Raw genomic sequence first — 115,343 nt, 5'->3', positions numbered from 1 at the left:
TCATGCCGCCGCGCGGGCCGCGCAGGGTTTTGTGGGTCGTGGTGGTGGCCACATCTGCATATGGGAACGGGGAGGGGTGCTCGCCCGCCGCAACCAGACCGGCGAAGTGCGCCATGTCGACCATCAGCAATGCGCCAACTTCATCAGCGATTTCGCGGAATTTGGCGAAATCGATCTGACGTGGGATGGCGGAGCCGCCAGCGATGATCAGCTTGGGCTTATGTTCCTGCGCCAGTTCGCGGACCTGCTCATAATCCAGTAGGCTGTCTTGCTTGCGCACACCGTACTGGATGGCGTTGAACCATTTGCCGGATTGGTTGGGTTTCGCGCCGTGTGTCAGGTGACCGCCAGCGTCCAGAGACATGCCCAAAATGGTGTCGCCGGGCTGCAGCAGTGCGGTGAATACACCTTGGTTGGCTTGTGAGCCTGAGTTTGGTTGTACGTTTGCAAAGTCACAGCCAAACAGTTCTTTGGCGCGGTCGATGGCGAGGTTTTCTGCCACATCTACATACTGGCACCCGCCATAGTAGCGACGACCCGGATAGCCTTCGGCATATTTGTTGGTCATCACGGAGCCTTGTGCTTCCATCACCGCGGCAGACACGATGTTCTCGGACGCAATCAGCTCAATTTCGTCGCGCTGGCGGCCCAGCTCATCGGTGATCGAGCCAAACAGCTCTGGGTCGCGGGTGGCGAGGGTTTCGGTGAAAAAGCCAGCATCACGGGTCGTGGTCATGGATAATTGCTCCGGATCAGGGGTTCGCGTTGGTTGAGGGCTACCTAAAGGAAAGGTAAAGGTGATGAAAGGTCTCAAAGCGACGCAAAACCTTGCCTGAACGCCGCAGATGGTGCAGGGGATAAACATATGACGCCATAGGAAACCTTTGGCAGGGTGCGGAAACCTTTGCCCGAAAGATGGAGCCAGGACCGGGATGTCCAAAAGAATCGCATTTATGGCCAGTGCCGCCCCTGTCGCACAGACGGCTCGCGCTGCGTTGATTGGGCGGTATGGAGATGTAGATCCGGCCCTTGCGGATGTGATTGTGGCCTTGGGAGGAGATGGGTTCATGTTGCAGACGCTGCATGCGACCCAAGAGTTGGATGCGCCGGTGTATGGCATGAATCGCGGCACAGTTGGCTTTCTGATGAACACCTACTCGGAAAGCGATTTCCTGGAACGGCTGGAGGAAGCTGAGGAGGAGGAGCTGAACCCTCTTGCGATGCGCGCCACCTGTGTGAACAATTCGATACATGAGGCATTGGCGATCAACGAAGTTTCGCTGCTTCGGGCGGGCCCGCAGGCGGCCAAGCTTCGGATCAAAATTGACGGTAGGTTGCGTATGGAGGAGCTTGTCTGTGATGGGGCACTGATCAGCACACCTGCCGGGTCAACCGCGTATAACTATTCCGCGCATGGTCCAATTCTACCAATTGGCTCTGATGTGCTGGCATTGACGGCAATTGCACCGTTCCGCCCAAGACGTTGGCGAGGCGCATTGTTGCCCAAGCAAGCAACGGTCACTTTTGATGTGCTGGAGGCGCAGAAACGGCCGGTGATGGCCCATGCCGATAGCCTATCGATAGAGGATGTGGCTTCGGTCGAAATTCGCTCTGATGAAACGGTTGTTCACCGTATTCTGTTTGATCCCGGTCATGGCCTAGAAGAGCGGCTCATTCGCGAACAGTTTGTGTGACCGCCACTTCGCCTGAAGCGAAGTGGCGTGATTCCAATCGGATCTCACGGGGCGGGTGCGCCCTAAAGCAGGCGCAGCCCGCAGTTAGTTCAAGTATTTTGCAAGTATTGCGTCGTAGGTGCCATCCGCGCGCATGTCGTCCAGAGCTTTGGCGAGAGATGCAGCAATTGCAGGATCGAACTCAAGATTGGACGCAAGCCAGTTGCTAAGTGTGCGCTGCGGGGCCCCAAAGACGAGATCAGCTGGGTCTAAGTCTTCGGTTTTGTAAACCCAAGCTGCGCGTTGATTGAGGGTGTACCAAGCGTTCACACGCCCCGCGTTCAGCATTTTTGCGGCATTGCTGGTGTTCTGTACTGGATAGAGATTGGTAAGGCCTTGGTCGTTCAGTTGGCGCTCGCGTGGTGTCCCATCCAAGATGGCTACGGACGACAGGCCGGCGCCGCTTTCAAAGGAGTCCACAGACTGATCTGTTGTGACAAATACTTCTTGTGGTGCGGCCATTTCAACAATCCAGCCATATAGCGCTTCGCGTTTGGCTGTACGTGTGGCGGTGAACAGCATCGCGTTGGGGGTTTCTTGAACGGTCTTTTGGGCCCGTTTCCAAGGCAAATATTCAATCTTGATGTCGACACCTGCGCGTGCGCCCATCTCAAGAAGAAGTTCGTGGGAGATGCCAGGCAATTCCGCTGTCCCGTCGATCGTATATGGGGGCAACGCGCCGGTGTAGGCCGTGATTGTGGCGGCCTGCGAAATCGTTGTGTTCAGTCCCAATGCCAGTGCGAGACCGGCAAGAAAGTTCCAGGGTTTCATATCGAGTATCCTGTTCAAAAAAGAGATTGGTCAGTTATGCAAACGCACTGCGGGCACAGCAGTAATCTTGGTGGATTTATAAATGTCTAATCTGAGGTGTCTGTTGTTTGATTTTTTGCACAAGCCAAACCCTGAGATTGGCCAATTTGCGTCCTTTTGCGCCTGATGGCACTTGAGGCAGGGTGATTGCGTTCGAAATCAGGGGCCCGTTCTGACGTCTCCAGATCAAGAGCAGCCAACTGGCATTCAGGATGTTGCGACGTACGCGTGTCTCAACTCAGAGTGATCACTGCATGCGTGCACGGACTTGTGTGGGCCTCAGTCAGCCGAGGCGCGGGGGCCTATCAATCTCAGTGAGGGTTTCAGGTTTTTGGAAGATCGAAGCTCCAAAAAAAGGGTGGGCTTTGGCTCCCAACGCGTATGCATCATTACACCTGCTTGGTCTGAGGGCGAATGTCACGAAACGCACAGGAGGCGCGCTTCGGTGAGGTTGAGGAATGCAGCTGGCAAAGCCTTTTGCAGCGTCCGTCTGATCTGTCGAAGGTGTTTGGCCCGGAGGGCTGAGGCGCAAATTGTTTGCGCCTCAGGTAAAATCATCAGATGCGCGCGTTAGGATTTGGCGTTTGCAAAACCCAAAGCTTTGAGCGCCACTGTGATCTCGTCCAGAATAACCGGATCATCAATGGTTGCTGGCATTTTCCAGTCCGTGCCGTCGGCAATATTGACCATTGTGCCGCGTAGGATTTTGCCTGATCGGGTTTTGGGCAGGCGCTCGACCACACAGGCCAGCTTGAATGCGGCAACGGGGCCAATTTTTTCGCGCACAAGCTTCACAACCTCTTTGACAACGTCGTCATTGTCACGCCCCGCACCCACATTGAGGCAGAGGAAGCCAACTGGCGCCTGACCTTTGAGTTTATCCGCCACGCCAATGACCGCGCATTCGGCAACGTCGGGGTGCTCTGCCAGCACTTCTTCCATCGCCCCAGTCGACAGACGGTGGCCCGCGACATTGATCACGTCGTCAGTGCGGGCCATGATCGACACATAACCGTCTGCATCCATCACACCGGCATCGCCGGTTTCGTAGTAGCCCGGGAAGGTGGTGAGGTAGGACTTTTTGAATCGCTCCTCGGCATTCCATAGATTTGGGAGGGTGCCCGGTGGCAGCGGCAATTTGATCGCAATGGCGCCAAGTTCCCCCGGGGCCACGGGGTGACCACCTTCGTCGAGGATCTCGATCTCATAGCCGGGCATGGGCACGGTCGGAGAGCCGAGTTTGATAGGCAGCTCTTCGATGCCTAGCGGATTGGCGGCGATGGCCCAACCGGTCTCGGTTTGCCACCAATGGTCAATCACCGGGACCTTTAGTTGATCCTGCGCCCAGACAATCGTATCTGGGTCAGCACGTTCGCCCGCAAGGTAGACCTGATTTAGGCAGGATAAGTCATATTTTTTGACAAATTCACCGGTTGGATCTTCGCGTTTGACGGCGCGAAAGGCCGTCGGCGCAGTGAAGAAACTCTTGACGTTGTGCTCTGAAATTACCCGCCAGAAGGTGCCCGCATCCGGGGTGCCAATAGGTTTGCCTTCAAACACGACGGTGGTGTTTCCGTGGATCAGGGGGCCGTAGCAAATGTAACTGTGCCCAACAACCCAACCCACGTCGGACGCGGCCCAGAACACATCGCCAGGGTCAACATTGTAGATGTTTTTCATGCTCCAATTCAGCGCCACCAGCTGTCCTGCGGTGTGACGGATCACACCCTTGGGCTGGCCGGTGGTGCCAGAGGTATAGAGAATATAGGCGGGATGATTGCCCTCAACGGGCACACATTCGGCGGGCTCAACCCCATATTGGAACCCATGCCAGTTGTAGTCACGCCCCTCAATCAGCTGAGCAACTTCTTGTTCTCGCTGAAGGATGACACAGAAATCAGGTTTATGTGTGGAGAGATCAATGGCGCCGTCAAGTAGGGGCTTATAGTGCACCACGCGGCCCGGCTCCAAGCCACAAGATGCGGCGATGATCGCTTTGGGTTTGGCATCATCAATGCGCACGGCCAACTCATTGGCAGCAAAGCCACCAAACACCACAGAATGCACCGCGCCCAAGCGAGCGCAGGCCAGCATCGCCTCCAGTGCCTCTGGGATCATGGGCATATAGAGGATGACGCGGTCGCCCTTTTGAACACCTTTTGCACGCAGCGCGCCGGCAAGTGTCGCAACGCGGTTGCGCAGCTCTACATAGGAAATTTCGCGTTTGGTGTGCGTGATTGGGCTGTCATAGATGATCGCGGTTTGTTCACCTCGCCCAGCTTCAACATGTCGATCCACGGCATTCCAGCATGTGTTCACCTTGGCATCGGCAAACCACTCATAGAGATGCTCACCCTTGTCAAACAGAGCTTTGGATGGGGGTGTGTCCCAATCAATCGCCTGTGCAGCTTCCATCCAGAAAGCTTCAGGATCACGTTTCCAGCTCTGGTAGACGTCTTGATACGACATGGGTCTTCTCCTCGTTCCATATGAAATGGATACGGGAGCAGCTGCTGCTGCGGCAAGTCTTGCCGCGGCAGCCGTGGCAGATTATCGCAGAATATTTGCATTCAGCGCCCCTCAAAGTTTGCAAATTTTTGCAAAGGCTTTGTTTTGTGCGGGGCGATTGTTAAAGAATGTGACTTTTGCAAATCTGCAAATTTATGGTGTGCAAACTGTGTGCCTGCATCTGAGAGCTTACAGGGCGTAGCGCTTTGCGGCGGACCGATCACTTAAGGCACGGAATCCTCGTTCACAAACCGGTAGGACAAGCGTGGCGCATGTTTGTGGTTTGTCTAACTGAGCCGCACCCGTCACATTCTGATGTTGTCGAAGAGATCAGAGCCCCAAGAAAACTGTGTCGCCTTCCATTTTCACAGAAAAGGTCTGTGTGGCTCCACTGTCAGCCCCTTGTGCCTCTCCGGTTTCAAGTGAGATGATCCAGTTTGTTAAAGGGCAGGACACGGTAACGCCGTGCACAATACCTTCGCTGAGCGGCCCATCTTTGAACGGGCATCGGTCTTCCAAAGCAAACACCCTATCTTGAGATGTGCGAAACACAGCGATGGTTGTGTCGCCATATAGAACGCGGCGGGCGCCTTGGCGGGGGATGTCATCCAGAGTGCCAACGGCCACCCAATGTGCGGATTGAACATTCATTCTGCGGCCTCCAGTTTGATGTCTGCCATTGGTGCAAATTCATGTGCTTCCGCCCCGGCAACACGCTCGGCCCATGGGTCAACCTGTGAGAACTTTTGGGAGTACAAGAAGCGTTCATAGTAGCCTTGGCGCGCCTCTGCGTCGTCATAGATAACCGATTTGATGTGATCGTAGCCAAGCCGATCTGCCCACTTGTAGATACGCTCCAGATAGTGTCCGGTCTCACGGTAGTATTGCGTCAAGGCTGCGCAGTACTCCAAGACCTCTTGCTCTGTGGTGACATTGCCAAGCTTGGTTGTGCCTTGGATATGCAGCCCTGCGGCACCACCATAGTGAATCTCATACCCGCTTTCGACGCACACAATGCCAATGTCCTTACAGGTGGATTCGGCGCAGTTGCGTGGACAGCCGCTGACGGCAAGTTTGAGCTTTGCCGGGGACCAAGAACCCCAGAGAAGCTTTTCGAGTTTGATGCCGAGCCCAGTAGAATCCTGGGTTCCGAAGCGGCACCAGTCGGCTCCGACGCAGGTCTTCACCGTCCGCAGGCCTTTGGCATAGGCCGCGCCCGAGACCATGCCCGCGTCGTTGAGGTCTTTCCAGACCGGGATCAGATCGTCTTTCTTGACGCCCAGAAGGTCAATACGTTGTCCGCCGGTGACCTTAACGGCGGGGATGTCAAATTTATCGGCAACATCTGCAATGGCGCGCAGCTCGTCCGGGGTGGTCATGCCGCCAAACATGCGCGGGACCACCGAATAAGTGCCGTCTTTTTGAATGTTGGCATGCACCCGTTCATTGATGAAGCGCGATTGTTGATCGTCCTCATATTCGCCGGGCCATGCCGCGACCAAATAATAGTTCAGCGCAGGGCGGCATTTCGCGCAGCCCTCAGCGGTGGACCATTCCAGTTCTTGCATCACGGCGGGGATTGACTTGAGGCCCTTGGCCTCGATCAGACGACGCACGGTTGCGTGATCGTGGGTGGTGCAGCCGCAAACGGTCTCGACCTCTGGCATTTGGAACGCGTCGCCCAGAGTCAGCGCCATAACGTTTTCGACCAGACCAGTACAGGAACCGCAAGACGCAGACGCCTTGGTATGGGCGCGCACATCCGCAAGCGTTGTGAGCCCGAGGTCGTTCATCTTGGACACGATTGTGCCTTTGGTGATGCCATTGCAGCCACAGATTTCTGCGTCATCTGCCATATTGGCGACGGCTGCGAGAGGGTCAGCGCCGCCGCCACCTTGATACGCTTGTCCAAAGATAAGCGTGTCGCGCATCTCCGATATGTCTTCTGCCGATTTCAGCAACTCGTTGTACCATGGCCCATCGTCAACCGCACCGTACATCACGGCACCAATCACGGCATTGTCTTGAACAATTACCCGTTTGTACGTGCCGCCTTTGGCGTCGCGCAGAACAATGTCTTCGCGGTCTTCACCTTCGCTAAAGTCGCCCACCGAATACAGATCACATCCGGTGACTTTCAGCTTTGTTGGTGTCTCCGAATGTTTGAACAGTGCGTCAGACGGGCCGCTTAGATGTGCGGCGGCGACTTTTGCCATTTGGTACAGGGGCGCCACAAGCCCATAAACCATGCCGCCAACCTCGACGCATTCGCCAACCGAAAAGATATCCGGATCAGATGTCTGCATACCGTTGGTGGTAACGATCCCGCGATTGACCTCCAGACCTATGTCTTGGGCCAGTTGCACATTTGGACGGATGCCAACAGCCATGACCACGATGTCACATTTGATCACCGTGCCATCATCAAGTTCGACGGCCTTAACCTGTCCATCTTCCCCAAGGATTTGTTTGGTGTTCGCCTTGCAGCGGATGTCAATGCCGCGACTCTCAAGCTCTTTTTCAAGCAGATAACCGGCGGCGGTGTCCAACTGACGTTCCATCAATGTGGGCATCAAGTGCAACACAGTGACATCCATCCCAATTTGGTTGAGACCCGCGGCCGCTTCCAATCCCAGCAATCCGCCACCGATCACCACAGCCGAGCCTCCTTTGGCTGCGGCGGCGCGCATGTTGTTTGTGTCGTCAAGATCGCGATACGCCAGCACGCCGCTTAGATCATGTCCGGGGCAGGGGATGATAAAGGGGTTGGAGCCTGTTGCCATGACCAGTTTGTCATAGCTTTCCACGATGCCGTTCTCGGAGGTCACAGTTTTGGCGATACGGTCAATTTTGGTGACCTTTGCGCCCATATGCAGGGTGATGTTGTTGTCTTTGTACCAAGCTTCGTCGTGAATGATGATGTCGTCAAAAGACTTATCGCCGGACAAAACTGGCGACAGCATGATGCGGTCATAGTTGACGCGGGGTTCCGCGTTGAAAATCGTAACGGCGTACGCATCAGGCGATGCATCAAGCAAGTGCTCAAGCATCCGGCCTGGGGCCATTCCGTTTCCAACGATAACAAGACGTTTTTGGGTCATAGCGAGCGACACCTCTGCCTACCCCATGTGGGGCGTGGATTTCAGGGAATGCAGCGCCGTTGCTACGGGTCATTGAGAGGACTACACCGTTGTAGGTTTCTCAACGAGATTTGGCCCACTCTTAAGTTGTCGGGTGGGAAGAGGCAAACCTTGGCCCCTCAGTCTCCATGATATCCCCATCATTTCCACAGGGTGATTAAAAAATGGTCGAATTGAGGTGAGTGTGATCTTAATTTTGGCAGCCTGTTGTGCGCTCGTTGCCGAATCTTTCCTTCGATTCAGGCGGCACAATCAGCGGGATTTTGTGCGCTATTGCTGCCGATCTTAAACCGGAAGCGCAGTCCAGAAACTGTCGTTTTAGGACATTTCTGGAGCTGCGCTTTACGTGTTTTGCTGGGGTTAAGTTAGCCGTAGTGAGTCACGGGCGTTCCAGCGATGGCTGCCATGTTCAAGAGACCACGTGGGGTGATCGAGGGGCTCACGATATGGGCGCGGTTGCCCATCCCCATAAGGATTGGTCCAACTTCTAAGCCGCCCGCGCGCATTTTCAGAATGTTGCGCACGCCAGACGCCGCATCCGCATGTGCAAAGACCAAAACATTGGCCTCCCCTTCAAGCCGAGTGCGGGGGAAGATGCGCGCACGCAGCTCTGGATCCAGCGCCGTGTCGACGTTCATCTCACCCTCATAGGCAAAATCGCGAGGCTTGCTGTCCAGTATGGCAAGGGCTTCGCGCAGCCGTTTTCCAGAGCCCTGCCGATGGTTGCCAAACTGGCTTTGTGAACACAGCGCAATTTTTGGCTCCAGTCCAAAACGGCGCACGTGGCGCGCCGCGCCCTCGGCGATGCGCGCAATGTCCTCAGGGGTAGGCAGCTCATGCACCTGCGTGTCCGCGATGAACAGGGGCCCGTCTTCCAAGATCATCAATGACAAAGCGCCGTGGGGTGACACGGTTTGGTGCCCCAACACTTGTTCCAGATAGTTCAGATGCCAGCGGTACTCTCCAAACGTGCCGCAAATGAGGCTGTCGGCCTCTTCGCGATGAACCATAATCGCGCCAATGGCGGTGGTGTTGGTGCGCATGATTGCTTTGGCCAGATCAGGCGTGACACCTTCGCGCTCCATGAGTTCGTGATAGCTGTTCCAATAGTCAAAATACCGCGGGTCATTTTCTGGGTTCACGATCTGAAAATCTTGACCTGGGCGTATGGCAAGCCCCGCGCGCTCGCATCGGGCATCGATCACGTCAGGGCGGCCAATGAGGATTGGCGTCTCGGTGGTCTCTTCCAAAATTGCTTGTGCCGCGCGCAACACCCGTTCGTCTTCGCCCTCAGCGAACACAATACGGCGTGAGGCCTTTTGGGCGGTTTCAAACACGGGACGCATCAAAAGCGCGGATTTGAACACCGATTGGTTGAGTTTGTGAATGTAGGCATCGATGTTGTCGATCGGCCGCGTCGCCACACCGCTCTCCATTGCGGCTTGGGCCACTGCTGCGGACACGACGCCCACGAGGCGCGGATCAAACGGTTTGGGGATGAGGTATTCTGCGCCAAACGTGAGTTGTTCACCTTTGTAGGCGGCGGCGGCTTCGGCAGATGTGGTGGCGCGCGCGAGTTCGGCAATACCGTTCACGCAGGCCACGCACATGTCATCGTTGATTTCTGTTGCGCCCACATCCAATGCACCGCGGAAGATGAACGGGAAACAGAGGACGTTGTTGACCTGATTGGGAAAATCGGAGCGTCCGGTTGCGATGATGGCATCGGGAGCCACTTTGCGGGCGTCTTCAGGCATGATTTCTGGCGTTGGATTGGCCAATGCAAAAATGATGGGTTGCGCGGTCATTTTGGCGACCAGCTCAGGTTTCAACACACCGGGGCCTGAGAGGCCGAGGAACATGTCGGCGTCATCCATCACGTCTTTGAGTTCGCGCAGGTCAGATTTCTGCGCAAATTCAGCCTTTTGGGGGTTCATGTCCTCTTCGCGGCCCTCGTAAACCAGCCCGTGGATATCGCAGAGCCAGACGTTTTCACGCTTTACGCCAAGTTTTAGCAGCATGTTGAGGCAGGCAATGCCAGCCGCGCCGCCACCTGTGGACACGATTTTGATGTCTTCGAATTTCTTACCTGCCACCTGTAGGGCATTGGTGGCCGCGGCGCCGACAACAATGGCTGTGCCGTGCTGGTCGTCATGAAATACCGGGATATTCATGCGCTCGCGGCAGATTTTTTCAACAATAAAGCAATCGGGCGCTTTGATGTCTTCGAGATTGATTGCACCAAAGGTGGGGCCCATGGCGCACACGATATCGGCAAGCTTTTCGGGGTCGGATTGGTCAAGCTCAATGTCGAAGCAGTCGATATTGGCGAACTTTTTGAACAAGACCGCCTTGCCCTCCATCACTGGTTTGGAGGCCAATGCGCCAATATTGCCAAGGCCAAGTACGGCGGTGCCGTTGGTCACAACAGCAACAAGGTTTTGCCGAGAGGTGTAAAGAGCGGCATTTGCAGCGTCTTCTTTGATCTCAAGACAGGCTTCGGCCACACCGGGCGAATAGGCGCGCGATAAGTCGCGGCCGTTGGCCAAAGGTTTGGTGGCACGAATTTCCAGCTTACCCGGTTTGGGATTCGCATGGTAAAACAGAGCCGCGTCCCGTAGCGATTGATTGCGATTGTCTGACATAAAAGACCTCTGTTTGATATGCGCCGGGGTGTTCCGAAGAATTAGTTCAGCCTTAAACCAGTTTTGTGGCGGTGAAAATGCACAAATCTGACGTGGCGGCAGGTGCTTGTATTTTTGACCATTTGGTTACAATCTTCTGTGATCCGTCAAACAAGGAGGCATCGTGTGGAAGTCAGAGCCGAAATTCTTTTGCCAACGCAAGAGTTGCGTGATGATATCCCCTTTTACACCAAAACACTAAAGATGCGCATGGATATGATCTATCCGGCGGATGACCCAACTGTGGCTGTGTTTTCCGGGCATGGCATTCGGTTGCGGATTGAAAAAGACGCCTCTGGCGATGCAGGAACCGTTCGGATTTTGACTGATGATCCCGACGGTTTTGCCGAAGGTGCTCGGCGCTTGGTCGCCCCCAATGGCACAACAATTGAGATTGCAGAATTGAACCCGCCGTTGGTTTTGCCGCAGGTGCAACACTCCTTTGTGGTGCGGCGACTGGCAGATCAGGCGCCTTGGGTGATTGGTAGAGCGGGAATGCACTACCGCGATCTGGTGCCAGATCGCTTAGGTGGCGCGATGATCGCGAGTCACATTCGCATTCCTGATGGTGGGCCCGTACCCGACATGGTGCATTACCATAAGGTTGGGTTTCAGCTGATCTTCTGTGTGAACGGCTGGGTTGATGTTTTGTATGAAGATCAGGGCGGTATGCGCCGGCTTAATGCGGGGGACTGTTTCATACAGCCGCCTGAGATACGTCACCGGGTCTGCGAGGCCAGCGATGATTTACAAGTCATCGAAATTGGCGTGCCAGCAGATCACGTGACTGAGATAGATCACGATATGTCATTGCCCACGCCACACGCGCGTCCTGAGCGCGAATGGGATGGGCAGCGGTTTGTGCATAATTTGGCCGAAGACGCTGCGTGGAAGCCGTTCCGTTTGCCTGGCTTTACGTGTCGCGACACAACCATTGCCCTCAACACCAAAGATGTGGCGGGCGTGCAGGTGGTTCGACGCGGCAGCGGCATGCCAAAGTGGAGCGCGCACGACGCGGACATACACTTTACCTTTGTGATGCGGGGCACGATGCTTTTGGAGGGAGAGGGCCGCGCGCCGTTCTCTCTTGAAGCCGGAGATGCCTTTGTTATCCCCCCGGAAATGAAAACCCGCTACGCCAATCCCAGCGACGACATTGAGCTTTTGGAAGTGACTTTGTCGGGTGCCTTTGAGACGAAAGTGATCGACAAATGAGTCAGGAAAAGAACCTTGAAACGCTCGCCTTTGAGGTGCGAGAGAACGCCTATGCGCCTTATTCCAACTTCAAAGTTGGCGCGGCAGTTATGTCGGAAAGCGGTGTAAAATACGCGGGCTGCAACGTGGAGAACATTGCCTACCCTGAGGGCACATGTGCCGAAGCGGGGGCTATTGCAGCCATGGTGGCAGCGGGGGATACCCGGCTGACCGAAGTGTTTGTGGTGGCGGACAGCAAAGAGCCAGTCAGCCCATGCGGCGGGTGCCGACAAAAGATCGCCGAATTTGGCGCAAAAGACACCAAAGTGACGTTGGCGAATCTTGATGGTGTGCGGGTGAGCATGACAATGGCAGAGCTTTTGCCGGGTGCGTTTAGCACGGATCATATGGACACAGATCACAAGGATCGCGACTAAATGGATGCCCGCGCGATTATCGCAGAGCTGCGCAAAGGAAAGACGCCAAGCCGCGATGCATTGGCGTGGTTTGCCAGGGGTTTGGCGGATGGTGTGGTGTCGGATGCACAGGCCGGTGCCTTTGCGATGGGCGTGTGTTTGCGAGGATTGTCGGAAGAAGGGCGTGTCGCGCTGACGCTGGCGATGCGCGACAGCGGGGACAAGATGTCTTGGGGGCTGCCCGCACCTGTCTTAGACAAGCATTCAACAGGCGGCGTTGGCGATTGCGTGTCTTTGGTGCTGGCCCCGGCACTTGTGGCGTGTGGGGCCTACGTGCCGATGATTTCAGGCCGTGGTCTTGGGCACACAGGCGGGACGCTGGACAAGCTGGAGGCGATTCCGGGGCTTTCGACCAGCCTGACGGAAGCGCGTTTCAGGCAGGTGGTGGCGGATGTAGGTTGTGCGATTGTCAGCGCAACAGCGGAAATTGCACCAGCCGACAAGCGGCTCTATGCCATCCGAGATGTGACGGCGACGGTGGAGAGCCTCGATTTGATCACCGCGTCGATCCTATCCAAAAAGCTGGCGGCAGGACTGGAAGGTCTGGTGCTTGACGTCAAAGTTGGCTCTGGCGCGTTTATGAAATCGGTCACTGAGGCGCAGGCATTGGCGGGATCGTTGGTGAGCACAGCGAATTTAGCAGGATGCCCCACCAGCGCGGTGATTTCAGATATGAATCAACCGCTTGCGCCAGCTTTGGGCAATGCGTTGGAAGTGTCTGAATGCATGGACGTTCTTTGCAACGCCAAAAGTGGACCTTTGGCGGAGTTGTCAGTTGCCTTGGGCGCCGGGTTGCTCGCAAGTGCAGGCCTCGCCACAGATTTAGACGACGGCGCAAGGCGTATGTCTGAGGTGCTGACCAATGGCAAAGCGGCTGAGGTCTTTGGCCGGATGGTGGCCGCGATGGGAGGGCCGATCCGATTTGCCGAAGAATGGCAGCGGTTTCTGCCAGAAGCACCGATCATCCGCGAAGTCGCTGCTCCCACGTCAGGATACGTGCAAATGATGGATGGCGAAGCCTTAGGGCTGGCGGTGGTGGGACTTGGTGGCGGACGTCAGGTTGAAAGTGACGTGATCAACCCAGCAGTTGGCTTTTCCGAAGTTGTGCGGCTTGGGGATCGTGTGGAGGCGGGGCAGCCGCTGATGCGTTTGCATGCTGCGCGGGAAGACGCAGCGTTACTGGCAGAAGCGGCGGTGCAAAAGGCCATTGTGATTGGTGACGCGATGCCTGATAAGCCGCCGCTCATTCACGAGAGGAGCCGGTAGATGGCACGGGTGTTTTTGGTTGTGATGGATTCCGTTGGCTGCGGAGGTGCAGTTGATGCGAATGTGTTTTTCAATGAAGATCTGCCGGATACTGGATCAAATACGCTTGCGCATATTGCGCAGGCTTGTGCTGAAGGTCGTGCACAGGATGGGCGTTCGGGGCCTTTGAAGGTGCCCAATCTTGACGCGCTGGGCCTTGGCGCCGCGACGCGCATGGCATCTGGTGACGAAACACCTGGACTTGATGCAACGCCGGTTGGATTTTGGGGCGCCGCAAATGAGCAGAGCCCCGGCAAAGACACACCCTCTGGTCATTGGGAGCTCGCTGGTTTGCCCGTGCCGTGGGATTGGGGGTATTTCCCCAAGACAACGCCGTGTTTTCCAGAGGACTTGGTTGCGAAAGCGAGCGCGCTTGCTGGGACACAGGGTATCTTGGGCAATTGTCACGCCTCCGGCACTGTGATCATCAATGACCTGGGCGCGGAGCACGTGAAGACCGGTATGCCGATTTGCTACACCTCGGCGGACAGCGTGTTTCAGATTGCTGCACACGAAGAGTATTTTGGTCTTGAGCGGCTGATCGACCTCTGTCGCGACCTTGCGCCGACGTTGCACGCCATGAAGATTGGTCGGGTGATTGCGAGGCCCTTTGTCGGCGACGCTGAGAATGGTTTTGAACGCACCACCAACCGGCGTGATTTTGCGATTGCGCCTCCCGCCCCTTTGTTGACCAATTGGGTGCAAGACGCAGGAGGGGCGGTGTTAGGTGTCGGCAAAATTGGCGACATTCTCACGATGGCGGGCATCGACAGCTGTACCAAAGGCAGCGACGCCAAACTGATGGTGGATTTAAACGGGCTTGTAGAGACAGCGCCAGGCGGCAGTCTGACGTTTGCAAACTTCGTTGAGTTTGACAGCTTGTACGGTCACCGTCGGGACATTTCTGGCTATGCCCGCGCATTGGAATGGTTTGATCGGGAGATTGGAGCGTTTATGGGCAAATTGCGGGAGGATGACCTCTTGATCCTAACAGCAGATCACGGCAATGACCCAAGCTGGCCCGGCACGGATCACACCCGCGAGCGCGTGCCCGTTCTCTGCGCGGGTGTTGGCGCTGGTGAAGCTGGATTGATTGACTTTATAGATGTGGCGGCGACGGCGGCGACCCATCTCGGACTAACGCCCCCACGCGGAAGGAATTTTCTATGACTGTTGCTGACCTGCCAAAAGTAGAGCTTCACATCCACCATGAAGGCGCGGCGCCACCCGCTTTCATCAAGCAATTGGCGCATGAGAAAAAGCAGGACTTGAGCAAGGTCTTCACTGCCGATGGCGGTTACGCGTTCGAAAACTTTGTGCACTTTTTGAGTGTTTACGAAGCCGCGAGCAGCGTGTTGACCGGTCCGGAGGAGTTTTCGAGACTGACTGCTGCATGGCTTGAGGAAAGTGCCGCCAATGGTGTGGTGTACACCGAGAGCTTCATAAGTCCCGATTTTTGCGGTGGCGGCGATGTGGGGGCGTGGCGTGAATATCTTCAGGCCATCGAGGAAGCCGCTGCAGCAGCAGAAGCCAAGCACGGAATCACATTGCGGGGTGTTGTGACCGCTGTGCGCCACTTTGGGCCCGAAAAATCCCGCGCCTCCGCTTTATGTGCTGCAGAGACCGCCGGCAAATTTGTCGTGGGGTTTGGTATGGGCGGTGACGAAGGCCAATTTACACAGGGCGATTTTGCTTACGCCTATGATCAAGCGCGTGAAGCTGGATTGAAATTGACCACTCATGCGGGTGAATTTGGTGGACCCGAAAGTGTGTGGGACGCCTTGAACGATTTGAAGGTAGAGCGGATTGGCCATGGTGTGCGCGCCATGGAAGATCCTGCTTTGATCAAAGAATTGGTGGCACGACAGATCACATTGGAAGTCTGTCCCGGCTCTAACGTTGTGTTGGGGTTGTTCCCAGATTTTGCGTCCCATCCCATTCAGAAATTACGAGATGCGGGCGTCAAAGTGACGGTCAGCACCGATGATCCGCCATTTTTTCACACCACTATGCGACGTGAATATGAGATGCTGGCGCAGGCCTTTGATTGGGGTGAGGCGGATTTTGCTGAGATCAACCAGACCGCGCTTGACGCGGCGTTCTGTGATGCAGATACCAAAGCAATTGTAGCCAAACGTCTGGAGAAAGCTTGATGGATCATTTGACTGTAGTGGATCACCCACTGGTACAACATAAATTGACAATCATGCGCGATGTGGCGACCTCGACGGGCGAATTTCGTCGGTTGCTGCGCGAGATCAGCCAACTTCTGGCTTATGAGGTGACGCGTGAGTTGCCGATGACCACTAAGAAGGTCCAGACCCCGATGGTGGAGATGGATGCGCCAACTTTGGCAGGGCGCAAATTGGCGCTGGTCTCGATTTTGCGGGCTGGCAACGGATTGCTGGATGGCATGCTGGAATTGGTGCCGTCTGCACGTGTGGGTTTTGTGGGCTTGTATCGCGACGAGGAAACACTTGAGCCTGTGCAATATTATTTTAAGGCTCCCAGTGAGCTGGAAGAGCGCTTGGTGATTGCAGTGGACCCAATGCTGGCGACGGGCAACAGCTCCGCGGCTGCGATTGACCTGCTTAAGGAAAAGGGTGCCAAGAACATCCGCTTCTTGTGCCTGTTGGCAGCACCTGAGGGTGTGGCGCGCATGAAGGAGGCGCACCCCGACGTGCCTATCGTGACTGCGGCGCTAGACGAGTGTCTCAATGAAAAGGGATATATCTTGCCTGGTCTTGGCGATGCCGGAGACCGAATGTTCGGCACACAATAGGTCGAATTTCACGTTTTCAACGGTTTACTCGTTGGAAACAATCCGGCTAAGGTACCCCTACATCTTGTGGGGGCAAAATGAAACTGAGCAGATTTCTTGCGGTTGGCGTGATCGCAGCGTCTTTCGGACTCGGTGCGGCGCACGCGCAGTCTATTGGTGGTAAACAAACGCCGGCGGAGTTCCCGCCGGCATCTTTCAACGGCAAGCAATTCGTTGACAGCCGTGGATGTGTATACATTCGCGCAGGTGTAGATGGAGCGACCACATGGGTCCCGCGAGTCACGCGAGATCGAAAGGTGATTTGCGGTTTTAAACCGACGTTTGATGCGTCCACTAAGACCACCGCTGCCGCGCCAAAACTGGACAAAAATGTGGTGCAGATTCAGCCTGCCGCGCCAGAAACCAATTCTGTCAGTGGCGCTGCCGCTGCGACCGTCGCTCCTGCGGCGAAAACAACGGCAACTGCTCCTAAGACAACCACGGCCAAGAAAGTCGTGAAACAACCCAAAGGTGCGCCGCTCTACACCACGCCAACAGCTGCACGCCCATCAACAACGGCCAAGACCACAGCGGCCCCCAAAGTCATTGCGCCAGCGGCCGCGCCGGTTGCCACGCCAAAGACAAAAGCTGTCGCGCCTGCTGTGACAACGACAACAGCGCCTGCTGTGCGTCGCACAACGACACAAACGCCTCGGAATTCTGGTATTGTGTCTCCCTGCCGACAGGGCATAACCACTTACAAAGGTTCTAAGGTGCGCTGTGGCCCTCAAGCGCAGTCGCCGGTTACGCCGGGCACAGGGCGACCCACTGCACAGCCACCGCAAATGCGGTTTGATCGCAACAGTTCATTGCGTCGCCCTCCCGTCGGGACAGTTGTTCGTGTCGGAGAGGTTGCCCCCGATGTGCGTGTTGTACCGCGCCACGTATATGAGGCCAATTTGGCCAGCCAAGGGACGTTTCAGGTTCCCGAAGGCTATCGCCGCGCCTTTGATGACGGCAGGCTGGATGAAAATCGAGCTGTGATGACGTTGGCTGGTGAGGCGCAGACGCGTCTGATCTGGACGGATACAGTCCCGAGGCGCCTGATTGAGAGAACTGTGGAAACAGCAGATGTTGTGGCGCGTAACACCACGGCTACGTCAGTGGCGGAATCTGCGCCGAAGACCAATGTGTCGACCAAATCGGAGCCTGTGGTAAAGTCTTTGCGCTTGGCAGGCACCCCATATGTTCAAGTTGGCACTTACACCGACGCAGCAAAGGCGCAAGCTGTAGCTAGAGACATTCGCCGGCTCGGTTTGCCCGTACGGATCGGTAAGTTTTCTCGGGATGGTCAGACACAACGACTTGTTTTGGCAGGGCCTTTCTCTGAAGAGGACGTTGCGAAGGTCGCTTTGAGTAAGGCGCAAGGCGCTGGGTTTAGCGGTGCCTTCCTCCGCAAGTAAAGACGAGTGTTCACGTCCAGATCAGCTGCCGCAAATTCCTTGTAATGCGACCCAATAGCGATCGTTTAACACAGGCTCCGGCAGCTGGCCGGTAAAGGGCGCGGCTTCAATCAGCGCCAGAGTGCTTTCTCCCGAAGGATCTTTCGCCAAAGCATAGGGTTTCAACCTGACGCGTTTGCTCTCAAACGCAGTGATCAAGGTTTCATCCGCTGCGGCTGTCGGTGGCGCGCTGATCAGTTCTTCGACACGTCGCATTAAGACGCGCTCCGGCAACATCCCTGTGGTCAGAAGGCGCAGACTGGCTGTGATACCTCCGCTTTCCAATACGCCACGCAAAGGATCGGGGGAGGCCGCTTGCGCGGCGACTGCGAACCCTGCCGCAACATCGGGTTCTTCAAAATCCTCCACTGCGTCACGCCCCAGAAGCACGACATTCCCCGGCAAAGCGATGGCCTCACGCAGCGCGCTTGGCACGACGGTTATGGCGCGAATTTTCAGACGTTTTTGCAAAGCATCCACGGCTGGTAGCCCGTCGGAGCTTCTGCACGGTTGGCCAGTAAGGCGTGTCGCCAAATGCTGCATGTCCTGCCCAATGGTTTGACGCGCCACATTTGGCACCACGCGCAGCGCGTGATTTGCCAGAGCCGCAGGCAGCCAAAATACCCCCAGTCCCGCTATCGTAAGTGCGGTTGCCGCTAAAACAAATTTGCGCAAACGTCCGCTTTGCTTGTGCGGGCGTGCCACAGCTTTGCGCAGCTTTTCGATCGCCTCAACGGCCTCGACGTAGTCATCTCCGATTTCGAGCGTTTCCCCATCATCCCCATCCGGGAAAAAGATCGCGGGCATCTGATCTGGGTTAAGACGGCGCACCGCTGGCAGAGACCAATGTGCCAAGGCACGATCGTTGCTGTCTTTGATGACCAGCGTGGCATCACCAAGCGACACTATGACATCGCGACGTTGCGCGTCGGGTGTTTGGCGCCAAAGGGCGGTGGCTTCTAATCGTTGGAACTTTTCAAGTGCGGTGCTCATGGAGGGTCTGCTCAGCCTCTTCTTAAGCGCACCCTAGCACGCCCAATCCCAAATGGGCAATCGCGCGCCGACAGCGTGAGGTGCAACAAAAAAGGCCCGGTGTGGTCCGGGCCTTTTTACGATCGAAAGTGCGATTGAATTACAGGATTTTGATGCCTGCGGATTTGATATCCGCGAGGAAGGCATCGAGGCCTTTGTCGGTCAGTGGGTGGTTGATCATGGCTTTGATCACACCTGGAGGTGCGGTCATCACATCTGCACCTACCAATGCACATTGGGTGGCGTGGTTTGCCGTGCGGATGGAGGCGGCGAGGATTTCCGTTTGGAAATCGTAGTTGTCATATATCTGACGGATGTCAGCAATCAGATCCATACCGTCCAGATTGATGTCGTCCAGACGCCCAATGAACGGCGAGATAAAGGTTGCGCCTGCTTTGGCGGCGAGCAGCGCTTGATTGGCTGAGAAGCACAGGGTCACATTCACCTTGTGGCCGTCATCCGTCAGGGTTTTACAGGCTTTTAGACCGTCCCACGTCAGAGGCACTTTGACTGCGATGTTTTCCGCGATTTCAACAAGCTTGCGGCCTTCTGCGATCATCTCATCGGCGTCAGTTGCGGTGACTTCGGCGGACACCGGACCGTCCACAAGGTCACAAATTTCTTTGGTGACTTCCAGAATGTCACGACCGGACTTTTTGATCAGCGATGGGTTGGTGGTCACACCGTCCACCATGCCAGTGGCGTTCAATTCGGCAATGGCGTCGATTTCGGCGGTGTCTACGAAGAATTTCATGTCAGCTCCTCTACTGCGATTTGCAGCCAAACAGGCGGTGGGCACAACTGCGGGATTGCGCTGCGGCTGCGTTGGCTTTACCCGATAGAGAGCTTTGCTGAAAGCATGAATGCGCAGTTTTGGCAAAAAAACGTTAGCGATAACGGAAATTGGTGACGAAACCCGGTGTGAGGACCCTTGAGCGAGCCAGAGTTCTATCCAGAAGGACAGTTGATCGCGGTGCTGACAACGCAACCGCTCGATCGGATGTTGGACTACAAGGCGCCAGAGGGTGGCGTGTTTCTGGGGGCCTTTGTTGAAGTGCCTTTGGGGCCGCGGAAGGTTGTGGGTGTGGTTTGGGGGCCAGGAAAAGGCGACTACGACATCTCCAAAACGCGGGCCGCCAATCGTGCGTTAGATGTTGCCCCGATGGGCGCGGATATGCGGGTGTTTTTGCAACGCGCCGCTGATTACACGCTGACGCCACTACATGCGATGTTGCGTTTGGCCACACGGGCGCCGGGGCTGTCCGATCCTCCTTCGATGCGCAAAATCTATCGACTTGGCGAGGGCCAGCCAGACCGAAAAACCGATGCGCGCCAACGGGTACTTGAAGCTTTGCAAGACTATGGTGGGCTGGCTTTTACGATGGGCGAGCTGGCGGAAATGGCGGGTGTCACCAATTCGGTGATCAAAGGATTGGTGAAGCAAGGGGTGGTCCGCGAAGAGGCTGCGCCACGTGACACAGCTTTCGCGCGCTTGGACCCAGAATATGGTGGCAAAACGCTGACAGCAGATCAAGAGGCGGGTGCGGCTGTGTTGCGTGCCGGTGTGCAATCTGGTCGCTACGGCACCACTCTGCTGCGGGGCGTCACGGGGTCGGGCAAGACCGAAGTCTATTTGGAAGCCGTTGCAGAGTGTCTGCGCAAAGGCCGGCAGGCGTTGGTGCTATTGCCCGAAATTGCGCTGACAGCGGAATTTCTCACCCGCGTCGAAGCGCGTTTTGGTGCAAAGCCAGCTGAGTGGCACTCAGGCGTCACCATGACCGAGCGGCGCCGGACTTGGAAAATGGTCGGGCAGGGAGGGGCGCAATTGGTGGTTGGCGCGCGGTCAGCCCTGTTTCTGCCGTATCAAGATTTGGGTCTGGTCATTGTTGATGAGGAGCATGACACTTCCTACAAGCAAGAGGACGGCGTGTTATACAATGCGCGCGACATGGCGGTTCTTCGCGCAGCCTTATGTGAGGCGCAGGTGGTTTTGGCCTCAGCCACACCCAGCTTAGAAAGCTGGACCAATGCAGAGCAGGGCAAGTACCAAAAGCTTGAACTCACCAGCCGATTTGGTGCGGCTGTGTTGCCGGAAATGCGCGCGATTGATATGCGCGTTGAGGATTTGCCCGGCAGCCATTGGATATCTCCAACACTTAAGCGCGCGGTGGATGCGCGCATTGCCAAAGGCGAGCAGGCGCTGTTGTTCATAAATCGGCGCGGCTATGCGCCTGTCACGATTTGCCGTGCCTGTGGTCATCAGGTTGGCTGTGATCACTGCGATGCGCGAATGGTAGAGCACCGCTTCCTCAAACGTCTTGTGTGTCATCAGTGTGGTGAAACCAAACCTATGCCGGAGGAATGCCCCTCATGCGGCGTTGAAGGCAAACTTGCGCCTGTTGGACCAGGTGTCGAGCGCTTGGCAGAAGAGGCGCAAACCCTTTGGCCAGATGCGCGCCAAGCAGTGCTTAGTTCAGATCTCTTTGGCTCAGCCCGTGCGTTGAAGGAAACCATCGAAGCCATCGCCAATGGCGGCGCAGACATCATTATCGGTACGCAATTGGTGGCCAAGGGTCACAACTTCCCGCTGCTCACTTTGGTGGGGGTGATCGACGCAGATCTGGGTCTGCAGGGCTCTGATCTGCGCGCCGCAGAACGCACGTTCCAGTTGATGCGGCAGGTGGCTGGCAGAGCGGGCCGTTCTGAACGCGCCGGATTGGCACTGCTGCAAACGTTCCAGCCTGAACACCCGGTAATTCGCTCCATTCTGGCAGGGGACGAAACCGGGTTTTGGCGCGCTCAAGCAGATGAACGCCGCCAAGCGATGGTGCCGCCGTTTGGGCGTATGGCAGGTATCATCTTGTCAGGTGGCGATGTCAGTCAGGTATTTGATCTGGGCAATGCGCTCGCGCGGAATACTCAGCCCTTGCTTGCGATTGGCGCTGAGGTTTACGGACCTGCTCCTGCCCCAATCGCGCGTGTGCGTGGCCGACACCGTGTGCGACTCTTGGTGAAGGCTGACAAATCCGCCCCTTTGCAGGCGGCGCTGGCGCAATGGGTGGGGCAATTCCGCCTCAAAGGCGATCTGCGTCTTGCTGTCGATATTGATCCTCAGAGTTTCTACTAACCCCCACCTCTTTGTGGTCGGTCAAAATACTACGAAGACCGCAGCAGACCCTTGCTTCGATATGGCCCGTGCGCTGGCGCAGAGTTGGCTGTGCATGATTTCGGCCTCGCCTTTCGGGCCAATTCTCCTTATGCGAAGGCTATGTTCAAGAAACTCCCCATTGATGACGCTGCTCACCTTCCGGTCTGGCGTCGCCCCATCGCCCTGCTGGTTCTCATGGCCATTGCTATGCCGATTGCCTTCAACACCTGGAGCGCATTGCTCAACAATTTTGTGATTGAGGTGGCCGGATTTGATGGTGCAGACATTGGGCTGCTACACACCGTGCGTGAAATTCCGGGGTTTTTGGCGATTGGGGTGATTTTTCTGCTGCTGTTCATCCGAGAACAGGTGTTGGGGATGATCTCCCTGTTGTTGCTCGGCGTGGCCACGGCGCTCACGGCCTATTTCCCCTCGATGGGCGGAATTTTGATGATCACCTTGCTCAGTTCCATCGGATTCCACTACTACGAAACCGTCAATCAATCTCTGCAGTTACAGTGGCTTGACAAAAAACGTGCCCCCAAAGTGCTGGGTTGGTTGGTCGCGGTGGGCTCTGGTGCGACCTTGGTGGCCTATGGGCTGATCGTACTCAGCTGGAAGCGCTTCGATTTGAGTTATGAGGTTGTCTACCTTGTGGGGGGAGGCATCACCGCCGTGATTGCGCTCTACTGTTTGCTGGCATTCCCGCAGTTTGAAGGCCGCACGCCGCAGGCGCGAAAAATGGTGCTGAAAAAGCGGTACTGGCTGTACTATGCGATGCAGTTCATGGCGGGGGCACGGCGGCAGATCTTTGTGGTGTTCGCTGGATTTATGATGGTCGAGCGCTTTGGTTTTGACGTCCATGAAATCACCGCGCTCTATCTGATCAATCTTGTGGCCAACATGATCTTTGCACCAATGGTTGGCGCCGCGGTGTCTCGGTTCGGCGAGCGTCGCACACTGATTTTCGAATACGCGGGTCTGGTCATTGTCTTCTTGGCCTATGGTGGCATCTATTTCTTTGGCTGGGGGCTTATGCTGGCGGCGACACTCTATGTCATCGATCACATGCTTTTCTCGCTTGCTTTGGCTCTCAAAACGTATTTTCAGAAAATTGCAGATCCAGAAGATATGGCACCCACAGCCGCTGTCGCGTTCACCATCAATCATATCGCCGCAGTCTTCTTACCTGTGCTGCTGGGTCTGTTGTGGCTGGCCTCACCTGGTGCGGTTTTCGTATTGGCCGCCGCGATGGCGGGGATTTCTTTGGCATTGGCATTGTTGATCCCTCGCCATCCAGAGAAGGGCAACGAGACCCGTTTGACCCGGTCGATCACAGTCGCTGCAGAGTAGTTTCGACTGACGCGGACTTGACGGGGGCGTAGGGAGACCATACGCCCCGTTTAAAGCTTCAGGAGACAGCTCATGCCGACATTTACCGCACTGACCACGCTGACCGGAAGGAGCCAAGGTGAGGCTCTCGGAAACGCGATGGAACGCCTTGTGCCAGAACCGACGGGTGTTGGGGTCTTTGAAATCGAAGACGGCTCAGGGCTTTGGGAAGTGGGCGGCTATTTCACGGAGGCTCCTGATGAGGCTGGTTTGGCTGTGCTGGCGGCGGCATTTGGCGCCAAGCCTTTTGTGGTGTCGGAATTGCCCGAAACTGATTGGGTGGCCAAAGTGAAACGCGAATTGGCCCCGGTAGAGGCCGGGCGTTTCTTTGTGTATGGCAGCCACGACGCAGACAAAGTGCCGGACGGGGCAGAGCCCTTGTTGATTGAGGCGGCAATGGCATTTGGTACAGGCCATCATGGAACCACATTGGGCTGTTTGAAAGCGCTGGATCGTTTGGCCAATGAAGGGTTTGTTGGTCAAAACGTGGCAGATATCGGTTGTGGCACAGCCGTTCTGGGCATGGGTGCGGCGCGGATTTGGCCCAATCCGGTGCTGGCCAGCGACATCGATGAGGTTGCGGTGGAGGTTGCCAAAGCCAATGTCACCGCGAACGGGCTGCAAGGCCAGGTGATCTGCTTGGAGGCTGCGGGCTTTGGTCATCCTGATCTGGCGGCCAAAGCGCCGTACGATCTTGTGTTTGCCAATATCTTGAAGGCTCCGTTGGTGCATTTGGCGCCTGAGATGGGCGCAAACATCGCAACGTCTGGGCATGCGATCCTGTCAGGCATTTTGAACGAGCAGGCTGATGATGTTGTTGCCGCTTATGGCGCGGCAGGTTTTGATGTCCACACCCGTGAAGAAATCGGTGAGTGGACCACACTGACCCTGACTCGGCAGGCCTAAGCTACAGCGCAGTGGCTCACACCGCGATCTGAAACGAACAAGAATCGGTTTGAGGGCGGCTTAGAATTGGCCGCCCTTTTTGTTGACCCCTGTTTCAGATTGGTGAACAATGAAGTTGCTTGTGTTTGTTTGTTTCCAAAGGTTTAGAACTCCGGCAAAATTCGGAATAGATTTGTCTCGAATTTGCCCTATTTCCGGCTTTGCGCCTTACTTTTGCCACAATTCGCGACCAGTTTTAGCCATGTTTGGTGGGGGCCAAACCTGAGTAGATGCCATGAGTGAATCTCAAGCAGAATTCCATGACCGCCTCGCGCAAATCTATCGCAAACAAGCGAAGACAGGCCGTATCGCGCGAAAATCTGTTTCGATTGATCGCAACGGCTATGTGATTGTGCGTGGCGCAGGCCGACGTCGGAGTATTCCTTGGACCGGCCTGTTGATGGTTGTGACGACGTTCTTCCTGATCAAAGGCGCTATGATGGCTCAATGGGGCCCAGACTTTTCCTCTGTACGTGTTGCGCGGTTGAGCAGTGGCACTCCCATAGAGCAAGTTGCGGCGTGGACCATGCGGCCTGACCCTGTGTCCCAATGGGTTGCGACACAAGTAAAGACCTACTTCTGAGTTTACGAATTTCGCGGATCCCTCCAAGATCCCAAACGGCCCCGGGTCTCTCTCCCCGGGGCCGTTTTGATTCCGTGACTGCAATGACAAAAAACCGCAGCTCCGAAAGAAAGCTGCGGTTCTTGGCGCAAAGGCCCGAAAACGATGTGAGCGGTGGGCTGTGCCGGTTCAGCGAATGCTGTGGACGTCGCCTCGGGAGAGGCCAATGTCTTCGAGTTCACGTGCGCTGAGTTGTTCCAGGGCTTTGCGTGTCAGGCGCTTGTCATTCCAATCCACTACAAATGCGGTGAATGCGGCGAAGGTCTGGCCAATACGGCCAGCAAAACCGGAAGTCGGTGTCGTTTCAAATGCGGCCATATCAGTGTTCCTTCTTTTTGAGAGCTATGGTCTGTGTTTTCGATGGACGGCACATATGGATGTCGCGCCCCTCCAACAAGACGATTTTTGGCATAGGAGACATGCAAGAATTGCATGGGTGTTAAGTGTTGATTGACCCTTAAAAATATGGACCAAAAGCGACTTGAGTTATGTCGTTTCTGAACGCTGATGGGGATGTCACGACCGGCCACCAAAAATTGAAAATTTGCCAGCCACAGTTATGAGGCTTGGCGTTTGTTCTTGTTTCGTGCTACTTCAGGGAAAACAACAAGATCAATAATGGGGCAGCGCATGCGTGTATTGGGGATTGATCCGGGACTGAGGAACATGGGGTGGGGTGTGATTGACGCCGATGGCAGTCGATTGAGCCATGTTGGCAATGGCATTTGTCACTCGGTTGGCGATGATTTGGCCGCGCGCCTTTTGTCACTACATGAGCAGCTCACAGATGTTGTTGGGCGTTTTCTTCCAGACCACGCCGCTATCGAACAAACGTTTGTCAACAAAGATGGAGCGGGGACGCTAAAGCTTGGTCAGGCGCGTGGCATTGCGCTTTTGGTGCCGGCTCAAGCGGGGTTGAGCATTGGGGAATATGCGCCCAACAAGGTGAAGAAGACCATTGTGGGGGTCGGCCATGCAGAGAAACATCAGGTTGAACATATGGTGAAACTGCAATTGCCCGGTGTGCAAATTGCCGGGCCAGATGCTGCGGACGCTTTGGCCATAGCAATGTGTCATGCACATTATGCACGTGCTGGTGCCAGCTACTCTCAAGCTTTGAAAAGGGCGCGCGCATGATTGGGAAAATCTCTGGCACGCTAGAGTATAAGGGCGCTGACCACGCGCTTATTGATGTGCGTGGCATCGGCTATCTGGTCTATTGTTCTGATCGAACCCTGGCGGGTTTGCCTGGGGCTGGAGACGCGGTGGCGCTGTACACGGATCTGTTGGTGCGGGAGGATCTTTTACAGTTGTTTGGGTTTTCCAGCCTGTTTGAAAAGGAATGGCATCGCCTTTTGATGAGCGTGCAAGGAATTGGTGCAAAGGCAAGTTTGGCTATTTTGAGCACTTTGGGCGCAGAAGGGGTCGGGCGCGCAATTGCACTTGGCGATGTGACAGCGATCAAAGCGGCCAAAGGGATCGGGCCCAAGACCGCGCAGCGGGTGGTGATCGAGTTGAAAGACAAAGCACCCGAAGTGATGGCATTGGGGGGCAGCTTGAAGGACGCCATGGCCGGAGTCAAAGAGGTGGATGGCGCGGCGGCACCGGTGTCTGACGATGTGATTGAGGACACGGTGCGCACCCCGGTGAACCCGGGCGGCGCGGCGGCTGCGAGCGGCGCTGCTGCGGCGGCATCGATGAGTTCGCAAGCCGATGCGCTCTCGGCGCTGGGGAATTTGGGCTATGGTCCTGCCGATGCAGCGACAGCGGTCGCGCAGGCCTCAAGTGACGATCCGTCAGCTGACACTGCTGCTTTGATCCGGTCAGCTCTTAAGCTGTTGGCGCCGAAAGGGTAGATGATGGACCAGCCGGACCCCACACTGCGCCCCGAACCGAGGCCAGAGGATGCCGATCGCGCGCTGCGCCCGCAAGAGCTTGATGCCTTCATTGGCCAGGCGGAAGCGCGGGCGAACCTGCGGATATTTATCGAGAGTGCCCGGCGACGTGGTGAGGCGATGGATCATACGCTGTTCCATGGCCCGCCTGGTTTGGGAAAGACCACATTGGCGCAAATTATGGCGCGCGAGTTGGGTGTCAACTTTCGCATGACCTCTGGACCGGTGTTGGCGAAGGCTGGCGATCTTGCGGCGATCTTGACCAATCTTGAAGCCAGAGATGTTCTTTTTATTGATGAAATTCATAGGCTTAATCCGGTGGTGGAGGAGATTCTATATCCGGCGATGGAAGACTTTGAGCTTGACCTCGTGATTGGGGAGGGGCCTGCTGCGCGGACAGTGCGGATTGAATTGCAACCTTTCACATTGGTTGGCGCGACAACCCGGTTGGGATTGCTAACCACGCCATTGCGTGACCGATTTGGCATTCCCACGCGCTTGCAGTTTTATACCGAAGATGAGTTGAATGAGATTGTTACGCGTAATGCCAATAAGCTGGGCGTGCCTACTCAAGATGGGGGTGCCCGAGAGATCGCGCGGCGGTCCCGTGGGACACCGCGGATTGCAGGACGTCTGCTGCGTCGTGTCGTTGATTTTGCGCTCGTCGAGGGAGACGGGGTTATCACCAAAACACTTGCAGATGGGGCGCTTACGCGACTTGGCGTGGACAATATTGGACTTGATGGTGCAGACCGTCGCTATCTGTTGTTCATTGCAGAAAACTACGCGGGTGGTCCAGTTGGCATCGACACGATCAGCGCGGCATTAAGTGAAAGTCGTGACGCAATCGAAGAGGTGATCGAACCCTTCCTGCTGCAACAAGGCTTGATCCAACGCACGCCACGTGGACGGATGTTGGCACAAAAGTCGTGGCAACATCTGGGGTTGGCGCCGCCAAAACGGCCGGATCAAACAGATCTGTTTGCCAACAAAAAGTAGGCATTTTCGACGTCGGTATTGCGTCTGTATCGCGACTGTATTGCGGAGGTGGGGATTGTCAGTGTTTTGAGGATCAAAGTTATGCCTTTGAAACGGGCAAGCCGCACCCCATCGGTATCGGTGATGGTCTGACCCAAAGGGCAGACGAGATGTAAGACCGTTGTCCGGATCGCTGTTCTCTCGAGCGGTGGGAGACAGCATGGATTTTCGCCAAGCGCATGCGAGCGCGTGGAGATTTGCAGGCGGCCTTTCATGTCACGAGAGGGACGCCGTGACACGCGCGCTTTTTGCTCCCCAAGGCTCATCAAGACCTCACTGACGAAGCGACCATTGTGGCTACGGTGGGGGTGGTATTTGTCCGACTCAGCTAAAACCCTAGCAGGGTGATCAACGCACCACGCGAGATTCAATCCAAATTTTGGTTTCTCGAGGTCCATTTTCTGCGAGTTTTTGTGGCGGCGTTAACCTTCGTTTAGTGGGGGCAATCTTCGATGTGTTTTCTTAAAAAATGACGGAAATACAACTTTGTTAAATCGAGATGAATTTTCCCGTTTTGGGGGGAGAAACGTGCAGTTTTAGTCGATTTTGTGACTGTTCAAAAAGGTGAGCAACCGAAAGAGCTTAGTTCCTGCTGAAAAGTGTTTGTTTGGAAAAAGACTGCTATTTTCGACAGGTATACCCGTGCAGACTTTAGGCGAATTCCTCTTGAGTTGTAGAGGAATCTCAAAATCAGAGACGGCGTTAAGTTGTTGTAAGTACCGGTGAAACGACCCGTTAAGGAAAAGCGGCTTTTTGTAGTGGCATGAGTACAGCGGGTGGGAACCAGACTTAATACGTCGCTTGTCTCTGACCTTTGAAACGCAAATCAATCGGGTACAGAAAAATGTTGAAATTCACTCTGAAAACGATGATGGCCATGAGTGCTGTCGCTGCGGTGTCGGCCTGCGGTGGCGCCATTGAAGACCTTATCGAAGACGAAATCGGAGACCGTGTAAATGACGCCGCGGGGCCGCGTTTGTTCTTGCTGCACGGGAACACAACCCTAAACGGTGAAGTGCGCACCGCGTCAGTGTCCACAGATGGCAGTGGCAACGTAACACGCGGGGCATTGGGCGCTGCGGAAGATGGCAGCGTCACCACGCGTGTATCCTTCGGCAGCAATGAGTCCGTGGAATACACAAACGGTGATGGCACTTTCGTGTTCAGTGAGGATGATGGTGCGGATACCGAATACGACCGAGCCCGCGGCCTGACGATTGTTTCTACCTCCGCGAGTGGTCGCGATCGAGGTTTCTTGGGTAATGAACACATTCTGGACTTTGATCACCAGACATACGGAATGTGGGTGACAGGGATCGGCACAACAAACGGGAGCGTTTCCGTGGGTAGCTTTGGTCATGCCACGGCGGCGAGCGATGTTCCGACCAGTGGCAGCGCGACTTATAGCGGCAATTCGATTGGATATGTCGTTGGCGCTGATCAACGGGCCTATATGACAGAGTCCGAAATCGCCATCAGCACCAGCGATTTTAGCAACGTCACAATGAGTAGCACAAACACCACGGTGCGCGCGCTGTCAGGTGGCGCACTGAGTGTTGCGAGCCAACTGAATTTCGCAGGGACCGGCACCATCAGCGGGACTGGGTTTAACGCGAACATAGCCGGGACTGCGGCAATCAGCTCTACCACCACCGGTACTGCTGAGGGGACTTTCTATGGCGATGGCGCAGATGAAGTGGGCGGTACGTTCTCGATGAGCGGGCCAATCGGATCCTACATCGGTGCGTTTGGTGCTGAGCAGTAAGGCTTAAGACACACACCGAAGTGTTGTGTCGCCCCAAGGCACCAGTGGGACAGGGGCGACATCCAACCTTACTTTGATCGGGACCGCCAGAATGAATACCGCTTTGTTTTCAAACCTGCGTAGGCACTGTGCGTCTTTTGCATTTGCAGTTCTAACAGGTTCCGGTGTTGCTATCGCAACCACACCCATGGTGTCAGCCACACCGGCGCCAACAGCTGCGGTGCAAATCGAAGTGGCGTTTGACTATGCGATGGCCGCTTTGCAAGCCGGGCAGCCGCGGGTGGCCATACCGGTGTTGCAGTCAATTCTTGCAGAAGATCCGAAACTGACACGTGTGCGCCTCGAATTGGCACGCGCCTACTTTTTGGCCGAGCAATGGGCGCGGTCACGCGAGGAGTTTTTCCGCGTGCTGTCTGGCGACTTGCCTGAGCCGGTGCGAAAGACCGTGTTGGCGTTCATTCGGCAAATTGACGCGCGGCGCGGATTCGATTGGGATTTGTCCATTGGGCTGACCAGCGCGGGGAACAAACGTCGGTACAACACCGAGCGCTTGAAAACGAACCCGCTCTACTATGGTGGATTGCCGTATGTGGATTACAATCGGCCAGTCGAAAATGTACCGGCGCTCACGTTGAGCGGGCGGATGAGCCTGCGCAGGCAGTTGGATGGGCTGAGTTCTGAAAATACCAGTGTTGTCGGCTTTATGAGTTTGGGCTTGAACGCGGTTGAAGCACAGCGCCGCTCATATGATACGCAACAAGTCATCTCTCAGCTGGGCTTGCGATTGCTGTCGCGCAAGACGACGATTTCGGTCGGGCCTATCGCCAAGGCGCAATGGGAGGCCGGTCGGCATGTCGAAGATAGATTTGGTCTTCAAGTCGGGTTTGAGCGCCGCAGTCTCGCAGGTGGATCAGCCTATGGCGAGCTTAATTATTTGATTGTGGATAACACAATTGGAGTGCGGCCAAATGATCCAACCGATTATGACGCGCGCGATGGGGAGTCCCTTACAGGTACTGTTGGATACCGTCGGTCCGTTGGAGGGCGCGCGTTGATTGGATCGGATTTCACATATGAGCGCCGCGATTTTGACCGCTCAGTTGTTGGGATCGAGGGATTTCACGCCTATAAGCTGCGGGTCTATGCCTCAATTGATGTGAGCGATGGTTGGACACTGAGCCCGAGCTTACATGTGCGGCACAAGGATGCCTGGGGCGTCACGCCTGTGTTTGTAAACAATCCGGACGAGACCGCGTTCGGTGGAAGCCTGCGTGTGGAGCGGTCCGATATCTTCCTTCCCGGTGGCTATACGCCTTATGCACAGCTGGACTTTGAGCGAAACCGGTCAGGCATCGAGGCCTTTAGTTATGAGACTTTGGGCTTTCAGATTGGCGTGGAGCGTCGGTTTTAATCCGGGCCATCAGCGCGGAGGTGACACCTGCGCCAAGGATCAGGCAGAGGCCAAGCCATGTGAGTGCGTCTGGCAGTTGGGCAAAGACAACCCAACCAAGCGCCACGGCGCTGAGCAGTTGAAGGTAGACCAGCGGCGCCAAAGTGGCAGCTTCGTTGCGGGCATAAGCAAAGAGCAGCAGGAAATTACCTCCCATCGAGAAAGCGGCGCTGGCCAGCGTTAGGCCAGAAACAGCTGGCGTGAGTGCCGGAATATCTGCCACTCCAAAAGGCGTTAGGATCAGCGTGCTGATACAGAGCTGAGTGACCAGCAAACTGCCGGGGCGTGCAAAGGGGGCAAGCCAACGTGACGCGGTGAGGAATGCACCATAAAACAGGCCTGCGAGGGCGGCCCATGGCAGGCCTGGGCTCATTTCAAATCCCGGGCGCACAACCAGCACTACCCCGATGAAACCCAGCGCCATCAGTCCGCTGCGTGCAACTGTGACCCGTTCGCCCAACAGCAGCACCGACAGCAGATAGGAAAAAATAGGGCCGATAAAGAAGGCGGCGAAAACATCAGCAAGTGGGGCGGTTTGCAACGCGGTTTGGATGCTGGTGATCCCGCCGGTCAACAGCAGGGCCCGCAACCAGATGCGCCAATCGCCAAACAAGCGAAAGGTGTCAGCGCGCATCAGCGGCAGAGCCAATACGCTGCCAAGAGCGAACCGTGACCAAGCCACAAACACCGGGCTTGCGTCATGGTTTTGGGTCAGTAGCTTGCCAGCAGTGTCCCCGGCGGGGATCATCGACATGGCCACAAACATGAGCGCAAACACTTTCCACATACATTTTGGCGTAACATGTTGGTGACAAGACAAAAAGGGGCTTGATTTTTGATCGGTGAAACGGAGATTTGCATTGGCGCGGGTTGAATGCACAGCCGACAGAGGGCTAAAGTTTCAGTTATGACGAAGACATTTTCTCGCCGTGCCTTTCTGAGCTTAAGTGTTGCCAGCCTTGGCAGCCCGTTGTGGGGGGATGCCCCCAGCCGGTCATTGCGTCCTGTGCTGCGTCCGGCGGGCGTGTCTTCAGCCCAAAAAGCATCCGCGCCCGCGGCAGATGCGCTGATCCGTGACAGTGGTGTGAGTGGTCGGGTGAGCTATGCTGTGGCCCGAGCGGGCGAGACGGCAGTGCTGGAAGCTCACGAGGCGGGCAAAGGGTTGCCTCCGGCCAGTGTGACCAAGGTTTTGACTGCGTTGTATGCCTTAAGCTACCTGGGGCCAAGACATCGGTTCGTCACAAGTCTTGTCGCTGTTGGTGAGGTGCAGAACGGCGTGTTGCGTGGCGATCTAGTGCTGCGCGGTGGCGGAGATCCAACCTTGGATACCAACGGGTTGGCCGATTTGGCGCGCACGTTAAAGGCATCAGGCATTCGCGAGGTCACGGGCAAATTTTTGGTCTGGGGCGGAGCGCTGCCAACAGCGAGCCGGATTGATAAGAAACAACCCGACCACGCGGGATATAACCCAGCTTTGTCCGGAGTGGCCCTGAATTACAATCGGGTGCATTTTGAGTGGAAGCGCGCCAGCACCAGTTACACGGTGAGCATGGATGCGCGCAGCAACAAATATCGCCCCGAAGTGCGCGTCGCGGAGATGAAAATCGTCAACCGCAGTGCGCCAGTCTATACCTACAGCTCGCAGGGGGGGCGAGATAAGTGGACCGTGGCCAAAGGTGCATTGGGCAAAGGGGGGGCGCGTTGGTTGCCAGTACGGCAGCCGGAAATCTACGCGGGCGAAGTGTTCCTCACTCTGGCGCGCGCGCATGGCGTTGTGCTCAAAGCTCCCAAAGTGGCGCAAGGTGCGCCGCGCGGCACAGTCATTGCCCGTCATCAAAGCTCTGATCTGCGGACGATCCTGAAAGGGATGTTGAAGTATTCCACCAACATCACTGCTGAAATGGTGGGAATGGCTGCAACGCAGGCGCGTGGTACATCGTTTTCAACGCTCAAAGGATCAGCCGACGCAATGAATGCCTGGGCCAAAGAGCAGTTGGGCATGCAGGACGCCGCGCTTGTGGACCATTCCGGTCTTGGCGAGGCGTCTCGTGTGCGCGCCGATGAAATGGCTTTGATGTTGGCGCAGGCTGGTCAGCATGAAATTTTGCGTCCGATCCTCAAAGATATCTCATTGCGAGACGCCAACGGCCGGGTGAACAAAGCGCATCCGCTCAAAGTGAAGGCCAAAACCGGGACCCTGCATTTTGTCAGCGCTCTGGCAGGATATGTGACTGCGTCAGATGGCAAAGAGCTGGCCTTCGCAATTTTTGAAGCAGACGTGGGTGCGCGTGATCGCCTCATTGGTCCGGATCGCGAGCGTCCTAAGGGCGCACGTACCTGGAATGGGCGGGCCAAAAAGCTCCAACAAAAACTGATTGAACGCTGGGGGGTGGTCTACGGCGCGTGATGCGATGTGGACTGCCGTTAGCGTCTTTTCGACGCAGATGAAGTAAATCGGCCCCTATCAGTCGGGCGTCGGTAAGATTTTTCTTGATTTTAAATCTCGATCGGACTACGGGCCGATCTTCCCAAATGCGGATGCCGAAACTGTTCTTTCTGAGAGCAAGGACTCCGACAAATTGGTGGTTGCTGCGTTTGGAAACACTTTACTAACCATACCGACTTATTAACATCAGAACTTCGGGCCAGCCAAAACGGCGGCTTACTCCGAGTGAGAAACGCGCGATGCAGCAAACTGTGCCAAATCAGTTCTTGTTTTTGAACGAGGTAAAATTTGCTGTTTTTGTACTTGAAGTCTGCGAAGATGGGCTTCCTCGGTACCTGATGGTAAACAAGGAATGGGTGCGTGCCACCAACATTGACCCTAAAGACGCGATCGGAAAAACCGCGCTTGAGTTATTTGGTGGCGCCAACGGACAACGAGGGCTGGATCAGCATCTGAGGGCCATCGCGAAGCGGGAAGAAATCACCTATGACGTGACACTCCCGTTCAAAAACCGGATGGCCAATATTACAACCACGTTGGCACCGGTATTTGACGCGGATGGGACGCTAAGCCATTTGGTGGCCACAAGCAAAGATGTGACATCGGAGCGTGAACGCGATCAAGCGATTGAGTTCAACAAGATCGCCATAGAAAAAGCCGAAGAAGCCAGCAAGTCTAAAGAACGTTTTTTGGCAAACATGAGTCATGAAATCCGCACGCCAATGAATGGTATTCTTGGCATGAGCGAACTTCTGAGTGAGACCAAGCTGGACCCACAACAGAGGGTACTTTCGGACACCATCCATAACTCTGCCAATGCGTTGTTGGAGATTATCAACGACGTGTTGGATTTCTCCAAAATCCAAGCTGATAAGATTTCGCTGCATAACGAGCCATTTTCTCTGCGAGGCCTGGCAAAAGAAATCTGTACGTTGCTTGGATTGCATGCGGACGCAAAGCAAATTGGTTTAGAGCTGTCTTACGCCGACAGTGTTCCATCCAGATTTTTTGGCGACGCAAACCGGCTGCGCCAAGTGTTGTTGAACTTGATTGGCAACGCCGTGAAATTCACAAGTATCGGACAGATCACGGTGGGTGTTACCTACGATCACGACGATCACAGATTGCCATTGCAGATCCAAGTGACCGACACAGGGGTTGGGATTGAGCACACGAAACAAGACGCAATTTTTTCGGCGTTTGAGCAAGTGGACAGACCCAATCATAGCGATCAGGATGGGACCGGGCTTGGGCTGGCCATAACCAAAGCGCTTGTGGAGCGGATGGGTGGAGAAATCACTGTGAGCAGCAGGTTGGGAGAAGGGGCCACGTTTGTGGTCTCGCTGCCGCTCAAGCCGACAGAAAAAAGTGTGGATCACGCTTCCGACCAACTCCCGATTGCGAACATCGGTCCCACGCGCACGGGTGTTCGCAAACAAACCGCAGAAATTCCGGCGGCCCCTGTGCCGCAATCAGCTGAGTTGCGAGGCTTGAGAATTCTGGTGGCTGAGGACAATATGACCAACCAATTGGTGGTCCGCAAAATGCTAGAGCGCACAGGTGCGGAGATGCGGTTTGCTCAGAACGGCCAGCAGGCGATAGAGGCCTTTGTCGAAGATGGCTGTGATGTGATTTTGATGGATCTCTCGATGCCGGTCATGGGGGGCTTGGATGCCACTCGTTACATCCGCCAAATTGAACAGCAAAGATCGCTTAAAGTGTGCAAGATCATTGCGTTGACAGCCAATGCACAACCATCTGATGCGGCCGCATGTTTGGCCGCTGGAATGGATGAGTTTCTCAGTAAGCCATTTCGCAAAAACGATTTGCTTTCCACATTAAGAGCTTAAACTCTGCAGTTGCGCTGTTCAGACCTTTTTTGAAGTTCTGAACGTTGGGCGGTGTTTTGCGCCCCATTCAACCACGTTGACTCATGCACAGCTGCCTGCGATGCTTTTGACCACTGCTTTTTAAAGTTTATCTAAAATTTTTTCATTGGCGTATTTATACCATGTGGCAATTTCTTTTGAGTATCAAAACCAAGGTCTATTGGACGCTCCTATTTTTATCTCTGACTTTGGTGGTTCGGTATTTCGTTGCTGCAATGTGGGGCGGTGAAGACTTTGATCGTTCTTTGTCCCAGATGGAGCTCGGCGGTTATGTCGCCATGATCTTGGACGCATTTTTGGTGATCTTGCTGGCTGCGGTGGTGCTTGCGTTGGTATTGGCGTTTCTATTTTTGCTGGTTATGGCGATCATTTTTCCGTTCCAGAAAGCCATACAGATTACCAAAGAAATCACCGACGGCACCTTGGTCAGTTTGCGGGTTGTGCTTGCCGCGGCCATATCTGCTTTTTTGTTTTCTTTTGTGGTGCGCGATATGTTTGCGCTTTTTGTCAATGCTTTGCGGGCGACAGTTGTGGCCCTTCGAGAGTATTACCAATACGATTTGGTGTCCCAGCTACGCTGTTTGTCGATCACTGAAAATTACATCGGCGAACGGTTGAACGCACCGTCATGTTTCATTGACGGGATTTCACGGGCATCGTCAATTTTGGGGTCAACTGGAACACAGCTGGTTGGAGAGTTGGAGTACTCGGGGACGATGCTGGTGTCGTTTCTGGTGGCGTTGTCGCTCTTTGTGCTGCTGTCGTGGGTGTTTTACAAGATTTCCAAAGATTTTCAGGAAGTGGGCTATTTTTGGCTCGGATATTTGGCGATTGCGCTTTTCTCCGTGTACTTGGCTTTGGCCTCGATTTTGGCGGTCCCGCTGCTAACGGCAGCCAGTGGGGATGGTGAGATACCAGAGGCTTCTGAGCTGGAGGCGGACCTGCGGGCCTTGGTGCCCAAGGTGGAGGGGCCCAACCAACCTGAGACCCCGGTGCAGTCGTTGGTCGCTGTGATTGCGTCGCTGCCTGAGAAAAACAGTATTGCGCCGTTCCAGTACGAGTATGAAACCCGTGCGGCAGAAACGGATCGTAAACTAACCAAACTGAGGAGTGACGTGCAGCCACTGTCAGTCAAAGTGGTTTTGCAAAAGGAAAACAACATTGTTGCGGCGGTGACAGAGTACCAAAAGGAATTGGATATCAGTCTGGGCAGGAAAGAGGCGGCCGTGCATTTTGCCAATTTGGTGCAGTGGTTTCAGCGCGAAGCGTCCCAGTTGGACAATGCGTTGAGGCAGTGCGAAGCAGATGTGGAAAATTTGCGCGGGCGTCACGCCCTTGTCAAACATGCGCTTGAGACGGTTCCGCAGACGCCCAATAGCTTGGATGGCGACCGGCAGGTGCTTTTCGCGTTTGACCGATTTGATGATGCGGCGGCGGCGACGGAGCAGTCTTGCTCTGCCTATACTTACACGCAAGTTCCGCCACAGCGTGAGCGATACGGTGCATCTCTTGGCACTGTGGGCAAATCGATAGGTTGGTTGCTGGGGGCAGAGGAACTGCAGGTGGCTTTGATCACCGGGTTGTTGGGCTTTGGGCTGCTGGGCGCATTGTTGTCGTTGTTTGTTCGGTTGCAATTGGATGAGCCCAATTCAGATGCGGTGGCGCAGCATATCAAAGACACCGGTGTGGCGGATATGGGGGTGGTGGTTTTCACCGGATTTGGCGCAGCGCTGGTGGTGTATCTGGCAAGCTATGGTGGCCTTGCCGTGGTTGCCACTGAGAGCGTCGGGGACCCCAACCCATATATCGTTTTCTCCGCAGCCTTTGCGGGCGCCGTCTTTAGTAAGACAATATGGGCGCGTGCGCGCGGCGCAGTGAAAGAAACGCCGGACAACGGCGAATAAGCCAGATGCCGGAGCGGCACCTGGCATAAAGTTCAGCGAAGGTTTTTTAAGGGGCGGCTCGCGCTAGACAACGTGGCGGGCGCGGGCGCCGCGTTCGATGCCGGCTGCGTGCAGGCGGTCGATGTTGAGCTCGTAGCGGATCTCTTCGAGTATGCGCAATTCTGGCTCTGCAAGGCTGCCATCGGCGGCGGCCACATCACATGCGAGCGCATAGGCGGTTTCGTACAGCCGTTCTGGAAGATCGTGGCGCACAAGACCAAACAGGGCGGAAAGCCCATCTTCTTGTTCAAACAGATCAAAGACAGTTCGGCTGACAAACTGCAGTCGGTCGATGTCATATTCGGCAAAGACCGGCAGGTTGTTCACGGCAACTTGAATTTTCACCAGTTCGGCGGTGCGGATGTTCTCATCGGAGGCGGACACGGCGACCATCACAGCCACGAGGCAATCCTGTGGTGTAAGAGTGTGTGGGGTTTGATCCTGCACGGGGACATCCTTTGAAATAACCTTGTTGCGGCGCAGAATATTGACTGATGGGGAAAGGAGCAATAGGTAGCGGCGGGTTGGCCCCGTAAAGTGGCGTGTGGCCGCCTATTTTTCTGAAACCCGATCCCCAACCCGGAGATGGACAATGTCTGACCTGCGCGACGCAGCCCTCGTATCCAAAGCATGGCCCTTTGAAGAAGCGCGCCGTTTGCTCAAACGGTATGAGAAACAGGCTCCGGAGAAGGGATATGTGCTGTTTGAGACAGGCTATGGCCCCTCTGGTCTGCCACACATCGGTACCTTTGGCGAAGTGGCCCGCACCACAATGATCAAAACCGCCTTTGAGGCGATCAGCGATATTCCGACCAAGCTAATCTGTTTCTCGGACGATTTGGATGGTTTGCGCAAAGTGCCCTCCAATGTGCCCAATCCTGAGGTTTTGGAGCAGCACCTGCAGCGCCCGTTGACGTCGGTGCCTGATCCGTTTGGCACACACGACAGTTTTGGGGAACACAACAATGCGATGTTGCGGCGTTTCCTAGACACCTTCGGGTTTGAGTATGAGTTCTACTCCGCCAAAGAGTTTTATGAGACTGGCCAGTTTGACGAGATCCTGAAGCGCGCTGTTGACCGTTATGATGAAGTTATGGCGATCATGTTGAAATCGCTGCGTGAAGAGCGCGCGGCGACCTACTCCATTTTCTTGCCGCTGCATCCGGAAAGCGGCCGGGTGATGTATGTGCCGATGAAAAAGGTCTGTGCAGAAACCTATACGGTGACCTTTGACGATGAAACCGGCAAAGAATGGACTGTGCCTGTTACCGGCGGCAACGTGAAGCTGCAGTGGAAGCCGGATTTCGGTGCGCGCTGGGCAGCACTGGGCGTGGACTTTGAAATGTATGGCAAAGAACACGCCACAAATGAAAAGATCTATGACGCGATTTGTCGTGTGCTTGGCGGTCGTGCACCCAACCACTTCTCCTATGAGCTGTTCTTGGATGAAAATGGTCAGAAGATTTCCAAATCTTCTGGCAACGGAGTGTCGATTGATCAGTGGCTGACCTATGCCTCCACGGAGAGCCTTGCCTACTTTATGTATCAGAAGCCAAAGACGGCGAAACGGATGCACTTTGATGTGATCCCCAAAGCGGTGGATGAGTATCATCAGCAGTTGCGTGCCTACCATGGGCAAGACATCAAGGCTCAATTGAACAACCCGGTTTGGCATATCCATGGCGGGGACGTGCCGACGTCTGACATGGTAGTGCCGTTCTCGATGCTGCTGAATGTGGCGAGCGTGTCCAGCGCTGAGGACAAAGAGACCATGTGGGGGTTCATCAACAAATATGCGCCGGATGCCTCACCAGAAAGCCATCCGGGCATGGATGCGGCTGCTGGTCATGCGGTGCGGTATTTCAACGATTTTGTGAAGCCGGCAAAAGTATACCGTGCGCCAACAGATCAAGAGCGCCGCGCGCTTGAGGATTTGGCAGGAGCATTGCGGTCATCGGAAACGGCACTGGCAGTGATTGCCGCCAAAAATGCGCTTGTTGGCAACGATGATCCACTGCCAGAGCCCGATTTTACAGATGAAGAGTTCCTGCAGTCCATTGTGTTCGCCATTGGCAAAACCCATGAGTTTGAACCCCTTCGCGATTGGTTTAAGGCGATCTATGAAGTGCTGCTTGGGGCCTCACAGGGGCCACGGTTTGGTGGGTTCATAGCGCTCTATGGCGTTGAAGAAACTGTGGCGCTGATTCACAGCGCATTGGCCGGAGAGCTGGCGGCTGCGTAACGCACCGCTCTGATCCGCAGAGGGAATTGTGGGCTGCGCCTGAGGGTGCGGACATGTTTTGCAGGGCCCCGCTTTGGCGGGGCCTTCGCCGTTTGTGGACGGTAGGCATGTGATCTGAACACCGGTGCGGTGCGTAGTGCTGATATCGGAGGATCTGAAATGAGACATCTTTGGCGGGCACTTTTGTTGGTTTTGGCGCTGGTGGCGGGCGGTATGGTGGCCGCCCAACAAGAGGATGCGTCCAAAGGAATACAGTCGGTAATTTCTGCGCAAATAGAAGCGTTTCGTGGGGATGATGTTGATCAAGCCTTCCGCTACGCGGCGGATAACATCCAGCAGATGTTTGGCACGGCTGAGAACTTTGGTGTGATGGTCAAACGCGGCTATCCGATGGTGCAGAGCCCCGCAGAGGTGCGCTTTGGTGCACTTCGTGCTGATGGAGACGCCTTGTGGCAAAGGGTTCTGATGCGGGATGCGCAGGGCGTGGTCCACATGTTGGCGTATCGTATGGTAAATGACGGGGACGATTGGCGCATTTCAGCGGTGTATTTGGTGCCTGCTGAAGAGGTTGGCGCCTAAGGCGTGCAACGCTAAATTCTTAAAAAAACTAGCGTATGTAACGCCTTGTCGCGTGTGCAGCGGGGTGCGCACGACAGTCTTAGTGTGACTTAACACTTGTGGTTTTCAATCCCTCTCAGTCCCGAGCGTAGCGCGCGGGGTTTGGGAGCGACGGCGCAGCATGGCCTGTGACTGGCGGAAAGGATTGAGATGAATAAGGCAATTACCGAAGGCATCCTGTTGATGCCGCCACAGTTTTCACAAGGGCTGGATGTTTGGTCAAGCGGCGATGGCACGCCGGGGTCCGACACTTATGATGGGGCTGTAAACGCTGCTTTTGTGCCAGCGGATCAGGATTTTGGCGGTTGTCTGGAACTGATGAAATCCGAGCCGACACAGCAGCTGCGCTATATGGGGGAGACCCCTTTGTTGCCTGGCTGCTATCTGCGCATCACAGCACGTATAAAAGCGATCAGTGGGAATTTACCGAGTGCACGAATTGCAGGGTGGGCGGGCAACGACAGCAGGACCCATGTCGGCGGTCTGGTTGAGGTTGGTCCCACCGCTGTGATTGAGGCGTATGGGGATGTCGTTGAGGTCAGCGCCATTGTGGGCGCTGGTGTGCGCGGTGGCGTGGATATGGTGTGGGGGGCGGCCCCGGCCTACGGTCATTTTGGGTTGGACCTGACCGGCAGTGTTGGTGGTGTGGTGCGCATTGATGACATCGTCATTGAAGACATCACACAGGTGTTTCACCGAGATATGCTAAGCCTTGTGGATGTCAGAGACTATGGCGCGGTTGGCGATGGCGTCACGGATGATAGCGCCGCGTTTGAAGCGGCAGATGCTGCGGCTGCCGGGCGTGAGATTTTGGTGTCCGAAGGCACATTCTTTTTGGGGGACAGTGTGACGTTTGACAGCCCGGTTGTCTTTGAAGGCACCGTGGATATGGCGCGCGAGCACGTGTTCAGCCTACGTCGCAATTTTGACTTCCCCACCTATGCAGAGGCTTTTGGGGACGAGGTCGAGGGGTTGAAGCGGGCGTTCCAGTCCTTGCTGAACGACAGTGACCACGAAAGTCTGGATTTGGGCGGGCGACGCATTGTTGTGGACGCGCCGATTGATCTGCAGGCGGCCGCGCCAAATCGCACGCAATATGCGCAGCGCCGCATCATAAAAAATGGTCAGCTCTATGTGAGTGGAGACAGTGCTTGGGACCCGGAGGTGGTGAGCAGTCAGGCAAGTTATGCACCCAGTGATGGGCGACTGCTGCGCAATGTGGTCAATGCCGCCAACGTTCAAGTGGGTTCGGTGGTCACAGGCAACGGTGTGGGGCGCGAGGTCTATGTGCGCAGCGTCAATGTAGCCACACAAGAGGTGATGCTGTCACAGCCGTTTTATGACGCGGAAGGCACACAAAATTTCACCTTCACGCGCTACAAATATGTCTTGGATTTCAGTGGGTTTTCAAAGATCAGCCAAATGTCGGTGAGCAATGTGGAGCTGCTTTGCAATTCACGGGCCAATGGTATTTTGCTCTCCGGTGCGGGGATCGCCTTCCATTTGCGTGACAGTTTTATCAACCGGCCCAAACACCATGGGATCAGTTCGCCCGGCGAAGGGTGTCAGGGCATGTTGGTGGACCGTTGCCAGTTTCTCACCGATGAGGGCAGTGAACGTGCGCAGGATCGTCAGAGCATTGCGATCAATTGCAATGCCAACGATGTGAAAATTCGCAACAACCGCGCCAGCCAGTTCCGGCATTTTGCCGTGGTCGGCGGGTCAAACTGCATGATCACCGGCAATCATTTTTTCCAAGGTGATGGCGAGGATGCTGGGGTGCGCACAGCTGGAGTCTTGCTGATCAATGGCTATTGCTCCGCCACAATCGATGGCAACTATATCGACAATGCCAGCATCGAGTGGAGCAACGAGTATGACCCGCAGCCGGACTTTGCCGGTGGATTTTCTTTTGGCGCCTTGTCGATCACCGACAATGTGTTCTTATCTGGCGATGTTGCGCCGTGGTTCTCCTATATTGTCATCAAACCACATGGCACGGGCCATTCGATCACGGGGCTAAATGTGACGGGCAATAAGTTCCGTTCCATAAGCGGCAATATTGATCGTGTGGACCGTGTGGACACAAGTTTTGCCGATCTGGACATGAGCAAAGGCAAACATGTGACCTTTGACGGAAATACCTATCACAGCGTGGTCACACCGACCTACAATCCTCTGTTTATCGATCATGATCAAAACTCCGCTGCCAGCACGTGGTCTGTGAAGAGTGAAGGGCATTTGCCGTTTGGTGGTCGGTGCCGTCGGGTTCAGTCTGTTGTGGCGACCTCAAGGTTGCGCAACAGCAGCGGGCAGACGATCTATGCGACGCCTTATGTCGGGCTCGAGCAAGGCAGCAACGGCGACGAAGTTGACTTGCATTGGGAGACAGCGTTGGAAGGCAACGTCACAGTTGGGGTGCGTATGGACTGAAAGGATCTTGATCCGCAAGTTATCGCGTCTGCCTTGCTTCACGCCACACAAGAATGGCGGCTGCGGTCATAATGATGGCCGCGCCGACCCAACTGATTGCGTCGGGAAGGACGGAAAAGACCACCGCGTCATACAACGCTGCGAAGGCCAGCGTCGTGTAGAAGAACGGTGACACAAAGCTTGCGTCAGCCAAGCGCATGGCATTGATAAAGCAGGTTTGTGCTGAAGCCATCAATAAGCCGATACCTGCGAGAGCGGCCCATTGAAGAGGCGTCGGTGCATGCCAGACAAATAGAGCCGCCGCGCTGGCAATGGTCAGGCCGATGCCATTGTTGATCAGCAGGATTTGAAACGGGCGCTCACGGCCTGTCAGCTTCTTGATGAATATCAGCTCTCCGCCCATAGCGAGAGCGGCTCCCAACGCCAAGACTGCGCCAAACTCCAATGCGCCGGACCCCGGACGTGTGAGCACCATTGCCCCGGTGAAGGCGAGCGCAGCAGAGCCCCAGCGCCACGGGCCGATCCTTTCCCCCAGAAAGGGGATGGCCAAGAGCATGCCAACCACAGGGTTTAAGAAGCTGATCGCAGTGGCGTCTGACAGAGGGATAAACGCGGCTGCTGCGAACATCAGCGTCACGCCTCCCCAGCCCAATGTTGAACGGCCAACGTGCAAGCCCCAATTGGGACGCGAAATGGCAGGGCGCACAATCATCGCCACTGTTGCGAACCCAAGAAAAGCAAACAAGAAGCGCCCGTGGCTGATCTGAAGTGGATGCAGCGCGGGGCCCAGTGTGTCCGTCCCCAGAGCCTTTGCCAACAGCGTTGTGCCCGCCGCAAACCCAGAGGCGGCAAGGGTCAAGGCGGCGGCCAAGGCAGGGTTGGTGCGGGGGGCTGTGTTGGGGTCCATATCACGCTTATGATCTTGGTTTTTGGACGTGGCAAGCGGTTGTTGTTGGGGGTTTCAAACACGCCAAATGAACGCCCGTATCGAGTGTTTTTCACGAAATTCGCGCAGAATGCACGAAAGGGGTTCCCATTTGTGATAGATCGTTCTAGGGAGGGCGTATGAACAAACGCCAAGATATCACTCTGATGCGACGCCGACGCTAAACTGCGTAACCGGCCCTTGATCATCCGTGCCAGAAAGTGGCACGCAAACTCTCAAAAACATTGACGTAAATGCCCCAAGTGATGCAGTCACTGAGGCTCAAGATCTGAAAAAGGAAGATCGATATGATCCCGTCCATTTTGCCGACGTACAACCGCGCCGCTCTCACGTTTGAGACCGGCGAAGGAAGCTGGATGATCGAGGCAGACGGCCGACGTTTTCTAGATTTGGGTGCGGGTATCGCTGTCAATGTTCTGGGACATGCGAGCCCGGTCTTAATTGAGGCGCTGACTGAGCAGGCTGGCAAGCTTTGGCATGTGTCCAATCTCTACAACATCACACAGCAGCAGGCGCTGGCGGATAAGCTGGTGGACAACACGTTTGCAGATACGGTGTTTTTCACCAACTCCGGTACCGAGTGCTGCGAGTTGGCAGTGAAAATGGTGCGCAAGTACTGGCACGACAAAGGCCAGGCGGAACGGGTGGAGATCATTGCTTTTGAAGGCGCGTTTCATGGGCGCAGCTCGGCCGGTATCGCGGCGGCGGGCTCAGAAAAGATGGTCACAGGCTTTGGGCCGTTGTTGCCTGGGTTCCATCAGGTGCCATTTGGAGATCTTGAAGCGGCGAAAGCTCTGATAGGCGAACACACAGCAGCGATCATTGTGGAGCCGGTACAAGGTGAAGGTGGCATTCGCCCATTGGCAGATGAAGACCTTAAGGCGCTGCGCGCGCTTTGTGATGAGGCGGGCATCCTGTTGATACTGGATGAGGTGCAATGTGGCGTGGGCCGGACAGGCAAACTGTTTGCTCACGAGTGGGCTGGGGTTACGCCAGATGTTATGATGGTGGCCAAAGGCATTGGCGGTGGCTTCCCGTTGGGCGCGGTTTTGGCCACAGAAAACGCCGCAAGTGGCATGGTCGCGGGCACACATGGGTCAACCTACGGCGGCAACCCGTTGGCCTGTGCCGTCGGTGGTGCGGTGATGGATGTGGTGGCTGACGATGAATTTCTAAGCGACGTGAATCGCAAATCCGGGTTGTTTCGACAGAAACTTGAGGGTTTGGTTGCGGCCCATCCGGATGTGTTTGAAGAGGTGCGTGGCGCTGGGCTTATGTTGGGGCTGAAGTGTTCTCAAGTGGCCTGTGGTGATGTTGTTGCCGCTGGGTATGATAACGAGGTGGTCACAGTGCCTGCAGCAGACAACGTGGTGCGTTTGCTACCGCCACTGAACATCACAGATGAAGAAATCGCCGAGGCCGTGGTGCGGCTGGAGAAGGCAGCGTCTCAGTTGGACGCAGGGAAATAAGGACCAGAGCGATGAAACATTTTTTGGATATTCACAAAACGGATGTTGATGACCTGCGGGGCATGATTGACAGCGCCAAGGCGATCAAAAATGCGCGCAATGGCCGTCCCAAGGGCGCGCCGGATGATGATCAGCCGTTGAAAGATCACATGGTCGCGTTGATTTTTGAAAAACCGTCGACGCGGACACGTGTGAGCTTTGATGTCGGTGTGCGTCAGATGGGCGGACAGACCATGGTGCTGTCAGGCTCCGAAATGCAGTTGGGTCACGGGGAAACCGTGGCAGACACCGCTCGCGTGCTCAGCCGCTATGTGGATCTGATCATGATCCGAACCTTCGAAGAAGCCACACTTTTGGAAATGGCGGAACACGCCACAGTGCCGGTGATCAATGGGCTGACCAATCGCACGCACCCCTGTCAGATCATGGCGGACATTCTGACGTTTGAGGAACATCGTGGCCCGATTGCGGGCAAAAAAGTTGTCTGGTCGGGGGACGGCAACAACGTGTTTGCCAGTTTTGCCCATGCGGCCGGTCAATTTGGGTTTGACCTAACCTTCACCGGTCCTGAAACCTTGGACCCAGAAGCGGTGTTTGTGAATGAAGCGCGCGCCAAAGGTGTGAAGATCGAAATCGAACGTGATCCGGTGAAAGCTGTTCAGGGCGCGGATCTTGTGGTCACGGACACTTGGGTGAGCATGCATGATGCGCCGTCTGCACGGGAGCGGCGGCACAATCAGTTGCGCCCCTATCAGGTCAATCAAGAGTTGATGGGCCATGCAGCAGATGATGCTGTTTTCATGCATTGCTTGCCAGCGCATCGTAATGAAGAGGCCACAGACGCCATCATGGACGGACCAAATTCCGTGGTCTTTGATGAGGCGGAAAACCGGCTTCACGCGCAGAAGGCCATTATGAAGTGGTGCCTGCAAACGTAACGAAACGTCCCTAGGTTTTTGAAAAGGCGCGAAAAATCTTCGCGCCTTTATGCTGTGTTTGTGGCGCGTTTGTGCCGATGGTCGCTTGAAAAGTGACGAAATTAAAAATTTGCCCCAGTTTTGCCTCAAACTGTCCTTAGCCAAAAGGCATGACAGAACAAGGGAGCACACTTGGGATGGGTGACGCGCCAAAAAGACGAAGCTATCCACGCATTGTTGTTGCCGGAGCCGGGAGTATCGGGTGTTTTGTTGGAGGCATGTTGGCGCAGGGTGGTCACGATGTCACGTTGTTCATGCGCGAAGCGACCATGGAAGAGATCTCCAAACATGGATTGCTGCTTACGGACTTTGACGGTTTGGATGTGGAGCTGGCCGGGGATCGGTTTGCCATGGACACGCAGGCTGCGTGTTTGGCTGGGGCCGACATTGTATTGGTGACCGTTAAAAGCGGGGCGACAGAGCGTATTGCCGCGCAAATAGCGGAATATGCACCGCAGACCGCTGTTGTGGTCAGTTTGCAGAACGGGGTTCAGAACGTTGAATTGCTGCGTCGGGCATTGCCCAACCACGACGTGCGTGCCGGTATGGTGCCTTTCAACGTGCTGTGGGTCGGCGGAGGCCGCTTTCATCGGGGCACCAGTGGTGACATCTACATCGACAAAGGCAAAGGCCACATCGCCCGGCTCATGAGTTTGCCGGGGTTGGAGATGCATGAGCATCGAAATATGACCGCTGTGCAGTGGGGCAAGCTGCTGGTCAATTTGAACAACGCCCTAAATGCGTTGTCTGGGGTGCCACTCAAACAACAAATCGGAGATATGCGGTGGCGGCGCTTGATGGCGGCACAAATGGACGAGGCCTTGGCGGTGTTGCGATGTGCGGGTATTGGCACGCAGAACCCTTTTGCGGCGCTGCCAATGCGTGCGGTGCCCTATGTTTTGAGATTGCCGACCTGGGCGTTTCGCTGGCTGGCCAAAGCGATGTTGTCAATTGATCCCACAGCGCGCAGTTCGATGTGGGAGGATCTAGATCGCGGACGCAGCACTGAAATCGAGGAGCTTCAGGGGCGGATTGTACGGATGGCCGCAGACCAAGGCATGTCAGCCCCAATCAACAGTGCGGTTGCCGCACTGATACGCGAGTCTGAAACACTGGGCGCAGGCGCGCCACAGATGCGACCGCAGGAAGTGCGCGCGCGGATCAAAGCCCGATGAAACGGCGGTGGGTGCAATCAGTTGGCCAAGCCGCTGAGCAGAAAAAAGATCATTGCTGACATAGCCGCCGCTGCGGGTACAGTGATGATCCAAGCCGCGACAATGGTCATGAAATGGCTGCGGCGCACCAGTTTGCGGCGACGACGTTCTTCTGTTGCCATTGGTTTTTCTGGCGCGCTCTGCACGGTGGTTTTGCGGCGACGGCGCTCTGCGTCCCATTCCCGGTAGAAGCCCACACCAAATATTCCGCCAACCGCGATATGGGTGGAGCTGACCGGCAGGCCAAGCCATGAGGCCACAATCACGGTCAATGCCGCAGAGAGCGCCACACAATAGGCGCGCATCGGGTTCAGCTTGGTGATCTGTTCACCGACCATACGGATCAGTTTGGGGCCAAAAAGGAACAGGCCAAAGGAAATGCCGAAAGCGCCAATGATCATGACCCAACTTGGGATGGAGACCTTGGCGGCGATGTCGCCAAACTCGGCGGCATGCACAATGGCTGCCAGAGGGCCAACGGCATTGGCCACGTCGTTTGCGCCGTGGGCAAACGACAGAAGAGCGGCGGAGAACACCAACGGGATGCCGAACAGAATTTTTAGCGATTTGTTGCGGTTCTCTAGGCCTTCGGATTGACGGCGGATGAGCGGGGCTGAGACTACGTAGAACACGCCACCCACCGCGACACCAATCAACAAGGCGGTCTGGATGTCGATCTTCACGATGCGTTTGAGACCTTTGAGCGCCAGATAAGAGGCAAACGCGGCAGCCATGATGCCGATCAGAACCGGGACCCATCTGCGCGCGGCCGCAATTTTGTCGTCCTGATAGATGATTTTGGTTTTGATAAACGCCAAGAAAGCGGCTGCAATCACGCCACCCAAGACCGGGGAGATCACCCAAGAGGCGGCGATTTTGGCCATTGTTGGCCAATTCACGGCGGCAAATCCAGCGGCAGCGATACCAGCGCCCATGACGCCCCCCACCACAGAATGAGTTGTGGAAACCGGCGCACCGACCCATGTCGCAATGTTCACCCAAAGGGCTGCGGAAATCAGAGCGGCCATCATGGCCCAAATGAAAATAGCAGAGCTGCCAATGCCAGATGGATCAATAATACCCTTGGAGATCGTCGAGACCACATCCCCGCCCGCCAAAAGTGCGCCCGCACTTTCAAAGAAGGCCGCAATGACAATCGCACCGCCCATTGTGAGCGCATTTGCCCCCACCGCCGGACCCATGTTGTTGGCCACATCGTTTGCGCCAATGTTGATCGCCATATAGGCGCCAAACCCTGCCGCTGCGATGATGATCATCGTGTTGGATTGAGCACCTGTCAGCAGGCCTGCAAGGACACCTGCCACAACAATGAAGGCCAGCGCGATTCCCAAACCCACCATGGGGCGTGAGACATACAGCGTTGCGGATTCAAGGTGTGAAATGCGGTTCAGGTCGCGGTCCAGAGTGGACCATTTTTTTCCAGCGTTTGGCGCGGGCATGGTTGATCTTCCAGCGTTGTTTGCACGGCCATAGCCCCAATGCGCCTTTGTCGCAATGGAGATGTCATAAATCCGTTACAAAAGTATCACAAAGCGCGCAGCATGTCCTGCAGCTGCGGCTCATGCACCATTGCGGCCGCTTCTTTGGGAGCAACCCATTTTCGCGTACGTGCGCTGGCCTCAGGATACACGTCGGTCAAGGTCTCCACCTGTGTTTCAAACACAGTGACATCCACACCGATTTCCAGCCCGCCATCCAAACGTTTGTCGTATGCGTATGTGCCAAGGGGTTGTTCGTTGACGTTTGCCTTTTTTACGCCCGCTTCCTCCCACGCTTCCTGCAGCGCAGCGCCGGCGGCATCTAGGCCGGCAATCGGCCAACCTTTGGGCAGAACCCAACGCCCGGTGTCACGGGATGTGACCAACAGCACCTGCCGTGTATCGCCGGTGCCACGGGTGCACAGCGCAGCGACTTGAATGCGGCGCGGCCGGCGCCAAAGAGGCACAAGCACGTTTTCAAACGCAACTTTGAAGGCATTGGTCATTGGGCTGCTCAGGTCGTTTCTTTTTGTTTGCTATAACGGCATGTTATTTTGTCGTGACATTGTATATACATTGTCTTGTGGGGAAATACAAGACGTGCTTGAAAATACGTTATTTTTGTCGACGTTTTGCGCGTAGGGTCGGGTCAACCTGGGTGGGATCGTCTGGCCAAGGATGCTTGGGGTAGCGGCCCCGCATGTCTTTGCGAACGTCCGCGTAGGAGCTTGCCCAGAAGCCGGGGATATCCAGTGTGGTTTGCACAGGTTTGTGACCGGGTGACAACAGGGTGACGCGCAGAGGTGTGTTGCCCACCATCGGATGGGTTGTCTGGCCAAAGAGCTCCTGTAGGCGCAAAGAAATTTCCGGATGCTCACCTGCATAGTCGATGGGAATTTTGCGATCCAAAGGTGTGGTGAAGTGGGCAGGGGCAAGGCGATCCACCAACTGCATTTGGGACCAATCTAGCCGTGCGCGCAGGGCATCCAGCAGTTCGAACTTTTTCCAATGCTCGGCGGTTTTTACCCCTTTGAGATGCGGCAAAAGCCAGGTTTCGATTGTAGACATCAATGCCTCGGGTGTCATGTCGGGCAGGTCATGTCCCGCAGTGCGGATCAACTCGACACGCGCAACAAATCGATGTGCTGCGGCAGAGAACGTAAAGCCAAGATCGCGCACACCCTCCAGCATGGCGGCGGCGATGGCCTCCTGTGTGGCGTCTTTCCAGATGCGGTCGTCTAACGTGACCGCGCCAAACATCTCTTTGCGTCGCATCACCACACGGCGCTCGCGTTTGGACCAGACACATTGGTCTTGCCAGACAATCTGATCGGGGAAGAGGTCGCGGACTTGCGCCTCTGAAATTTGGATGGCCTGCCGGATGCGCGCTTCACGTGGGTTGCCATCGGTGTCGGTCACCACGATGAGCCGAGCAGAGGCCATTGGGTCACTGTCCTCCATCACCACACCTTTGCCGCCTGACAAGACAAAGCGCGGGGCATCGCCTTTGCGGTGCAGCCCTATACGATCCGGGTAGGCGAGGGCGGCAAGCTCTGCTGCGCTGCGCTGCGCGCGGTCTTGGCCGGTGGTGGCCCGTTTGAGCCGTTTGGCTTCATCCCGCAGGATGTGAAGTGCACCGCGATTGACTCCGTATGGACGGCGATCGGTGAAGGTTTTCAGATCGTTCAGCGCCTCAAGCCGCAAAGACAAATCCACCGGCGCACCGCGTGTCAGGGGATCACGCGCTGCCAAGAGCGCGGCCATAGGCGCGGCTTGCGGGCCTGCTACCGTGAGCATATGCGCCAGACGCGGGTGCAGCGGCACCTTGGCAATCGCTTTGCCATGCGGTGTGATACGGTTGTCCGCTCCTAATGCGCCAAGCATCTGCAACACGCTCTGCGCCTCTGCAAAGCTGCCCGGGTTTGGGGGGGTGAGCAGCGCCAGATCAGCAGGAGCGGCGCCCCACAAAGCGAGCTCAAGCGCCAATCCGGTGAGGTCTGCGGCCTCAATCTCTGCAGGGGGGTAGGGTAGCAGTCCGCCTTCTTCACCTTTGGTCCACAGCCGGTAACAGATACCTTCCGCAACGCGGCCCGCGCGGCCCTGTCGCTGCGTGGCTTCTGCGCGGGTGACGCGTTCGGTGACAAGGCGCGACATGCCAGAGCCGGGATCAAATCGCGCCCGCCGCGCACGGCCCGCATCCACCACCACGCGCACGTCCTGAATGGTGAGCGAGGTCTCCGCAATGGAGGTGGCGAGCACAACTTTGCGCCCCGTCTCAGCAGGACGGATGGCGGCTTGTTGATCTTTGAAGGGCATGGCTCCGAAAAGGGGATGTATCGTGCAGTCAGGCGGTAGTTTCAGCAGGGATTGGGTGCGCCGAATTTCGCCTTCTCCCGGCAGAAAGACCAGAAGGCTGCCTTCGGTCTCATTGACGGCTTGGGTGATCAAGCGCGCAGTGGCTTCTTCCAGCCGCGTTTTTTTGGGAAGAGGTGCATCAAGCCAGCGGGTCTCAACGGGAAAGGTGCGGCCTTGAGATGTGATGACCGGCGCATCCCCCATGAGTTTGGCCACAGGCTCTGCATCCAGCGTGGCGGACATGGCTACAAGGATTAAGTCTTCGCGGAGTGCGTCGCTGATTTCCAAACATAAAGCGAGGCCAAGATCAGCGTTTAACGAACGTTCATGAAATTCGTCAAAGATCACCGCACCGATGCCTGACAGTTCCGCATCCGATTGGATCATGCGGGTGAGTATGCCTTCGGTGACCACCTCGATCCGGGTGGCCTTGGAGGTTTTGCTGTCGCCGCGTACGCGGTAGCCCACTGTCTCGCCCGTCTTCTCGCCAAGGGTCTGCGCCATGCGTTCTGCCGCAGCACGGGCCGCAAGACGGCGCGGCTCCAACATTAAAATGCGGTCTTGGGTGAGGTTGGCCTCTAGCATTGCCAGCGGCACAACAGTGGTTTTACCAGCGCCTGGCGGTGCCTGCAAAACAGCGCGGTTGTGGACTTTAAGCGCGCTTAGCAAAGGGGCGAGCGCGTCGTGAATGGGCAAGTGCGTCATGGCCGTGTTATCGGCCAGCGCGCCAGCGGCGTCCAGCCTCACTGTTGTCTGATAACCTTGGCCTTGCCGTGGCGCGACGTCAGGCGCACCTCTTGGGCGCGCCAGACCGCGCCCTCTTTGCGGTAGGTGATCGACAGGGGAGAGGTCTTGAGCTCGGCCAGCTCTTCGGCGGAGTACCCGCCAATCCGGTCATATTTGCCTGAGCAGGTGACCAAATCGGCGTCATTGTGGCGGGTTCTTAACGTGATCCGCACAAGGCGTGTGCCGTCAAATTGGGTCTGGGTGATTTGGCACAGGGACGTTTCTGATTGATCACGCAGTGTCAGCCACATCATGCTGAGCGGGTCAAATGCGCCTTTGGTGGCCGCGGCTGGGATCGGCACTTCGGGGTCTTGTGCGCCTTGGGTTTTCACGAGCACGCCATTTTGCCGCCGCAGGCTGGTTTGTGACACTCGTTTGCCTGTATCGATTGCGCCATCGTAGGTGCGCGGTTGCATCGTACCTTGGCGCAGTACACCTGCCCCGGAAATGGTAAAGCGGACGCGGCGCAGCACTCCTGCCAGACCAGTTGTTTTGAAGTTGCTGGTGCCAGAGTAACTATTAGCGGTTTGCGTGGCTGAAAGGTGCAGCTCGCCAACTTTGAGGCCAAAGGCATGGACTGACCAAAGCTGGTTTTGCTCTTCGGCCTGTGTTGGCACAGACCAAAAAGATGCGGCACAGAGCAGCAGAACGGTCAATCCAACCCGCAGTATTGGCGGCTGGGCTGGACAAGACGGGGCGGAGCGCGGCATGAAGTCTTCCAAACAAAGGGCACAGGTGCTGGCCATGGATATCGCAGATTTGCGTGACAGAATACTGAAACAAGAGCGCCGCGCTTTGGCGCGCGCGATTACGTTGGTGGAAAGTGGCCGTGAAGACCACCGTCAGCAGGCCAGCGCGCTTTTGGAAAGTCTGCGCGAATCGGGAAAGCATGCGCTTAGGGTTGGTCTGTCCGGCACACCCGGCGTGGGGAAGTCCACGTTCATTGAGAGTTTTGGCATGATGCTGACCGGATTGGGGCTCAAAGTGGCGGTTTTGGCCGTTGATCCTTCGTCTGCACGCAGTGGTGGCTCCATTTTGGGCGACAAAACCCGCATGGAACGCCTAAGCCGTGACAAAAACGCGTTTATTAGACCTTCGCCTAGCCAGACACATTTGGGCGGCGTCGCGCGGCGCACGCGTGAGGCGGTGGCGCTGTGCGAAGCAGCGGGCTTCGATGTGGTTTTGATTGAGACCGTGGGGGTCGGGCAATCAGAAACCGTGGTCGCCGAGATGTCGGACCTGTTTCTGTTGCTGCTGGCTCCGGCTGGAGGGGATGAACTTCAGGGTGTCAAGCGCGGGATCATGGAGATGGCGGACATAATCCTTGTGAATAAGGCAGATGGCGCGTTGAAATCCACGGCCATGCGGACCTGCGCCGACTATGCTGGTGCGTTGCGCCTGTTGCGCAAACGACCGCAAGACCCTGAGGGGTTTCCGAAAGCGATGACAGTATCCGCTTTGGAAGAGGACGGGCTTGCAGGTGCGTGGGCCGAAATGTCGGCACTGATCGCTTGGCGCAAAGAAGAGGGGCACTGGGCGTCGCGTCGCGCGGGGCAGGCACAGTTTTGGTTTCATGAAGAAGTGCGTCAGGGATTGCTGGCGCAACTCAATCACCCGTCTGCCAGAGACAGCTTGGCAGCATTGGATGCGGAAGTCGCATCCGGCCGTATGACGCCTTCGCAGGCCGCACAGCAGATGCTTGCGCAAATGTCGTAGCTGGCGCATGATTTTGGCAGCGAAGTCGGATGAGACACCTTTGAGCGGTCTCAGACGGAGGCCAAGATCATATGCCTATGCGAGGAAAACGCGCGACTGACATGCCGACCCCACGGCTTTTTGACTGGCCGCAGCGGCTTTTAAAGCACGCCCATACGTCCTTTGTTCAATTGCCCGATGGGCGGGTGGAATTGGAAGTGCGTCACAACACACTCAAGCATGTGACACCTGACATGTTGGCTTGGTGGTTCAGCGTCTACCCGTTTCAGAAAGTGACCCATGAAGATGCGACGTTTCAGGCATTCTTGCTTTGGCATCTGCGCGATCATATTGCGATCACCCCATCTGATCCACAACGCGAAGCACCGCAAAAACCCGGGGACCGTTTTGTCATTGAGGAGGCCTTTGCCTGTATTCCCCGGTACCGTGGAACTGAGCACGTAACCGTGTCGCAATGTGATAGCTCAGTGTATGCTGTTTCCATTCACAGGTTGGGTATTTTGGTTGCAGCGCTAAGGTACGATTTTCAGGCAGCCGACACCGGTACGGATGTGGTGACACGACTTTGGATCGGTGCTGAACGTGGCCCCTTCAGGTCTTTGGTGAACAACTGGATCGTGTCGGTTTTTTTTGACACATCGAGAAGCGAAGCGTGGATGCAACATAATGTAGAAGAGGTTGGTAACCTGGATATGTTTCTACCGGACCTGTACGCCAAACGTGCCGAGGGCGCGATCATTCAAATCAAGAATTTACCGGCCCCTTGAGGCAAAATACGAGAGCCGCACTGGCCCCATGCAAAGTGCATGCCGCATTTTATGTGGCTAATTCGTAAGGGTTTTCTTGCGTTATCGACGCCGAATTTGCAGGATGGAAATAGATATATAAGAATTTTGGGTATGATTTGACGCTGGAGAGGTCGAGCGAAAGAGCAAGGAAACATCGGATGAATTTGCCAGAAGTGAGAGACTTTGGATGGGAACTAAGAAGACTCGACGACGGGTTCTCGAAGGTCACGCTCTTACCTGATGGCCGCACTCTGTTTGAAGTCGAACATGCCCCAGTTCGGGATGTCACTACGGACATGTTGAGTTGGTGGTATGGGGTATATGCCGATTTGAAGCTGGTGATTGATGAACAAATGTATCCAGCGTATTTGGTTAGTCACCCGTTAGATCACATTTCCCTGAGAAGCGAAAAAAAGGACAAGGATGGCCCTTTGTCGCCGGGGGATTTTATCACGCTTGTGGAAGCCTACGGTCGAAACCCGCAACATTCGACCAACGAGCGTCTCGAAGTGACACAGCGCGATAAGAAAAAATTTGCGCTGCGCGCAAGCCGTCGCGGCATCACTGTTGCGGACGTGGAGTTTGTGTTTGTGGACGGGCCGGACGGAGCAGAAGTCAAAAACAAGTTAACCGTGGGCGTGGAGAACGGTATTTTGAAGCCGTTGGTGAACCGGTGGATCGTGCCATGGTTATACAACGAAGACAGAAATTACGCTTGGGTGCGACATAGCATCGAAGAGATTGGCAACTTCGAAAATTTCCTTCCAGATATCTATGCCCGGCGTGATCAAGGTATGGTCATCTCTTGGAACCGCAACAGCCTGTCGGATACGGTGCTCTGTTGATGTCCGCAGTGATCCGCAAATTACAATTATCGCGGTCTGAATCACTTGACGCCCCTGCCAAATGGGCCTAATGACGCCAAACGAATTTCCGGGCGCAGCCTAGGCGGCGCCCATCTGCTTTGACGGGGTCTATGTCCCCGTGGACCGAAAAACGAGGATAAGCCCATGTCGCGCCGTTGCGAATTGACCGGAAAAGGCCCGATGACGGGCAACAACGTAAGCCACGCAAAAAACCGCACCCGTCGTCGGTTTCTGCCAAACCTGAATGATGTGACTCTGCAGTCTGAGGTTCTGGGTCGTGGTTTCAAACTGCGCATCTCTGCAGCAGCGCTGCGCACTGTGGATCACCGTGGTGGTCTGGACGCGTTCATGGCGAAAGCCAAAGACACTGAGCTGTCTGACAGCGCTCTGAAGCTGAAAAAAGAGATCGCCAAAGCACAGGCCGCAACCGCCTGATCTTACGGATCTTTCTGATTTTATTGAACAGCCTCGCATCCCTGCGAGGCTGTTTCTTTTTGTCACGCTTCACAATGCGTTTCGGGCGTGTCTATATGCCCCTGTGATGTTGATTTTGCGCACATATGTAACGCTGCTTCTGGTGGCTGTGCTTGTCCTGACCGGACACAGTTTGGCCATTGCGCGCGGCATGCCCGGCGCAGCGGGCTATGCGGAGTATTGTATCGGTCAAAGTGCTGTGATGGTGCCGGTCGACGCCGAAGGCAATCCAACCGGTGCGCCACATCTATGTCCCGATGTCAGCCTGTCGCTGCTCAATTGGGTGGAGATGGCGCCGGAATCTACTTTTGCCATTGATGGAGCAGCCCGATCAATCGGTGTTGAAGCAGGGCGCTTTCCAAATGTGATTCGACTGGTGCTCTCCAGCGCGCGGGCGCCGCCCGTCGGTGTGTCTATTCTTTGAACCAACCAATGAGACACAGTTACGGACAGGAGAGCATTATGTCCTTCAAATCACTTTCCCTTGCAGCGGTTGCCGCTGTGGCCCTCGCATTGCCTGCGATTGCTGACGGCACCATCTCTGTGAACGACGCTTATGCGAGGGTGGCCACCAAAATATCCAAGTCGGGCGCGGCCTTCATGATCATTGAGAACACGGGCACAGAAGACGACCGACTGGTGTCTGTGAGCTCTGATGTTGCCAAGCGCACCGAGTTGCATACCCACAAAGAAGACACAAATGGCAATATGCAAATGATCCACGTTGAAGACGGCTTTGTGGTCCCGGCTGGTGGCATGCATGGGTTGGCACGTGGTGGTGATCACGTGATGTTCATGGGGCTCATGCGCGGTTTGGAACATGGTGATGTGGTGACCGTGACCCTGACCTTTGAAAACGCGGGTGACGTTACCCTCGAGGTGCCTGTGGATCTGGAGCGCAAACCAGATCATGGCCAGATGAAGCACGGTGATCATTCCGGCCATGACGACCATTCAGATCACAGCGGTCATTCTGACTAAGGTCTGGAAACGGCGTTTGACCTCACGCCCGACCTGGCCGGCCAAAGGCCTGTGACAAAACGCATAAAGGCCACCGACATCGGTGGCCTTTATTGTGCAAATGTTCTGTCGGACTGTGGCCCTAGGCGCGGTTGCGGGTCAGTTCGTGGTTCACCCAAGCGGGCACAGTCTCGGAGGCTGCCCCAATAACCACTTTACCAAAGCGCGCCGCTCCAGAGGAGGGTGCCAAGTTGAGTTCCACGGTATGTGCCCCGAGGCCGTCAGCTTCAGCAACAAAATTGGCGGCCGGGTAGACTTCACCAGAGGTGCCGATCGCGGCAAAAACGTCAGCTGAGGCAAGCGCGTCGGATATTGCTTTCATCCCATAGGGGATCTCCCCAAACCACACCACATCAGGCCGTGTTGCCAGCGCACCACAGCGCGGGCAGGGATCATCCGGCCACATCTCAGTTGGGGCCTCCCACCTGTGTCCGCATTCATTGCATAAGGCGCGCTCCAACGCGCCGTGCATATGCAGCACGTTGCGGCTTCCAGCTTTTTCATGAAGCGCATCGACGTTTTGCGTCACGATCATCAGGTCGCCATTGAGTTCTTGTTCCAGCTTGGCCAGCGCCAAATGCGCCGCATTGGGCTGCGCGGCTGAGGCCTGTTTACGCCGTGCGTTGTAGAAATTGTGCACCAGCGTTGGGTTGCGGGAAAATCCCTCGGGCGTTGCCACATCCTCAATAGCGTGTTGGGCCCAGAGGCCGCCTTCGTCACGGAAGGTGCCAAGGCCACTTTCCGCGCTGATTCCTGCGCCGGTCAAAATGACGATGTTTGTGCGCATGATGTACCTTTTGCGTAGGATCGCGTCATCTGGTGTGCTGCCACTTTTGCAAGAAGCCCGCCGGGCCACAAGTCTGCTTGACGTGTTGGTGGCAAGCGTCACAATCGTGACAACAAACAGAAAGCGCCATCATGAGAGTTTTGTTCGTCTGTCTTGGCAACATTTGTCGTTCCCCAGCCGCAGAGGGTGTGTTTCGTGCGTTGACCAAGTCAACAGAGGTGGACAGCGCAGGAACCGGAGGCTGGCATGTGGGTGATCCACCATATGAACCGATGCAGCACGCAGCACGCGCGCGGGGGTATGCGCTTGGTGACTTGAGAGCACGTCAGTTTGTCGTCGCAGATTTTCACCAGTTTGATTTGATTGTCGCCATGGACAGCAACAATCTTGCCGACATTGAGCGTTTGCGCCCCGCCGGAAGCGAGACCCCTGTGCGGCTATTCACCGAATTCGCCCCCGAGAGCGGGGCCAAAGCGGTGCCTGATCCCTACTACACCCGCGATTTTGAGGGGGCTCTGGATTTGATTGAAATCTGCGCACGCGCGCTGACCACTTCGCTTCAAATGCAGGCATCGTGAGCCTCTAAATTTCAAAAAACGAAAGATGCAACGTGGTGTTCTCAAAGCATGACAGGGCGCGCTTGCCATAGACGCTTGGTGGCTGACACGGTCAATAAAACCTTTGACCGGTACACAGATGCAGCTCTTAATTGTCCAAAACGCGAAACTCGCGCTCCAACCAAGGGAGCTTGGTTACAGCTGGTGTCACCATATGGCTGCGCAAAAGGTTGCGCATGGTTTGCGCGACATCTCGGGGCACGGTGTCGGCCCAGTCGCCGCTCGCCAAAAGCGAGATCGTCCGGCTAAAAGGGGCAAACGGCAGCGGGTGGGCCTCAACCTGTTCATGAAAGCGTGCAGCACGCAAATAACCAAGTGGCGTGGTGATAGCCCAGCCAATCCCGCGCGACACCATCGCAATCAGCGAGGGGTTGGATCCAATTTCGAAACGCTGCGGGATATCGAGTTTGCAGCGTTTCAAATGGGCCTCAATTTGGCGTCCTATCAGTTGTTCCTGACCATAGCGCAGCATCGGCAGATCCTGAAGGGCGGCGATTGCATCACCCTGCGCAGGCACCTGTCCGGTAGGGGCAACAAGCACAAACGGGTCGCGCATCAAAGGGTACTCGGTGATCCCATCGATCACCTCTCCCGAACTGGCAGTGATCGCCAAATGCAGATCGTGATCCCGGATGGCTTCAGTGATCTCGTGACTGGGGGCGGTCACCAAGCGGAACCGGCATCGGGTCATGGATTCTGCCAATGTGGTCACGAGGCGCGGGGTCAGATCATTGTCGAAATCATCGATGATACCCAAAGACAATTGTGTGAGGTGGGTCAGGTCCATCACAGTGAGTTCCGATTGCGCCAGCCGCAGTTGCGACAGGACCGCGCTGGCGCGGGCAAGGTAGGCGCGCCCTGCTGGCGTGAGCTGCATTGGCCGCTTGCTATGATCCAAAAGGTCGGCACCAACCGCGCGCTCCAGATTGCGAATCTGCTGCGATACGGCGGGTTGCGACAACCCCGTGCTTTCCGCAGCCTGTGCGACCGCTCCGGTGGCGGCAATCGCCTCAAACACTTCCAAACCGCGCAGCGTGATACCTTTGTTCAACATTTCCGATCTCCGGTAGATTTGTCTTTTGTGAATAGTGTGCCCGGTTCGGTCAAGGAAAGAATGGCGGTGATACGCCGACCTTTTACGGATATTTTACTCAGGAGACCTCGATGCCCCTCACATATTTGAAACGCGCAGGTGCACATATCGCTGAGGCCGGGCACATAGATGCACGCGCGACGGTTGCCGACATGTTGGCTGAGATCAAACTGGGTGGAGAGGCTGCGGTGCGCGACTACGCCGTGCGCTTAGACCGTTGGGAAGGCGAGATCGTCGTATCACGTGATCAAATGGCACAATCCGAGCAATATGTGCCCACTGATCTGCGAGACGCGATGAAGTACGCGTATGAAAATATTCGCCGGTTTGCGGAGGCGCAAAAGGCCAGTCTGAACGAATTTGAAATTGAGCTGCGCCCCGGATTAACCGCGGGGCAACGTGCCATTCCGTTGGATGCGGCCGGCTGTTATGTGCCTGGCGGACGTTACAGCCATATTGCAAGCGCCTTGATGAGCATCACAACCGCGCGCGTGGCTGGAGTGCACAATGTGACGGCTTGTTCCCCCCCACGTCCCGGTGCAGGCATTCCCGCGCCGATCTTATACGCGATGTGGTTGGCGGGGGCGGACCGAGCGTTGGCCTTGGGCGGTGTGCAGGCGGTGGCCGCCATGGCAGAAGGGCATTTTGGTGCTGGGAAGGCTGATATTTTGGTGGGGCCGGGCAACCAATACGTGGCTGAGGCCAAACGTCAGCTTTTTGGCGAGGTCGGCATTGATATGTTTGCAGGGCCAACAGACGTTTTGGTTCTGGCGGATGCAACTGCCGATCCAGAGTTGGTGGCTTGGGATCTTGTGAGCCAAGCGGAGCATGGCGGCAATTCTCCGGTGTGGTTGGTGACGGATGAACGCTCAATGGCGGAAGCCGTGATGGCTTTGGTTCCGAGATGTTTGGAGACGCTTCCACAGCTCAATCGTGCGGCGGCAACAACGGCGTGGGACGAGCGAGGGGAGATTGTGCTGTGTGCGGATCGGGAAGAAATGGCCGGTTGTGCGGATGCCTACGCGCCGGAGCATTTGCATGTGCAGGCCGCGGATCTTGAGTGGTGGCAAGACCGGCTGCGCAGCTATGGTTCACTGTTCTTGGGCGCACAAACCTGTGTGAGCTTTGGCGACAAGGCGGCGGGACCCAATCACGTGCTTCCCACCGATCGGGCCGCCCGCTACACCGGTGGGCTCTCAGTTCACAAGTTCTTGAAAACCGTCACATGGCAGAGGGTTACGGGCGAAGCTGTGCCTGATCTGGTGCAGGCCACCTCGACGATTTCTCGGTATGAAGGAATGGAGGGACATGCGATCAGTGCCGAATTGCGCAGAGGCATTTCACCATATCAGGAAAAGCGTGCTAGCGTCGGGTGACGTGGATCAGCGCAGGTGTTTGCAGTTTGCGGTTACGTTTTCCCCGAAGGATTTGTACCGTTTCCAAAAAATCTCGTGACTGCGACGGTCCGACTGCCGGATTTCCTGCGCTTTATGGGGTTCTTTGATAAAGCTTGCTGCCAGCCGTTGATCTGCACCAGACAGTGATTGATTGGCCACTTTCTGAATGCAGCGACACATGGAGCGAGTTGCGCCGTCACGGTCAGAGCGCAAGCACGCCCGCCGCATCGTGCTTGCATCAGCAAACTGCGGGGTCAATGGAACAAAAATCGCCGCTATCAGCAGCGCGCTTAGAAACTTGGTCATGACTGCCTCATATCTTCACCGACAGTCGTGGATTTTCCATCATTACTGTGCGGCTGTAACCTGCCGCCAATATGCGGCAGATGGCGCGGTGATGCAATCTCCAGTGCGGATCACAAAATGGTGTCACCATTGAGCATGGGAAAATCTGTGGTCAACTTTGGTTTGGCTGGTCTAAGCTATCTCAAAAGCAGGAGGAACTATGCCTAAGATTTCAAAGGAAGCGGACCTTCAAACCGTCATCACAACATTTGAAATGACGCCGGGCACCTGTCAGGACTTGATGGATGCTTTGACCGATGCCTATGAGGGTTTTATTTCGAAGCAGCCGGGCTTTATTGCCGCAGGGCTCCATGTGAATGACGCGCAAACCCGGATCGCCAACTACTCACAGTGGCGCCGGCGGGAAGATTTTCAGGCTATGCTTCGGACCGAAGAGATGCGGGAGCGTAACCGCAAAATTCATCAGCTGTGTCGCAGCTTTGAGCCCGTCATGTATGACGTTGTGATGGCCTTTGATTGACCATAAGCTATTTTGGAAGCACGCGCGTTTGGTGGAGGAGACAAAATGTACAAACATATCTTGGTTCCTGTGGCCTTTGACGAAGATCACGACCCGTCAGAGGCTGTTGCAATTGCAGGGCGTCTGATTGCGGATGACGGTCAGGTCAGTCTGCTACATGTCATGGCAAGTGTGCCAAACTATGTGATCAACTATGTGCCTGAAGGGTTTCAGCGCGAAGCGCAAACAGCCATCGTCGCAAGTTTGGAAGCCATGGGCGCGGATTTGCCCAACGCGCGCGGCGTGGTTCTAGAAGGCAGCGCAGGGCGCAGTCTGGTGAAGTGGGCGGCGCGGGAGGGGGTGGATTGCATTGTGATGGCGTCCCATCGTCCAGGAGTTCAAGATATTGTTTTGGGCAGCACAGCGTCACAGGTTGTACGTCATGCCACCTGTGCGGTACATGTGACCCGGTAGGCTCGGTCAGAGAGGCAAAATGATGGGTATGTTCAAGCTGTTGCGCGGAGCGCTGGTCGGGGTGGCTGTGATGCTGGCACACCCAGTGGTGGCTGAAGATGACTTCGGCTTCTCTGATCAACAGACCAAGCGCACAGTGGACACGTTCACCTATGGTGTTGAGCAATGCGCCACGGTGGATGTTGTGTTCCGCATCGATTGTCTCCGCCAGACTTACAGCCAAACTGTACGTGTGATTTCAAAGGCTTCGGTCTATTGGGAGGCTGAGGTGGCGTTGACCCGTGTGAACCGCGGGCTCTACTCCTATGTACGCGCCAACACCGATGACAACATCAGCAGGGTGCGGGTCAATGGCGGGCGGATCAAGGCGCTGACCGACGCCTCTATACCGCAGGCAACGGCGCTCTACTTTGATGCCGTGGACAAAGCGGCGGCGGTGATGCGGGGGGGCTCTCCGTCAGAAACACGCTATTTTGAGCCGATTGCGGAAGCCATTTTGGCGTCTAAGGCGCTGCTACAATAAGCGGTTAACGCCGTGCACGTCGCCTGAAAAACCGACGTCTGCATTGCGGCTGTATCACGTCGGTATTGCGTCGGTGCCTGTGCGGGTGTCGAGCGGTTAACCTTTGGGCGCAGGTTTGAGATCTTCGGGCACTTCATCGCTGTGAAAATCCACGTGCAGATGATTGCCGTCTGGATCAAAAATGTTGACCTGAACGATGGGAAACCCGGGCGGGAAGCCAAGGTAGAAGTCCACGTCATGCGCCTTGAGTGTCGCGAGAAACCCCGGCATGTCAGTGGCGCCAAACGCGGCATGTTCCAAGGCAATGTCACCCCCGCCAGAAACCAACGGTTTGTCGGAGCCCACCAGATGCACAACCGCTGTGTCGCCGAGATACATCCACGCACCGGGGAAACCGAAATCCGGACGCGGTCCGTTGGTCATGCCAAGAACCTGCTCATAGAAGCGGATCATGACGTCGAGGTTCTGGGTGCCAATATTGGCGTGATCAAGTGTGTGTAAAGGCATGATCAAACGGTACTGATAGCGATAACATCGGTCAAGCTCCCCAATTGTACGGATGACAATTCGTTTGCCGGTCCTATCTGAGAGGAGAAGCAAACGAGGAGAACGCTTGATGAAATGTCCAGTGGATGGAGCAACGTTGGTGATTGCCGATCGCAACGGGGTGGAGATTGACTATTGTCCGACATGTCGCGGGGTTTGGCTGGATCGCGGTGAGCTGGACAAAATCATCGAGCGTGCGAGCGCCTATGCGCCGCCACCGCCACCACAGGCGGAGCCGCAGCGTGGTTATGAGGGGCGCGACTATGATCGAGAGTACGGCCGCGACCACGACCGGCGTTACGACGGCAAGCCACGCAAAAAGAAGAAAATGAGCAGCTTTTTGGATGACATCTTTGATTTTTGAGGCCTCAGCAATTTAGCTAGGGCTTCAGCCAAATCTCAAAGTGTTCCGGACCAACACGCTGTTGAAATCCATTGACAAACCGCACTCCGTCGGATGCGATGCCAACCTCTTGCGCAATCTGCTCGGCGGTTTGTTTTGCGGACTTATGAAAGTAGCGCACTTGGTCAGAACTCACCGCAATGGACACGTTCTCGATGCCGGGAACGATTACGCCCTGTGCGGTGAGTTCATTGCCCATTCTGGAGGCCTCAGCCTTGCGACTGTCTCCAACGACATGGAGAAAGACCACAGATCGCTGATCGCTGAAGGGACTACCCGGCACCGCGCTGCCCGCAGCTTCGGTGACGCGGCTTGTGTCTTCTAGCGCGGCCACGGCACTGTTGCGTTGTTTCTCCGCGACATCCAATTGCTCCAGGAGAGGGCTTAATGTGTTCTCATTGAATACCAGCGCGACCACACCGGCGGTTGATGCCAGCGTTGAGACCAAAAAGACGGCAAAGAGTTGTTTGCGCGTGTCCTCCGGTAACGTCCTAATGCCTGCAATATGCAGCAGGACAAAAATGCCGCAGAAAACAAAGAACAAAACCGCAAAACCCGCGATGATCGATGCACCGTAGATGGAAACGGATGTTAGTACAGAGCTGTTGGCCATGAGAAATCAAAACACATAAATTAATTCCTCTGACGGTAGCGGTCGCGTCCAGTCAGGTCAACGAATTTGGGGTCAGTACAGATAGGCGGCTGTACAGTCGCGGAACTTTTGCACCTCTGGGGCTGCGCCCTTGAGGGGGATGGTCACGGTTTTGGCTTCGGTAAAAGCTAGGGCCATGGTGTTGAATTGCAGCCCGTCGAGCACATTGTCAAACCCGCTGTCGGCGACGTTTAAGGTATGGCCGTTGTTGGTCAGCGCGTGTTGCGGTGTGGAGATGATGATTTCATTGGGGCCGATGAAGCGCATGGCGAACCATGGGGTGGGCTGCCATGGCGCGGATGTCTGCGTGATCGCGAGGGTGTAGAGCGGTTTGCTTGGGTCGTAGGTGAGGTGGATGTGAGCGTCTGCGGTTTCATGGGTAAGGGTGCAGATGTTGTCGGTGGTGGCTTCCCAAGCGGCGGCGGGGGAGGTGAGGAGGGTGAGGAGGAGGGCGATGCGCATGGGGGCGAGCGTAGCCATAGCGTTGGTCTGCGTCGAGATGGTGCGTTTCACAAACGCATGATGCAGAGCATCATGCCGCGCCCGACCGCCCCCCACGGGAGGGCGCGTTCGCTTCCTCCCGAGGTCGGGCGCGGCGTTTGTGGCATTCACAGCCCCAAACTTGTAAGCTTTTGATCCCAATACTTCCTTGCCGCTTCAAGCAGGTCGTCCAGTAGGTATCTTTGCCCTTGATCATCTTCGACGTAGAGGCCAGCCTGTTTGAAGCCATTCGAGAAGGCCCTTGAGAAGCCGCCGTTTATTTCCGTTTTGGATATTTTGGGATGCTTGTCGTTCAGCGTTCTGTGTTTTTTTGCATTGGCTACTGCCCGCAATAGAACAAGTTCAGGACAGTCTTGTTTTGCGTCATCTATAACGCTTCGCGAAGCTTTTTTCTCGTTGGCGAATTGGCCAACTACCGACGGATGTTTAGACACCCAATCGCACAACGACCAGACGCATATTGCCGCCTGTTGCCCTAAGCTGGCTTCCTGCGGCTCCTTTCGGAGCCTGTCAATAGCTGTGACCAACTGATCATAGTGATCTCGTGGCGAGTCTTGTCCAAAGTTCAGGGACATCATTTCAAATTCTCTTTCGTTGTTTCAGCCCGGAACAAGGCGCTCTGCGCCGCCGGGCCAGCGCCGGACCGGCCCATTGGGCCGGCGCTTTTGCGAGGGGCGCGACCGCTGGATAGGGCGGGAGACACGTGGCGAACATAAAGTGCCAACTTGGAGTGTTAGATGCGCCGGCCCCCGGTCCGGCGCTGGCCCTCTGTTGTGCGCGTGGCGGTGCGCAGTGAATGCGCACCCTACGGGCTACCGCCCCCGCCGTTTCACATTCCCACCGCGTTGCCCAGCTCGGCCCGCCATCGATCGGCCTTTGCTCTTGGTGGCTTTCTCTCCCGCCGCCTTGATCGCATATTGCCGCGCCATCGGATCGTCAGCGACCGCGAGATCCACCGCCTCCAGACGTTTGACCTCATCGCGTAGGCGCGCGGCTTCCTCAAACTCTAGGTTCTCTGCGGCTTTGCGCATGTCGGTGCGCAACCCGTCCAGCACCGCCTCCAGATTGCCGCCGTGCAGCGGGTTGTCGATTTTGGCGGTGACGCGGCTCTGATCTGTGTCGCCTTTGTAGAGGCCAGAGAGCACATCCTCGACGTTCTTTTTGACGGTCTGTGGCGTGATGCCGTGTTCTTCGTTATAGGCGATCTGTTTGGCGCGGCGGCGCTCGGTTTCGCCCATGGCGCGTTCCATGGAGCCTGTAATCCTGTCGGCATACATGATCACGCGGCCCTCGGCGTTGCGCGCGGCACGGCCAATGGTTTGCACCAGCGAGGTTTCAGAGCGCAGAAAGCCCTCTTTGTCCGCGTCCAGAATGGCGACAAGGCCACATTCGGGAATATCGAGCCCCTCGCGCAGCAGGTTGATGCCGATCAGCACGTCAAAGGCCCCAAGGCGCAGGTCACGCAGGATTTCGATGCGCTCCAGCGTGTCGATGTCACTGTGCATATAGCGCACTTTGATGCCCTGTTCGTGCAGGTACTCGGTGAGGTCTTCGGCCATGCGTTTGGTCAGCGTGGTCACCAGCGTGCGGAAGCCATCCGCCGTGACTTTGCGCACCTCATCCAGCAGATCATCTACTTGCATCTCGACAGGGCGGATTTCCAGTTGCGGCTCCAGCAAGCCCGTGGGGCGGATCACCTGTTCGGCAAACACACCGCCGGCCTGTTCGATTTCCCACGCGGAGGGGGTGGCGGAGACAAACACCGATTGCGGACGCATGGCGTCCCATTCCTCAAACTTCAGTGGGCGGTTGTCCATGCAGGACGGCAGGCGGAAGCCATGTTCGGCCAGTGTGAATTTGCGCCGATAGTCGCCGCGGTACATGCCGCCGATCTGCGGCACCGAGACGTGGCTCTCATCGGCAAACACAATGGCGTTGTCGGGGATGAATTCAAACAGAGTGGGGGGCGGTTCCCCCGGCGCGCGGCCGGTGAGGTAGCGCGAATAGTTCTCAATCCCGTTGCAGAAGCCTTGGGCCTCCATCATCTCAACGTCAAAATTGGTGCGCTGCTCCAGCCGTTGCGCCTCCAGCAGCTTGCCTTCGTCCACCAGCTGATTGAGCCGCTGACGCAGCTCCTGTTTGATGTTGATAATGGCTTGGTTGAGCGTGGGTTTGGGCGTCACATAGTGGGAGTTCGCATAGACGCGGACCTGCTCAAATGTGTCGGTCTTCTCACCCGTCAGGGGATCAAACTCGGTGATGCTTTCCAGCTCCTCCCCAAAGAAGGAGAGCTTCCAGGCGCGGTCTTCCAGGTGGGCGGGGAAGATTTCAAGGCTGTCGCCACGCACCCGGAAAGAGCCACGCTGAAAGGAGGCGTCGTTGCGGCGGTATTGTTGCGCCACCAGATCGTTGATGACTTGGCGTTGGTCGTATTCGCCCCCCGCTTTGAGGTCGAGCGTCATGGCGGAATAGGTTTCCACCGAGCCGATGCCGTAGATGCAGGACACAGAGGCGACGATGATCACATCATCGCGTTCCAACAAGGCGCGCGTCGCCGAGTGGCGCATGCGGTCGATCTGCTCGTTGATCTGGCTCTCTTTCTCAATGAAGGTGTCAGAACGCGCCACATAAGCTTCGGGTTGGTAGTAGTCGTAGAAACTGACGAAGTACTCAACGGAGTTCTCCGGAAAGAAACCTTTCATCTCACCGTAGAGCTGTGCGGCAAGGGTTTTGTTGGGGGCCAAAATGATCGCCGGGCGTTGGGTTTCTTCGATCACTTTGGCCATGGTGAACGTTTTGCCCGTGCCGGTTGCGCCAAGCAGGACCTGATTGCGGTCGCCGTCGTTGATGCCACTGGTCAGTTCTGCAATGGCGGTCGGCTGATCCCCTGCAGGCTCAAAATCCGTGTGCATCACAATGCGCCGCCCGCCTTCCAATTTGGGGCGGCGTTTGGCACCGGCACCGGGGCTGTGCATCATTGGGGCGTTGGCAGCGTCACTCATCAGGTCTTCCAATTGCGGTTCAGATCGCGTTCCCCTGATTTTGGTCTCTTTTTGTTCTTATGCAAGAGCGAAAGCACGGGAAGTGCGAAGGTCATGTGAACGCACATGTGTTGCGATGCAGCAAAAACTACTTTGCATGTGCAGAATATTCTGACTGCGTGGTCAGCGATTTTAGGTATGATTGACGCTGCGGCATCCAATGGATTGGTGCTTTTGGTATAATGTATCGGTTGATTTTGAAATTTTAGAACAAAATCCCAATACCAGTCGAAATTAAATGTATGTTGCGCTTGCCAAAGGATTGGCTTGATCGCTATGTTGAAACGGCAAGCAGTTGGGCAAATCGCTCTGTTCAAACCGCACCTACACCCCTCGCTCCCCGCGGCTTGGTTAGGCGATCCAACTGCTTGCAAGCCTTCTCCTGCAAAATTTGAATGAATGCGCCGGACTCTGTGCCATTCTGCCACTTGCCGCAGCGTGCAGAATCCACGATAAAGCGCTAAGCCAAGGAGAGCCTTATGATTGCGCGTATCTATCAGCCAGCCCGCACGGCCATGTCTTCCGGGACTGCCAAGACCCACCAGTGGGTGTTGGAATACGGCCCGTCGGAATCCAAAGACATTGACCCACTGATGGGGTGGACGGGGTCCGGTGATACACAGAGTCAGGTGCGGCTGAAATTTGACAGCAAAGAAGCTGCGGTGGCCTACGCCCGCGAGCAGGGCATTGATGCGCAAGTGGTGACACCAAACAAGCGCAAAGCAAACATCCGAGCCGGTGGTTATGGCGAGAACTTTGCGACCAACCGCCGAGGCGCTTGGACACACTGAGACGTCGACTAAAACGGACTAAGCATGTCGCGCAAACGGGCAGAAGCACCCGCGATATCTGTCGATTTTCATGTGTTGGGTTTGTGATGGGAGGCGCCTAAGGGCGCCTTTTGTATGTCTGGATGGAGGGTGCATGGCCGAGATCGATTTCCTTATTGATGATACTGAGGCGGCGGATACGCCGACCTTTCTGTTTGCCCATGGGGCGGGCGCCACCATGGAGGCGCCTTTTATGGGGATGGTCGCTGAGGGGCTGGCCGCACGCGGCATTCGCGTCGCCCGATTTGAATTTGACTATATGGCAGCGCGACGTCGTGGCGGCCCGAAGCGACCACCGCCAAAGGTTGAAATACTGCAGCAGGAATACCATGCTGCGGTGGCAGCGCTCCGATGTGACGGCCCCTTGGTGATCGGTGGGAAATCGATGGGAGGACGCGTTGCAAGCCTGATTGCAAACGACCTGCGGGCTGCGGGCGCAATCGACGGCCTTATGTGTCTAGGTTATCCGTTTCATCCTCAGGGTAAGCCTGAAAAGCTGCGGACCGCGCATCTGGCAGAGCTGACGGTTGCCACGCTGATCTGCCACGGCACACGCGACCCTTTTGGGACGAAAGAAGAGGTCGCTGGCTATGATTTGTCCGAAGAGATCGAACTTTTGTGGGTTGAAGACGGGGATCACGATTTGAAACCACGCAAACGGGTGACCGGGCTGGACCATGCGGCGCAATTGAAACGCGTGTGTGACGTGGCAGCTGCTTGGATCCGGCGGCGTTGCTAGTCTTTGTTGATCAGCGGGCGACGGTGCCGTCCGGCCCGAAATGAGCGGGTATTGCGCGGCGAACACTGGCTCTGTGCCGCAGTCCTTCAGGCTGGATTTTGCAAGAGGGGCACACTCTGAGTGCGGAAGAGTCACGGACCACAAGACATCCCCACACTGCGCGGCACGCTAATGGGCTGAGCCGTCACGGACACGCTCCGGTAGCTTTTGCGCGCGTTCACAGCGGCGATGCGAACGTGTCCTGAGGTACTGTGCCACATCCTACGCGCGCAGTGATTTGGGGGGCGCTCGGTTTGTGAGCGGCCGTTCTTTCACATCAAACACCCGTTTTGTCACCGAAGGATCTACAGAGAGCCCTCGGAATTTGTTTGGTTTTTTTGAATGGGTGGGCTTAGGTGTCACTATTGCTAATTGGTTAATTTTTCAATGCACGCTTGGTCGGCACGTCGTGTCGGCAATTCCAAAAAATGATTTGATCCAAGGGATTCTGATATGTTCTTGCAGACAGACAACATGCCCCCAATGCTCCATGTCAGCAGCATTGCCCATCAAGGCAAGGTCGTGCTTGTCGCCACAGCAAAAAATGGCGCGCTGTTTTACACGGTCAAACAAAGTGGGTTTGAGGAGAATGCACGATCTCGTGCGGCGGACCAAGATACCGGTTGGGAAGGTTGGAGACCCTTGCCGCTCCCGGGCGATTTCCTCAACGAAGACGGCCACCAAGACGTCGAAACCGAAGACCAGTCGGTCATCGCTCGGGAACGAAAGAAATACGCAGTTCCAGAAGGCAGCGATGCGTTGCTCCTCCAGTCGCGTTATCATTCCCAAAAATTGACAGCGCCAGAGCCGGTGCAATTGGTGTCTGGTCTCGCCCATTTGTTCGTGTTCCGCCAATCCACGTCCAAAACCCTTTTGGTTGACAGGTTCGTGTTGGATGGCATGACCAACAAGCTTGTCCGAAAGTTGGAAGTCCGGTTCAAACGCAGCCGCGAACGTTATGAACCCCTAAGGGATCAATCCGGTGCGAATGGCAGCACGCTCAAAACCATAGATTCTCTCGACTTCAAGGATGAAAACAAACGGCCATTCTTTGAACCAACGCAGGAAATAAGCCATATCGGAACGCTCGAGAACGGCCTGTTTTCTGTTGTTTTGGTGCCAACCGACGATCATGATGTCAGCCGCTGGCATATTTTTGTGTGGAACGCGGACCTCAAAAAGGTGGAGTCGTTTTCCATTCGGGCCACTGAAGAACAGGTGTTTGATATCAGTGATCAGTTTGTTGTGTATCCCGCGCCTGCGCGTATATCGGGCATCATACGGCACAGCTTTGACCTAAATCCTACAGATGGCGATTTTGATGTCATATCAACGCCAACAGGTCTGGCGGCCAGTGTGTATGATGTGCAGGCCGAGCGGGAAACGACCGCCGGACCGCAATTGATGCGAGAGCAGCGCCGGATCATGCTGGCGGTTGGAACGCCCAAAGGCATGATAACGCTGGGATTTGCTCTGGCCAGTGATGGAACAATGTCCCGGATCAATACCGAGGCTGAAGGCATGGCTGATCCGTTGCGGTACGACCGCCGTGATGTGATCTTGCCGGTCACAACCTTGGACGATGTTACGCCAGTGGGCGATCTTGACCCACCTGCGCATGGTGCGATCGCGGCGATTGAACGCGGTGACATGGACCGGATCGTCGTGACGTCGGATGTCACGATTGCGCCGGAGAAGTTCCGCGCTGGAGACATGTTGCGCATCAAGGACAACACCTCGGTTGATGGCATGTACGATGATGCCAATGTGCAGGAGCCTGACTCGTTCGCGTTGCCGATGAGCAAGCGCCCGCTTGGCACCTGGACGCAGATCAAGGCCACGCAAACCGGGCAGTTTTCCGACGGTATGATCCTGGGTTTGGGCCAGCGTGATGGTGCAATGGTGGTGAACGCCCAAGGGCACGGGCTGAACACGGGGAACCCCGTGCAAATTCAGGGCACAGACAGCCTGGACGGACTGCACCAAATTGAGAGCATTGAAGGTGACAAGATCACCTTGCGGCGCAAATGGCAGGCGGGCGACGCCATCAACATCAAGGCGCAGAACGCCAACCGTCGCGGACTGCAATTCAATGGCCCCAAGGCACATATGGTCACGTCTGATCTGGGGCTTGATGACCCCGCCAAACATGATGCTGCGGGGATCACACTGGCGGCATGGGTGCAGATTCCTGCAGATGCAGCGGTGGCCCGGACCCTGTTTCAGCAAGCGGATCAAAGTCTTGAGCTGGTTCTGGAAGAGGGGTTTGTCGTAGCCAATATCCGTTTGCGAGACGGGGTGGTATCGATCAAGGATCCGACACCGGCACCGATTGATGAATGGGCACATTATGCGGTGATCGTGGCCAATACTTGCGGTTACAAAAAGCCAGTCCAGACCACTCTTACCCTGATCAGGGATGGCGAAGAGGTTGCACATACGGGTGATTTGCAAGGTCCTGCGCTGCCAATTGAGCAGACCCCTGAGCGCGGCGGAGAAGAGGATGTTGGCCTATACGTCGGGGAACAGACCGATCTTGAATATTGGTGCGCCAAATACGCAAACGCGATTGCCATCAGTGGCGAATGGGCGATTGTCGGTGTCAAATCGGCTGGCCCGAAAGTCGAAACCAACTTCAACAGGCGCAGGCGCAAGTCGTATCACAAAGGGATGGTGTTGTTTTTCCGTCGCTCAGGCGACACATGGGCACTCCACCAGAAAGTTGATTTACCCGGACTCGCGGAAGGAAAAGGACTCTCGTGGGAAGGCGGCTTTGGCCACAGCGTCGCCATTGACGGAAACACCGCCGTGGTGGGTTCAGAAGTGATGGGTCCTGTCAGGTTTTACGAATTCAACGGCGATACTTGGGAATTGGATTTAAATTATTTCAACGAAAGAAACAGCGATAACTGCGTCGAAGGGTTTGGCTATTCTGTGGCAATCCACGACGACACTGTACTGGTTGGCTCACGGCTGGAAAATCTACATCTTCGGGGCAGGACCGGCGGACCCGGCGTTGTATACATCCTGAAACGGGAACGTTCGGGCTCTTCGGGGCCAAAGGCCCAAAAATGGCGTCGAATGACAAAATTTACGCCGAAGCGATTGGAGTATGCAAGCAGTGTCGGCGTAGGTGCGTGTTTTGGCCATGCTGTTGCGATGTCGGCAAACATGGTCATGGTTTCCGCCGTGAATGCATATGGTGGCGGACAAGTCTTCATATATTCGTTTGATAGTGGCGCGAAAGAAACCGGCGAGACAGCTTTCAAAGGTGGTAGTCGCATTGGGTTAAAAGAAATACAAACGCTTTCAAGATCAAGTTCACGTTCGAGAGATTATTTTGGGGCCGCTTTGGCGATACAAGGGGACGCCGCCCTGATCTCGACGATCGCAGAAGATCGAACAGGCAACATTCAAGTTGGTACAGTTGCCAACGGTAAATGGGAATTTGTGCAGACTCTGTATTCTACCAAACGACAAGAACGCTCGGATTTTGGGCGATACATGGCAATACATGACGATTTTCTTGTCGCTGGCGCTCCGGGGAGCAGCAAAGCACTATCGGTTAAACCAAGCATTGAAACTTTTGGCTTCATAGGCGGAACGTGGAGAAGGCTTCAGACATTGAGGTCTGATCCGAAAATTGATGGTTATGAGATCGGCGAAATCGATTTTATGGGTTTGGCCACCAAAACGACTTTGTTCGCCGCCCCAAAGTCTCTGAGGAATACCGCCGTTAAGGGCGAGAAGGGGGAGCCCCTGCGAAGACCGCGTGATACGTCGTTTAGCGTTGCTGGCTCGGGAAACCTTTCTGACCCTCAGGCCGGGACGCTGAAGATGGCCGAAGTTCAGATCTGGAATACGGCGCGCACGGTGCAAGACATCAAGTCTTCGATGTTTCTGGTCATGAACAGCGTTGATCCCGACCTTGCCGGGTATTGGCGACTGGGTGGCGTTTTGCCCGGGGATCCCGCAACCGTTGTCGATTTTTCTCACTCTGGCAGAGACGCTACGATCCATGGCGATGCCTTTGTTGCCGACAGGTCGCTTGACCGACATCTGAAGTCCGAGGTCAACGGCAAGCCCGCGCCTGCAATAAGCTATGTGAACAACGATCTTGTGGCAGTCACCGAAAACGCCAATTACGTTGAACGGTTTGAATTCAAGCTCGACAAAGGCATGCCCCCGCCAGAGGATCTTTTCAAATTTCAATATTGGGGCAAACGCAGCCATGCGGCGGTGAAAACAACCCCAATCGAAAAAACTGATGCGCCGCAGGCTGCCATCGACTTTGCCGTGTCACAGGAAAAATTCACACGAGTCAAAAACACCGACTGGTGGATCGCCAAATGCAATTTCCGCATTCCCAAAGATGTGAATCTGTTGCGGTCCTTTGGCATTTGCGCGGTCAGTGATGATGAGTCTTGGTCAAAAATGCACGTGCGTAACCATTCCGTTTCCTGCATCTCAAACAGCATCACCGAAGCGCACTATCAAGATACGGTGCCGCTTGCCAAACATGCCGACGATACAGAGGCCGTTGCGGCGTTGGTCGATCTGGATAAAGAGGAAAAGTCAGCAGGCTATCTGTGGCGTGAACGCCAGATTATCCAGATGCAATTGCACAATCCAGACGGCTTTGCGAAAGAAATTGCAGACCTTGAAGTAAAGATCACAAACAAAGCCAATGACATCAAAGACGATAAAGAGCCCAGGGCTAAACACGCCAATGACCTGATGGCGCTGACCAAAAAGCGAGTAACTCTGTATTATAATGATAATTTTGGTCCTGACTCCCCGAACAAAAAGTACCACGCCTACATAGGCAAACTCGATTTCCACACCACCGGGTGGAACAATATCACCACGTCTGTCCGAGTTCCCGCAGGACTGACTGTCACATTGTATGATGGCGTCAACCAGACCGGAGAACATGCAAAGATCACCACAGATGATCCCAACGTTGGACATTCGCACAATTTCAACGACAAAACTTCCTCGCTTTGGGTCAAGACGGCAAAGGACGAAGAGGGCAAAGTCTATGGGTCAAAAGCCGCAGTGAAATTGGCGTTTGACGCCGCACATACAAATCTTAATCTTGCTTGGAGCGATCTGAAGGAGCTGCAGGATCAGCTGAAGGACAAGCAATCTAAGTCGAAGTTGGGCCGAGACACACTTGAGGCGCGCCTGATAGAAATTGATGAAGAGCTGTCGGATCTGGCTGCCAAGATGGCGATGCTTAACAAGACCGTCACGGACGGCATCATCAAGGTTTGGGGCACCCCGCAGGTGATGGAACAGATCCACGATGATCGTGGCTTGGTCACAAACTCCGCAATATTGGTTTCGGCGCGCCCCAAAGGGCGCATCACCGCCCTTGATACCTGTCAAGGCAACGTTCAGTTCAGTTTTGTCGATACAGACAACCGCACGCGGCACGTGCAATATGATCCCGTGTCAGACAGCGAAAACGCCATAAGTGAAGCATGGTTGCCCGAGGGGCTGCGCGCCTGTCTCGACGTAACAAGCAGCTCTGGAAAGGTGCGGTTGGCGAAACCGGTAGAGTTGCACTCAGAATGGACCTTTGAGGCGTGGGTGCTGTTCCCATTGATCGGGCAGAGCAACATGGACTGGAGCCCGGATCCCTACATTTCCTGCCTTGCGGGCACCAGCGATGGCGCGCAAGGGGTGATCGCCGCGCGCTATGATCCGAATACAGATGCTGAAATGCTGGGATCGGTTTTCAAATCCGCGAAAGGGGCGCCGAACTTCGTTTCATCTGGATTTGAGGTGAGCAGGCTCAAGGCTGGCTGGCATCACGTCGCCGTGGCGGCCGACCACAACCAAATGAAGTTTTACATCGATGGACGGCCGGTATCAGCGCCCGCTGAGGATCAAGTCCAAGTGATCGCCACCCCGAAAGAACTCGGCAGGCTGCAGATCGAAGTCATCGGCAAGTTGATGCCGTATCGGTCGTTTGGAAAATTTGCCGAAGTGCGGGCTTGGAACCATATGCTGCCGGATCACGAAGTTGCGGCAAATGCCGCAGCGGTATTGTCAGGACACGAGCCTGGCCTGGTCATGTATCTGCCGTTGAATGAGGCTCAAGGCACTACAACAATTGACGTCACAGGCAATGGGCATGATGGGTTTGTGAACGGTGCGGTGTGGGCTGGCTGCTCAGCCCCAATTGGCAAGCGGCCTGATGGAGACACATCAATCTGTTGTTATGAATACAGTCACATCAGCCGTTCAGGCGCCAAGAAAGTTGCGATGATGCGGCGCGGCTTTGTCAGCCCAAGTGACGGGCAGATTGATATTGCGCCTGACCGGCCGATTGAAGAGCTTGAACTTGTCTGGGTCGGAAATTGTCAGTTTTCGCCCACTTTGTTGGGGTACATCGAAGGGGCCCCACCGTTGCCCAGCGAAAACCTGACGGAGAAATCTGATTACTCAGGCGCCACATCAGTGACGCTGACAAATACAAGTGATGTGAGCTACAGTTGGGACCGTTCAGAACACGCCGGCGCGGGTGGCAAGGCCGAGTTCTTTGTGGGGGCATCGACGACAGAAAGCACAGGTGAGGGGATTGGTGTAACTCTGGTGACCAAATTTGCAGAAGACAAGCAAGGGATCACCGGCGAAATCGCGACAGGGTATGCAGAAGTCGCCAAGAGCCATATCGGGTCCAGCGCGCGTCTCACCGAGAGCAATAGCCTGTCGTTGCGTGGCACGCAGGAACGGCAGGCTAAGTTCGAAAATCTTGGCAAACGGTTCGTCCCCAAAAATGTGGGCTATGCGCTGGTGATCTCTGGTTTGGCTGATGTGTTCATCACGCGTATGCGGCGCAGTGGCCGGATGGTTGCGTATCAGATTGAGCCGGTCAAAGATGTGCCGCCTGACGTGAATACCATCACCTTTTTGTTGAACCCGGCCTACACTATGGCGGGCAGTCTGGATGGTATGACGGGCACGCGTGCGACCAGCGATCGCTTCTTCAAACATGTGCCGGACATGCGCGCGCAATTCGGGTCGAAATACCCGGCAAGTTTCATGCGGCTGGACGAGGCCTATGATCTGAAATCACAAATCGACCGACAGGACAAACAGCGCGCCGCCTATTTCGAAAACTATCAATCTCATACGGTGGATGCGGCGTCTTTGAGCCGGGAGGCAAATGCGGGCGCAAAAATTGGCGACGTCAAAGTGACACGAGACGTTGAAAAGAAACCAGAGACCGCTGATCAAACGGCGGATGAAAAACAAGCAGAGGTCCAGGCGCACATTGCCAAACTGAAAGGTGATGCCGCCGCAAACGTCGACAAGACCAGCGCTGAGGCCAAAGAACGTGAAGCCGAAATCAAAAAACAGATTGCGGCGCGCAAAGATCGCGACAACGCCAGCACGGGTTTTGCCTATTGGCAGAAAAACATGGAAGCCATTCAGGCCAGATCGGGCAAGCGCAATCTGGTAAACAATTATGTCTGGGATGCGGACGGTGGGATGCATGTGGAAAGCCAAAGCTTCGCAAATTCGACGCAGCACACAATTGGTGGCGCATTTTCGATGAAGGGCGGCCTGGGCGGCTCAGGCGATTTCTTCTTTTCCGGTCTTGGGACCAGCTTAGAAGGGCAAGCGACGTTCAAGCTTGAGCAAACCATGACCAAAACAGAAAAGCACACCGACGGGTTCGGTTTGTCGGTGAGCCTATCCGGTGTTGAATCCACCGGGATCACAGATCACGACGACTACCCCCTGCATCCGGGAGAGAAAGTGGACCGCTACCGGTTTATGAGTTTTTATCTGGATGGGTGCACCAAGAACTTCAACGACTTCTTTGACTACGTGGTGGACCCCGAATGGCTCGCCAGCAATGACGAAGAGGCCCGCGCCCTGCGGCAAGCGCAAGGCAAAGCCAATAAGACATGGCGGGTCCTGCATCGTGTGACTTACGTCGAAAGACCCGCCCTGATGGGGTTTGGACAAGATGGCTAAACCTGTGTGTCGGCGCTGCTGCGGGGGGGGGGCGTCGCGCACATCGGACACGGCGGGCCGTCTGCGTTGTTGCGCCCCATCGGACGCTTCGGCGCGGGCAGGGGCGCTGTGTGCGCTTTGCCCGCCTGTGGTAACGATGCGCGCAGGCCCGCGACACTGTCGCTTGCCCCGTCCGCTTGGCGCCAACATGCCTGAAGGGCCGCTAGAAACGCAGGCAGACTCCCGCTGAGAATGCATAAAACGGGACGCTTGAAGGCGCGGATGAGGCTGCGCTTCGACGTGTGGCGGTGCTGTGACATAGCCAATTGACCGCCTCCCTGATTGCGGGCCCTAACCCCGCCGCCGGACCTGCTCGCGTCTGCGGGCAACGTCAGCGTTCTCGTCAGAAGATCAAAGGTTATTGAGCGGGGCGCGCTCATTTGCTGCGGTTTGCCCTTTTGGCGGCTACGCGCAAGCAGCAGGCTTTGCAAAGTTTGGCGAACGGCTATTCTCAGCCCAAAGCAGCCATTGTATCCTTGCTTTGGGAGACGGTACTGACTTTCCCTACATTTGCGATGAACGACTTCAATTGTCAGAATTCAGCCATTTGAGAGACTAGAATTTTCACATCCCCATGGATTTCATCTTCACTCATGGTCGTCCAAACGTCCATTGTAGAAAGCTTCAATTCCTTGAGCTTCCGATTTAGAGGATCCTTGCACTGCATGTTATCGAGTGGGCCATCTGCATTTGTGTAATCAAACATAGGAGCAAGCCCCATTTCTTCTTCCCACCAACTCTTGAGGTCTTCCGCTCCTATATTCGCTGCACGCGCGATAGCTTGCAAAACGAAAGCATAGTTTTCAATTTCACGCCGCCGCCAAGTACGAGAAAAGAAGCATTCTTCTTTGTGATTGTCTGATTTATCGCGCAACGTCGTTTCGCAGACTTGATTGATTGGTTTTTCATCTCTGTCTCTAAGGCTTATTGCCTTAAGCTCAGGGATTGCAGACTTCAGTTTCAAGTAGAATTTTCGCCGCTCCTTGTGGCTCTCAGTTGTTGGGTAAAAGGTAAATTCGGGGAGCGTTTTACCAAGCTGTTTTGCGACGGTTTGGAGTACTTTGAAGTCGCTTTCGTTCTCGGCAAAAAAGACGCGTTTGGATTTCCTAAGTTTATCAATAAAGGGGTCGTAATCTTCCCCAAGCCCTGCAAAAAGGCTCGTGCGTTGATGCTCTTTGACCAAGTATTTAGGCCTCTTCGAGTTGAAGCCAAAGATCTCTTCAACCGGACTGGTTAAGAGCACTTCTCGGGAATGTGTGGCCATCAAAACCTGCTTGTTATTTTCACGCAAAAGCTGTCGCAGTTCATCCATCAAAACACTTTGCAAAGACGAATGCAGGTGGGCATCAGGCTCATCAAGCAGTAAGACGTCATGCTCAGGATTTACGGCGTATGCATAGACGCAAATCCACTGTAAAGCGCCAGACCCCTCGACCATCAAATCACGTTTCGCGCCAGATTTTGTGTATCTGTTCGTAGTCCCATTCCACGTAATTGGCTGAACAAAAACACTAATGGAAGTGTGATAGGTTTCATCATAGTCCCCAACCACGAGTTCCACCTCAAAGGTCCTTCGAAGGGCTTCCTGTAGCCGTTCCCAAGGGTCTGTCGCGCGAAGTTCTCTCAAGTCTTTGGAAGAAATTTTCGCCTTGCTACCCTTCAGTTTGGTCCGTGCTTCGTCATTTCGATTTCGAAGATCCAGCAGAATATTCCTTAATATCGAGCCAGCCATGCCCCTGCCCAACTTAGCTCGCCGAATGGCTTGAGTTGCATACGGTTCTCGCGCATCAAGTCCCGCGACTGGTGGCAGGTAAAGTATGTTGGGAAGATGCTTGACCAACAAAAGGCTCGAATTCTCGGCCTTAATGAAAAGCCTATCATTGGTGAATGACAATTTGATGGTAAGCGTTTGCGCTTGTTTATCGGCATCCATCCAATCCACCTTAATAGAGAGACTGTATCCATCTGTACCGTGCCCACCAGGTTTCAGCTGGCACCATAGGTGCTTAAGGTCCGGAAGGTTGATGGGGCTAAAGTTTTCTTCAGATATCCCTGTGCCTTGACCGCTATATCCCGACAAAACTGCGGCATCACCTTTGGATTGGCGAAGAACAAACACACAAAAAGACCAAACAGCTAGAGCATGCAGCAACGTGGATTTCCCACTATTGTTTGGGCCTGCAAGCAAACTTATTCCTTCGCCCTTAAGTGCGAAGTTACCGGTATGAAATTTCTTAAAACGAATTAATTCAATATTTGTAATCATTTATCTCGCGGCTCAGAATAAACGCCATTAGGTTGAACTTAATCGCGACGCACCATTTGGTAAAGCGATGTTTCTAAAAAATTGCCCTCCCCACTGAGCGTTCTTTTCAACAAACTAGCGTTTCGGCATCCGAAAAAGGAATTGCAAACCAACGAAAATTTTGGAGTGCACTAACGGCGCATTGCGGCCATTGGCCTACATGGGGCGGGACATCTTTGGGGGCAGGACTTGCCCTGAGGCGGGTGCGCTAGCAGAGATCAGTCACATGTGATGCCACGCATGGGGCCAGCGCCGCGCGTTTGAGACAAGGTCTCACGGATCAAACCGCGCGTGTTTCCAACTCCCGGTCCAAAGGCGCCGATGAAAGGGAAAGAACTTTATGATCTCCTCGACCAACATCAATGACAACACCAAGGTCGCGGATGCTTCGAACCAGAAGACGGCGAGCGCTGTTGCTGGCACGCGAAAAAGCCATTGGGTCCATACAAAAATATGCATGACATAGACGGTGTCACCGCTTGCCCGAAGCGTGTTCCCACAGATGGCGTTGGTGGCGCGCGGGAAGGCGGCAAGCACCAAAACCGGCAGAAAGCTGAAGAGTGTTGCGCGGGTCTGGGTGGTCAGGTCGCGATACAAAAAATCCACCGACAGGCAGAGGGCGACAAAGACCAGAGACACCAATACAGCACTGGCAAAGGCGCCGCGCCATGCGGTTGAAAGGAAGCGGTCGAGTGCTGTTTCTGTCGCGCCGCGCCCCAGCAACTGTGCCACGAAGATGCCTGTTGCCTGTGTCCATTGCATCGACAGTTGACCCACCAGCAAATTCCACGGTGCGATCAAGGCCAATGCAGCAAAATCCGTCAAGGCCATGCCGGCGTAGATCATTGTGCAGACATGGGCTGCCAAAGTGGCGCTGATAAAAGTGGCTGCAATCGGCAGGGCGAACGCGAGGTGCCGACGCAGTGTTGGCAGGAACCCTCCCTGACGCCAGCCCCGCACCTGTAGGAGGTGACGATCACTTTGATATAGTCGCAAAGCGAAGAACAGAACCTGCACCAGCGTTGCGAAAGCGCTGCCCATTGCGGCGCCGCTTATCCCAAACGCGGGAAGCCCCCAATATCCGTGGATCAGGGCAATGCTAACCAGAATGTTTATGGGGACTGAGAGCGCGTAGCCGTAGAGGGGGATGCGTGTTTTTCCAATGCCGTTAAAATAACTGGACAGGCATTGGCCAACGGACTCAAAGAGCACCACAAGCACAAAAACGGACAGGTAATTCCACGCGTGTGTGACAACATCCGGTGACGGAGCCAGCACACCAATCAAGCTCTGTCCAATGCCAAGCAACAGCAGCCCGCCCGTGCACCCGATCCCCAAACTTATCGTCAGCCCACTGGCGAGAACCGACTTTAGAAAAACCGGATCACCGGTGCCAAAAGCTTGGGCGGCGCGGATCTGCATCGCATGGGCGAAAGCAAAAATTGTGCCCAAGATAATGCCGCCAATGGCCACCGCGAGGCCCATCGCGCCCACAGCGGCTTCGCTGAGAGACGACACCAGCCAGCCGTCGATGACGACCACCCCATGCAAGAAGATCGCCTTTAGTGTCATTGGCCACGTCAACGCGAAGATTGCGCCGTAGCCTGGGACTGTGGACGGGTGGGGGGACTCTGTGGTTTTGGTCACAGGGGGTCAGGGCAGCGAGGGTTGCGGTTCGAAGTAGTTCGCATTGCTGGTTCTGATCCGCTCGATGGTGTCATCGAGACGGGAAAAATGCGCCAGACCTGCGGCCATTGCCACCTCAGCATCATGTGCTTTCACGGCTTCGGCAATCTTGCGGTGATCTTGGACAAGCACCGGCATTTGTTGCTCTTTTTCCAGACCAAGAACGCAAAGTCTGTCGACCTTTGTCTTTTCCGCCACGATCACGTCATAGGCGAATTCAGCCTTTGCGATGTCGCATAGTATTTGGTGGAACTCGTAGTCCAGCCGGGCAAATCCATCCACATCAGAAGTCTGGGCCGCTTTTTCCTGCGCGGCAATGGCTTCGTCGAGGCGGGCAGCACCGAAAGTGTCACAATGGATGCAGGCACGGCGCAAGACTTCTGTCTCAACTGCCACGCGGACAAAGCGAGATTTCTTGATTTCACGCATCGAAAACCGTCGCACTTCGGTGGCGCGTTTGGGGCGGATTTTCAGCAATTCCAGATTCGCCAAGCGACTGAAGGCATCGCGGACAGGCTGTCGTGACACGTTAAAACGCGCCGCGATTTCCGCCTCCGAAATTCGGTCGCCGGGGCGCAGCCGCAGGGTCAGGATCTCCTCATGGAGAAAATTAAAGATTGCATCGACGCTCGTGCGTCCACCTGTGAGTTCTTTCGTCTGCACCATAATCCATCCTTCTGCGGCAACCCTACATGACGCAAGGGGAATTGCAAGCTGGTATACTAGACTGGTATTCCAGATTTCCATCTAGTATACCAGATCGAGAAAGCGACGAATCATCTTTCGCAAGATGACTTGGGGGGGGCATTCGGGAGGAGAAGAATGGCAGGCGTAAATCTCAGCAGCATCGTGAAGTCTTATGGCGCTTTACAGGTGGTTCACGGAATTGATCTGGAGGTTGCGGAGAAGGAGTTCGTGGTGCTCGTAGGCCCTTCGGGTTGCGGGAAATCTACAACTCTCCGCATGATCGCGGGGTTGGAAGAGATCACCGCTGGCGACCTCACCATTGACGACCGCCGTGTGAACCGCGTTGCGCCGAAAGACCGAGACGTGGCCATGGTATTTCAGAACTACGCGCTTTATCCGCACCTCAACGTGGCTGAAAACATGGCTTTTGGTCTGCGCATCCGCAAGATGCCAAAAGAGCAGATCAAAACCACCATTGATGACGTTGCTGAGGTTCTTGGCCTGACGCCATACTTGCAGCGCCGCCCAGCGGATTTGTCGGGTGGCCAGCGCCAGCGGGTCGCCATGGGGCGTGCAATCGTGCGCCACCCAAAAGTGTTCCTCTTTGATGAGCCGCTTTCAAATCTTGACGCAAAGCTGCGAACCCAGATGCGTGCGGAGATCAAAAGGCTTCACAACCGCCTTGGGGTAACGTCTGTTTATGTGACACACGACCAAGTCGAAGCCATGACACTTGCTGACCGGATTGTGGTTATGAACGACGGGGCCATTGAGCAAGTCGGCACGCCAATGGAGTTGTTCAACCACCCCGCAAACACCTTTGTGGCCGGGTTTTTGGGCTCTCCGCCTATGAACATGGTGCCCGGTGTGCTGACCCAGACGGGCGCTCGCTTGGCGGGCGTGGAAATTGGTCTGGGGGCGCAGTATCACGGTCAGGCAGGGCGCGAAGTCATTGTTGGAATTCGTCCAGAACACGTCACGTTGACGGCCACGCAAGACAGCTCTCCATTACCTATCGCCCTCGATTTGGTTGAACCGCTCGGCTCAGAAGCGCTGCTTCATGCTCATTTCGGCGCTGCCGAATTGGTCTTCAAAGCGGAAACCAATGGCGACATTGCCCACCTTTCTGGGGTGAGCGAAGTTCATGTGCCCGCCGGTCTGGTGAAGGTTTTTGACGCAGCAACTGGCCGTGCCCTTGAGGGGCAAACCAAAGCTGCGAAAGAGGGCTGATAGCATGAGCGAACACGGCCCCACCCACAAGAGTACGAGACACGATCGCTGGATACGTTTGATCGATCACCTCAGGGCGGATTGGCAAATCTATCTGATGTTATTGCCGACCATCGTCTGGTTTCTCGTCTTCCTCTATAAGCCGATGTACGGGCTCCAAATTGCGTTCAAAGACTACTCGATTTTCAAAGGCGTCGCGAACAGCCCATGGGTCGGTCTCGAGCATTTTCATACACTCTGGGACAATGACCAGTTTTGGCGCGCGGTGACAAACACCATTAAAATCAGCGCTCTAAATCTGCTCTTTGGTTTCCCCGCACCCATTATCCTTGCGTTGATGTTCAATGAAGTGATGAACGCGAGCTATAAACGCACAGCGCAGACAATTGTCTACCTGCCGCATTTCATCTCTTCAGTCATCATCGCGGGTATCGTCATCACGGCGTTTTCGCCCACAGCGGGGATCATCAACACGTTGATCGGCTGGTTCGGCCTTGATCCGATCTATTTTCTGACCCAGCCGGAGTGGTTCCGACCGATCTTTGTTGGGACGGGCATTTGGCAGGAAGCGGGCTTTGGCTCCATTGTCTTTCTGGCCGCCATCGCAGGGGTAAACCCGTCTCTCTATGAGAGCGCGGTGGTGGATGGTGCCAACCGCTGGCAGATGATGTGGAAAATCACCATTCCGTCGATACTTCCGACCATCCTGATCATGCTGATCATCCGGATTGGCAATGTGATGGAAGTGAGCTTTGAGCTGGTGATCCTGCTCTATCAGCCGGCCACCTACGCGACCTCTGATGTGGTGAACACCTGGGTCTACCGCCAAGGTCTCCAGTCGGGTCAATACGATCTAGCCGCCGCTGCGGGTCTCTTCAACGCCATCGTCGCCTTTGTCCTTGTGATGTCGGCCAACACGCTGTCGCGCCGCTTCTCGCGCACGTCGCTCTGGTAAGGGGGGGGAAACGGTTATGCAAAAGTGGAATCTCTATTCTCGCGGCGACAAGTTTTTTGCCATCACAGTCTCGGTGCTCATCGGGATGTTCACAGTGGCGACGCTGTATCCATTCATCTATATTGCGGCAGTTTCGCTGAGCTCTGGCTTTGCGGCGCAGGCAGGCAAAGTTGTTCTCACCCCGATCGACGCGACACTCGAAGCCTACGGGTACATCATCACAGATCCAAAGTTCTGGTTGTCTTACCGCAACACCTTTATCTACACGATTGGTGGCACAGTGATGAGCCTCGCGTTCATCATCCCAGGTGCCTACGCGCTCTCGCGACCGCAACTGAAGGGGCGCAGGTATTTCAACCTCTTCATCGCGTTTACAATGTGGTTCAATGCGGGCCTGATCCCGTTTTTCCTCAACATGCGAGACCTGGGTCTGCTGGACAGCATGTTTGGCATCATCCTCGCTTTCGCGGTCAATGCCTTCAACATCATCCTGCTGCGGAATTTCTTTGAGGCCATCCCTCAGAGCTTTGAAGAGGCGGCCCGCATGGATGGGGCCAATGATTTCCAGGTGCTTTGGAAGGTCTTTGTTCCCCTGTCCAAACCCGCGATCGCTACCATCACGCTGTTTTGCATCGTGTCGCGCTGGAACGGGTTTTTCTGGGCCATGGTGTTGTTGCAGTCAGAGGAAAAAATCCCGCTTCAAGTCTTCTTGCGCCACACCATCGCAACGCTGTCGGACGACGATGAATTCGCCATGGTGCAGACCGCTGCGGGGTTCAGTGCTGAGACGGTCACCGCAGCCATCATCGTCTGTTCAATTGTCCCCGTACTGATCGTCTACCCATTCATTCAGAAATACTTCGAGAAGGGCATCCTGCTCGGAGGCGTGAAAGAATAATGAGCCCAACGCATAAGGGAGGAAATCATGCGTAAACTCACTATCGGAACGGCCTTACTGGCCTGCAGCGCGATTACGGCGCCTGCTATGGCCGACGACAGTCATCGAATTGTCGACGACCCTTTGGAACTGACAATCCAGATGAACCACGCACGCTATCCCGTCTATGAGGAAAGCTGGCCGGTTGAACAAGTTGCACGGGAGTTGACGGGTATCCACCTGATCAATGACACCGTGGGCGCCAACATGCGCACGGATGAAAACACCGGACGCACCGAGGCGCTAAACCTCATGCTCGCCTCAGGACAAATTCCCGACATCGTGGGCTCGTCTCGCATTCGCGACTTTGTAAACCAATACGGTCCCGAAGGCGCCTTCATCCCGCTCAATGATTTGATCGCTGAGCACGCGCCCAACATCGCCGCATACTACGCGGAGCGCCCGGATATTGAGGCCGCGGTGAAGGCCGCCGATGGTCAGATGTATTACATACCGTACTTGCCGGACGGCAAATACGGACGGGCCTACTGGATTCGCACCGATTGGCTCGACAAGCTGGGCCTCGATATGCCCGAAACCGTCCAAGAGTATGAAAACGTCCTGCGGGCGTTCAAAACGCAAGACCCCAATGGCAATGGCGAGGCGGATGAAGTGCCTCTGTTCTTCCGCCAGTGGCCAGAGTTGATCCGTATGGTGACACTGTGGGACGGGCGCGCGCATGGCTCTGACACGTATCACGATTTCCTCGTAGAGGATGGCAAGGTCTCACATGGCTACCTTGGCGAAGGGTACCGTGAGGGCATCAAGAATCTCGCCCGTTGGTATGACGAGGGGCTGATTGATGCAGAAGTCTTCACCCGTGGTTCATCGGCCCGCGACTTCTTGCTGTCTGAAAACCTGGGTGGATCAACCCACGACTGGTTTGCCTCCACAGGCGGCTACAACCGGTTGTCTGCCGACATCGAGGGCTTTGAGTTCAAAGCGTTTGCCCCGCCCGCGTCGCCGTCGGGTCGCCGTGTTGAGGAACACCGACGTATCTTGGTCAAGCCGGATGGATGGGCGATTGGTCACACCAACGAGCACGCCGTCGAAACCGTGAAGTACTTCGACTTCTGGTTCTCCGAAGCAGGTCGCCGTCTCGCCAACTTTGGCGTCGAAGGTGAGCAGTATGAAATGGTCGATGGCAAACCGGTGTTCACACAGGCGTTTCTTGATGCGGGTCCTGTGAACCGCTCTCTGTATCAGGTTGGATCGCAGCTTCAGGCACGTGGTTACTTTCAAGACTATAACTACGAATGGCAGTGGACCAATGCGTTCGCCCAAGAGGGCATCAAACTCTACGATCAAGGCGACTATCTGATCCCGGATTTTCTCGGTGTCGCTTTCAACGCGGAAGAGCAGAAAGTCTATGACAAGCATTGGGGCAGCATCCGCGACTATATGCTGGAGCGTCAGCAGGTCTGGATTCTTGGCGGCGGTGAGGTCGAAGCCGAATGGGATGACTACCTTGCGCAGCTTGAAGACATGGGGCTGAGCGCGGTGTTGGACGTCATGCAATCTGCCTATACGCGCCAATACAACTGACCCTCAACCGGTCTCGCCGGGAACGGATGTTCCCCAACAAAAAACGAGAAGGCAGCAAGCGCTGCCCTCTCCTTTGATCCGAAATTTTACGTAACAGACCCAAACGGAACATGATGATGTCAGGCCAATTCCTTCCTTTGCTCGACGAACCCAAAGCGGGGCGACTGACCATTCAATACGGCCCCACTTCTCAAAGTGAGATAACTGAGAATCCGCCGTGTTTCTCATGGATTCCTGTGATCGACGATGAGGCACGGTATGTCTTGCGGATCTCGTCCGACCCCGCCTATCCAAAAGGCAAAACGCAGGTGTTTGAGAACCTGCCTCTGAATTTTTTCACCCCTGATGTGGCATTTGCTCCGGGCGCATACCACTGGTCTTATGCAACCTGGAATGAGGAGGCTGGCGCGCCGTCGAGCACGTGGAGCAGCGACCGGAGTTTTATCGTTGCTGACGATCTGCCAGATGTGTCGTTGCCCGCGCGGACAACCCGCCTCGCGGACGTTGAGGCTGGCCACCCGCGGTTGTGGATGACACCTGATCGCCTGACAGAATTTAAAGACGCTGTTGCTCAAGACCCGGCGCATTGCTCTTGGGCAACGTTCTACGAAAAATCGGTACTCCCATGGATGTCTCGCGACGTGATGCAGGAACCTGCAGGTTATCCTGACCACAAACGTGTTGCGCCCGTTTGGCGCCAAACTTACATCGACTTGCAGGAATGTTGGTACGCAATCCGGCATTTGGCGGTCGCGGGCAAAGTCCTAGACGATGAAACGATGACCGCCCGCGCCAAGAAATGGCTTTTGGAAGTGGCAAGCTGGGATCCGATGGGGGTCACCTCGCGCGCTTATACCGATGAATGGGCTTACCGCGTCTGCAATGCTTTGGCCTGGGGCTATGACTGGCTTTATGACGTGTTGGACGAGGAGGAGCGCGCCTCTGTGCGGGCTGCGCTTCTTGAACGCACCCGTGATATCGCCGAGCACGCGATCACCAACGCGAAAATCCACCTGTTCCCCTATGACAGCCACGCGGTGCGTTCTGTTTCGCTCACCCTGATACCTGCCTGCATCGCTTTGCTTGGTGATGACGAGGACGACGAGGCCCGTGACTGGCTGAACTACTGCATCGAATTTCTCTCTGGCGTTTATTCACCTTGGGGGGACAGCGACGGCGGATGGGCCGAAGGCACAAACTACTGGATGATGGGCATGGCCTATTTCATTGATGCGGCCAACCGTTTGAAATCGTTCACGGGTATCGATCTCTACAAACGACCTTTTCTACAAAATACCGGTGATTTCCCTCTCTACTGCAAGGCGCCAAACACCCGTCGGGCGACCTTTGGCGACGACAGCACACAGGGTGATCTGCCTTGTATCAAGACCGGTCTGAACCTGCGCCAGTTTGCGGGGGTCACAGGCAAGGGTGCGTATCAATGGTATTGCGAGGAGAACCTACGTACCAACCCCGGAACAGAAGGCGCGTTCTACAATTGGGGATGGTGGGACACGCATTTTGACGAGCTGGTGTTCCAGACAGACTTTCCCGCGGTTGAAGCCACGCCACCAGAAGACGGTCTGCGTCATTTCAAAGGTATCGGTTGGGTTGGTGTCCAACATGCCATGGCTGATCCAGACAACCACATCCAGTTTGTGTTCAAATCCTCGCCCTTTGGCTCAATCAGCCACAGCCACGGTGACCAGAACTCTTTCTGTCTTGCAGCCTATGGCGAAGATTTGGCGATCCAATCTGGTCACTATGTGGCCTTCAATTCGTCGATGCACCAAAACTGGCGGCGGCAAACGGCTTCCAAGAATGCCATCTTGATCAATGGCAAAGGGCAATATGCGGGCAAGGACAAGTCAAAGGCCATGGCCGCCACGGGCAAGATACTGGCAGCAGAAGAACGGGAGGGGCACAGCTTTATCCACGGCGACGCTACGCCGGCGTATCAATCCCTCTCGCCTGAGGTGACACGCGTGGAACGTGAAATCTATTTCGTCCAAAATTCTTACTTTGTCATCGTAGACAAAGTGGATGCAGAGGTCCCGGTAACCCTCGATTTCCTGTTGCACGCCAACAACCGTTTCGAGCTTGGTAAGACCTCGTTTCGCAACACGGGCGAAAAGGCGGGCTTTTATGGTCAGGTTGTTTGGTCGGAAGCTGGCAAACCGGAGATCACTCAGACCACCGATTTCCTAGATGTTGATCCCTGCGACTACGACGGCCTCCCTGTCAGTACCTTCCTCGCAGCACGATATCCTGCCGCGCGGCGTCATCGGATAGCGACACTTCTTGTGCCCTACAGGTTGGACGCCCCCAAGCGGGTGTTCAACTTCATGGATGATCAGGGGTATGACGCCGATCTCTATTTCACCGATGCCGATGAGAACACGTTCAAAGTCGTGATGAAAAAGCTCGCCAATAGTTGAAGTGCGCCAAGGAGTCTCACAATGACAGTAAAGAACTACTTTCCCGCCAATCAGAACGCGTTGGTCCACGTGCAAAGCGGCCTTGCTCGCAAAGTGGCGGCTTACAGCGACAATGTGATGTGCGTCGAAGTGCATTTTGAAGCTGGCACAATCGCGGCACTGCACAGTCATCCTCACGAGCAGATCACCTATGTCATCTCAGGAAAGTTTGAATTCCAAGTAGGTGAGGAAACCTATGTCGTTTCGGCTGGAGACTCTCTCTACAAACAGCCCGACATCCTACATGGCGCAACGTGCCTAGAGGCAGGAACACTTCTCGATATCTTCACGCCACATCGCGAAGATTTTGTCTAACCCAACACCTATCAAAACATCCATTCCCCAAAGGAGAAACACCATGGCGAAACCTGTCATCGGATTTATTGGCCTCGGCCTCATGGGCGGAAACATGGTCGAAAACCTGCAGAAACGTGGCTTCGATCTGATCGTAATGGATCTTGATCCAGCGGCGGTAAAAGCTGTTCTTGATCGCGGACATGCCACGGAAGCGGCCACACCCAAAGCCTTGGCTGAAGCGAGCGACATTGTGATGCTTTGTCTGACAACGTCAGACGTCGTTGAGAAAATTGTCTACGGCGATGAAGGGGTTCTTGCCGGCATCAAAGAGGGTGGCGTGCTGATCGATTTTGGAACGTCTATTCCGGCATCAACCCGCAAGATCGGCGCAGATCTGGCCGCCAAAGGCGCGGGCATGATCGATGCCCCATTGGGCCGCACGCCTGCGCATGCGCGGGACGGGTTGCTCAATATCATGGCCGCGGGCGATCCTGCGACTTTTGACAGCGTCAAACCTGTCCTGGAACAGCAAGGCGAAAATGTCTTCTATCTGGGCGCTTTGGGGGCAGGGCACGTCACCAAGCTGATCAACAACTTCATGGGCATGACAAGCGTTTGCGCCATGAGTCAGGCTTTTGCGGTGGCAGAGCGCGCAGGCGTGGACAGGCAGCAGCTGTTTGACATCATGTCTACCGGACCATCCAACTCGCCGTTTATGGCCTTCTGCAAAAACTATGCGGTGGATGGTGTCAGTGACCTTGGGTTTTCGATCAACAATGCCAACAAGGACCTAGGTTACTTTCTCACGATGGTTGAAGACATGGGCACCAAGGCAGAGATCGCTGAGGGCACATCAAGCAACCTACAGGCTGCGGTTGCAAAGGGCATGGGCGACGGCAATGTGCCTGAAATTTTCGACTACTTTCTGAAACTGGAGACCTAGACGCGATGTTTGGGCGGCTCTCTGGTTGCATGTGTTTGACGCGCGGGGGACGTACTGCCGTTTTTACCTGCGCGATCGCGCGGTGTTGGGTGTTGCAGTGAAAGGCGCGAGGCTGTCCGTAAACGCTTTGATGAAGTCAAACACCAGCGGTGACGCGTTCCCGGTGACCGGGCGTAAAATGGACAGGCGGTGGTTGATCTGAGGCGCAAACGGGCGGATGGCAATGCCTTTTCCACGGTATTGCTCAGCGTCCAGCGCACTGACCACTGAGACGCCATGGCCTTGGGCCACGATGGTGCAAGCGGCCGTGAACTGGCGCACTTCGATCCAAGAATTCATCTCGGCCCCGTCGTCAGCAAACGCGCGTTCAAGCTGGCGAAAAAAGGGGCTGTCTCTGCGGGAATGGATCAGCTTTTCATTGCGGATGTCGGCGGGTGTTAGCAAGGGTTTGGATTCCAGTGGGTGACCTTTGGGCATGATCAAAACCGACCGAATCGGCACATCCGTGGCGTCGGTTGCCGGGTGTCCGGCAAAGCCATCAGTGATGCCACAGTCATATTGCTCGCCGATGATCCACTCCAGAATGCGTTCGGGGCGGTCGGGTTCAAGTGTCACAGTCACGCCCGGCCGGTCGCTCAGGAAATCAACCAGCACGCCGGGCAGGTGGCTGGTGGCAAAACCGGGCAAACAGGCCACCCGGATATGACCGCTTTTGCGCTCTGCAATGTCGCGGCGCAGATCATCAAGGTGATCCAATCTGTCCAGAATACGGCTGACTTCAGCGAGAAGGTAGCGGGAGTCAGTTGTGGGTTCCAGCACGCCGCGCCTCCGTTGAAAAAGTTCAAATCCCACCGATTTTGAGAAGTCTGACATCAACCGACTCACCGCAGGTTGCGACACGCCAAGCACCTCCGCGGCCTTGGTGATGGACCCGTTTTCGGCCACAGCGCGGAAAGCTTCGAGTTGTCTGATCTGAAATTTCATAGGCCGAATCCCTGCAAATTGTTCCATTTTTTACATGTTTGCGTGCTGTTTATAACGCTAAGTTATGTTTGTGTCGTAAATATTTAACTTGAATTATTTCAGCACCTAGCAAATGCTTTGCACGAAATTTAGTCAATTCACCGAGGGGAACCGAGATATGAATTTCACAAAAGCGACATTTTCTGGCGTGGCACTGGCCAGCCTGATGGCCGGCGCAGGTTTTGCGCAGACCGAGATCAACTGGTGGCACGCCATGGGCGGCGCCAACGGCGAACGCATCGACAAGATGGCGTCCGACTTCAACGCAAGCCAGTCTGAGTACAAAATTGTACCGACCTACAAAGGCAATTACACCGAAACCATGACGGCTGCTGTGGCTGCGTTCCGCGCCAAAGAGCACCCACATTTGGTTCAGGTTTTCGAAGTTGGCACTGCAACCATGATGGCTGCCAAAGGCGCGATCTACCCTATCGAACAGATGATGGCGGATGCAGGCGAAGATTTTGACAAGTCTGATTTCTTGCCAGCTGTGATTTCTTACTACCAGACACCTGAGGGTGAACTGCTGTCCATGCCGTTCAACTCCTCAACACCTGTTTTGTGGTACAACGCTGACGCTCTGAAAGCGGCCGGTGTTGAAGCGCCAAAAACTTGGGACGACATGAAAACCGTGTCTCAGGCGCTTGTCGACAATGGCATGGATTGTGGCTTCAGCTTCGGTTGGCAGTCTTGGGTCATGGTTGAGAACTTCTCCGCATGGCACAACATCGAAATGGGCACCAAAGAAAACGGTTTTGCCGGTTTTGACACAGAGTTCACGTTCAACAACGACGCTGTTGAGGCACGTCTGAGTGACATCGCTGCGATGTCTGAAGGCAACCTGTTCAAATATGCTGGCCGCCGCGGCGACTCCCTGCCGCTGTTCACCAATGGTGAATGTGGCATGTGGATGAACTCCTCCGCTTACTATGGCTCCATGGTGTCGCAAGCTGACTTTGACTTCGCTCAGACAATGCTGCCACTGGATACATCTGTTGCAGACGCACCGCAGAACTCGATCATTGGCGGCGCTACCTTGTGGGCTCTGGCTGGACATGAAAGCGACGAGTACAAAGGCTTGGCGCAGTTCATGACCTACCTCGCGTCCCCAGAAGTGCAAGCTTGGTGGCACCAGGAAACTGGGTATGTGCCAATCACCACAGCGGCATATGAACTGTCCAAAGAGCAGGGTTTCTACGAAAGCAACCCGGGCACAGACACTGCGATCCAACAGTTGAGCCTGAACACACCAACAGCGAACTCCCGCGGCATCCGCTTCGGTAACTTCGTTCAGGTGCGTGACGTGATCAACGAAGAGCTGGAAGCGCTTTGGGCTGGTGACAAATCCGCTGAAGAAGCATTGGACGCGGCCGCGAAACGCGGTGACGACCTGCTGCGCAAGTTCGAGCGCTCAGCAAAATAAGACGGGTAACTCCTGGCGCCTGGTGGCTTGTAAAGCTGCTGGGCGCTTTTTCCGTATAACGACCTCATCTTTTAAGGGGCGACATGCTTAAACGCGTCCATTTCCCGTCTTCGGTGCTGCCTTTTCTGCTGGTGGCCCCTCAGATCCTCATCACGCTTGTGTTCTTTATCTGGCCTGCCTTGCAGGCCGTGTATCAATCCTTTCTGATTGAAGACGCCTTTGGGCTGTCGACAGAGTTTGTCTGGTTTGAGAACTTCGAGTTGTTGTTCCAAGACTCGCACTATCTCGACAGCTTTTGGCGCACGCTGATGTTCAGTGCCGCTGTGGCGATCCTGTCTATGTCATTGGCACTCATCCTTGCTGGGTTTGCTGACCGAATTGTGCGCGGCGCAACGGCGTATCGCACGTTGCTGATTTGGCCCTATGCGGTGGCGCCGGTTCTGGCTGGTGCGCTGTGGGTGTTTATGTTCAACCCGACGCTGGGCATCTTCCCATACATATTGGACTTCGCAGGTATTGACTGGAACCACTATCTGAACGGCGGCCAAGCGATGACGCTTGTGATTTTTGCCGCAGCGTGGAAGCAGATCGCCTACAACTTCCTGTTCTATCTTGCCGCAATGCAATCCATCCCACGGTCGGTGATCGAGGCGGCGGCCATTGACGGTGCAGGACCAGTGCGGCGGTTTAAAGATTTTATTTTCCCGCTGATCTCCCCCACGACCTTCTTCCTGTTGGTCATCAACGCGGTCTACGCCTTCTTTGACACGTTTGGCATCATCCATGCGATCACCCAAGGTGGCCCGGCCAACAGCACCACCATCCTTGTCTACAAGGTGTTTAACGACGGATTTGTTGGTCTTGATCTTGGAGGCTCTGCCGCGCAATCGGTGATCCTTATGTTCCTCGTCATCATCATGACCGTGGTTCAATTCCGCTATGTTGAAAGAAAGGTGGAATACTGATGGTTGAAAATCGTCCCATCCTCACATTGGTGTCCCATTTTGTGCTGCTTTTCGGTATCGCCATCGTTGCGTTGCCGATCTGGATCACCTTTGTGGCGGCCACCCATGACGCGGTGCGCATGACCCAAGCCCCCATCCCGATGCTGCCGGGGCCGTATTTCTGGTCCAATTTCAAAGAGACTCTGTTTGGCACGGGCCTATCGAGTTCTTCCGGCGCGCCCGTTTGGCGGATGTTGCTGAACTCGATGGCGATGGCTTTGATGATTGCCTTTGGCAAGATCTCCATCTCGCTTCTATCGGCTTTTGCGATTGTGTACTTCAAGTTCCCGTTCCGCATGGGCTTCTTCTGGATGATCTTCATCACGCTGATGTTGCCGGTTGAGGTGCGCATCTTGCCCACCTTTGAAGTGGTGGCAAATCTCGGCATGCTCAACAGCTACTGGGGTTTGTCTGTTCCGCTGATCGCCTCTGCCACGGCGACGTTTATGTTCCGTCAGGTGTTCCTGACGGTGCCAGACGAGATGCTGGAAAGCGCGCGCATCGATGGGGCAGGGCCCATGCGGTTCTTTTGGGATATCCTGATCCCGCTCAGCCGCACCAACATCGCTGCGCTGTTTGTGATCTTGTTTATCTACGGTTGGAACCAGTACCTCTGGCCGTTGTTGATCACGACGGATACCGACATGACCACCATTGTGATGAGCATCAAAGAAATGCTTGAGGCGGCAGAACAAGCGCCGGAATGGCACATCATCATGATGACCGCACTTTTGGCGATGATCCCACCTGTTTTTGTGGTGATCGGAATGCAACGGCTCTTCGTGCAAGGGCTGACAGAGACAGACAAATAGGCAAACCACCATGGCAACCATTACACTTAAAGACCTTGTGAAAGCCTATGGCGACACAGAGGTGCTTCATCAGATTGACGGCCAAATCGCGGACGGCGAGTTTGTTGTGATCGTCGGACCATCCGGTTGTGGCAAATCCACGCTACTGCGCATGGTGGCGGGGCTGGAAACCGTCACCGGCGGAGACATTCACATCGGCGACCGGACCGTGAACGATCTCGAACCAGCCGATCGAGACATCGCAATGGTGTTTCAAAACTATGCTTTGTATCCGCATATGTCGGTGCGCGAAAACATGGCGTATGGCCTCAAAATTCGCAAAATCAGCAAAGCGGAGATTGACCGTCGGGTTGAAGAAGCGGCTGACATTCTGGAAATCCGTCAATATCTGGAGCGCAAACCGCGCCAGCTGTCTGGTGGTCAACGCCAACGTGTGGCCATGGGCCGCGCGATTGTGCGCGATCCACAGGTCTTTTTGTTTGACGAGCCGCTGTCCAACCTTGACGCCAAGTTGCGTGTGCAGATGCGTCTTGAAATTCGCAAGCTGCAGCAAAAACTGGGTGTGACCTCGATCTACGTAACCCACGATCAGGTTGAGGCCATGACGCTTGGTGATCGGTTGATGGTGCTCAATGGTGGCTATGTTGAGCAATTCGGCACACCAATTGAGCTCTACGACCGACCACAATCGATGTTTGTGGCAGGCTTTATTGGCAGCCCGGCGATGAACTTTGTGCCGGCGCAGGTGGCCGGTGGGACCGTCACCTTGGAAAATGGCACTTCATTTGCCGGTGGCGATGCGCAAGGCCAGATTGTTTTGGGGATACGCCCTGAACATCTCGCACTCAGCCCAAACGGGGCGATCCATGTACAAGTGCAATTGATGGAACAATTGGGGGCCAACACCTTGCTGCACGGTGTGTTGGACGGTACTGACACGGAGATGGTGGTAAGCCTGCCCGGCCACGTGGTCGCAGAGTCAGGCACCGTCATGCAATTTGAGGCGCCGGCGGAAAGTTTGCATTTCTTTGCGCCGGATACGCAAAAACGGATCGGGTGATGAGCCAGTTTGTACAGTTGGACGGATTCCGCGCGACATCGGCGGGACCAAGAGTGTCGGGTCATCGCGGCGCGCGTGGCGTGCTGCCGGAAAACACAATGGAAAGCTTCGCCTTCTGTCAGACGATCGGTGTTGCCTCTATAGAATTTGACGTGGTGATGACCAAAGACCGCGTGCCGGTTGTGGTACACAACCACACGCTGGACGGGTCTTTGGCGCGCGGCGGGGATGGGCATTGGCTGCCGGATCCGGGGCCTTGGGTGTCGGAGCTGACACTGGCCGAAGTGATGGCTTGTGACATTGGCGCTGCGAACCGGGGCACCGACTACGGTCGGCGTTTTGACGATCAGGCGACGTTGCCAACGGCCAAAGTGCCAACCTTGGCTGAGGTTCTGGCTTTCACGGCCGCGCCTGAGCAGTCAGGGCTGCATCTGTTTATCGAGATGAAAACCGATCCAAACGCCGCGGACATGGCACAAGAACGCCACGATATGGCGGCCGCCGTGATCAAAGAAGTACGCGCGGCGGGTGTTGCGCATCGTGTGGCCATGCACAGTTTTGATTGGGCGATTTTGGATGAGTGTCGCGCGCAGGCCCCAGACCTGCCGACCTCTTATCTGTCGTATCTGCCCAAACCGATGTCTGACACGCCGCAAACAGCGGATCGCACTGTGATGCCGGATTTGACGCAACTAAAGGTGTCACTTCCTCAGGCTGTGGCTGATGCCGGCGGTCAGATGTGGTGCCCGTTTTTCCTCGACGTGACCCAAGACTTGGTCACAGAGGCGCATGATCTTGGCCTTTTGGTCAACGCCTGGACGGTCAACGGTGTGCGGGAAATCAACCGCATGATCGATATCGGTGTGGATGGGATTGTCAGTGATTTCCCGGGGCGTGTTCAGCATTGTTTATTGCGCCGCTCATTGGACTAAAGCCGCGTTTCTTTTGTCAAATGTCGAAAAGCCCTTGGGCAAGCGGACCTCTGCACCTTAGCATGTCAAAGAGCCCGGTGCGCCGGGGATTTTGAACAGACTGAAAGGGCACGACATGAGCATGGATGAAGAGATGTTCCTCAAAGGTCTTGCGGCGCGCAAAGCGACGTTGGGTGCGGAATATGTGGAGAAAGCGCTGGATGCGGCGGACGATTTCAACCGTCCATTTCAGGAAGCGATGACGGCTTGGTGTTGGGGCTTTGGCTGGGGCGACGAAACAATTGATGCCAAAACCCGCTCTATGATGAACCTGTCCATGATTGCTGCGCTGGGCAAAATGACAGAATGGGAGATCCATCTTCGAGGCGCGCTGAACAATGGTGTCAGTGCTGACGAAGTACGTTCGATCATTCACGTCGTTGGGATCTACTGCGGAGTGCCTCAGTCGCTGGAGTGTTTCCGCGTGGCCAAACGGGTCCTAACGGAGTTGGGGCACTTGGAAAGTAGCTCATAAATTCGAAGCGGTCCGCAACGGTTTCTGCCTCAGGCTCGGATGTTCTTTTTCGCAACACCTCCCATGCTTTGCAGCTGTTTTCTGGCGAAAATATCTTTGTCGTATGGGCGGACAGCGCCCTTACGACAAATGCCGTGCCGAAGGGCTGTGAGAAAATTCAAAGATTTTTCCGAGAAGGTATGATCCGCTTTGCGCAAACGCGCGTAATGAGGATATGGTAACTGCAACGCTTGATAAACCCCGCGCCCGGCACACTGCTGTGAGATCGCGTAAAAAAGAAAGTCCGTATGTGACGCAGGCCAAAGCAGTGCCCACCCAAGAAACACAATGGATGATCGCAGTGCGCGATGATCGAGACAAGGCGGCCTTTTCGCGGCTGTTTGACCATTTCGCGCCACGCCTGAAGGGCTTTGTGATGCGCAACGGGACCTCCGCGGCGCAGGCCGAAGAGATTGTTCAGGACGTCATGCTCACCTTGTGGCGCAAGGCGCATATGTTTGACCCCCACCGCGCTCAAGTGTCGGCGTGGGTCTATCAGATTGTGCGCAACCGTCAGATCGACGTGGCGCGTAAAGAGAACCGGCCGATGCCGGAAGCACTAAAAGAAGAGCCCGAGGCTGAGCCCGATGCTAGCCAAATCGTGGCCATGCAAGAAGAAACCGGTCAATTGCGCAAAGCGCTACAAAAATTAAGACCGGACCAGCGGGAGGTGATCGAAAAGGCCTATCTGGGGGAGCTGACCCATCAGGAGATCAGCACACAGACTGGCCTGCCACTCGGCACCATCAAATCACGCATACGCCTTGGCCTTCAGCGCCTAAGGCACGAGTTGAAAGACCTGAGCGAATGACAGCTATCCGCCATCATATTCCCGAACCGATGCTTGCTGCATATGCCACTGGCACCTTGCCACACGCATTTTCAGTTGTCGTGGCCGCGCATATTTCCCTGTCTGAGGAAAGCCGTGCTGTGGTGGAGGCCCATGAAACCGTGGGTGGTCTTGTGTTGGAAGACGCTTGCGCCGCAGACGTTCCTGTTGCGATGAAAACCTCGGTGATGGCGATGTTGGATGATCCCATTCCCGAGACCCCGAGCTTTCATGGCTCAAGCCCTTATCCGGCGCCTGTGATGGCGCTCCTTAAAGGTGCGGAACCGCGTTGGAAGACGCTGGGAATGGGTGTGCGTCAGGACATTCTGGCATCGGACAAGCACGGCAGCGTGCGGCTTTTGTATATTCCGCCGGGACAAGCTGTGCCCGATCACGGTCACAATGGGCTTGAGATGACGCTGGTGTTGCAAGGCAGCTTCAGCGATGAAACCGGCACCTTCGGTGTGGGGGATGTCGAAATGGCGGATGAAACACTGGAGCATACCCCTGTGGCGGCTCCGGGGTCTCCTTGCATTTGTCTTGCTGCGACGGATGCCCGCTTGCGTTTCAACGCGTTTATGCCGCGTCTGTTGCAGCCAATTTTCCGGATCTGAGCGCGAAACAGCGCTCGATCCGTTGCTCGCGGGTGAGCGCGCAGGACTGCGGGACGCTACTTACCGCGGTAAACAACCCAATCTGGCATGTATTGAACGACACGCAGAACCCAAGAGAAGGGGCGCGGGAAATCCGTGCGAAAGCGTCTTTTGCTCATCGCCCGCACAACGTGGCCTGCTGCCTGATCTGGAGTCATCAGCATCGGCATCTTAAATGTGTTCTTATCCGTCAGTCGCGTTTTGATGAAGCCAGGATTGACCAAACGTACGGTTACATCCGTATCCTTGAGATCGTGGCGCATGGTTTCCGCGAGGCTGACAATGGCGGCTTTGCTGGCGCCATAGCCAATGGCTTTTGGCAATCCTCGATACCCTGCAAGTGAGCCCACCAAGGTTATGTCGCCTGCGTTGCGTGCCACAAAACCCGGCAAGATCGCGCCCAAAACACGCAGCGCTCCCATGAAATTCACATCTGCCAAAGTGAGCGCGGCCTCCTTGTTCCAGTCTTTGGTCGACATCGGGACATAGGCGCCAGCATTGTAAATGAGCCCATCTATAGGTCCGATAGACTTTGCAGCGGCTTCAACCGCCGCCGTATCTGTAACGTCCAAAATCAACACCCGCGCATTTGGCAGCGTGGCCGCAAGCGTGGCCAATCGTGCGCCGTTGCGGGCAGATAAGACCAGATGTGCGCCTTTCGCGCTCAACTGTTGCGCAAGGGCGCGCCCCAATCCTTCGCTGGCCCCCACAAGCCAGAAGGTTTTGCCTGCGAAATCTGTCATTGGGTCTGCGCCGATTGAGGATTCTGCGGCACGCTCTCTGACAAAAGCGTATCGGGTGCGGGTTGTTTTTTGAGAAATGGCGCTCTTTTGGCCCATAAGATTGCCGCTTGCCAATGGATAAGCGCAACCACCCTCGCCGACCCCAGCGGTCGGCGGATGGCGGCCCACAGAAGGCTGCGGTTGCTGGCCGGTTTGCGCGGCCCCGTCAGCGTGGCAATCACACCTTCGCCGCCTCGTTCATAAGCGATGCGGATGCGCACCCTGTCTGGGGGCAGGGCGATGTGAAACCGGTAGGTGCCAGACACAACCTGAAAAGGAGACACATGCATGAGTTTTTCAGCGCAGAGTTCATCAGCAGGCAAGATAGGCCGGAAGTCCTCATGCGCGCAGAAATAGCAATGGCGGTCACCAAAGGTGTTGTTCACCTCAGCCACAAAGGCGCAAGGCGCATCATCGATCATGGCAATCCAAAAGCTCACCGGGTTGAAGTGAAACCAGAGAAAGCTGGGCTGAGTCAGCAGCATCAGTCGCGCGCTCTTCAAAGGAAACCCGCGCGCCTGAAGCAAGTCGCGAAACCATGCCACCCCGTGGCCTTTGTCGCGCACGCCACCATGTCGGTGGTCCCACAACGACCATAGGTTGAATGCGTTGCGGGACAACAGGGCAGGCGGGCGGTCGTGACCGATTTCCGTCAAAACGAAATCCACGCCATAGCGGAACGCGTTTTTCAGCGCGCCACGTCGGGCGTGGGTCGTATGGCCCTGTATGTGTTCAAACGTCATGGTATAGATACGATAGCGTGTGTACCTCAGATCACAAAACCCGCTGACAATCTGTGTTATTTGGTCCCCCCTGATCGAGGTGGCAAAATGGCCGCTACGCAAAGTGAACCAACCATGGTCTCGGGACGTAATTCCTTTCAAACGATCAGAAAAAAGAGAGACCCATGTTTGATCAGTCACCAAATGCACGCCGCAAGATTGCCATTGTCGGTTCCGGGATTTCGGGCTTGTCGGCGGCCTATGCACTGGCTGAAACTCACGATGTGACTCTTTTTGAGGCTGACAACCGCCTCGGTGGGCATGCGCGCACGGTGATGGCAGGGCGCAACGGCACGCAGCCTGTCGACACAGGGTTCATCGTGTTCAACTACGCGACCTACCCATATCTGACTCAGCTTTTTGACGAGTTGGATGTGCCCGTTGTCAAAAGCGAGATGAGCTTTGGCGCCAGTATCAACAGCGGTTGGATGGAATACGGATTGAGCACGCTTGGGGCCATTGCAGCACAGAAACGCAATTTGTTGCGTCCCAAGTTTTACGGAATGATTGCCGATATTCTGCGGTTTGGAAAACAGGCAGAGGCTGCGGCTCAAAACGACGACAAAACCATTGGCGAGCTGGTGCAAGAGCTCGGGCTTGGAGACTGGTTTCGAGACTACTATCTGCTGCCGATGTGTGGCGCAATTTGGTCGACGCCGACGACGGAAGTGGATCAGTTTCCAGCGAAGTCTTTGGTGCAGTTCTTCAAAAACCACGCGCTTCTGGCGGGCAACAAGCAGCATCAATGGTGGACAGTGGATGGCGGTAGCATTGAATATGTGCGTCGCCTTGAGACGGCATTGCGGGCACGCGGCTGTACCATTCACCTCAACACGCCCGTAAGCCATGTTGCGCGCGGACTTCAGGGCGAGCAAGGCTTGCCGGGGGTCACAGTCACATCAGGCGACGCCACACCGGAAACGTTTGATGAGATCATTTTTGCCTGCCATTCCGATCAGACGTTGGCTATTTTGGGATCAACAGCAACTGCGGCAGAGCGTGCTGCGTTGGGAGCAATTCGCTATCAACCCAACCGCGCGGTTCTGCACTGCGATCCGAGCGTCATGCCGCATACCAAGAAATGCTGGTCCAGCTGGGCCTACCGGTCACAAAATGGCGCCATCGGGGTGACCTATTGGATGAACAGGCTGCAGAATATCGACGAAAGCGACCCGTTGTTTGTGACGCTCAATCCGACGCAACCCATTGCGCAAGACTCGATTTATGACGACGTCACCTTTTCACATCCGGTGTTTGACAAGGCCGCTTTGAAAGCTCAGGCTGAAATACGCGGCATGCAGGGGCTCAATAACACGTGGTTTGCAGGCGCCTACAATCGCCATGGATTTCATGAAGATGGCATTCACAGCGCGATGCAGGTTGTGGATCTGATGAACACTCAGCAGGACGCTGTGCAGCGGGCCGTTGCCGCCACACCACATGAGCCAAGTGTCCAACTGGATGCCGATGCCCGTTTGATACGCGACAGCGCCTGATCTGATGGCGACCGCCGCCCAACCTGTTTCGAACAAAGGGGTCTATCCGCGCGTGAGTCTTTACGCGGGGATGTTGGCGGCGGCGGGTCTGCCGCTCTATATCCACTTGCCACGCTTTGCGTCCGTGGAACTTGGCATCAGCCTTGCAACGCTGGGCGGGTTGCTGCTGGCCATTCGGGTGATTGATCTGGTGCAAGATCCTGCGATCGGCTGGTTGATTGATCGGTTTCCCAATGCACAATTGCTGTTTGCTGTGCTCGCGGGCGGTGGCTTGGCGATTGGGTTTCCAGTGTTATTCTCCGGAGCACTTGTACCTGCCAGTGGGCTGATGCCTCTGGCTGCTGTTCTGGTGCTTCTGTTTTCAGCCTATAGCCTCGGCATGATCCTGCTTTATGGGCGCAGCGCCACTTTGGCCTCCGCGCAGACCCCTGCCGCGCTGATGCAATTGGCCGGATGGAGAGAGGCGGGCATGCTGGCCGGGGTGGTTTTGGCGGCGATGTTACCAACCGCTCTGGTCGGGCTTGGGGCGTCGGGGCAGGGCTACGGTGCATTTGGCATCGCGATGGGTCTGTGCGCATTTGGACTGTGTCTGCTGTCTGCTCCGATCTGGCGACGGCCCGTGGTGGCGGGGGAGCGATTTTCTTTGGCCGCATTGAAACAGTCGGGCGCGGCGCGTCTGCTGTTTCTGGCACTGGTCAACAGCTTACCAGTCGCAATCACCTCCACGTTGTTTTTGTTCTTTGTGGAGGACAGGCTTGCCTTGCCCGGAGCCGCGGGACCACTTTTGGTGCTCTTTTTCCTAAGCGCTGGTGTGAGCGTTCCTGTCTGGACACGCGTGGCCCGGCGTTTTGGGGGCCGCCGGGCATTGTTGATCGCGATGCCTTTGGCCATATGCGGTTTTGTGGGGGCGGCTTTTATGGGGCCGGGCAATTTGGCGGGGTTCGCGATCATTTGTTTGGCCTCTGGTGCCGCTTTGGGAGCGGACATGGTGATCCTTCCGGCTCTGTTCTCCGTATCCCTTACACAGGCGCGATTGAGCGCGTCGCTTGCGTTTGGCGTTTGGTCTTTTGCGGGTAAGCTGGCTTTGGCCTTGGCGGCGTTTGTGACGTTGCCTTTGCTACAGATCAGTGGGTTTGTCCCAGGTGCCGCCAATACGTCAGAAGCTTTGTTGGCACTTAACGTGGCTTATGCGGTGGTGCCCTGTGTGTTGAAACTTTTTGCGCTGGCCTTGGTGCTGGCATTGCCTTCTGAAGGGGCAGAGTCATGAAACTATTGATGATCTTGATGTTCGCACTACTTGGAGTCCTTGTGTTAAAGGGCCGAATTTGGAGCTTTCGGGCACAAACACCGGCAGATTACGCTGCGCTGAGCCCAAAGATCTCATTGAAGCAGCACCTGAGTGGTGTGATTGCATCTGAGGGATTGATCTATGGTCCCAACGGCCGAGTGAGCAACAGTTTTGTGGCGCGTATGGAAGGGACTTGGAGCGGCAACACTGGCACATTGACAGAGGCGTTTACCTATTCCAACGGCAAACAGCAAAAGCGCGAGTGGGCCCTGACGATTTTGGATGACACCCATTTCACAGCCACCGCAGACGACATCATCGGCGAGGCCAAGGGCGAAGTCTCCGGCGCTTCCATACGTATGACGTACACAATTGTTCTATCGCAAGAGGCCGGAGGACACCGCTTGCGTGTGACTGATTGGCTGTATCTCACAAAAAGTGGCGTTATCATAAACCGGTCACAGATGCGAAAATTTGGGATCACTGTGGCGGAACTGGTGGCCACCATGCGGCCAGATTCATCCTCCGCGTTGTCGCCTTATGCGACAATGGACGCAGCTGAATAGCACCCAAACATCGATATGTAAGACAGCGTGTGTTGCCAGTCTGAGTGTGTGCCCAGTGAGTGTCTTACAGCAAACAGGCACGCGCCCCCAATATTTCTACCAAAAAACTCGTTACGCTTGGGGCGCGCACCCGATTGACGGCGAGGTGTGGGCCGTCGTCTCGCGCGACGCAATACGCGCGCCGCTCATTCCTAAACATACAATCTTCCAGACGCTTAAGTAGGTCTGTCTTGGTCGTTCCGCAGTTGAAAATCCGGACAAGACGTGTGGGTCCGAATAGGGCGAACACAAAATTACGCGTTCAATGGTCTGAATGGTTTCGCACGGCCTCCCCTTAAGAATTCAGGGTCGCGGGCCAATGCGTGGTCGTTAGTTATTTTAGCTCATTAACGTAGGGTAATTTTGCCCGCATAAGGTGATTTCGTCAAGTCGGGTTTGTTGTAGTTTTTGCGAAAATACCGATCCCGTTGATGTCTCAAGCTTTCTTCGCGCCGATCTTGGGTTCTTCCCCATTGCGCAGGCGCGCAATGTTCTCTTTGTGTCGCCAGAGCACAATCACCGTTAAGAAAACCGCCAGTACAATAGCGGATGTATATCCGAAAATCGCCATCCAGAGCGCGCTGCTGCAAGCGGCCACAAGCGCTGAGAGTGAGGAAATACGACTTACGGCGGCTGTCGCCAGCCACGTCAGGCAGCACGCAATGCCCACAGGCCACGCCAAGGCCAGCATCAGTCCCAGGAATGTCGCCACGCCTTTGCCACCTTTAAAGCCAAGCCAGACGGGGTAACAATGGCCCAAAAACGCCAACAAGCCAGCCATCTGCGCGGCATCTTCGCCTGCCATGGCACGGGCAAGCAGCACCGCAACAGTGCCTTTGCCGCCATCCAGCACCAAGGTCAAAGCGGCCGCCTTTTTGGATCCAGTGCGCAGCACGTTGGTTGCACCGATATTGCCCGACCCGATGTCGCGCAGGTTGCCCAAGCCCATGATTTTGGCCAGCACCATGCCAAAGGGGATGGACCCTAGCAGATAGCCCATCACAGCCCAGAGGATCAGCCCAAAGGGCGCGGTTTCAATGATCGGCATCAATCTCTCCGGTAAACGGCTTCGCCAGCCACGTAGGTCGCCAGAACTTTACCCTGCATTCGGGCGCCGTCAAACGGTGTGTTTTTGGATTTAGACCGCAGCTTAAAACGGTCCAGAACAAAGGGGGCGTCCGGGTCAAACAGCACGAGGTCCGCAGGCGCGCCCTCGGCGATGCGGCCACTGGCCAACCCCAAGCGGTTGGCTGGGTTCAACGACAAAGCACGAAACAGCTCGGGCAGGGTCAATTGCTGATTTTGATACAGTCGCAACGCCGCTGGCAACAAGGTTTCCAGCGCCACTGCTCCGGAAGCGGCCTCTTCAAACGGCAACCGCTTGCTCTCCTCATCCTGAGGTGTGTGCATCGACGAAATCACATCAATCAATCCGGATTTTACCGCCTCGATCAGCGCCACCCGGTCGTCTTCCGCCCGCAGCGGAGGTTTGATTTTGAAGAAGGTGCGATAGTCCGCCACATCCAACTCATTGAGTGTCAGGTGATGGATCGAAGTGCCTGCGGTGATATCCAAGCCATTGGCTTTGGCGCGTTTCAAAGCAGGTAGGGCGCGGGCGGTGGTGATCTGATCCGCGTGATATTTGGCCCCAGTCATCTCGACCAAAGCGATGTCACGGTCCAGCCCCATGCGCTCGGCCATTGGCGACACTGAGGGCAGTCCGCGCAGCGCTGCAAACTTGCCGGATGTGGCTGCGGCGCCGGATGAAAGGGTCGGCTCCTGTGGGTGGGCAATCACCAAGGCGCCACAAGACCGCGCATAGGTCAGCGCGCGCGACAACACTTTGGTGTCACGCACCACGTGATCACAATCGGTGAAGGCCACAGCACCGGCGTCCATCAGAAAGCCGATCTCGGTCATTTCCCGCCCTTCGCGCCCCTTGGTGAGTGCGGCCATGGGTAAGACATTCACCGGCGCGGCCTCATTGGCGCGGCGCTCGACAAATTCCAGCACTTCGGGTGTGTCGATGGCGGGAAGCGTATCGGGCCGCGTCACCATGGTGGTCACGCCACCTGCCGCCGCCGCCGCGCCCGCAGTCTTGTAGCTTTCCTTGTGGCGCTCGCCGGGTTCACAGACCTTCACGCCAATATCCACAATCCCCGGCGCAAGGCATTTGCCGCCGCAGTCGATCACGGTCTCAGCTGTGGGGGGGGCGTCTTGGCTAGTGGCGGCAATCACCCCGTCCTGAACCAAAAGCCAGCCTGCCGCATCGGTTCCGTCTGTCGGGTTGATGATGCGGGCGTTGGAAAAAAGCGTGCTCATTGCGGGGCTCCGTAAAAGGAAACGAGAAGGGGAATTAGGGGAAAGGCGCAGGTCGTCATTTGTGGGCCTCGCGATGCCGATTGATTGCAGCGATCGTGGCTGTTGGGTCGGACTGATACTTGATCAGATATTTGTCGCCGGTCTTGGTGATCACCTGCACAAAACTGCCCAATTTATTGAGGGCATCGATGGTGCTCAGAGAGATCATGCGTCCGCCGGGGCCCAAAAGGCGCTGGTTGGTCAGATCCCAACGCACACCCATCTCGTCAGACATAAGGTAGCCGGCGCGCACCATCACCGCGGCCAAACCACCCACGGCGCCAGTCCAGACATAGGGGTTGCCCACGGCCCAGAGGATGCCCATTCCGGCGGCCATTGCGCCAGCGGCCAACCATGCGTTGGTTCGCAGATAGGTTGCGCGTTCGGCCATGAAGCTTTGTTGCACGGTTTCGCCGTCAAGCAGTTCTGCGGTGGGGGTTAAGGTCATCATATCGCGACGGCTCCGCTTTGGTCGTTTTGGGGCTTGCGCGACACGATTGTTGTTATCTCTTGGCGGACGGTCTTGCGATTTGGAACGAACAGCATCGTCACACTATCAATAGGGCGCAATCGGACAAGGATGCCCCAGAACATCCATGGCTTTACTGAGCGGATTTTTTCCAGATCAATACTGGACGGCGACCCCTCTTCAGCCGGATTGAAAAAGATCAGTCGTCGATCTGTGAGTACCCAAAGGTCGCCGCGCCTCTGACGCCACTCAAAAACGTCGTCAAAGACAAACGCGTAAAATGCCATGGAAACCAGCATTGAACCGATCCATGTCAGGGCCGCGTGCCCGTCAAACGCTTGATCCAGAGATGCCCCTAGGAAAAGTGCGGTGACAAAGGAAACAAAGACCAGCTTTGTCAGAAACAGACGAAACACTGGGCGCCATAAATGAAGGGTATTTTCGCCGTCTTGTATGTCAATTGAGGGGGGGAGATCTGTGGGCATCAAAACATCCACATCGCGAGAGCGCCAATCAAAACAGCAAGAATGGGAAGCGCCACCAAAGCCGCCATCACCGTCACATATGGGTTGCGCGGGTTTGGGGGCGGCGGCGTTTTATCACCTTCCGGTGCGGACTCTGACGCAGCGTTGCTGACTAAGGGCTCAAAATGTACAGGTGCACCTTCTTCTTTGTAGGTCCCCAGCCACCGCAGGGGTTTATGTGGATTGAGGGCTTGTTCCGTTTCTTTGAACGCGGAGGACACAATCACCATAACCCAGCCGGTTTGTGCCGACAGCCGTGCGCCATCTTCAACCAAATCCGCCTCAGCAATGCCCAGACCGTCTGTCATGTAACCGGTCAGACCAAGGTCTTCGAGATCGTCAATGTCAAATATCTCGACGAAATCTTGATCCAGATAGGTCGCACCCAAGGCTTCGATCAACGGCCAACGGATGACCGCGCCGTCCTCGTCATAGATTGGCTCACAAAACGCGGGTATCTGCTCTGACGGCAGATCAACGGCAAAGAGCCGCACCAAACCGCGTTCAGAAGCCGAGATCAGCACGTGTCTAACCCCCGATCCAAACCATCATGCCGACAAAGGCAAACATCACGATCAGCGCAATTGTGGCCACCCGGCCGGACATCTTAGGGTCTTTGGGATCTTCGCTCATACCGTGACGTCCTGCGCTGACTGGCGTGCTGCACGCAAATTGCGGGCCAACAGATCCATCGCCGCCATGCGCACCGCCACGCCCATTTCGACCTGTTCCTGAATGACGGAACGGTTGATATCATCGGCAATTTCGCCGTCGATTTCCACGCCCCGGTTCATGGGGCCGGGGTGCATGACAATCGCGTCATCTTTGGCATGGGCAAGTTTGGCCGCATCCAGCCCGTAGCGGTGATAGTATTCGCGCTCTGACGGGATAAAGCCACCGTCCATGCGCTCTTTCTGAAGACGCAGCATCATCACCACATCCACATCCTGAAGACCTTCTTCCATGTCCTCATAAATCTCAGCCCCAAACTCGGCGAAATTGGCGGGCACCAAGGTGGGCGGCCCGATTAAGCGCACCCGGTTTTCCATTTTGCCCAGCAGAATGAGGTTTGAGCGCGCCACGCGGCTGTGGGCCACGTCGCCGCAAATCGCAATGTTTAGACGATGCAAGCGACCCTTGGCGCGGCGAATGGTCAGCGCGTCCAGCAGGGCCTGCGTCGGGTGCTCATGGCGGCCGTCGCCAGCGTTCAGGACGGCGCAGTTTACTTTCTGGGCCAGCAGATCCACCGCGCCGGAATGGGGGTGTCGTACCACCAGCAGATCAGGATGCATTGCGTTTAGCGTCATGGCGGTGTCAATCAGGGTCTCCCCCTTTTTGATGGAGCTGGCCTGCATCGCCATGTTCATCACATCCGCGCCCAAACGCTTGCCTGCAAGCTCAAAGCTGGCCTGTGTGCGCGTGGAGTTCTCAAAGAACATATTGACCTGCGTCAGACCCCGAAGAGCATCAGAGTGTTTTTGCTCGCGGCGGTTGAGATCGACATATTGATCCGCCAAATCCAGCAGGGTTGTGATTTCCTCGGGCCGCATGGGCTCGATCCCCAGAAGGTGCTTTTGGTCAAAGCGCATGGCCTGTTCCTTATGCTGGTGTTGGCCTGCTTATAGGTAGCGTTTTAGGGCGGGGCAAGCGTGTGGCGCGATGTGCTCTTTTGTCTGCAGAGGCGAGGGGATAGTCTGGCATCATGGAATCGGCAATTGACGCTCAGACACTGGATTATCACACCGCACGCGCGCTGCTGGAATGGCAGGTGGAGCTGGGCGCGACCGAGGCGATTTTGGATGGGCCGTTTGACCGATATGAGGCCCCAAAAGAAGCGCCCAAAATGGCGCAGTCTGCCAGTGCGCCTGCGGAACACGACACGCCGCCCGTTGCCGCGCCGACAATCGATCCGGTTGTAGAAGCGCAATCCGCTGCAAAAGCGGTCAAAACGCTCGAAGAGCTGGAGGCCGCGATGGCAGCCTTCGAGCATTGTGAGTTGAAACGCGGTGCCCGCAAACTTGTGTTCTCTGATGGCAATCCAGCGGCGCGGGTGATGATCATCGGCGAGGCGCCGGGGCGGGATGAAGATCGCGCCGGAAAGCCGTTTGTGGGCCGCGCAGGTCAGCTGCTGGACCGCATGTTTGCCGCCCTTGATATGGGGCGCGAGGCTGCGCAGTCACGGGATGCAATTTACATCACCAACGTGTTGCCATGGAGACCGCCGCAAAACCGCGAGCCTGAGGCGCGTGAAATCGGCATGTTGCTGCCGTTCCTTGAGCGCCACGTAGAGATTGTCGCCCCGGATGTGATCGTGTTGATGGGCAACATCGCCTGTCAGGCCGCTTTTGGAAAGCGCGGCATCACCCGGCTGCGGGGGCAGTGGCAAGAGGCCTTCAGCAAACCTGTGCTACCGATGTTTCACCCGGCATACCTGTTGCGACAACCCCAAGCAAAACGCGAAGCTTGGGCAGACTTGCTGAGCCTGAAAGCGAAACTTGGAGAGCTTTCTTGAAAATTCTCGCGTTTTCCGACCTGCACCGCGCCGCATCCGCAGCCCGCCGTTTGGTTGCTGCCAGCCAAGAGGCTGATCTGGTCATCGCAGCTGGCGATTTCACCAACCACCGTCAGGATTTGGAAGGCGCGCTGGGGTTGATCGCCGATATCGCTGCGCCAATCGTAATGGTGCCGGGCAACAACGAAAGCGAAGCGGAACTGCGCGCGGCAGCGCCCACCAACGCAACGGTGCTGCACGGCGAGGCCTATGAGTTCGAAGGCCTGCGTCTGTTTGGCCTCGGATATGCGGTTCCGGTAACGCCGTTCAAAGACTGGTCATGTGATTTGGATGAACCCTCCGCCGCTGCCATGTTGGCGGCATGTGGTGACACTGACATCCTGATCAGCCACTCACCACCCAAAGGTGTGGTGGACGTCACCTCAGCTGGCGTCTCGTTGGGCTCCACAGCTGTGCTTGAGGCCATTCAGCGCATCGCACCGCCGCTGGTTGTGTGCGGACATATCCATGATTGCTGGCGCAAAGAGGCGATGGTTGGCAACAGCCGTGTGGTGAACCTTGGGCCTGTCGGCATGTGGTTTGACATCGATCCATCCAACTAGGAGACCCATATGGGCCGCATCGACGAGACCAAAGACTTTATTCCGGTCAAAATAGCCATCCTGACGGTGAGCGATACGCGATCGCTGGCTGAGGACCGCTCCGGCGACACTCTGGTGGCGCGTCTTGAGGCGGCGGGCCACGTCCTGGCAGATCGCAAAATCATTCGCGATGAGCGTGCGGAGATCGCCGGTCAGCTGCGCGCATGGTGCGCCGACAAATCCATCGACGTGATTATCTCCACCGGTGGTACAGGGCTCACCGGACGGGATGTCACAGTCGAGGCCCATCGCGATGTCTATGAGAAAGAAATCGACGCGTTCGGCACCGTCTTCACCATGGTCTCTATGCAGAAAATCGGCACCAGCGCGGTACAAAGCCGTGCCACCGGTGGGGTGGCGAATGGCACCTATCTCTTTGCGCTCCCCGGCAGCACCGGCGCATGTAAGGATGCATGGGATGGTATTTTGCAGGCGCAGCTCGACTATCGGCATCTGCCCTGTAATTTTGTGGAAATAATGCCGCGTCTGGATGAGCATCTGCGGCGAAAGTAACCGGTGGCGGTTTTTTTTGATCTAAAGCCAGAAAATGTGACGGAAAATTTGCGGTCGTGCGTATCACGGTAGCGTTGCCTTGGCATTTACCGGCGGCAGGCGCATCATGGGCATGAATGGCCACGCGGAAAGGCGCAGCGTATGAGATTTTTGCGGCAGAGTTTAACTGGGCTATTTTTGCTGTCGGTGACGGCGGCCTTCCTGTTGTATGCAGGCAATCTGGTGCGTGGCGCGGTTGAAGAGCGCCTGTCAAAAGACAGCAGCGGCCCCCCTGCGCGCGAGCGGGTGTTTACCGTCAACGTGATCGAGGCCCAGCCAGGCGTGCAAACCCCTGAACTTGTGGCCTTTGGCGAGGTGCAAAGTCGGCGCTCTCTTGAGGTGCGTGCCGCCGCCGCAGGCAACGTTGTGCAGCTGTCAGACAATTTTGAGGATGGCGTGAAGGTAGACGCGGGCGAGGTCTTGGTCAAAATTGACCCGGCAAAAGCGCGCTATGCCTATGATCGGGTGGTCAATGATGTGCTCGATGCACAAGCCGAGCAGCGCGATGCCGAACGCACGCTGATGTTGGCGCAGGACGAACTGGCCGCCGCAGAATCGCAATTGGCGCTGCGCCAAAATGCATTTGACCGTCAGGTCGACCTACAAGAGCGCGGCGTAGGCACAGCCGCAGCCGTGGAGGTTGCCGAACTGGCGCAGGCCGCCGCCCGACAATCGGTGTTGTCCAATCGACGCGCCTTGGCACAGGCTGAGGCGCGGATTGATCAGGCCGTTACCCGGCTGGATCGCACCAATATTCAGCGCGCAGAGGCGCAAAAAGATTTGGATGACACCGTGATCACGGCTGATTTCAGCGGCACTCTGTCTGAGGTGACCATTGTTCAGGGCGGACTTGTGTCGATGAATGAACGTCTGGCCACCTTGATTGATGCAGAGGCTCTGGAGGTGGCATTTCGCATTTCCACGACTCAATATGCGCGGCTGCTGGATGACAATGATGATCTGCACCGCGCAGAGGTGACTGTATCGCTTGATGTGTTTGGCGCAGATCTGACCGCAACAGGTGTGATCACCCGTGATGCGGCTGCGGTGGGGGATGGGCAATCCGGGCGCGTGCTCTTTGCACGGCTTGACAGCCCGCGTGGACTAAAGCCGGGCGATTTTGTCACCGTGCGTGTCAAAGAACCCGCACTGGACGATGTGATCCGCCTTCCGGCATCTGCGATCAATGCCGCTGGCGAGGTTCTGGTGGTGGCTGAAGGTGACCGGATACAGTCTTTCAAGGTGCGCCTGGTGCGTCGTCAAGGCGACGACGTGCTGGTGCGCGGACGCGGTCTGGCCGGGCAACGGGTGGTGAGCCGGCGCACGCCGCTCTTGGGCGAAGGCATTGCGGTGAAACCCATCTCAGGCGACACGTCAGTCGTCGCCCCCCCGGCAACGGTCGCGCTCAGCGATGAGGAACGCGCGAAGCTTGTGGCGGCGGTGGAGGCAAACGGGCGCATGCCCGATGCCGCGAAAAAGCGCATTCTGGATGCGCTGAGCAAGCCCGAAGTTCCCGCGCAAATGATCGAACGTCTTCGCAGTCGGATGGGGGGCTAAATCATGCGGCAGATTGGCGACCGCGCCAGCGGCATTCTGAGTTACTTCACACGCCATCGCACCGCGGCCAATCTGTTGCTGGTGGTGCTGATTGTCGCTGGGATCGCCGCGATGCCGCGCATGCGCACACAGTTCTTTCCAGATGTCGTTGTCGACAACGTGACCGTGTCGGTTTCGTGGGAAGGGGCCGGGGCTGCGGACGTCGATGCTGCCATTGTGCAGGTCATGGAACCCGCCCTTTTGGGGGTTGAAGGTGTCGAAAGCACCGCGTCGCGCTCCACCGAGGGCAACGCCCAGATCACAATGGAATTTGATCCGGGCTGGGACATGGCGCGTGCCACCGATGATGTGCAGGTTGCAGTGGATGCGATCACCACTTTGCCAGCCGAAGCTGATGACCCGGTGGTGCGGCGAGGGGCATGGCGTGATCGGGTGACCGACGTGGTGATCACTGGTGCGGTTGACGTCGATCAGCTGGCACGGTTTGCAGATGAATTTGTGGTTCGCCTCTACGCAGAAGGTGTGACCCGCACCACCATCCGCGGCCTTGCTGAGCGCCAGACCATTGTCGAAGTGTCCTCGGTTGATCTGATCACCCATGACATTTCAATTGCCGAGATTGCTGATGCCATTTCGCAGGAGGTGAACGCCGACCCGGCCGGGGATGTGACCGGCGCCTTTGCCCGCGTGCGCACCGGTGTAGAGAAGCGTGCCCCTGATGAAATCGCCGCGATTGTACTGCGGTCCAATCCAGATGGCACAAAGCTCAGCGTCGAAGATGTTGCAGAGATCCGCTTAGAAGGCGTGGATCGGAACCGATCCTATTTTGTGGGCGAGAACCCTGCGATGTCGATCCGTGTGGACCGCTCTGATGCTGGTGACGCGATTGCCATTCAAGAAACCGTGGAAGAGGTCGCCGCTCAGATGCAGGCCACGCTGCCCAAAGGGGTGAAGCTGGAGCTGATCCGCACACGTGCCGAAGCCATCACCGGACGTCTGAACCTGCTGGTCGACAACGGGTTGACGGGACTTGGGCTGGTTTTGGCGCTGTTGTTCTTGTTCCTCAATGCGCGCACGGCCTTTTGGGTCGCGGCGGGTATTCCCACAGCAATGTTTGCGGCTGTGGCGCTGATGTATATGGCCGGCCTTACCATCAATATGATTTCGCTGTTTGGTTTGATCATCACTTTGGGCATTGTGGTGGATGATGCCATCGTGGTGGGTGAACACGCTGATGCCCGCGCACGCCGATTGGGGGAATCTCCGATGGTGGCGGCAGAGAACGCTGCACAGCGGATGTCGATGCCGGTGTTCTCCTCGACGTTGACAACCGTCATTGCCTTCTTTGGCCTCGTTGCGATTGGGGGGCGATTTGGCGATCTGATCGCAGATATACCGTTTACTGTGATTGTTGTGTTGATCGCCTCCTTGGTAGAATGTTTCCTTATCTTGCCACACCACATGGCGCATGCGATTGCCAAATCCACCAAGGAAAACTGGTACGATCTTCCCAGCAAATATGTGAACCGAGGCTTTCGCAAAGTGCGCGAGAACCTGTTCCGTCCATTTATGCGGTTTGTGATTTGGGCGCGCTATCCGGTGTTGGCGCTGGCCCTTGTCGCGCTGGCCTCACAAGCCGCGTTGTTCATCAACGGTGATGTCAAATGGCGGTTTTTTAACGCCCCAGAGCGGGGATCGGTGACCGGTAACTTTGCCATGCTGCCCAGTGCCACACGCGCCGACAGCCTTGCGATGATGAAAGAAATGCAGCGCGCCACAGAGGCGCTGGGTCGGGACTATGAAGAGCGCTACGGGCGCAACCCGCTGGACTATGTGATCGCCGAAATTGGCGGCAACTCTGGCCGTTCGCTGCCCGGCGCCTCCTCGCTGGATCCTGATCTGTTGGGCGGAATCGCGATTGAACTCATCGACGCCGACTTGCGCCCTTACTCGAGTTTTGCCTTTGTCGGCGAGCTGCAAGACAGTGTTGCCCGCCACCCGCTTGTGGAAACCATCAGCTTTCGTGGATGGCGGTCTGGTCCGGGGGGGGACGCCTTGGATGTCGAGTTCTACGGCGCAGACAGCGACACGCTCAAGTCCGCCAGCGAGGCTCTCAAAACCGCTTTGGAGCAATTTGGCGAAGTCTCAGCGGTCGAGGACAATCTCAGCTATGACAAAGAAGAGCTGATCCTTGATCTGACTCCACATGGCCGCGCGCTTGGCTTTTCGATTGATGCGCTGGGGCGTGAATTGCGCCACCGCCTGAACGGGCTGGAAGCAGCCACCTACCCGGACGGCCCCCGCAGCGCTGCCATCAGAGTGGAACTGCCTGCAGGGGAGCTAACCGCGGATTTCTTAGAAGGCTCTTTGATGCGCACGCCACAAGGCGCTTATGTGCCGCTTGCGGATATTGTCACCGTGCAAAACCGCACAGGCTTTAGCACCGTGCGCCGCGAAAATGGCGTGCGGCTGATCAATGTCACCGGCGACATCTCTGAGGATGATCCCGCCCGTGCCCAAGCCATTCTGGAGCAGTTGCGCGGCGACATTCTGCCCACCATTGCCAGCGAACAACAGGTCGAATGGCGTATGGCCGGGCTGTCAGAGCAAGAAGACGATTTTCTCAAAGATGCGCGTACGGGGCTGATCCTGTGTTTGACAGGCATCTATCTGGTGCTGGCGTGGGTGTTCTCAAGCTGGACACGACCGATGGTCGTTATGGCCATCATTCCCTTCGGCCTTGTTGGCACAATCTACGGCCACCATTTCCACGGGGTGCCGCTGAGCATGTTCACCGTCGTCGGCCTGTTGGGCATGACCGGGATCATCATCAATGACAGCATCGTTTTGGTCACCACCAT

100 protein-coding genes (2 of these 100 cut by a window edge) are annotated in these 115,343 nt (G+C 55.8%); 64 read left to right on the top strand and 36 right to left on the bottom strand.

What is annotated here, in order from left to right:
- Positions 1 to 736, bottom strand: partial view of a serine hydroxymethyltransferase gene (gene glyA / locus ABWV47_RS20280; protein WP_353315173.1) — the 5' portion only. The gene continues 557 nt to the left of window position 1, outside the view; only the first 736 of its 1,293 coding nucleotides appear in the window; its start codon is at positions 734 to 736; the stop codon falls past the left edge of the window.
- Positions 737 to 932: 196 nt separating this feature from the next.
- Between glyA and ABWV47_RS20275 the strand changes: the two genes are divergently transcribed.
- Positions 933 to 1,694 (top strand): NAD kinase, encoded by a 762-nt coding sequence (locus ABWV47_RS20275; protein ID WP_353315172.1) that lies wholly within the window; start codon positions 933 to 935, stop codon positions 1,692 to 1,694.
- Positions 1,695 to 1,778: 84 nt separating this feature from the next.
- On the opposite strand, the gene ABWV47_RS20270 is transcribed toward ABWV47_RS20275, so the two are convergent.
- The 5 genes from ABWV47_RS20270 to ABWV47_RS20250 all read right to left on the bottom strand — a co-directional run bounded on the left by ABWV47_RS20270 (position 1,779) and on the right by ABWV47_RS20250 (position 10,836).
- The gene (locus ABWV47_RS20270; RefSeq protein ID WP_353315170.1) at positions 1,779 to 2,504 is read right to left on the bottom strand and encodes a substrate-binding periplasmic protein; all 726 of its coding nucleotides are present in this window, start codon (positions 2,502 to 2,504) and stop codon (positions 1,779 to 1,781) included.
- Between the two features lie 609 nt (positions 2,505 to 3,113).
- Positions 3,114 to 5,012 carry a propionate-CoA ligase PrpE gene (prpE, locus tag ABWV47_RS20265; RefSeq protein WP_353315169.1) on the bottom strand — a complete coding sequence of 633 codons (1,899 nt, stop codon included), beginning with the start codon at positions 5,010 to 5,012 and terminating at the stop codon, positions 3,114 to 3,116.
- A 369-nt stretch (positions 5,013 to 5,381) separates the two neighbouring features.
- Entirely contained in the window at positions 5,382 to 5,702 is a 321-nt protein-coding gene (nirD, locus tag ABWV47_RS20260; RefSeq protein ID WP_353315168.1) for a nitrite reductase small subunit NirD, read from the bottom strand.
- A complete protein-coding gene (gene nirB, locus ABWV47_RS20255) occupies positions 5,699 to 8,152 on the bottom strand; it encodes a nitrite reductase large subunit NirB (RefSeq protein WP_353315166.1) in 2,454 nt (817 codons plus the stop codon). The genes nirD and nirB overlap by 4 nt, the downstream gene beginning before the upstream one ends.
- 404 nt (positions 8,153 to 8,556) lie before the next feature.
- On the bottom strand, positions 8,557 to 10,836 hold the full coding sequence (locus ABWV47_RS20250; protein ID WP_353315165.1) for an NADP-dependent malic enzyme: 2,280 nt from the start codon (positions 10,834 to 10,836) through the stop codon (positions 8,557 to 8,559).
- 165 nt (positions 10,837 to 11,001) lie between these two features.
- Here ABWV47_RS20250 and ABWV47_RS20245 point away from each other — a divergent pair, with 165 nt between their 5' ends.
- The 7 genes from ABWV47_RS20245 (at position 11,002) to ABWV47_RS20215 (ending at position 18,074) form a co-directional block, all read left to right on the top strand.
- Positions 11,002 to 12,090 carry a cupin domain-containing protein gene (locus ABWV47_RS20245; RefSeq protein ID WP_353315163.1) on the top strand — a complete coding sequence of 363 codons (1,089 nt, stop codon included), beginning with the start codon at positions 11,002 to 11,004 and terminating at the stop codon, positions 12,088 to 12,090.
- On the top strand, positions 12,087 to 12,506 hold the full coding sequence (locus tag ABWV47_RS20240; RefSeq protein WP_353315162.1) for a cytidine deaminase: 420 nt from the start codon (positions 12,087 to 12,089) through the stop codon (positions 12,504 to 12,506). Before ABWV47_RS20245 ends, ABWV47_RS20240 begins: the two co-directional genes overlap by 4 nt.
- Entirely contained in the window at positions 12,507 to 13,811 is a 1,305-nt protein-coding gene (locus ABWV47_RS20235; protein WP_353315161.1) for a thymidine phosphorylase, read from the top strand.
- Entirely contained in the window at positions 13,812 to 15,020 is a 1,209-nt protein-coding gene (locus tag ABWV47_RS20230; protein WP_353315159.1) for a phosphopentomutase, read from the top strand.
- Complete coding sequence (locus ABWV47_RS20225) at positions 15,017 to 16,003, top strand: adenosine deaminase (protein ID WP_353315158.1); 987 nt, start codon at positions 15,017 to 15,019, stop codon at positions 16,001 to 16,003. Before ABWV47_RS20230 ends, ABWV47_RS20225 begins: the two co-directional genes overlap by 4 nt.
- Positions 16,000 to 16,632 (top strand): uracil phosphoribosyltransferase, encoded by a 633-nt coding sequence (upp, locus tag ABWV47_RS20220; protein WP_353315157.1) that lies wholly within the window; start codon positions 16,000 to 16,002, stop codon positions 16,630 to 16,632. Before ABWV47_RS20225 ends, upp begins: the two co-directional genes overlap by 4 nt.
- 77 nt (positions 16,633 to 16,709) lie before the next feature.
- Positions 16,710 to 18,074, top strand: coding sequence for an SPOR domain-containing protein (locus tag ABWV47_RS20215; protein WP_353315156.1), 1,365 nt, complete (start codon positions 16,710 to 16,712; stop codon positions 18,072 to 18,074).
- 21 nt (positions 18,075 to 18,095) lie between these two features.
- Here ABWV47_RS20215 and ABWV47_RS20210 read toward each other — a convergent pair whose 3' ends face one another.
- Both ABWV47_RS20210 and fsa read right to left on the bottom strand, forming a co-directional pair.
- Positions 18,096 to 19,106, bottom strand: a complete 1,011-nt coding sequence (locus ABWV47_RS20210) for a hypothetical protein (RefSeq protein WP_353315155.1) — start codon at positions 19,104 to 19,106, stop codon at positions 18,096 to 18,098.
- A 139-nt stretch (positions 19,107 to 19,245) separates the two neighbouring features.
- Positions 19,246 to 19,899 (bottom strand): fructose-6-phosphate aldolase, encoded by a 654-nt coding sequence (gene fsa / locus ABWV47_RS20205; protein ID WP_353315154.1) that lies wholly within the window; start codon positions 19,897 to 19,899, stop codon positions 19,246 to 19,248.
- Between the two features lie 177 nt (positions 19,900 to 20,076).
- On the opposite strand from fsa, the gene ABWV47_RS20200 reads away from it, so the two are divergent.
- The 4 genes from ABWV47_RS20200 to ABWV47_RS20185 all read left to right on the top strand — a co-directional run bounded on the left by ABWV47_RS20200 (position 20,077) and on the right by ABWV47_RS20185 (position 25,213).
- Positions 20,077 to 22,272, top strand: coding sequence for a primosomal protein N' (locus tag ABWV47_RS20200; protein ID WP_353315153.1), 2,196 nt, complete (start codon positions 20,077 to 20,079; stop codon positions 22,270 to 22,272).
- Positions 22,273 to 22,413: 141 nt separating this feature from the next.
- Positions 22,414 to 23,646: an MFS transporter gene (locus tag ABWV47_RS20195; RefSeq protein WP_353315152.1), complete on the top strand. Its 1,233-nt coding sequence runs from the start codon at positions 22,414 to 22,416 to the stop codon at positions 23,644 to 23,646.
- A gap of 72 nt (positions 23,647 to 23,718) precedes the next feature.
- A complete protein-coding gene (locus ABWV47_RS20190; RefSeq protein ID WP_353315151.1) occupies positions 23,719 to 24,591 on the top strand; it encodes a 50S ribosomal protein L11 methyltransferase in 873 nt (290 codons plus the stop codon).
- A gap of 274 nt (positions 24,592 to 24,865) precedes the next feature.
- Positions 24,866 to 25,213 (top strand): hypothetical protein, encoded by a 348-nt coding sequence (locus ABWV47_RS20185; RefSeq protein ID WP_353315150.1) that lies wholly within the window; start codon positions 24,866 to 24,868, stop codon positions 25,211 to 25,213.
- A 168-nt stretch (positions 25,214 to 25,381) separates the two neighbouring features.
- On the opposite strand, the gene ABWV47_RS20180 is transcribed toward ABWV47_RS20185, so the two are convergent.
- Positions 25,382 to 25,570 (bottom strand): DUF1127 domain-containing protein, encoded by a 189-nt coding sequence (locus tag ABWV47_RS20180; RefSeq protein WP_353315149.1) that lies wholly within the window; start codon positions 25,568 to 25,570, stop codon positions 25,382 to 25,384.
- A gap of 312 nt (positions 25,571 to 25,882) precedes the next feature.
- Between ABWV47_RS20180 and ruvC the strand changes: the two genes are divergently transcribed.
- From ruvC to ABWV47_RS20155, 5 genes are all read left to right on the top strand, one after another.
- Entirely contained in the window at positions 25,883 to 26,389 is a 507-nt protein-coding gene (ruvC, locus tag ABWV47_RS20175) for a crossover junction endodeoxyribonuclease RuvC (protein ID WP_353315148.1), read from the top strand.
- Positions 26,386 to 27,108 (top strand): Holliday junction branch migration protein RuvA, encoded by a 723-nt coding sequence (gene ruvA / locus ABWV47_RS20170; RefSeq protein WP_353315147.1) that lies wholly within the window; start codon positions 26,386 to 26,388, stop codon positions 27,106 to 27,108. Before ruvC ends, ruvA begins: the two co-directional genes overlap by 4 nt.
- Positions 27,109 to 27,111: 3 nt before the next feature.
- The gene (ruvB, locus tag ABWV47_RS20165; RefSeq protein ID WP_353315244.1) at positions 27,112 to 28,146 is read left to right on the top strand and encodes a Holliday junction branch migration DNA helicase RuvB; all 1,035 of its coding nucleotides are present in this window, start codon (positions 27,112 to 27,114) and stop codon (positions 28,144 to 28,146) included.
- A gap of 883 nt (positions 28,147 to 29,029) precedes the next feature.
- Positions 29,030 to 29,950, top strand: coding sequence for a transferrin-binding protein-like solute binding protein (locus ABWV47_RS20160; RefSeq protein ID WP_353315146.1), 921 nt, complete (start codon positions 29,030 to 29,032; stop codon positions 29,948 to 29,950).
- Between the two features lie 187 nt (positions 29,951 to 30,137).
- Positions 30,138 to 31,361: a tetratricopeptide repeat protein gene (locus ABWV47_RS20155; protein WP_353315145.1), complete on the top strand. Its 1,224-nt coding sequence runs from the start codon at positions 30,138 to 30,140 to the stop codon at positions 31,359 to 31,361.
- Here ABWV47_RS20155 and ABWV47_RS20150 read toward each other — a convergent pair.
- Positions 31,312 to 32,187, bottom strand: a complete 876-nt coding sequence (locus tag ABWV47_RS20150) for a DMT family transporter (protein WP_353315143.1) — start codon at positions 32,185 to 32,187, stop codon at positions 31,312 to 31,314. The genes ABWV47_RS20155 and ABWV47_RS20150 overlap by 50 nt on opposite strands.
- A gap of 120 nt (positions 32,188 to 32,307) precedes the next feature.
- Between ABWV47_RS20150 and dacB the strand changes: the two genes are divergently transcribed.
- The 3 genes from dacB to ABWV47_RS20135 all read left to right on the top strand — a co-directional run bounded on the left by dacB (position 32,308) and on the right by ABWV47_RS20135 (position 37,639).
- The gene (dacB, locus tag ABWV47_RS20145; RefSeq protein ID WP_353315142.1) at positions 32,308 to 33,807 is read left to right on the top strand and encodes a D-alanyl-D-alanine carboxypeptidase/D-alanyl-D-alanine endopeptidase; all 1,500 of its coding nucleotides are present in this window, start codon (positions 32,308 to 32,310) and stop codon (positions 33,805 to 33,807) included.
- A 278-nt stretch (positions 33,808 to 34,085) separates the two neighbouring features.
- Positions 34,086 to 35,696: an ATP-binding protein gene (locus ABWV47_RS20140; protein ID WP_353315140.1), complete on the top strand. Its 1,611-nt coding sequence runs from the start codon at positions 34,086 to 34,088 to the stop codon at positions 35,694 to 35,696.
- Between the two features lie 176 nt (positions 35,697 to 35,872).
- Positions 35,873 to 37,639: a hypothetical protein gene (locus ABWV47_RS20135; RefSeq protein WP_353315139.1), complete on the top strand. Its 1,767-nt coding sequence runs from the start codon at positions 35,873 to 35,875 to the stop codon at positions 37,637 to 37,639.
- A gap of 63 nt (positions 37,640 to 37,702) precedes the next feature.
- On the opposite strand, the gene ABWV47_RS20130 is transcribed toward ABWV47_RS20135, so the two are convergent.
- Complete coding sequence (locus tag ABWV47_RS20130) at positions 37,703 to 38,125, bottom strand: tellurite resistance TerB family protein (RefSeq protein ID WP_353315137.1); 423 nt, start codon at positions 38,123 to 38,125, stop codon at positions 37,703 to 37,705.
- Between the two features lie 145 nt (positions 38,126 to 38,270).
- Here ABWV47_RS20130 and ABWV47_RS20125 point away from each other — a divergent pair, with 145 nt between their 5' ends.
- From ABWV47_RS20125 to ABWV47_RS20115, 3 genes are all read left to right on the top strand, one after another.
- A complete protein-coding gene (locus ABWV47_RS20125; protein ID WP_353315136.1) occupies positions 38,271 to 39,920 on the top strand; it encodes a lysine--tRNA ligase in 1,650 nt (549 codons plus the stop codon).
- A gap of 159 nt (positions 39,921 to 40,079) precedes the next feature.
- Positions 40,080 to 40,499, top strand: coding sequence for a DUF4864 domain-containing protein (locus tag ABWV47_RS20120; RefSeq protein ID WP_353315135.1), 420 nt, complete (start codon positions 40,080 to 40,082; stop codon positions 40,497 to 40,499).
- Between the two features lie 189 nt (positions 40,500 to 40,688).
- A complete protein-coding gene (locus ABWV47_RS20115) occupies positions 40,689 to 42,971 on the top strand; it encodes a right-handed parallel beta-helix repeat-containing protein (protein ID WP_353315133.1) in 2,283 nt (760 codons plus the stop codon).
- 19 nt (positions 42,972 to 42,990) lie between these two features.
- On the opposite strand, the gene ABWV47_RS20110 is transcribed toward ABWV47_RS20115, so the two are convergent.
- Positions 42,991 to 43,878, bottom strand: a complete 888-nt coding sequence (locus tag ABWV47_RS20110; protein ID WP_353315132.1) for a DMT family transporter — start codon at positions 43,876 to 43,878, stop codon at positions 42,991 to 42,993.
- Between the two features lie 326 nt (positions 43,879 to 44,204).
- Here ABWV47_RS20110 and ABWV47_RS20105 point away from each other — a divergent pair, with 326 nt between their 5' ends.
- The 3 genes from ABWV47_RS20105 to ABWV47_RS20095 all read left to right on the top strand — a co-directional run bounded on the left by ABWV47_RS20105 (position 44,205) and on the right by ABWV47_RS20095 (position 47,538).
- Positions 44,205 to 45,386 (top strand): aspartate aminotransferase family protein, encoded by a 1,182-nt coding sequence (locus tag ABWV47_RS20105; RefSeq protein WP_353315131.1) that lies wholly within the window; start codon positions 44,205 to 44,207, stop codon positions 45,384 to 45,386.
- Between the two features lie 11 nt (positions 45,387 to 45,397).
- The gene (gene argF / locus ABWV47_RS20100; protein ID WP_353315129.1) at positions 45,398 to 46,324 is read left to right on the top strand and encodes an ornithine carbamoyltransferase; all 927 of its coding nucleotides are present in this window, start codon (positions 45,398 to 45,400) and stop codon (positions 46,322 to 46,324) included.
- A gap of 149 nt (positions 46,325 to 46,473) precedes the next feature.
- Positions 46,474 to 47,538 carry a 2-dehydropantoate 2-reductase gene (locus ABWV47_RS20095; RefSeq protein WP_353315128.1) on the top strand — a complete coding sequence of 355 codons (1,065 nt, stop codon included), beginning with the start codon at positions 46,474 to 46,476 and terminating at the stop codon, positions 47,536 to 47,538.
- Between the two features lie 17 nt (positions 47,539 to 47,555).
- On the opposite strand, the gene ABWV47_RS20090 is transcribed toward ABWV47_RS20095, so the two are convergent.
- From ABWV47_RS20090 to ABWV47_RS20075, 4 genes are all read right to left on the bottom strand, one after another.
- Positions 47,556 to 49,037, bottom strand: coding sequence for an inorganic phosphate transporter (locus ABWV47_RS20090; RefSeq protein WP_353315127.1), 1,482 nt, complete (start codon positions 49,035 to 49,037; stop codon positions 47,556 to 47,558).
- Positions 49,038 to 49,123: 86 nt separating this feature from the next.
- Complete coding sequence (locus ABWV47_RS20085; RefSeq protein ID WP_353315125.1) at positions 49,124 to 49,582, bottom strand: NUDIX hydrolase; 459 nt, start codon at positions 49,580 to 49,582, stop codon at positions 49,124 to 49,126.
- 109 nt (positions 49,583 to 49,691) lie between these two features.
- On the bottom strand, positions 49,692 to 52,136 hold the full coding sequence (gene hrpB / locus ABWV47_RS20080; RefSeq protein WP_353315124.1) for an ATP-dependent helicase HrpB: 2,445 nt from the start codon (positions 52,134 to 52,136) through the stop codon (positions 49,692 to 49,694).
- Between the two features lie 38 nt (positions 52,137 to 52,174).
- Positions 52,175 to 52,927: a DUF3108 domain-containing protein gene (locus ABWV47_RS20075; protein ID WP_353315122.1), complete on the bottom strand. Its 753-nt coding sequence runs from the start codon at positions 52,925 to 52,927 to the stop codon at positions 52,175 to 52,177.
- A gap of 34 nt (positions 52,928 to 52,961) precedes the next feature.
- Here ABWV47_RS20075 and meaB point away from each other — a divergent pair, with 34 nt between their 5' ends.
- The 6 genes from meaB to ABWV47_RS20045 all read left to right on the top strand — a co-directional run bounded on the left by meaB (position 52,962) and on the right by ABWV47_RS20045 (position 57,042).
- Positions 52,962 to 53,933: a methylmalonyl Co-A mutase-associated GTPase MeaB gene (gene meaB, locus ABWV47_RS20070; RefSeq protein WP_353315243.1), complete on the top strand. Its 972-nt coding sequence runs from the start codon at positions 52,962 to 52,964 to the stop codon at positions 53,931 to 53,933.
- A 101-nt stretch (positions 53,934 to 54,034) separates the two neighbouring features.
- On the top strand, positions 54,035 to 54,700 hold the full coding sequence (locus ABWV47_RS20065; RefSeq protein WP_353315121.1) for a DAPG hydrolase family protein: 666 nt from the start codon (positions 54,035 to 54,037) through the stop codon (positions 54,698 to 54,700).
- A gap of 179 nt (positions 54,701 to 54,879) precedes the next feature.
- A complete protein-coding gene (locus ABWV47_RS20060) occupies positions 54,880 to 55,566 on the top strand; it encodes a hypothetical protein (protein ID WP_353315120.1) in 687 nt (228 codons plus the stop codon).
- A 165-nt stretch (positions 55,567 to 55,731) separates the two neighbouring features.
- Positions 55,732 to 56,022, top strand: coding sequence for a 50S ribosomal protein L28 (gene rpmB, locus ABWV47_RS20055; protein WP_353315118.1), 291 nt, complete (start codon positions 55,732 to 55,734; stop codon positions 56,020 to 56,022).
- Positions 56,023 to 56,125: 103 nt separating this feature from the next.
- A complete protein-coding gene (locus ABWV47_RS20050; protein WP_353315117.1) occupies positions 56,126 to 56,485 on the top strand; it encodes a hypothetical protein in 360 nt (119 codons plus the stop codon).
- A 38-nt stretch (positions 56,486 to 56,523) separates the two neighbouring features.
- The gene (locus ABWV47_RS20045; protein WP_353315116.1) at positions 56,524 to 57,042 is read left to right on the top strand and encodes a copper chaperone PCu(A)C; all 519 of its coding nucleotides are present in this window, start codon (positions 56,524 to 56,526) and stop codon (positions 57,040 to 57,042) included.
- A 121-nt stretch (positions 57,043 to 57,163) separates the two neighbouring features.
- On the opposite strand, the gene ABWV47_RS20040 is transcribed toward ABWV47_RS20045, so the two are convergent.
- Entirely contained in the window at positions 57,164 to 57,868 is a 705-nt protein-coding gene (locus tag ABWV47_RS20040) for an NAD-dependent deacylase (RefSeq protein WP_353315114.1), read from the bottom strand.
- Positions 57,869 to 57,999: 131 nt separating this feature from the next.
- Between ABWV47_RS20040 and ABWV47_RS20035 the strand changes: the two genes are divergently transcribed.
- On the top strand, positions 58,000 to 58,446 hold the full coding sequence (locus ABWV47_RS20035) for a low molecular weight protein-tyrosine-phosphatase (RefSeq protein WP_353315113.1): 447 nt from the start codon (positions 58,000 to 58,002) through the stop codon (positions 58,444 to 58,446).
- Between the two features lie 127 nt (positions 58,447 to 58,573).
- Here the strand turns inward: ABWV47_RS20035 and ABWV47_RS20030 are convergent, their stop codons facing one another.
- A complete protein-coding gene (locus tag ABWV47_RS20030) occupies positions 58,574 to 59,539 on the bottom strand; it encodes a LysR family transcriptional regulator (RefSeq protein WP_353315112.1) in 966 nt (321 codons plus the stop codon).
- 110 nt (positions 59,540 to 59,649) lie between these two features.
- Here ABWV47_RS20030 and hisD point away from each other — a divergent pair, with 110 nt between their 5' ends.
- Positions 59,650 to 60,954 carry a histidinol dehydrogenase gene (hisD, locus tag ABWV47_RS20025; protein ID WP_353315110.1) on the top strand — a complete coding sequence of 435 codons (1,305 nt, stop codon included), beginning with the start codon at positions 59,650 to 59,652 and terminating at the stop codon, positions 60,952 to 60,954.
- Positions 60,955 to 60,960: 6 nt separating this feature from the next.
- Here the strand turns inward: hisD and ABWV47_RS20020 are convergent, their stop codons facing one another.
- Positions 60,961 to 61,281 carry a hypothetical protein gene (locus ABWV47_RS20020; RefSeq protein ID WP_353315109.1) on the bottom strand — a complete coding sequence of 107 codons (321 nt, stop codon included), beginning with the start codon at positions 61,279 to 61,281 and terminating at the stop codon, positions 60,961 to 60,963.
- Positions 61,282 to 61,480: 199 nt separating this feature from the next.
- Here ABWV47_RS20020 and ABWV47_RS20015 point away from each other — a divergent pair, with 199 nt between their 5' ends.
- From ABWV47_RS20015 to ABWV47_RS20005, 3 genes are read left to right on the top strand one after another with little or no spacing between them, the layout of a single operon-like run.
- Positions 61,481 to 61,801 carry an antibiotic biosynthesis monooxygenase family protein gene (locus tag ABWV47_RS20015; RefSeq protein WP_353315108.1) on the top strand — a complete coding sequence of 107 codons (321 nt, stop codon included), beginning with the start codon at positions 61,481 to 61,483 and terminating at the stop codon, positions 61,799 to 61,801.
- A gap of 45 nt (positions 61,802 to 61,846) precedes the next feature.
- The gene (locus ABWV47_RS20010; protein WP_353315106.1) at positions 61,847 to 62,254 is read left to right on the top strand and encodes a universal stress protein; all 408 of its coding nucleotides are present in this window, start codon (positions 61,847 to 61,849) and stop codon (positions 62,252 to 62,254) included.
- Between the two features lie 22 nt (positions 62,255 to 62,276).
- Positions 62,277 to 62,777: a hypothetical protein gene (locus ABWV47_RS20005; RefSeq protein ID WP_353315105.1), complete on the top strand. Its 501-nt coding sequence runs from the start codon at positions 62,277 to 62,279 to the stop codon at positions 62,775 to 62,777.
- 96 nt (positions 62,778 to 62,873) lie between these two features.
- Here the strand turns inward: ABWV47_RS20005 and ABWV47_RS20000 are convergent, their stop codons facing one another.
- Complete coding sequence (locus ABWV47_RS20000; RefSeq protein ID WP_353315103.1) at positions 62,874 to 63,284, bottom strand: VOC family protein; 411 nt, start codon at positions 63,282 to 63,284, stop codon at positions 62,874 to 62,876.
- A gap of 109 nt (positions 63,285 to 63,393) precedes the next feature.
- Here ABWV47_RS20000 and ABWV47_RS19995 point away from each other — a divergent pair, with 109 nt between their 5' ends.
- Entirely contained in the window at positions 63,394 to 63,687 is a 294-nt protein-coding gene (locus ABWV47_RS19995) for a TFIIB-type zinc ribbon-containing protein (RefSeq protein WP_353315102.1), read from the top strand.
- Between the two features lie 16 nt (positions 63,688 to 63,703).
- Here ABWV47_RS19995 and ABWV47_RS19990 read toward each other — a convergent pair whose 3' ends face one another.
- The 4 genes from ABWV47_RS19990 to uvrB all read right to left on the bottom strand — a co-directional run bounded on the left by ABWV47_RS19990 (position 63,704) and on the right by uvrB (position 67,881).
- Positions 63,704 to 64,339 carry a hypothetical protein gene (locus ABWV47_RS19990; RefSeq protein WP_353315100.1) on the bottom strand — a complete coding sequence of 212 codons (636 nt, stop codon included), beginning with the start codon at positions 64,337 to 64,339 and terminating at the stop codon, positions 63,704 to 63,706.
- Between the two features lie 72 nt (positions 64,340 to 64,411).
- A complete protein-coding gene (locus ABWV47_RS19985; protein WP_353315099.1) occupies positions 64,412 to 64,858 on the bottom strand; it encodes a hypothetical protein in 447 nt (148 codons plus the stop codon).
- 128 nt (positions 64,859 to 64,986) lie between these two features.
- Complete coding sequence (locus ABWV47_RS19980; RefSeq protein WP_353315097.1) at positions 64,987 to 65,457, bottom strand: hypothetical protein; 471 nt, start codon at positions 65,455 to 65,457, stop codon at positions 64,987 to 64,989.
- 234 nt (positions 65,458 to 65,691) lie between these two features.
- Positions 65,692 to 67,881, bottom strand: coding sequence for an excinuclease ABC subunit UvrB (uvrB, locus tag ABWV47_RS19975; RefSeq protein WP_502959725.1), 2,190 nt, complete (start codon positions 67,879 to 67,881; stop codon positions 65,692 to 65,694).
- 518 nt (positions 67,882 to 68,399) lie between these two features.
- On the opposite strand from uvrB, the gene ABWV47_RS19970 reads away from it, so the two are divergent.
- The 3 genes from ABWV47_RS19970 (at position 68,400) to ABWV47_RS19960 (ending at position 77,523) form a co-directional block, all read left to right on the top strand.
- Positions 68,400 to 68,711 carry an ETC complex I subunit gene (locus ABWV47_RS19970; RefSeq protein WP_353315096.1) on the top strand — a complete coding sequence of 104 codons (312 nt, stop codon included), beginning with the start codon at positions 68,400 to 68,402 and terminating at the stop codon, positions 68,709 to 68,711.
- Between the two features lie 133 nt (positions 68,712 to 68,844).
- The gene (locus tag ABWV47_RS19965) at positions 68,845 to 69,489 is read left to right on the top strand and encodes an alpha/beta family hydrolase (RefSeq protein WP_353315095.1); all 645 of its coding nucleotides are present in this window, start codon (positions 68,845 to 68,847) and stop codon (positions 69,487 to 69,489) included.
- Positions 69,490 to 70,002: 513 nt separating this feature from the next.
- On the top strand, positions 70,003 to 77,523 hold the full coding sequence (locus ABWV47_RS19960) for a LamG-like jellyroll fold domain-containing protein (RefSeq protein ID WP_353315093.1): 7,521 nt from the start codon (positions 70,003 to 70,005) through the stop codon (positions 77,521 to 77,523).
- Positions 77,524 to 78,094: 571 nt separating this feature from the next.
- Here ABWV47_RS19960 and ABWV47_RS19955 read toward each other — a convergent pair.
- From ABWV47_RS19955 to ABWV47_RS19945, 3 genes are all read right to left on the bottom strand, one after another.
- Positions 78,095 to 79,828: an ATP-dependent nuclease gene (locus ABWV47_RS19955; RefSeq protein WP_353315092.1), complete on the bottom strand. Its 1,734-nt coding sequence runs from the start codon at positions 79,826 to 79,828 to the stop codon at positions 78,095 to 78,097.
- Between the two features lie 312 nt (positions 79,829 to 80,140).
- Positions 80,141 to 81,514 carry an MATE family efflux transporter gene (locus tag ABWV47_RS19950; RefSeq protein ID WP_353315091.1) on the bottom strand — a complete coding sequence of 458 codons (1,374 nt, stop codon included), beginning with the start codon at positions 81,512 to 81,514 and terminating at the stop codon, positions 80,141 to 80,143.
- A gap of 6 nt (positions 81,515 to 81,520) precedes the next feature.
- The gene (locus ABWV47_RS19945) at positions 81,521 to 82,219 is read right to left on the bottom strand and encodes a GntR family transcriptional regulator (protein ID WP_353315089.1); all 699 of its coding nucleotides are present in this window, start codon (positions 82,217 to 82,219) and stop codon (positions 81,521 to 81,523) included.
- Between the two features lie 156 nt (positions 82,220 to 82,375).
- Here ABWV47_RS19945 and ABWV47_RS19940 point away from each other — a divergent pair, with 156 nt between their 5' ends.
- From ABWV47_RS19940 to ABWV47_RS19910, 7 genes are all read left to right on the top strand, one after another.
- Positions 82,376 to 83,470 carry an ABC transporter ATP-binding protein gene (locus ABWV47_RS19940; RefSeq protein WP_353315088.1) on the top strand — a complete coding sequence of 365 codons (1,095 nt, stop codon included), beginning with the start codon at positions 82,376 to 82,378 and terminating at the stop codon, positions 83,468 to 83,470.
- 4 nt (positions 83,471 to 83,474) lie between these two features.
- Complete coding sequence (locus ABWV47_RS19935) at positions 83,475 to 84,425, top strand: ABC transporter permease (protein WP_353315086.1); 951 nt, start codon at positions 83,475 to 83,477, stop codon at positions 84,423 to 84,425.
- Positions 84,426 to 84,441: 16 nt separating this feature from the next.
- Entirely contained in the window at positions 84,442 to 85,323 is an 882-nt protein-coding gene (locus ABWV47_RS19930) for a carbohydrate ABC transporter permease (RefSeq protein WP_353315085.1), read from the top strand.
- Between the two features lie 27 nt (positions 85,324 to 85,350).
- Positions 85,351 to 86,907: a type 2 periplasmic-binding domain-containing protein gene (locus tag ABWV47_RS19925; RefSeq protein ID WP_353315084.1), complete on the top strand. Its 1,557-nt coding sequence runs from the start codon at positions 85,351 to 85,353 to the stop codon at positions 86,905 to 86,907.
- Between the two features lie 116 nt (positions 86,908 to 87,023).
- The gene (locus tag ABWV47_RS19920) at positions 87,024 to 89,345 is read left to right on the top strand and encodes a heparinase II/III domain-containing protein (protein WP_353315082.1); all 2,322 of its coding nucleotides are present in this window, start codon (positions 87,024 to 87,026) and stop codon (positions 89,343 to 89,345) included.
- 21 nt (positions 89,346 to 89,366) lie between these two features.
- Positions 89,367 to 89,699 (top strand): cupin domain-containing protein, encoded by a 333-nt coding sequence (locus ABWV47_RS19915; RefSeq protein WP_353315081.1) that lies wholly within the window; start codon positions 89,367 to 89,369, stop codon positions 89,697 to 89,699.
- A gap of 43 nt (positions 89,700 to 89,742) precedes the next feature.
- Positions 89,743 to 90,624, top strand: a complete 882-nt coding sequence (locus ABWV47_RS19910; RefSeq protein ID WP_353315080.1) for an NAD(P)-dependent oxidoreductase — start codon at positions 89,743 to 89,745, stop codon at positions 90,622 to 90,624.
- Between the two features lie 63 nt (positions 90,625 to 90,687).
- Here the strand turns inward: ABWV47_RS19910 and ABWV47_RS19905 are convergent, their stop codons facing one another.
- Entirely contained in the window at positions 90,688 to 91,608 is a 921-nt protein-coding gene (locus ABWV47_RS19905) for a LysR substrate-binding domain-containing protein (RefSeq protein WP_353315078.1), read from the bottom strand.
- Positions 91,609 to 91,765: 157 nt separating this feature from the next.
- Between ABWV47_RS19905 and ugpB the strand changes: the two genes are divergently transcribed.
- The 8 genes from ugpB (at position 91,766) to ABWV47_RS19865 (ending at position 98,874) form a co-directional block, all read left to right on the top strand.
- On the top strand, positions 91,766 to 93,070 hold the full coding sequence (ugpB, locus tag ABWV47_RS19900; RefSeq protein WP_353315077.1) for a sn-glycerol-3-phosphate ABC transporter substrate-binding protein UgpB: 1,305 nt from the start codon (positions 91,766 to 91,768) through the stop codon (positions 93,068 to 93,070).
- An 83-nt stretch (positions 93,071 to 93,153) separates the two neighbouring features.
- On the top strand, positions 93,154 to 94,035 hold the full coding sequence (gene ugpA / locus ABWV47_RS19895; protein ID WP_353315076.1) for a sn-glycerol-3-phosphate ABC transporter permease UgpA: 882 nt from the start codon (positions 93,154 to 93,156) through the stop codon (positions 94,033 to 94,035).
- Positions 94,035 to 94,886 (top strand): sn-glycerol-3-phosphate ABC transporter permease UgpE, encoded by an 852-nt coding sequence (gene ugpE / locus ABWV47_RS19890; protein WP_353315075.1) that lies wholly within the window; start codon positions 94,035 to 94,037, stop codon positions 94,884 to 94,886. The genes ugpA and ugpE overlap by 1 nt, the downstream gene beginning before the upstream one ends.
- A gap of 10 nt (positions 94,887 to 94,896) precedes the next feature.
- A complete protein-coding gene (locus ABWV47_RS19885; RefSeq protein WP_353315074.1) occupies positions 94,897 to 95,946 on the top strand; it encodes a sn-glycerol-3-phosphate import ATP-binding protein UgpC in 1,050 nt (349 codons plus the stop codon).
- Entirely contained in the window at positions 95,946 to 96,878 is a 933-nt protein-coding gene (locus ABWV47_RS19880) for a glycerophosphodiester phosphodiesterase family protein (RefSeq protein ID WP_353315073.1), read from the top strand. Before ABWV47_RS19885 ends, ABWV47_RS19880 begins: the two co-directional genes overlap by 1 nt.
- A 115-nt stretch (positions 96,879 to 96,993) precedes the next feature.
- The gene (locus ABWV47_RS19875) at positions 96,994 to 97,392 is read left to right on the top strand and encodes a carboxymuconolactone decarboxylase family protein (protein ID WP_353315072.1); all 399 of its coding nucleotides are present in this window, start codon (positions 96,994 to 96,996) and stop codon (positions 97,390 to 97,392) included.
- 214 nt (positions 97,393 to 97,606) lie between these two features.
- Positions 97,607 to 98,242 (top strand): sigma-70 family RNA polymerase sigma factor, encoded by a 636-nt coding sequence (locus tag ABWV47_RS19870; RefSeq protein ID WP_422064380.1) that lies wholly within the window; start codon positions 97,607 to 97,609, stop codon positions 98,240 to 98,242.
- Positions 98,239 to 98,874 (top strand): ChrR family anti-sigma-E factor, encoded by a 636-nt coding sequence (locus ABWV47_RS19865; protein WP_353315071.1) that lies wholly within the window; start codon positions 98,239 to 98,241, stop codon positions 98,872 to 98,874. Before ABWV47_RS19870 ends, ABWV47_RS19865 begins: the two co-directional genes overlap by 4 nt.
- Before the next feature lie 56 nt (positions 98,875 to 98,930).
- Here ABWV47_RS19865 and ABWV47_RS19860 read toward each other — a convergent pair whose 3' ends face one another.
- Both ABWV47_RS19860 and ABWV47_RS19855 read right to left on the bottom strand, forming a co-directional pair.
- Positions 98,931 to 99,656 carry an SDR family NAD(P)-dependent oxidoreductase gene (locus ABWV47_RS19860; protein ID WP_353315070.1) on the bottom strand — a complete coding sequence of 242 codons (726 nt, stop codon included), beginning with the start codon at positions 99,654 to 99,656 and terminating at the stop codon, positions 98,931 to 98,933.
- Positions 99,653 to 100,438: a DUF1365 domain-containing protein gene (locus ABWV47_RS19855; protein ID WP_353315069.1), complete on the bottom strand. Its 786-nt coding sequence runs from the start codon at positions 100,436 to 100,438 to the stop codon at positions 99,653 to 99,655. Before ABWV47_RS19855 ends, ABWV47_RS19860 begins: the two co-directional genes overlap by 4 nt.
- Before the next feature lie 164 nt (positions 100,439 to 100,602).
- Between ABWV47_RS19855 and ABWV47_RS19850 the strand changes: the two genes are divergently transcribed.
- Genes ABWV47_RS19850 through ABWV47_RS19840 form a run of 3 tightly spaced genes read left to right on the top strand, consistent with a single transcriptional unit; the run spans position 100,603 to position 103,827 of the window.
- The gene (locus ABWV47_RS19850; protein WP_353315068.1) at positions 100,603 to 101,973 is read left to right on the top strand and encodes an NAD(P)/FAD-dependent oxidoreductase; all 1,371 of its coding nucleotides are present in this window, start codon (positions 100,603 to 100,605) and stop codon (positions 101,971 to 101,973) included.
- 4 nt (positions 101,974 to 101,977) lie between these two features.
- Entirely contained in the window at positions 101,978 to 103,240 is a 1,263-nt protein-coding gene (locus ABWV47_RS19845; protein WP_353315067.1) for an MFS transporter, read from the top strand.
- Positions 103,237 to 103,827 (top strand): DUF3833 domain-containing protein, encoded by a 591-nt coding sequence (locus ABWV47_RS19840; protein ID WP_353315066.1) that lies wholly within the window; start codon positions 103,237 to 103,239, stop codon positions 103,825 to 103,827. The genes ABWV47_RS19845 and ABWV47_RS19840 overlap by 4 nt, the downstream gene beginning before the upstream one ends.
- A gap of 475 nt (positions 103,828 to 104,302) precedes the next feature.
- On the opposite strand, the gene plsY is transcribed toward ABWV47_RS19840, so the two are convergent.
- The 6 genes from plsY to ABWV47_RS19810 all read right to left on the bottom strand — a co-directional run bounded on the left by plsY (position 104,303) and on the right by ABWV47_RS19810 (position 108,809).
- A complete protein-coding gene (gene plsY / locus ABWV47_RS19835) occupies positions 104,303 to 104,914 on the bottom strand; it encodes a glycerol-3-phosphate 1-O-acyltransferase PlsY (RefSeq protein WP_353315065.1) in 612 nt (203 codons plus the stop codon).
- Entirely contained in the window at positions 104,914 to 106,188 is a 1,275-nt protein-coding gene (gene pyrC, locus ABWV47_RS19830) for a dihydroorotase (RefSeq protein ID WP_353315063.1), read from the bottom strand. The genes plsY and pyrC overlap by 1 nt, the downstream gene beginning before the upstream one ends.
- A 55-nt stretch (positions 106,189 to 106,243) precedes the next feature.
- Positions 106,244 to 106,678 (bottom strand): hypothetical protein, encoded by a 435-nt coding sequence (locus ABWV47_RS19825; RefSeq protein WP_353315062.1) that lies wholly within the window; start codon positions 106,676 to 106,678, stop codon positions 106,244 to 106,246.
- Positions 106,675 to 107,181, bottom strand: a complete 507-nt coding sequence (locus ABWV47_RS19820; protein WP_353315061.1) for a hypothetical protein — start codon at positions 107,179 to 107,181, stop codon at positions 106,675 to 106,677. Before ABWV47_RS19820 ends, ABWV47_RS19825 begins: the two co-directional genes overlap by 4 nt.
- Positions 107,181 to 107,744 carry a hypothetical protein gene (locus ABWV47_RS19815; RefSeq protein ID WP_353315059.1) on the bottom strand — a complete coding sequence of 188 codons (564 nt, stop codon included), beginning with the start codon at positions 107,742 to 107,744 and terminating at the stop codon, positions 107,181 to 107,183. The genes ABWV47_RS19820 and ABWV47_RS19815 overlap by 1 nt, the downstream gene beginning before the upstream one ends.
- Positions 107,745 to 107,849: 105 nt before the next feature.
- Entirely contained in the window at positions 107,850 to 108,809 is a 960-nt protein-coding gene (locus ABWV47_RS19810; RefSeq protein ID WP_353315057.1) for an aspartate carbamoyltransferase catalytic subunit, read from the bottom strand.
- Positions 108,810 to 108,922: 113 nt separating this feature from the next.
- Here ABWV47_RS19810 and ABWV47_RS19805 point away from each other — a divergent pair, with 113 nt between their 5' ends.
- The 5 genes from ABWV47_RS19805 to ABWV47_RS19785 all read left to right on the top strand — a co-directional run.
- Positions 108,923 to 109,732: a uracil-DNA glycosylase gene (locus ABWV47_RS19805; protein ID WP_353315056.1), complete on the top strand. Its 810-nt coding sequence runs from the start codon at positions 108,923 to 108,925 to the stop codon at positions 109,730 to 109,732.
- Complete coding sequence (locus ABWV47_RS19800) at positions 109,729 to 110,334, top strand: metallophosphoesterase family protein (RefSeq protein ID WP_353315055.1); 606 nt, start codon at positions 109,729 to 109,731, stop codon at positions 110,332 to 110,334. The genes ABWV47_RS19805 and ABWV47_RS19800 overlap by 4 nt, the downstream gene beginning before the upstream one ends.
- A 9-nt stretch (positions 110,335 to 110,343) precedes the next feature.
- Positions 110,344 to 110,886, top strand: coding sequence for a molybdenum cofactor biosynthesis protein B (gene moaB / locus ABWV47_RS19795; protein ID WP_353315053.1), 543 nt, complete (start codon positions 110,344 to 110,346; stop codon positions 110,884 to 110,886).
- 141 nt (positions 110,887 to 111,027) lie between these two features.
- Entirely contained in the window at positions 111,028 to 112,482 is a 1,455-nt protein-coding gene (locus tag ABWV47_RS19790) for an efflux RND transporter periplasmic adaptor subunit (protein ID WP_353315052.1), read from the top strand.
- Positions 112,483 to 112,485: 3 nt separating this feature from the next.
- Positions 112,486 to 115,343 carry the 5' portion of an efflux RND transporter permease subunit gene (locus tag ABWV47_RS19785; protein ID WP_353315050.1) on the top strand. The gene runs 541 nt beyond the window's last position, so only the first 2,858 of its 3,399 coding nucleotides appear in the window; it begins with the start codon at positions 112,486 to 112,488; the stop codon falls past the right edge of the window.

The sequence above is a fragment of the Shimia sp. NS0008-38b genome, from assembly GCF_040370365.1.
Taxonomy (GTDB): Bacteria; Pseudomonadota; Alphaproteobacteria; order Rhodobacterales; family Rhodobacteraceae; genus Shimia.
This window is presented reverse-complemented; position numbering and strand designations above follow the sequence as displayed.

What these genes read in the sequence shown, in the direction of transcription:
- ABWV47_RS20270 (WP_353315170.1), bottom strand. Translation starts at nt 2,504, where the DNA reads ATGAAACCCTGGAACTTTCTTGCCGGTCTCGCACTGGCATTGGGACTG.
- ABWV47_RS19925 (WP_353315084.1), top strand. Translation starts at nt 85,351, where the DNA reads ATGCGTAAACTCACTATCGGAACGGCCTTACTGGCCTGCAGCGCGATT.
- ABWV47_RS19980 (WP_353315097.1), bottom strand. Translation starts at nt 65,457, where the DNA reads ATGATGTCCCTGAACTTTGGACAAGACTCGCCACGAGATCACTATGAT.
- nirB (WP_353315166.1), bottom strand. Translation starts at nt 8,152, where the DNA reads ATGACCCAAAAACGTCTTGTTATCGTTGGAAACGGAATGGCCCCAGGC.
- ABWV47_RS19875 (WP_353315072.1), top strand. Translation starts at nt 96,994, where the DNA reads ATGAGCATGGATGAAGAGATGTTCCTCAAAGGTCTTGCGGCGCGCAAA.
- ABWV47_RS19990 (WP_353315100.1), bottom strand. Translation starts at nt 64,339, where the DNA reads ATGGCCAACAGCTCTGTACTAACATCCGTTTCCATCTACGGTGCATCG.
- ABWV47_RS20000 (WP_353315103.1), bottom strand. Translation starts at nt 63,284, where the DNA reads ATGCCTTTACACACACTTGATCACGCCAATATTGGCACCCAGAACCTC.
- ABWV47_RS20240 (WP_353315162.1), top strand. Translation starts at nt 12,087, where the DNA reads ATGAGTCAGGAAAAGAACCTTGAAACGCTCGCCTTTGAGGTGCGAGAG.
- fsa (WP_353315154.1), bottom strand. Translation starts at nt 19,899, where the DNA reads ATGAAATTCTTCGTAGACACCGCCGAAATCGACGCCATTGCCGAATTG.
- ABWV47_RS19825 (WP_353315062.1), bottom strand. Translation starts at nt 106,678, where the DNA reads ATGATGACCTTAACCCCCACCGCAGAACTGCTTGACGGCGAAACCGTG.
- ABWV47_RS19840 (WP_353315066.1), top strand. Translation starts at nt 103,237, where the DNA reads ATGAAACTATTGATGATCTTGATGTTCGCACTACTTGGAGTCCTTGTG.
- ABWV47_RS20160 (WP_353315146.1), top strand. Translation starts at nt 29,030, where the DNA reads ATGTTGAAATTCACTCTGAAAACGATGATGGCCATGAGTGCTGTCGCT.
- ABWV47_RS20250 (WP_353315165.1), bottom strand. Translation starts at nt 10,836, where the DNA reads ATGTCAGACAATCGCAATCAATCGCTACGGGACGCGGCTCTGTTTTAC.
- hisD (WP_353315110.1), top strand. Translation starts at nt 59,650, where the DNA reads ATGCCCCTCACATATTTGAAACGCGCAGGTGCACATATCGCTGAGGCC.
- ABWV47_RS19880 (WP_353315073.1), top strand. Translation starts at nt 95,946, where the DNA reads ATGAGCCAGTTTGTACAGTTGGACGGATTCCGCGCGACATCGGCGGGA.
- ABWV47_RS19820 (WP_353315061.1), bottom strand. Translation starts at nt 107,181, where the DNA reads ATGCCCACAGATCTCCCCCCCTCAATTGACATACAAGACGGCGAAAAT.
- ABWV47_RS20015 (WP_353315108.1), top strand. Translation starts at nt 61,481, where the DNA reads ATGCCTAAGATTTCAAAGGAAGCGGACCTTCAAACCGTCATCACAACA.
- ABWV47_RS19805 (WP_353315056.1), top strand. Translation starts at nt 108,923, where the DNA reads ATGGAATCGGCAATTGACGCTCAGACACTGGATTATCACACCGCACGC.
- ABWV47_RS20235 (WP_353315161.1), top strand. Translation starts at nt 12,507, where the DNA reads ATGGATGCCCGCGCGATTATCGCAGAGCTGCGCAAAGGAAAGACGCCA.
- ugpE (WP_353315075.1), top strand. Translation starts at nt 94,035, where the DNA reads ATGGTTGAAAATCGTCCCATCCTCACATTGGTGTCCCATTTTGTGCTG.
- hrpB (WP_353315124.1), bottom strand. Translation starts at nt 52,136, where the DNA reads ATGACGCACTTGCCCATTCACGACGCGCTCGCCCCTTTGCTAAGCGCG.
- ABWV47_RS19940 (WP_353315088.1), top strand. Translation starts at nt 82,376, where the DNA reads ATGGCAGGCGTAAATCTCAGCAGCATCGTGAAGTCTTATGGCGCTTTA.
- uvrB (WP_502959725.1), bottom strand. Translation starts at nt 67,881, where the DNA reads ATGAGTGACGCTGCCAACGCCCCAATGATGCACAGCCCCGGTGCCGGT.
- argF (WP_353315129.1), top strand. Translation starts at nt 45,398, where the DNA reads ATGAAACATTTTTTGGATATTCACAAAACGGATGTTGATGACCTGCGG.
- ABWV47_RS19885 (WP_353315074.1), top strand. Translation starts at nt 94,897, where the DNA reads ATGGCAACCATTACACTTAAAGACCTTGTGAAAGCCTATGGCGACACA.
- ugpA (WP_353315076.1), top strand. Translation starts at nt 93,154, where the DNA reads ATGCTTAAACGCGTCCATTTCCCGTCTTCGGTGCTGCCTTTTCTGCTG.
- dacB (WP_353315142.1), top strand. Translation starts at nt 32,308, where the DNA reads ATGACGAAGACATTTTCTCGCCGTGCCTTTCTGAGCTTAAGTGTTGCC.
- ABWV47_RS20085 (WP_353315125.1), bottom strand. Translation starts at nt 49,582, where the DNA reads ATGACCAATGCCTTCAAAGTTGCGTTTGAAAACGTGCTTGTGCCTCTT.
- meaB (WP_353315243.1), top strand. Translation starts at nt 52,962, where the DNA reads ATGGATATCGCAGATTTGCGTGACAGAATACTGAAACAAGAGCGCCGC.
- ABWV47_RS19960 (WP_353315093.1), top strand. Translation starts at nt 70,003, where the DNA reads ATGCCCCCAATGCTCCATGTCAGCAGCATTGCCCATCAAGGCAAGGTC.
- ABWV47_RS19845 (WP_353315067.1), top strand. Translation starts at nt 101,978, where the DNA reads ATGGCGACCGCCGCCCAACCTGTTTCGAACAAAGGGGTCTATCCGCGC.
- ABWV47_RS20060 (WP_353315120.1), top strand. Translation starts at nt 54,880, where the DNA reads ATGAATTTGCCAGAAGTGAGAGACTTTGGATGGGAACTAAGAAGACTC.
- ABWV47_RS19965 (WP_353315095.1), top strand. Translation starts at nt 68,845, where the DNA reads ATGGCCGAGATCGATTTCCTTATTGATGATACTGAGGCGGCGGATACG.
- nirD (WP_353315168.1), bottom strand. Translation starts at nt 5,702, where the DNA reads ATGAATGTTCAATCCGCACATTGGGTGGCCGTTGGCACTCTGGATGAC.
- ABWV47_RS19945 (WP_353315089.1), bottom strand. Translation starts at nt 82,219, where the DNA reads ATGGTGCAGACGAAAGAACTCACAGGTGGACGCACGAGCGTCGATGCA.
- ABWV47_RS20040 (WP_353315114.1), bottom strand. Translation starts at nt 57,868, where the DNA reads ATGCGCACAAACATCGTCATTTTGACCGGCGCAGGAATCAGCGCGGAA.
- ruvB (WP_353315244.1), top strand. Translation starts at nt 27,112, where the DNA reads ATGGACCAGCCGGACCCCACACTGCGCCCCGAACCGAGGCCAGAGGAT.
- ABWV47_RS20275 (WP_353315172.1), top strand. Translation starts at nt 933, where the DNA reads ATGTCCAAAAGAATCGCATTTATGGCCAGTGCCGCCCCTGTCGCACAG.
- ruvA (WP_353315147.1), top strand. Translation starts at nt 26,386, where the DNA reads ATGATTGGGAAAATCTCTGGCACGCTAGAGTATAAGGGCGCTGACCAC.
- ABWV47_RS20140 (WP_353315140.1), top strand. Translation starts at nt 34,086, where the DNA reads ATGCAGCAAACTGTGCCAAATCAGTTCTTGTTTTTGAACGAGGTAAAA.
- ABWV47_RS19790 (WP_353315052.1), top strand. Translation starts at nt 111,028, where the DNA reads ATGAGATTTTTGCGGCAGAGTTTAACTGGGCTATTTTTGCTGTCGGTG.
- ABWV47_RS19910 (WP_353315080.1), top strand. Translation starts at nt 89,743, where the DNA reads ATGGCGAAACCTGTCATCGGATTTATTGGCCTCGGCCTCATGGGCGGA.
- ABWV47_RS20155 (WP_353315145.1), top strand. Translation starts at nt 30,138, where the DNA reads ATGGTGTCAGCCACACCGGCGCCAACAGCTGCGGTGCAAATCGAAGTG.
- ABWV47_RS20215 (WP_353315156.1), top strand. Translation starts at nt 16,710, where the DNA reads ATGAAACTGAGCAGATTTCTTGCGGTTGGCGTGATCGCAGCGTCTTTC.
- ABWV47_RS20010 (WP_353315106.1), top strand. Translation starts at nt 61,847, where the DNA reads ATGTACAAACATATCTTGGTTCCTGTGGCCTTTGACGAAGATCACGAC.
- ABWV47_RS20065 (WP_353315121.1), top strand. Translation starts at nt 54,035, where the DNA reads ATGCCGACCCCACGGCTTTTTGACTGGCCGCAGCGGCTTTTAAAGCAC.
- moaB (WP_353315053.1), top strand. Translation starts at nt 110,344, where the DNA reads ATGGGCCGCATCGACGAGACCAAAGACTTTATTCCGGTCAAAATAGCC.
- pyrC (WP_353315063.1), bottom strand. Translation starts at nt 106,188, where the DNA reads ATGAGCACGCTTTTTTCCAACGCCCGCATCATCAACCCGACAGACGGA.
- ABWV47_RS19870 (WP_422064380.1), top strand. Translation starts at nt 97,607, where the DNA reads ATGGTAACTGCAACGCTTGATAAACCCCGCGCCCGGCACACTGCTGTG.
- ABWV47_RS19915 (WP_353315081.1), top strand. Translation starts at nt 89,367, where the DNA reads ATGACAGTAAAGAACTACTTTCCCGCCAATCAGAACGCGTTGGTCCAC.
- ABWV47_RS20180 (WP_353315149.1), bottom strand. Translation starts at nt 25,570, where the DNA reads ATGGCCGCATTTGAAACGACACCGACTTCCGGTTTTGCTGGCCGTATT.
- plsY (WP_353315065.1), bottom strand. Translation starts at nt 104,914, where the DNA reads ATGCCGATCATTGAAACCGCGCCCTTTGGGCTGATCCTCTGGGCTGTG.
- ugpB (WP_353315077.1), top strand. Translation starts at nt 91,766, where the DNA reads ATGAATTTCACAAAAGCGACATTTTCTGGCGTGGCACTGGCCAGCCTG.
- ABWV47_RS20115 (WP_353315133.1), top strand. Translation starts at nt 40,689, where the DNA reads ATGAATAAGGCAATTACCGAAGGCATCCTGTTGATGCCGCCACAGTTT.
- ABWV47_RS19930 (WP_353315085.1), top strand. Translation starts at nt 84,442, where the DNA reads ATGCAAAAGTGGAATCTCTATTCTCGCGGCGACAAGTTTTTTGCCATC.
- ABWV47_RS19865 (WP_353315071.1), top strand. Translation starts at nt 98,239, where the DNA reads ATGACAGCTATCCGCCATCATATTCCCGAACCGATGCTTGCTGCATAT.
- ABWV47_RS20030 (WP_353315112.1), bottom strand. Translation starts at nt 59,539, where the DNA reads ATGTTGAACAAAGGTATCACGCTGCGCGGTTTGGAAGTGTTTGAGGCG.
- ABWV47_RS20005 (WP_353315105.1), top strand. Translation starts at nt 62,277, where the DNA reads ATGGGTATGTTCAAGCTGTTGCGCGGAGCGCTGGTCGGGGTGGCTGTG.
- ABWV47_RS20020 (WP_353315109.1), bottom strand. Translation starts at nt 61,281, where the DNA reads ATGACCAAGTTTCTAAGCGCGCTGCTGATAGCGGCGATTTTTGTTCCA.
- ABWV47_RS20225 (WP_353315158.1), top strand. Translation starts at nt 15,017, where the DNA reads ATGACTGTTGCTGACCTGCCAAAAGTAGAGCTTCACATCCACCATGAA.
- ABWV47_RS20090 (WP_353315127.1), bottom strand. Translation starts at nt 49,037, where the DNA reads ATGCCCGCGCCAAACGCTGGAAAAAAATGGTCCACTCTGGACCGCGAC.
- ABWV47_RS19860 (WP_353315070.1), bottom strand. Translation starts at nt 99,656, where the DNA reads ATGACAGATTTCGCAGGCAAAACCTTCTGGCTTGTGGGGGCCAGCGAA.
- ABWV47_RS19855 (WP_353315069.1), bottom strand. Translation starts at nt 100,438, where the DNA reads ATGACGTTTGAACACATACAGGGCCATACGACCCACGCCCGACGTGGC.
- ABWV47_RS20230 (WP_353315159.1), top strand. Translation starts at nt 13,812, where the DNA reads ATGGCACGGGTGTTTTTGGTTGTGATGGATTCCGTTGGCTGCGGAGGT.
- ABWV47_RS20150 (WP_353315143.1), bottom strand. Translation starts at nt 32,187, where the DNA reads ATGTGGAAAGTGTTTGCGCTCATGTTTGTGGCCATGTCGATGATCCCC.
- ruvC (WP_353315148.1), top strand. Translation starts at nt 25,883, where the DNA reads ATGCGTGTATTGGGGATTGATCCGGGACTGAGGAACATGGGGTGGGGT.
- ABWV47_RS19970 (WP_353315096.1), top strand. Translation starts at nt 68,400, where the DNA reads ATGATTGCGCGTATCTATCAGCCAGCCCGCACGGCCATGTCTTCCGGG.
- ABWV47_RS20105 (WP_353315131.1), top strand. Translation starts at nt 44,205, where the DNA reads ATGATCCCGTCCATTTTGCCGACGTACAACCGCGCCGCTCTCACGTTT.
- ABWV47_RS20210 (WP_353315155.1), bottom strand. Translation starts at nt 19,106, where the DNA reads ATGAGCACCGCACTTGAAAAGTTCCAACGATTAGAAGCCACCGCCCTT.
- ABWV47_RS20190 (WP_353315151.1), top strand. Translation starts at nt 23,719, where the DNA reads ATGCCGACATTTACCGCACTGACCACGCTGACCGGAAGGAGCCAAGGT.
- ABWV47_RS19985 (WP_353315099.1), bottom strand. Translation starts at nt 64,858, where the DNA reads ATGGCTACGCTCGCCCCCATGCGCATCGCCCTCCTCCTCACCCTCCTC.
- ABWV47_RS20045 (WP_353315116.1), top strand. Translation starts at nt 56,524, where the DNA reads ATGTCCTTCAAATCACTTTCCCTTGCAGCGGTTGCCGCTGTGGCCCTC.
- ABWV47_RS20120 (WP_353315135.1), top strand. Translation starts at nt 40,080, where the DNA reads ATGAGACATCTTTGGCGGGCACTTTTGTTGGTTTTGGCGCTGGTGGCG.
- ABWV47_RS19905 (WP_353315078.1), bottom strand. Translation starts at nt 91,608, where the DNA reads ATGAAATTTCAGATCAGACAACTCGAAGCTTTCCGCGCTGTGGCCGAA.
- ABWV47_RS20095 (WP_353315128.1), top strand. Translation starts at nt 46,474, where the DNA reads ATGACAGAACAAGGGAGCACACTTGGGATGGGTGACGCGCCAAAAAGA.
- ABWV47_RS19810 (WP_353315057.1), bottom strand. Translation starts at nt 108,809, where the DNA reads ATGCGCTTTGACCAAAAGCACCTTCTGGGGATCGAGCCCATGCGGCCC.
- ABWV47_RS19935 (WP_353315086.1), top strand. Translation starts at nt 83,475, where the DNA reads ATGAGCGAACACGGCCCCACCCACAAGAGTACGAGACACGATCGCTGG.
- ABWV47_RS20035 (WP_353315113.1), top strand. Translation starts at nt 58,000, where the DNA reads ATGAGAGTTTTGTTCGTCTGTCTTGGCAACATTTGTCGTTCCCCAGCC.
- ABWV47_RS20110 (WP_353315132.1), bottom strand. Translation starts at nt 43,878, where the DNA reads ATGGACCCCAACACAGCCCCCCGCACCAACCCTGCCTTGGCCGCCGCC.
- ABWV47_RS19920 (WP_353315082.1), top strand. Translation starts at nt 87,024, where the DNA reads ATGTCAGGCCAATTCCTTCCTTTGCTCGACGAACCCAAAGCGGGGCGA.
- ABWV47_RS19955 (WP_353315092.1), bottom strand. Translation starts at nt 79,828, where the DNA reads ATGATTACAAATATTGAATTAATTCGTTTTAAGAAATTTCATACCGGT.
- ABWV47_RS20125 (WP_353315136.1), top strand. Translation starts at nt 38,271, where the DNA reads ATGTCTGACCTGCGCGACGCAGCCCTCGTATCCAAAGCATGGCCCTTT.
- ABWV47_RS19850 (WP_353315068.1), top strand. Translation starts at nt 100,603, where the DNA reads ATGTTTGATCAGTCACCAAATGCACGCCGCAAGATTGCCATTGTCGGT.
- prpE (WP_353315169.1), bottom strand. Translation starts at nt 5,012, where the DNA reads ATGTCGTATCAAGACGTCTACCAGAGCTGGAAACGTGATCCTGAAGCT.
- ABWV47_RS20185 (WP_353315150.1), top strand. Translation starts at nt 24,866, where the DNA reads ATGAGTGAATCTCAAGCAGAATTCCATGACCGCCTCGCGCAAATCTAT.
- ABWV47_RS20195 (WP_353315152.1), top strand. Translation starts at nt 22,414, where the DNA reads ATGTTCAAGAAACTCCCCATTGATGACGCTGCTCACCTTCCGGTCTGG.
- ABWV47_RS20075 (WP_353315122.1), bottom strand. Translation starts at nt 52,927, where the DNA reads ATGCCGCGCTCCGCCCCGTCTTGTCCAGCCCAGCCGCCAATACTGCGG.
- ABWV47_RS19995 (WP_353315102.1), top strand. Translation starts at nt 63,394, where the DNA reads ATGAAATGTCCAGTGGATGGAGCAACGTTGGTGATTGCCGATCGCAAC.
- rpmB (WP_353315118.1), top strand. Translation starts at nt 55,732, where the DNA reads ATGTCGCGCCGTTGCGAATTGACCGGAAAAGGCCCGATGACGGGCAAC.